The sequence below is a fragment of the Streptomyces sp. NPDC037083 genome, assembly GCF_055606485.1.
In genome coordinates this window covers 769,438-881,444 of record NZ_JBVJSQ010000001.1, presented here as the reverse complement: position 1 = coordinate 881,444, position 112,007 = coordinate 769,438, and the positions used below count along the sequence as shown (strand labels likewise).

The 112,007-nt window shown below is 70.2% G+C and carries 111 protein-coding genes, 4 tRNA genes, 2 pseudogenes and 1 riboswitch (1 of these 118 running past the window's edge); of the genes and pseudogenes, 76 read left to right on the top strand and 41 right to left on the bottom strand.

From position 1 onward, the window contains the following. From ACZ7DE_RS04055 to fahA, 8 genes are all read right to left on the bottom strand, one after another. Positions 1-2,795: the 5' portion of a fumarate reductase/succinate dehydrogenase flavoprotein subunit gene (locus ACZ7DE_RS04055; protein ID WP_470757620.1), read on the bottom strand. The gene continues 109 nt to the left of window position 1, outside the view; the window shows 2,795 of its 2,904 coding nt (coding positions 1-2,795); its start codon is at positions 2,793-2,795; its stop codon lies beyond the left edge, outside the window. A gap of 11 nt (positions 2,796-2,806) precedes the next feature. After that, the gene (locus tag ACZ7DE_RS04050; protein ID WP_470757618.1) at positions 2,807-3,643 is read right to left on the bottom strand and encodes an ABC transporter ATP-binding protein; all 837 of its coding nucleotides are present in this window, start codon (positions 3,641-3,643) and stop codon (positions 2,807-2,809) included. Next, positions 3,627-4,508, bottom strand: a complete 882-nt coding sequence (locus ACZ7DE_RS04045) for an ABC transporter permease (RefSeq protein ID WP_470757616.1) — start codon at positions 4,506-4,508, stop codon at positions 3,627-3,629. Before ACZ7DE_RS04045 ends, ACZ7DE_RS04050 begins: the two co-directional genes overlap by 17 nt. Beyond that, entirely contained in the window at positions 4,505-5,845 is a 1,341-nt protein-coding gene (locus ACZ7DE_RS04040; RefSeq protein WP_470757614.1) for an ABC transporter substrate-binding protein, read from the bottom strand. The genes ACZ7DE_RS04045 and ACZ7DE_RS04040 overlap by 4 nt, the downstream gene beginning before the upstream one ends. Positions 5,846-5,860: 15 nt before the next feature. Continuing rightward, the gene (locus ACZ7DE_RS04035; RefSeq protein ID WP_020130156.1) at positions 5,861-6,088 is read right to left on the bottom strand and encodes a 4Fe-4S dicluster domain-containing protein; all 228 of its coding nucleotides are present in this window, start codon (positions 6,086-6,088) and stop codon (positions 5,861-5,863) included. Between the two features lie 133 nt (positions 6,089-6,221). Beyond that, positions 6,222-7,010, bottom strand: coding sequence for a GntR family transcriptional regulator (locus tag ACZ7DE_RS04030; protein WP_470757612.1), 789 nt, complete (start codon positions 7,008-7,010; stop codon positions 6,222-6,224). Between the two features lie 122 nt (positions 7,011-7,132). Further along, positions 7,133-8,071 carry a M56 family metallopeptidase gene (locus ACZ7DE_RS04025; protein WP_470757611.1) on the bottom strand — a complete coding sequence of 313 codons (939 nt, stop codon included), beginning with the start codon at positions 8,069-8,071 and terminating at the stop codon, positions 7,133-7,135. A 219-nt stretch (positions 8,072-8,290) separates the two neighbouring features. After that, complete coding sequence (fahA, locus tag ACZ7DE_RS04020; RefSeq protein WP_470757990.1) at positions 8,291-9,502, bottom strand: fumarylacetoacetase; 1,212 nt, start codon at positions 9,500-9,502, stop codon at positions 8,291-8,293. A 301-nt stretch (positions 9,503-9,803) separates the two neighbouring features. Here fahA and ACZ7DE_RS04015 point away from each other — a divergent pair, with 301 nt between their 5' ends. Both ACZ7DE_RS04015 and ACZ7DE_RS04010 read left to right on the top strand, forming a co-directional pair. Continuing rightward, positions 9,804-11,039 carry a DegT/DnrJ/EryC1/StrS family aminotransferase gene (locus ACZ7DE_RS04015; RefSeq protein ID WP_470757609.1) on the top strand — a complete coding sequence of 412 codons (1,236 nt, stop codon included), beginning with the start codon at positions 9,804-9,806 and terminating at the stop codon, positions 11,037-11,039. After that, positions 11,032-13,416: a lipopolysaccharide biosynthesis protein gene (locus ACZ7DE_RS04010; RefSeq protein ID WP_470757607.1), complete on the top strand. Its 2,385-nt coding sequence runs from the start codon at positions 11,032-11,034 to the stop codon at positions 13,414-13,416. Before ACZ7DE_RS04015 ends, ACZ7DE_RS04010 begins: the two co-directional genes overlap by 8 nt. Here ACZ7DE_RS04010 and ACZ7DE_RS04005 read toward each other — a convergent pair. The 6 genes from ACZ7DE_RS04005 to ACZ7DE_RS03980 all read right to left on the bottom strand — a co-directional run bounded on the left by ACZ7DE_RS04005 (position 13,386) and on the right by ACZ7DE_RS03980 (position 21,208). Beyond that, entirely contained in the window at positions 13,386-14,744 is a 1,359-nt protein-coding gene (locus ACZ7DE_RS04005; protein WP_470757605.1) for a glycoside hydrolase family 26 protein, read from the bottom strand. The genes ACZ7DE_RS04010 and ACZ7DE_RS04005 overlap by 31 nt on opposite strands. Positions 14,745-14,827: 83 nt before the next feature. Next, the gene (locus tag ACZ7DE_RS04000) at positions 14,828-15,325 is read right to left on the bottom strand and encodes a hypothetical protein (protein ID WP_470757603.1); all 498 of its coding nucleotides are present in this window, start codon (positions 15,323-15,325) and stop codon (positions 14,828-14,830) included. 260 nt (positions 15,326-15,585) lie between these two features. Further along, on the bottom strand, positions 15,586-17,493 hold the full coding sequence (locus tag ACZ7DE_RS03995) for a hypothetical protein (protein ID WP_470757601.1): 1,908 nt from the start codon (positions 17,491-17,493) through the stop codon (positions 15,586-15,588). Between the two features lie 102 nt (positions 17,494-17,595). Further along, complete coding sequence (locus ACZ7DE_RS03990; protein WP_470757599.1) at positions 17,596-18,351, bottom strand: polysaccharide deacetylase family protein; 756 nt, start codon at positions 18,349-18,351, stop codon at positions 17,596-17,598. Between the two features lie 206 nt (positions 18,352-18,557). Continuing rightward, positions 18,558-19,982 carry a glycosyltransferase family 2 protein gene (locus ACZ7DE_RS03985; protein WP_470757597.1) on the bottom strand — a complete coding sequence of 475 codons (1,425 nt, stop codon included), beginning with the start codon at positions 19,980-19,982 and terminating at the stop codon, positions 18,558-18,560. A gap of 161 nt (positions 19,983-20,143) precedes the next feature. Then, positions 20,144-21,208, bottom strand: coding sequence for a GNAT family N-acetyltransferase (locus ACZ7DE_RS03980; protein ID WP_470757594.1), 1,065 nt, complete (start codon positions 21,206-21,208; stop codon positions 20,144-20,146). 290 nt (positions 21,209-21,498) lie between these two features. On the opposite strand from ACZ7DE_RS03980, the gene ACZ7DE_RS03975 reads away from it, so the two are divergent. Further along, positions 21,499-22,323, top strand: coding sequence for an HAD family hydrolase (locus ACZ7DE_RS03975; protein ID WP_470757592.1), 825 nt, complete (start codon positions 21,499-21,501; stop codon positions 22,321-22,323). 24 nt (positions 22,324-22,347) lie between these two features. On the opposite strand, the gene ACZ7DE_RS03970 is transcribed toward ACZ7DE_RS03975, so the two are convergent. Next, entirely contained in the window at positions 22,348-22,827 is a 480-nt protein-coding gene (locus ACZ7DE_RS03970; protein ID WP_470757590.1) for a transglycosylase SLT domain-containing protein, read from the bottom strand. Between the two features lie 3 nt (positions 22,828-22,830). Further along, positions 22,831-23,031, bottom strand: a riboswitch (cyclic di-AMP (ydaO/yuaA leader). 928 nt (positions 23,032-23,959) lie between these two features. Between ACZ7DE_RS03970 and ACZ7DE_RS03965 the strand changes: the two genes are divergently transcribed. The 4 genes from ACZ7DE_RS03965 (at position 23,960) to ACZ7DE_RS03950 (ending at position 28,726) form a co-directional block, all read left to right on the top strand. Next, positions 23,960-24,970, top strand: coding sequence for a polyprenyl synthetase family protein (locus ACZ7DE_RS03965; protein ID WP_470757588.1), 1,011 nt, complete (start codon positions 23,960-23,962; stop codon positions 24,968-24,970). A 421-nt stretch (positions 24,971-25,391) separates the two neighbouring features. Continuing rightward, positions 25,392-26,645 carry a LolA family protein gene (locus tag ACZ7DE_RS03960; RefSeq protein ID WP_470757586.1) on the top strand — a complete coding sequence of 418 codons (1,254 nt, stop codon included), beginning with the start codon at positions 25,392-25,394 and terminating at the stop codon, positions 26,643-26,645. An 85-nt stretch (positions 26,646-26,730) separates the two neighbouring features. Next, the gene (locus ACZ7DE_RS03955; protein WP_470757584.1) at positions 26,731-27,681 is read left to right on the top strand and encodes an ABC transporter ATP-binding protein; all 951 of its coding nucleotides are present in this window, start codon (positions 26,731-26,733) and stop codon (positions 27,679-27,681) included. Between the two features lie 166 nt (positions 27,682-27,847). Beyond that, complete coding sequence (locus ACZ7DE_RS03950) at positions 27,848-28,726, top strand: ABC transporter permease (RefSeq protein WP_470757582.1); 879 nt, start codon at positions 27,848-27,850, stop codon at positions 28,724-28,726. A 15-nt stretch (positions 28,727-28,741) separates the two neighbouring features. On the opposite strand, the gene ACZ7DE_RS03945 is transcribed toward ACZ7DE_RS03950, so the two are convergent. Genes ACZ7DE_RS03945 through ACZ7DE_RS03935 form a run of 3 tightly spaced genes read right to left on the bottom strand, consistent with a single transcriptional unit; the run spans position 28,742 to position 31,223 of the window. Further along, the gene (locus ACZ7DE_RS03945) at positions 28,742-29,377 is read right to left on the bottom strand and encodes a flavodoxin family protein (RefSeq protein ID WP_470757580.1); all 636 of its coding nucleotides are present in this window, start codon (positions 29,375-29,377) and stop codon (positions 28,742-28,744) included. 47 nt (positions 29,378-29,424) lie between these two features. After that, positions 29,425-30,657, bottom strand: a complete 1,233-nt coding sequence (locus tag ACZ7DE_RS03940) for an amidase (protein WP_470757578.1) — start codon at positions 30,655-30,657, stop codon at positions 29,425-29,427. 41 nt (positions 30,658-30,698) lie between these two features. After that, positions 30,699-31,223 (bottom strand): DUF6668 family protein, encoded by a 525-nt coding sequence (locus tag ACZ7DE_RS03935; protein WP_470757576.1) that lies wholly within the window; start codon positions 31,221-31,223, stop codon positions 30,699-30,701. Between the two features lie 216 nt (positions 31,224-31,439). Between ACZ7DE_RS03935 and ACZ7DE_RS03930 the strand changes: the two genes are divergently transcribed. Further along, positions 31,440-32,957 (top strand): tetratricopeptide repeat protein, encoded by a 1,518-nt coding sequence (locus ACZ7DE_RS03930; protein ID WP_470757574.1) that lies wholly within the window; start codon positions 31,440-31,442, stop codon positions 32,955-32,957. Between the two features lie 140 nt (positions 32,958-33,097). Here the strand turns inward: ACZ7DE_RS03930 and ACZ7DE_RS03925 are convergent, their stop codons facing one another. The 4 genes from ACZ7DE_RS03925 to ACZ7DE_RS03910 form a co-directional block, all read right to left on the bottom strand. Then, positions 33,098-34,051: a M28 family metallopeptidase gene (locus ACZ7DE_RS03925; protein ID WP_470757572.1), complete on the bottom strand. Its 954-nt coding sequence runs from the start codon at positions 34,049-34,051 to the stop codon at positions 33,098-33,100. Positions 34,052-34,293: 242 nt separating this feature from the next. Continuing rightward, positions 34,294-34,779 (bottom strand): VOC family protein, encoded by a 486-nt coding sequence (locus ACZ7DE_RS03920; RefSeq protein ID WP_470757570.1) that lies wholly within the window; start codon positions 34,777-34,779, stop codon positions 34,294-34,296. Between the two features lie 107 nt (positions 34,780-34,886). Next, the gene (rarD, locus tag ACZ7DE_RS03915; protein ID WP_470757568.1) at positions 34,887-35,948 is read right to left on the bottom strand and encodes an EamA family transporter RarD; all 1,062 of its coding nucleotides are present in this window, start codon (positions 35,946-35,948) and stop codon (positions 34,887-34,889) included. A 130-nt stretch (positions 35,949-36,078) separates the two neighbouring features. Next, positions 36,079-36,933, bottom strand: coding sequence for an SDR family oxidoreductase (locus ACZ7DE_RS03910; RefSeq protein WP_470757566.1), 855 nt, complete (start codon positions 36,931-36,933; stop codon positions 36,079-36,081). Between the two features lie 97 nt (positions 36,934-37,030). Here ACZ7DE_RS03910 and ACZ7DE_RS03905 point away from each other — a divergent pair, with 97 nt between their 5' ends. Beyond that, positions 37,031-37,417 (top strand): winged helix-turn-helix transcriptional regulator, encoded by a 387-nt coding sequence (locus ACZ7DE_RS03905; RefSeq protein WP_470757564.1) that lies wholly within the window; start codon positions 37,031-37,033, stop codon positions 37,415-37,417. A gap of 104 nt (positions 37,418-37,521) precedes the next feature. On the opposite strand, the gene ACZ7DE_RS03900 is transcribed toward ACZ7DE_RS03905, so the two are convergent. The 5 genes from ACZ7DE_RS03900 to ACZ7DE_RS03880 form a co-directional block, all read right to left on the bottom strand. After that, complete coding sequence (locus ACZ7DE_RS03900; protein WP_470757562.1) at positions 37,522-38,601, bottom strand: 2-oxoacid:ferredoxin oxidoreductase subunit beta; 1,080 nt, start codon at positions 38,599-38,601, stop codon at positions 37,522-37,524. After that, positions 38,594-40,537 (bottom strand): 2-oxoacid:acceptor oxidoreductase subunit alpha, encoded by a 1,944-nt coding sequence (locus ACZ7DE_RS03895; RefSeq protein WP_470757560.1) that lies wholly within the window; start codon positions 40,535-40,537, stop codon positions 38,594-38,596. The genes ACZ7DE_RS03900 and ACZ7DE_RS03895 overlap by 8 nt, the downstream gene beginning before the upstream one ends. 235 nt (positions 40,538-40,772) lie before the next feature. Then, complete coding sequence (locus tag ACZ7DE_RS03890) at positions 40,773-41,432, bottom strand: LuxR C-terminal-related transcriptional regulator (RefSeq protein WP_470757988.1); 660 nt, start codon at positions 41,430-41,432, stop codon at positions 40,773-40,775. Between the two features lie 222 nt (positions 41,433-41,654). Beyond that, a complete protein-coding gene (locus ACZ7DE_RS03885; protein WP_470757558.1) occupies positions 41,655-43,055 on the bottom strand; it encodes a sensor histidine kinase in 1,401 nt (466 codons plus the stop codon). Between the two features lie 121 nt (positions 43,056-43,176). Beyond that, positions 43,177-44,409, bottom strand: coding sequence for a sensor histidine kinase (locus ACZ7DE_RS03880; protein ID WP_470757556.1), 1,233 nt, complete (start codon positions 44,407-44,409; stop codon positions 43,177-43,179). Positions 44,410-44,609: 200 nt separating this feature from the next. Between ACZ7DE_RS03880 and ACZ7DE_RS03875 the strand changes: the two genes are divergently transcribed. The 13 genes from ACZ7DE_RS03875 (at position 44,610) to ACZ7DE_RS03815 (ending at position 57,173) form a co-directional block, all read left to right on the top strand. Next, complete coding sequence (locus tag ACZ7DE_RS03875) at positions 44,610-45,017, top strand: NADH-quinone oxidoreductase subunit A (RefSeq protein WP_470757554.1); 408 nt, start codon at positions 44,610-44,612, stop codon at positions 45,015-45,017. Next, a complete protein-coding gene (locus tag ACZ7DE_RS03870) occupies positions 45,008-45,697 on the top strand; it encodes an NADH-quinone oxidoreductase subunit B (RefSeq protein ID WP_470757552.1) in 690 nt (229 codons plus the stop codon). The genes ACZ7DE_RS03875 and ACZ7DE_RS03870 overlap by 10 nt, the downstream gene beginning before the upstream one ends. Next, the gene (locus ACZ7DE_RS03865) at positions 45,694-47,181 is read left to right on the top strand and encodes an NADH-quinone oxidoreductase subunit C (RefSeq protein WP_470757550.1); all 1,488 of its coding nucleotides are present in this window, start codon (positions 45,694-45,696) and stop codon (positions 47,179-47,181) included. Before ACZ7DE_RS03870 ends, ACZ7DE_RS03865 begins: the two co-directional genes overlap by 4 nt. Next, positions 47,178-48,146, top strand: coding sequence for a complex I subunit 1/NuoH family protein (locus ACZ7DE_RS03860; RefSeq protein ID WP_470757548.1), 969 nt, complete (start codon positions 47,178-47,180; stop codon positions 48,144-48,146). The genes ACZ7DE_RS03865 and ACZ7DE_RS03860 overlap by 4 nt, the downstream gene beginning before the upstream one ends. Before the next feature lie 2 nt (positions 48,147-48,148). Then, on the top strand, positions 48,149-48,766 hold the full coding sequence (locus tag ACZ7DE_RS03855; protein ID WP_470757546.1) for a NuoI/complex I 23 kDa subunit family protein: 618 nt from the start codon (positions 48,149-48,151) through the stop codon (positions 48,764-48,766). Beyond that, on the top strand, positions 48,763-49,449 hold the full coding sequence (locus ACZ7DE_RS03850; RefSeq protein WP_470757544.1) for an NADH-quinone oxidoreductase subunit J family protein: 687 nt from the start codon (positions 48,763-48,765) through the stop codon (positions 49,447-49,449). The genes ACZ7DE_RS03855 and ACZ7DE_RS03850 overlap by 4 nt, the downstream gene beginning before the upstream one ends. Beyond that, complete coding sequence (gene nuoK, locus ACZ7DE_RS03845) at positions 49,449-49,850, top strand: NADH-quinone oxidoreductase subunit NuoK (RefSeq protein ID WP_470757542.1); 402 nt, start codon at positions 49,449-49,451, stop codon at positions 49,848-49,850. Before ACZ7DE_RS03850 ends, nuoK begins: the two co-directional genes overlap by 1 nt. Next, the gene (locus tag ACZ7DE_RS03840; RefSeq protein WP_470757540.1) at positions 49,847-51,841 is read left to right on the top strand and encodes an NADH-quinone oxidoreductase subunit 5 family protein; all 1,995 of its coding nucleotides are present in this window, start codon (positions 49,847-49,849) and stop codon (positions 51,839-51,841) included. The genes nuoK and ACZ7DE_RS03840 overlap by 4 nt, the downstream gene beginning before the upstream one ends. Positions 51,842-51,847: 6 nt before the next feature. Then, a complete protein-coding gene (locus ACZ7DE_RS03835; protein ID WP_470757537.1) occupies positions 51,848-53,422 on the top strand; it encodes an NADH-quinone oxidoreductase subunit M in 1,575 nt (524 codons plus the stop codon). Continuing rightward, entirely contained in the window at positions 53,419-54,942 is a 1,524-nt protein-coding gene (locus ACZ7DE_RS03830; protein WP_470757535.1) for an NADH-quinone oxidoreductase subunit N, read from the top strand. The genes ACZ7DE_RS03835 and ACZ7DE_RS03830 overlap by 4 nt, the downstream gene beginning before the upstream one ends. A gap of 203 nt (positions 54,943-55,145) precedes the next feature. After that, positions 55,146-56,009 (top strand): zinc metalloprotease HtpX, encoded by an 864-nt coding sequence (gene htpX / locus ACZ7DE_RS03825; RefSeq protein ID WP_470757533.1) that lies wholly within the window; start codon positions 55,146-55,148, stop codon positions 56,007-56,009. Continuing rightward, complete coding sequence (locus ACZ7DE_RS03820) at positions 56,006-56,398, top strand: YccF domain-containing protein (protein WP_470757531.1); 393 nt, start codon at positions 56,006-56,008, stop codon at positions 56,396-56,398. The genes htpX and ACZ7DE_RS03820 overlap by 4 nt, the downstream gene beginning before the upstream one ends. 202 nt (positions 56,399-56,600) lie before the next feature. Continuing rightward, positions 56,601-57,173 (top strand): SMI1/KNR4 family protein, encoded by a 573-nt coding sequence (locus ACZ7DE_RS03815; protein ID WP_470757529.1) that lies wholly within the window; start codon positions 56,601-56,603, stop codon positions 57,171-57,173. Positions 57,174-57,283: 110 nt separating this feature from the next. On the opposite strand, the gene ACZ7DE_RS03810 is transcribed toward ACZ7DE_RS03815, so the two are convergent. After that, positions 57,284-58,537: an APC family permease gene (locus tag ACZ7DE_RS03810; RefSeq protein WP_470757527.1), complete on the bottom strand. Its 1,254-nt coding sequence runs from the start codon at positions 58,535-58,537 to the stop codon at positions 57,284-57,286. Between the two features lie 282 nt (positions 58,538-58,819). Between ACZ7DE_RS03810 and ACZ7DE_RS03805 the strand changes: the two genes are divergently transcribed. After that, positions 58,820-59,086, top strand: a complete 267-nt coding sequence (locus ACZ7DE_RS03805) for a GlsB/YeaQ/YmgE family stress response membrane protein (protein WP_470757517.1) — start codon at positions 58,820-58,822, stop codon at positions 59,084-59,086. An 80-nt stretch (positions 59,087-59,166) separates the two neighbouring features. On the opposite strand, the gene ACZ7DE_RS03800 is transcribed toward ACZ7DE_RS03805, so the two are convergent. Next, the gene (locus ACZ7DE_RS03800; protein ID WP_256910519.1) at positions 59,167-59,655 is read right to left on the bottom strand and encodes a YajQ family cyclic di-GMP-binding protein; all 489 of its coding nucleotides are present in this window, start codon (positions 59,653-59,655) and stop codon (positions 59,167-59,169) included. A 225-nt stretch (positions 59,656-59,880) separates the two neighbouring features. Between ACZ7DE_RS03800 and ACZ7DE_RS03795 the strand changes: the two genes are divergently transcribed. Continuing rightward, positions 59,881-59,962: transfer RNA gene (locus ACZ7DE_RS03795), tRNA-Tyr, on the top strand. Positions 59,963-60,053: 91 nt separating this feature from the next. On the opposite strand, the gene ACZ7DE_RS03790 is transcribed toward ACZ7DE_RS03795, so the two are convergent. Continuing rightward, positions 60,054-60,332 (bottom strand): hypothetical protein, encoded by a 279-nt coding sequence (locus tag ACZ7DE_RS03790; protein WP_470757515.1) that lies wholly within the window; start codon positions 60,330-60,332, stop codon positions 60,054-60,056. Between the two features lie 97 nt (positions 60,333-60,429). Here ACZ7DE_RS03790 and ACZ7DE_RS03785 point away from each other — a divergent pair, with 97 nt between their 5' ends. Then, positions 60,430-60,651, top strand: coding sequence for a hypothetical protein (locus ACZ7DE_RS03785; RefSeq protein WP_470757512.1), 222 nt, complete (start codon positions 60,430-60,432; stop codon positions 60,649-60,651). A gap of 111 nt (positions 60,652-60,762) precedes the next feature. Here the strand turns inward: ACZ7DE_RS03785 and ACZ7DE_RS03780 are convergent, their stop codons facing one another. Both ACZ7DE_RS03780 and ACZ7DE_RS03775 read right to left on the bottom strand, forming a co-directional pair. Then, a complete protein-coding gene (locus ACZ7DE_RS03780; protein ID WP_470757510.1) occupies positions 60,763-61,419 on the bottom strand; it encodes an SDR family oxidoreductase in 657 nt (218 codons plus the stop codon). Positions 61,420-61,857: 438 nt separating this feature from the next. Beyond that, complete coding sequence (locus ACZ7DE_RS03775; protein WP_470757508.1) at positions 61,858-63,129, bottom strand: amidohydrolase family protein; 1,272 nt, start codon at positions 63,127-63,129, stop codon at positions 61,858-61,860. 298 nt (positions 63,130-63,427) lie between these two features. Between ACZ7DE_RS03775 and ACZ7DE_RS03770 the strand changes: the two genes are divergently transcribed. The 8 genes from ACZ7DE_RS03770 to ACZ7DE_RS03735 all read left to right on the top strand — a co-directional run bounded on the left by ACZ7DE_RS03770 (position 63,428) and on the right by ACZ7DE_RS03735 (position 68,591). Then, positions 63,428-63,500, top strand: a tRNA-Thr gene (locus ACZ7DE_RS03770). 46 nt (positions 63,501-63,546) lie between these two features. After that, positions 63,547-63,619: transfer RNA gene (locus tag ACZ7DE_RS03765), tRNA-Met, on the top strand. Between the two features lie 90 nt (positions 63,620-63,709). Continuing rightward, entirely contained in the window at positions 63,710-63,874 is a 165-nt protein-coding gene (gene rpmG, locus ACZ7DE_RS03760) for a 50S ribosomal protein L33 (RefSeq protein ID WP_003948671.1), read from the top strand. A gap of 139 nt (positions 63,875-64,013) precedes the next feature. Then, complete coding sequence (locus ACZ7DE_RS03755; RefSeq protein ID WP_470757506.1) at positions 64,014-64,496, top strand: FAS1-like dehydratase domain-containing protein; 483 nt, start codon at positions 64,014-64,016, stop codon at positions 64,494-64,496. Positions 64,497-64,503: 7 nt separating this feature from the next. After that, positions 64,504-64,932 carry a MaoC family dehydratase gene (locus ACZ7DE_RS03750; protein WP_470757504.1) on the top strand — a complete coding sequence of 143 codons (429 nt, stop codon included), beginning with the start codon at positions 64,504-64,506 and terminating at the stop codon, positions 64,930-64,932. A gap of 309 nt (positions 64,933-65,241) precedes the next feature. Next, positions 65,242-65,811 carry a TetR/AcrR family transcriptional regulator gene (locus ACZ7DE_RS03745; RefSeq protein ID WP_470757502.1) on the top strand — a complete coding sequence of 190 codons (570 nt, stop codon included), beginning with the start codon at positions 65,242-65,244 and terminating at the stop codon, positions 65,809-65,811. 102 nt (positions 65,812-65,913) lie between these two features. Beyond that, complete coding sequence (locus tag ACZ7DE_RS03740; protein ID WP_470757500.1) at positions 65,914-67,362, top strand: DHA2 family efflux MFS transporter permease subunit; 1,449 nt, start codon at positions 65,914-65,916, stop codon at positions 67,360-67,362. A 173-nt stretch (positions 67,363-67,535) separates the two neighbouring features. Beyond that, a complete protein-coding gene (locus tag ACZ7DE_RS03735) occupies positions 67,536-68,591 on the top strand; it encodes a UDP-N-acetylmuramate dehydrogenase (RefSeq protein ID WP_470757498.1) in 1,056 nt (351 codons plus the stop codon). Between the two features lie 176 nt (positions 68,592-68,767). Here ACZ7DE_RS03735 and ACZ7DE_RS03730 read toward each other — a convergent pair whose 3' ends face one another. Further along, complete coding sequence (locus tag ACZ7DE_RS03730) at positions 68,768-69,400, bottom strand: NAD(P)-dependent oxidoreductase (RefSeq protein ID WP_470757496.1); 633 nt, start codon at positions 69,398-69,400, stop codon at positions 68,768-68,770. 101 nt (positions 69,401-69,501) lie between these two features. On the opposite strand from ACZ7DE_RS03730, the gene ACZ7DE_RS03725 reads away from it, so the two are divergent. Continuing rightward, complete coding sequence (locus ACZ7DE_RS03725; RefSeq protein ID WP_470757494.1) at positions 69,502-70,089, top strand: TetR/AcrR family transcriptional regulator; 588 nt, start codon at positions 69,502-69,504, stop codon at positions 70,087-70,089. Between the two features lie 4 nt (positions 70,090-70,093). Here ACZ7DE_RS03725 and ACZ7DE_RS03720 read toward each other — a convergent pair whose 3' ends face one another. Beyond that, positions 70,094-71,158 carry an adenosine deaminase gene (locus ACZ7DE_RS03720; RefSeq protein WP_470757492.1) on the bottom strand — a complete coding sequence of 355 codons (1,065 nt, stop codon included), beginning with the start codon at positions 71,156-71,158 and terminating at the stop codon, positions 70,094-70,096. Positions 71,159-71,285: 127 nt separating this feature from the next. Further along, on the bottom strand, positions 71,286-72,512 hold the full coding sequence (locus ACZ7DE_RS03715; protein WP_470757490.1) for a pyridoxal phosphate-dependent aminotransferase: 1,227 nt from the start codon (positions 72,510-72,512) through the stop codon (positions 71,286-71,288). 261 nt (positions 72,513-72,773) lie between these two features. Here ACZ7DE_RS03715 and ACZ7DE_RS03710 point away from each other — a divergent pair. From ACZ7DE_RS03710 to ACZ7DE_RS03660, 11 genes are all read left to right on the top strand, one after another. Continuing rightward, positions 72,774-72,846: transfer RNA gene (locus ACZ7DE_RS03710), tRNA-Trp, on the top strand. Positions 72,847-72,960: 114 nt separating this feature from the next. Then, the gene (gene secE / locus ACZ7DE_RS03705) at positions 72,961-73,248 is read left to right on the top strand and encodes a preprotein translocase subunit SecE (protein ID WP_319164272.1); all 288 of its coding nucleotides are present in this window, start codon (positions 72,961-72,963) and stop codon (positions 73,246-73,248) included. An 80-nt stretch (positions 73,249-73,328) separates the two neighbouring features. Then, positions 73,329-74,174, top strand: coding sequence for a transcription termination/antitermination protein NusG (gene nusG, locus ACZ7DE_RS03700; protein ID WP_470757487.1), 846 nt, complete (start codon positions 73,329-73,331; stop codon positions 74,172-74,174). 172 nt (positions 74,175-74,346) lie between these two features. Continuing rightward, entirely contained in the window at positions 74,347-74,781 is a 435-nt protein-coding gene (rplK, locus tag ACZ7DE_RS03695; RefSeq protein WP_020132675.1) for a 50S ribosomal protein L11, read from the top strand. A gap of 87 nt (positions 74,782-74,868) precedes the next feature. Next, positions 74,869-75,594, top strand: a complete 726-nt coding sequence (gene rplA / locus ACZ7DE_RS03690) for a 50S ribosomal protein L1 (protein ID WP_470757484.1) — start codon at positions 74,869-74,871, stop codon at positions 75,592-75,594. 146 nt (positions 75,595-75,740) lie between these two features. Further along, on the top strand, positions 75,741-76,652 hold the full coding sequence (locus tag ACZ7DE_RS03685; protein WP_470757482.1) for an SCO4651 family lipoprotein: 912 nt from the start codon (positions 75,741-75,743) through the stop codon (positions 76,650-76,652). Positions 76,653-76,765: 113 nt separating this feature from the next. Continuing rightward, positions 76,766-77,575, top strand: coding sequence for an SCO4651 family lipoprotein (locus ACZ7DE_RS03680; protein ID WP_470757480.1), 810 nt, complete (start codon positions 76,766-76,768; stop codon positions 77,573-77,575). 386 nt (positions 77,576-77,961) lie between these two features. Further along, a complete protein-coding gene (rplJ, locus tag ACZ7DE_RS03675; protein WP_470757478.1) occupies positions 77,962-78,492 on the top strand; it encodes a 50S ribosomal protein L10 in 531 nt (176 codons plus the stop codon). A gap of 126 nt (positions 78,493-78,618) precedes the next feature. Next, on the top strand, positions 78,619-78,999 hold the full coding sequence (rplL, locus tag ACZ7DE_RS03670; RefSeq protein WP_470757476.1) for a 50S ribosomal protein L7/L12: 381 nt from the start codon (positions 78,619-78,621) through the stop codon (positions 78,997-78,999). Between the two features lie 576 nt (positions 79,000-79,575). Then, positions 79,576-83,061, top strand: coding sequence for a DNA-directed RNA polymerase subunit beta (gene rpoB, locus ACZ7DE_RS03665; protein WP_470757474.1), 3,486 nt, complete (start codon positions 79,576-79,578; stop codon positions 83,059-83,061). Positions 83,062-83,171: 110 nt separating this feature from the next. Further along, the gene (locus ACZ7DE_RS03660; protein ID WP_470757473.1) at positions 83,172-87,071 is read left to right on the top strand and encodes a DNA-directed RNA polymerase subunit beta'; all 3,900 of its coding nucleotides are present in this window, start codon (positions 83,172-83,174) and stop codon (positions 87,069-87,071) included. 392 nt (positions 87,072-87,463) lie between these two features. Here the strand turns inward: ACZ7DE_RS03660 and ACZ7DE_RS03655 are convergent, their stop codons facing one another. Together ACZ7DE_RS03655 and ACZ7DE_RS03650 are read right to left on the bottom strand one after the other, a co-directional pair. Continuing rightward, entirely contained in the window at positions 87,464-87,883 is a 420-nt protein-coding gene (locus ACZ7DE_RS03655; RefSeq protein ID WP_470757470.1) for a helix-turn-helix domain-containing protein, read from the bottom strand. A gap of 234 nt (positions 87,884-88,117) precedes the next feature. Next, entirely contained in the window at positions 88,118-89,395 is a 1,278-nt protein-coding gene (locus tag ACZ7DE_RS03650; RefSeq protein WP_470757468.1) for a hypothetical protein, read from the bottom strand. Between the two features lie 197 nt (positions 89,396-89,592). Here ACZ7DE_RS03650 and ACZ7DE_RS03645 point away from each other — a divergent pair, with 197 nt between their 5' ends. The 5 genes from ACZ7DE_RS03645 to tuf all read left to right on the top strand — a co-directional run bounded on the left by ACZ7DE_RS03645 (position 89,593) and on the right by tuf (position 95,225). Further along, entirely contained in the window at positions 89,593-90,606 is a 1,014-nt protein-coding gene (locus ACZ7DE_RS03645; RefSeq protein ID WP_470757986.1) for a glycosyltransferase family 2 protein, read from the top strand. Positions 90,607-90,863: 257 nt separating this feature from the next. Further along, entirely contained in the window at positions 90,864-91,235 is a 372-nt protein-coding gene (gene rpsL / locus ACZ7DE_RS03640; RefSeq protein ID WP_003948652.1) for a 30S ribosomal protein S12, read from the top strand. Between the two features lie 3 nt (positions 91,236-91,238). Beyond that, positions 91,239-91,709: a 30S ribosomal protein S7 gene (rpsG, locus tag ACZ7DE_RS03635; RefSeq protein WP_030788318.1), complete on the top strand. Its 471-nt coding sequence runs from the start codon at positions 91,239-91,241 to the stop codon at positions 91,707-91,709. A 39-nt stretch (positions 91,710-91,748) separates the two neighbouring features. Continuing rightward, complete coding sequence (gene fusA, locus ACZ7DE_RS03630) at positions 91,749-93,875, top strand: elongation factor G (protein ID WP_319673706.1); 2,127 nt, start codon at positions 91,749-91,751, stop codon at positions 93,873-93,875. Positions 93,876-94,031: 156 nt separating this feature from the next. Then, on the top strand, positions 94,032-95,225 hold the full coding sequence (gene tuf, locus ACZ7DE_RS03625) for an elongation factor Tu (RefSeq protein ID WP_256916737.1): 1,194 nt from the start codon (positions 94,032-94,034) through the stop codon (positions 95,223-95,225). A gap of 133 nt (positions 95,226-95,358) precedes the next feature. Here the strand turns inward: tuf and ACZ7DE_RS03620 are convergent, their stop codons facing one another. Beyond that, a complete protein-coding gene (locus tag ACZ7DE_RS03620) occupies positions 95,359-95,826 on the bottom strand; it encodes a hypothetical protein (protein ID WP_470757465.1) in 468 nt (155 codons plus the stop codon). A gap of 169 nt (positions 95,827-95,995) precedes the next feature. Here ACZ7DE_RS03620 and ACZ7DE_RS03615 point away from each other — a divergent pair, with 169 nt between their 5' ends. After that, entirely contained in the window at positions 95,996-97,132 is a 1,137-nt protein-coding gene (locus tag ACZ7DE_RS03615; RefSeq protein WP_470757463.1) for an acyltransferase family protein, read from the top strand. Here ACZ7DE_RS03615 and ACZ7DE_RS03610 read toward each other — a convergent pair. Together ACZ7DE_RS03610 and ACZ7DE_RS03605 are read right to left on the bottom strand one after the other, a co-directional pair. Then, positions 97,133-97,731 (bottom strand): annotated as a pseudogene (locus ACZ7DE_RS03610) (Uma2 family endonuclease). A 52-nt stretch (positions 97,732-97,783) separates the two neighbouring features. Further along, positions 97,784-98,095: pseudogene (locus tag ACZ7DE_RS03605) on the bottom strand (helix-turn-helix domain-containing protein); the annotation flags it as partial. Here ACZ7DE_RS03605 and ACZ7DE_RS03600 point away from each other — a divergent pair. After that, entirely contained in the window at positions 98,072-98,230 is a 159-nt protein-coding gene (locus ACZ7DE_RS03600; RefSeq protein WP_470757461.1) for a DUF397 domain-containing protein, read from the top strand. The pseudogene ACZ7DE_RS03605 and the gene ACZ7DE_RS03600 overlap by 24 nt on opposite strands. Here the strand turns inward: ACZ7DE_RS03600 and ACZ7DE_RS03595 are convergent. Next, positions 98,204-98,512 (bottom strand): hypothetical protein, encoded by a 309-nt coding sequence (locus ACZ7DE_RS03595; RefSeq protein WP_470757459.1) that lies wholly within the window; start codon positions 98,510-98,512, stop codon positions 98,204-98,206. The two genes, ACZ7DE_RS03600 and ACZ7DE_RS03595, sit on opposite strands and share 27 nt — an antisense overlap. A gap of 535 nt (positions 98,513-99,047) precedes the next feature. Here ACZ7DE_RS03595 and rpsJ point away from each other — a divergent pair. From rpsJ to map, 24 genes are all read left to right on the top strand, one after another. After that, on the top strand, positions 99,048-99,356 hold the full coding sequence (rpsJ, locus tag ACZ7DE_RS03590) for a 30S ribosomal protein S10 (protein ID WP_003948644.1): 309 nt from the start codon (positions 99,048-99,050) through the stop codon (positions 99,354-99,356). A 17-nt stretch (positions 99,357-99,373) separates the two neighbouring features. Continuing rightward, entirely contained in the window at positions 99,374-100,018 is a 645-nt protein-coding gene (rplC, locus tag ACZ7DE_RS03585; protein ID WP_356249902.1) for a 50S ribosomal protein L3, read from the top strand. 8 nt (positions 100,019-100,026) lie between these two features. Next, positions 100,027-100,686 carry a 50S ribosomal protein L4 gene (gene rplD, locus ACZ7DE_RS03580; RefSeq protein WP_470757456.1) on the top strand — a complete coding sequence of 220 codons (660 nt, stop codon included), beginning with the start codon at positions 100,027-100,029 and terminating at the stop codon, positions 100,684-100,686. Next, on the top strand, positions 100,686-101,105 hold the full coding sequence (gene rplW, locus ACZ7DE_RS03575; protein WP_057584678.1) for a 50S ribosomal protein L23: 420 nt from the start codon (positions 100,686-100,688) through the stop codon (positions 101,103-101,105). Before rplD ends, rplW begins: the two co-directional genes overlap by 1 nt. Positions 101,106-101,145: 40 nt before the next feature. After that, positions 101,146-101,982, top strand: coding sequence for a 50S ribosomal protein L2 (gene rplB / locus ACZ7DE_RS03570; protein WP_007494772.1), 837 nt, complete (start codon positions 101,146-101,148; stop codon positions 101,980-101,982). 12 nt (positions 101,983-101,994) lie between these two features. Continuing rightward, a complete protein-coding gene (gene rpsS, locus ACZ7DE_RS03565) occupies positions 101,995-102,276 on the top strand; it encodes a 30S ribosomal protein S19 (RefSeq protein WP_069770399.1) in 282 nt (93 codons plus the stop codon). Between the two features lie 42 nt (positions 102,277-102,318). Beyond that, complete coding sequence (gene rplV, locus ACZ7DE_RS03560) at positions 102,319-102,666, top strand: 50S ribosomal protein L22 (RefSeq protein ID WP_019329637.1); 348 nt, start codon at positions 102,319-102,321, stop codon at positions 102,664-102,666. Beyond that, positions 102,666-103,496 (top strand): 30S ribosomal protein S3, encoded by an 831-nt coding sequence (gene rpsC / locus ACZ7DE_RS03555; RefSeq protein WP_470757452.1) that lies wholly within the window; start codon positions 102,666-102,668, stop codon positions 103,494-103,496. Before rplV ends, rpsC begins: the two co-directional genes overlap by 1 nt. 5 nt (positions 103,497-103,501) lie before the next feature. Then, positions 103,502-103,921, top strand: a complete 420-nt coding sequence (gene rplP, locus ACZ7DE_RS03550; protein WP_004927269.1) for a 50S ribosomal protein L16 — start codon at positions 103,502-103,504, stop codon at positions 103,919-103,921. After that, positions 103,921-104,145 (top strand): 50S ribosomal protein L29, encoded by a 225-nt coding sequence (gene rpmC / locus ACZ7DE_RS03545; protein WP_003998824.1) that lies wholly within the window; start codon positions 103,921-103,923, stop codon positions 104,143-104,145. The genes rplP and rpmC overlap by 1 nt, the downstream gene beginning before the upstream one ends. After that, positions 104,145-104,429, top strand: a complete 285-nt coding sequence (gene rpsQ, locus ACZ7DE_RS03540) for a 30S ribosomal protein S17 (RefSeq protein ID WP_152888004.1) — start codon at positions 104,145-104,147, stop codon at positions 104,427-104,429. The genes rpmC and rpsQ overlap by 1 nt, the downstream gene beginning before the upstream one ends. A 121-nt stretch (positions 104,430-104,550) precedes the next feature. Then, the gene (gene rplN / locus ACZ7DE_RS03535) at positions 104,551-104,919 is read left to right on the top strand and encodes a 50S ribosomal protein L14 (protein ID WP_003998823.1); all 369 of its coding nucleotides are present in this window, start codon (positions 104,551-104,553) and stop codon (positions 104,917-104,919) included. Positions 104,920-104,921: 2 nt separating this feature from the next. Next, positions 104,922-105,245, top strand: a complete 324-nt coding sequence (rplX, locus tag ACZ7DE_RS03530; RefSeq protein WP_030039760.1) for a 50S ribosomal protein L24 — start codon at positions 104,922-104,924, stop codon at positions 105,243-105,245. Further along, the gene (gene rplE, locus ACZ7DE_RS03525; protein WP_030788262.1) at positions 105,245-105,802 is read left to right on the top strand and encodes a 50S ribosomal protein L5; all 558 of its coding nucleotides are present in this window, start codon (positions 105,245-105,247) and stop codon (positions 105,800-105,802) included. The genes rplX and rplE overlap by 1 nt, the downstream gene beginning before the upstream one ends. Before the next feature lie 5 nt (positions 105,803-105,807). Next, positions 105,808-105,993, top strand: a complete 186-nt coding sequence (locus ACZ7DE_RS03520; RefSeq protein ID WP_030890724.1) for a type Z 30S ribosomal protein S14 — start codon at positions 105,808-105,810, stop codon at positions 105,991-105,993. Between the two features lie 209 nt (positions 105,994-106,202). Next, positions 106,203-106,601 (top strand): 30S ribosomal protein S8, encoded by a 399-nt coding sequence (gene rpsH / locus ACZ7DE_RS03515; RefSeq protein ID WP_013001411.1) that lies wholly within the window; start codon positions 106,203-106,205, stop codon positions 106,599-106,601. A gap of 24 nt (positions 106,602-106,625) precedes the next feature. Then, positions 106,626-107,165 (top strand): 50S ribosomal protein L6, encoded by a 540-nt coding sequence (gene rplF, locus ACZ7DE_RS03510; protein WP_099969705.1) that lies wholly within the window; start codon positions 106,626-106,628, stop codon positions 107,163-107,165. Between the two features lie 3 nt (positions 107,166-107,168). Further along, entirely contained in the window at positions 107,169-107,552 is a 384-nt protein-coding gene (gene rplR, locus ACZ7DE_RS03505; RefSeq protein ID WP_079660410.1) for a 50S ribosomal protein L18, read from the top strand. A 41-nt stretch (positions 107,553-107,593) separates the two neighbouring features. Further along, positions 107,594-108,202: a 30S ribosomal protein S5 gene (gene rpsE / locus ACZ7DE_RS03500; protein WP_013001409.1), complete on the top strand. Its 609-nt coding sequence runs from the start codon at positions 107,594-107,596 to the stop codon at positions 108,200-108,202. Further along, positions 108,202-108,384: a 50S ribosomal protein L30 gene (rpmD, locus tag ACZ7DE_RS03495; protein WP_060901490.1), complete on the top strand. Its 183-nt coding sequence runs from the start codon at positions 108,202-108,204 to the stop codon at positions 108,382-108,384. The genes rpsE and rpmD overlap by 1 nt, the downstream gene beginning before the upstream one ends. A 2-nt stretch (positions 108,385-108,386) precedes the next feature. After that, positions 108,387-108,842: a 50S ribosomal protein L15 gene (gene rplO, locus ACZ7DE_RS03490; protein ID WP_189190330.1), complete on the top strand. Its 456-nt coding sequence runs from the start codon at positions 108,387-108,389 to the stop codon at positions 108,840-108,842. Between the two features lie 258 nt (positions 108,843-109,100). After that, a complete protein-coding gene (secY, locus tag ACZ7DE_RS03485) occupies positions 109,101-110,414 on the top strand; it encodes a preprotein translocase subunit SecY (protein WP_470757444.1) in 1,314 nt (437 codons plus the stop codon). Further along, positions 110,414-111,076: an adenylate kinase gene (locus ACZ7DE_RS03480; protein WP_470757442.1), complete on the top strand. Its 663-nt coding sequence runs from the start codon at positions 110,414-110,416 to the stop codon at positions 111,074-111,076. The genes secY and ACZ7DE_RS03480 overlap by 1 nt, the downstream gene beginning before the upstream one ends. 187 nt (positions 111,077-111,263) lie before the next feature. Continuing rightward, the coding region (map, locus tag ACZ7DE_RS03475) for a type I methionyl aminopeptidase (protein WP_470757439.1) at positions 111,264-112,007 on the top strand (744 nt) is incomplete at its 3' end.

Sequence of the window (112,007 nt, the reverse complement as noted above, 5' to 3'; positions counted from 1 at the left end):
ACGGAGGCCTTGCGAACGTCCGCGTTCGGGTCGGCCAGAGCCTTGGCGAGGACGGGGACGGCCGTGTCGGGATGGGCCACGGACAGCGCGGTGGCCGCGCCCGCACGCACTTGCCAGGCCGGGTCGGCGAGCGCGGTCACGGCCCGGGCCGCGAGCGGTGGCGGGCAGCCGGTGGTGCCCAGCGCCCCGTAGGCGGCGGCACGCACCAGGGCGTCGGGATCGCCGACGAGGCCGACGAGGGCCGTGTGAACGGCGTGATCTTCGGGAGCGTCCCCCGCGGCGGAGCCGGAACTGGAGCCGGCGTCGGTACTGGAGCCGGGGCCGTTGGCGCCGACGCCGGTCAGCAGGGTGTCGTGCAGGCGGTCGGCGGCCACCGTGGCCAGGGATTTGGCGATCGTGACGCGTACCTCGCGGGACGGGTCGGCGGTGGCCGCACGAGCCAGTTCTTCGGCGGCGTCGACGGAGACCAGGGCGCGGACGGCCTCGATCCGGACGGCGATGTCGCCGTCGGCGAGTGAGCCGGCGAACAGGGCGGCGTCACCGAGGTGCAGGGCGCGCAGCACGTCCAGGGCCGCGGCGCGCACGACGGGGTCGGACTCGGCCAGTGCGGCGGCGAGCCCGTCCCGCAGGGCGGGTTCGGGCGGCAGGGTCTCGACGAGCTCCCGCAGCGAGGCCGCCGCGGCGGCGCGTACCTCCGCGGCGGGGTCGCGCAATGCCGCGGCGAGCGCGGGGCCGGTGCCGGGCGGCACCGTCTCGGTGAGGACGGCGACGGCCTCGCGCCGGACGGCGGGTGCCGGGTCCGTCAAATAGGGGCGCAAGGCAGCGAGTTCGGGTTCCTCATCTGCGAGGGCGACGAGTTCGAGGAGACGTGAGGAGGACCGACCGGCGAGGGACAGGTCGTCGAAGGACTGGTCGTCGGAGGCCTGCTCGGGGGCGGCCCCGGGAGGGGAGGCCGCCAGGGCGTCCGTCTCGGCCGCGGCTTCGTCGGCGCCGGCGGCGAGGGGTGCCACGTCGCGTGAACCGGCCGTGGCCACGTCCTCGGGGTGGACCTCGCCGATATGCCGTGACGGGCCGCCGACAGGGGTGAACTCGTCGACCGGAACCAGATAGGGAGCCACGGGACGGGCCGTGAACTCCATGGCGCCAGAGGGGGACTTGTGCAGATCGAGGTGGTGGAACCAGGAGGCGTCGTCGCGACGAGGGTGGTCGAGGCGGTCGTGGTAGAGGCCCCAGCGGGACTCCGTACGGGCCAGGGAGGCGCGCGCGGCCATCTCCGCGCAGTCACGGATGAAGGTGACCTCGGCGCAGCGCATCAGCTCGTGCGGGGTGCGGGCCCCCATTTCGGCGATGTCGTCGCGCATCCGCTCGAAGGACTCCAGGGCCAACGACAGCCGCGCGCCCGACTTCGGCGGGGCCACGTAGTCGTTCACGAAGCGGCGGAGCTTGTACTCGACCTGGGGCTGCGGCGGGCCCTGCGGGTTGCGCAACGGACGGTAGACGAGCTCGTGCGCCTCGCGCAGCTGGTCGGCGGGAAGCTCACCCCGGTACGCCGTGTACTGGGCCGCGTCCGCGCCCGCGAGGTCGCCGAAGACGAATGCGCCGATCATGTAGTTGTGCGGGACGCAGGCCAGGTCGCCGGCGGCGTACAGGCGGGGGACGGTCGTACGGGCGTGGTCGTCCACCCGCACGCCCGAGGCCGAGTGGCCGCCGCACAGGCCGATCTCCGAGATGTGCATCTCGATGTCGTGGGTGCGGTAGTCGTGGCCGCGGCCGGAGTGGAAGGTGCCCCGGGTCGGGCGCTCGGTGGAGTGCAGGATCGACTCCAGGGCGGAGATCGACTCCTCGGGCAGGTGGCTCAGCTTCAGGTAGACGGGCCCCCGGTCGCTGGCGACCTCCGCCGCGAACTCGGCCATCATCTGCCCCGACCAGTAGTCGGAGTCGACGAAGCGTTCGCCGTGCCGGTTGACCTGGTAGCCGCCGAAGGGGTTGGCGACATAGGCGCAGGCGGGACCGTTGTAGTCCTTGATCAGCGGGTTGATCTGGAAGCACTCGATGCCGGTCAGCTCGGCGCCGGCGTGGTAGGCCATGGCGTAGCCGTCACCCGCGTTGGTCGGGTTCTCGTACGTGCCGTACAGGTAGCCGGAGGCGGGCAGGCCGAGGCGGCCGCAGGCGCCGGTCGCGAGGACGACCGCGCCCGCGCGCACGGTGACGAACTGGCCCGTGCGGGTGTTGAAGCCGACCGCTCCGATGGCTCGCCCGTCATCGGGAGCCGTCAGCACGCGCACCGGCATCACCCGGTTCTCGATGCGGATCCTCTCCCGCATCTCGCGCCGCCGCAGCTGCCGGTACAGGACCTTCTTGACGTCCTTGCCCTCAGGCATCGGCAGCACGTAGGAGCCGGAGCGGTGGACCTGGCGGACCGCGTAGTCGCCGTGCTCGTCCTTCTCGAACTTCACGCCGTACGACTCCAGGCGCTGCACCATGGCGAAGCCGCGGGTCGCGGTCTGGCGGACGGTGGACTGGTCGACGATGCCGTCGTTGGCGCGGGTGATCTCGGCGACGTAGTCGTCGGGCTCGGCACGGCCGGGGATGACCGCGTTGTTGACGCCGTCCATGCCCATCGCGAGGGCCCCGGAGTGGCGGACGTGGGCCTTCTCAAGAAGCAGCACGTCGGCGCCGCGCTCGGCGGCGGTCAGGGCCGCCATGGTGCCGGCGGTGCCGCCACCGATGACGAGGACGTCGCAGGTCAGCTCCTCGGCGTCGCCGAGCGCGGGGATCTGCAGGGGGGTGTCCACCGGGGTGCCTTTCAGGTGCTCAGGGAGGTCAGGACGTCGCGCCGCAGGGCCACGCGCGCGGGATCGTCGTGGGCGGCGCGGTCGCGGGGGCGCGGCACGTCCCGGACGGCGACGAGGCGGCCCGCGCCGAGGAGCGCCACGCGGTCGCCGAGGAACAGGGCCTCGTCCACGTCGTGGGTGACGAAGACGACGGTCGCGCCCGTGCCCTGCAGCACCTCCACCAGCAGGTCCTGCATGCCGGCGCGGGTCTGGGCGTCGAGCGCGCCGAAGGGTTCGTCCATGAGGACGGCGCGCGGGCCCGCGGCGAGGGCGCGGGCCAGTTGCGCGCGCTGCCGCTGGCCTCCCGAGACGCGGTGCGGCAACTGCCGTGCCCGATCGGCGAGTCCGACCCGCCCGAGCCAGCCCGAGGCCTGCTTCCTGCGCTCCGCGCGCGGCGATCCCTGGATGGCGAGGGGGAGTTCGACGTTGGCCTGCAGGGTGCGCCAGGGGAGAAGGGCGTCCTCCTGGAAGACGAGCGCGCGGTCCGCCGCGGGGCCGATGATCGGCCGGCCGTCCTGCTCCACGGCGCCCGCCAGCGCGGGCAGCAGCCCGGCCAGGGTGCGCAGCAGGGTCGACTTGCCGCAGCCCGAGGGGCCGACGACGGTGAGTATCTCGCCCGGCGGGACGTCCAGGTCGACACCGGCCAGGGCGGCGGCGTCGGGGCGGCCGAGGGTGGCGGCCCGGAGGGTGAGCCGGGTGCCGCGCACGGCGGTGCCGTCCGCCTTGCCCGTGGCCGGGCCGGTGGCCGGAGGGCTCTGTGGACCGCCGGGCGTGGCGGCCGTGGCTCGGGTCTCAGACGAGGTGCTCATCGCGCGTCTCCTCGGGTTCGCTTCCGGTGTGGACGGCGGGGGAGACGGCCGGCGCCGGAGCGGTCGGCGCGAGGTTGCGCGCCCGGGGCCGGCCTCCGGGGACGTACGACGTACGGGGCAGCCAGCGGGTCAGGCGGCGGCCGAGGAGTTCCACGGCCGTGGAGGTGGCCCAGCCGAGCACGCCGATCGTGACCATGCCGACGAACACCCCCGGGTAGTCGACGACCGTGTAGTCCTGCCAGGTGCGGTAGCCGACGCCGTACTGGCCGGAGATCATCTCGGCGGAGATCACACAGATCCACGAGACGCCGATGCCGACCGAGAGGCCTCCGAAGATGCCGGGCAGCGCGCCCGGGAGGACGACCGAGCGCAGGATCCGCCACCGGCCGCCGCCCATGGTGCGCACCGCCTCCTCCCAGCCGGGGGTCAGCGCGCGGACCGCGTGCCGGGTGGAGACCAGGACGGGGAAGAAGGCGGCGGTGAAGGTGATGAAGACGATGCCCTGCTCGTTGGAGGGGAAGAGCAGGATCGCGACGGGGACCAGGGCGATCGCGGGGATGGGGCGGACGACTTCGAGGATCGGTCCGAGCAGGTCCTCGGCGAGCCGCGAGCGCGCCACGAGCACGCCCGTGGCCACGCCCACGACGGCGGCGAGGAGGAAGCCGGTGAGGATGCGGGTGAGGCTGTCGGTGAGGTCGGTCCAGTAGTCGTCGCCGGCCAGCCGGTCGCCGAAGGCCCGGGCCACGTCCGCGACCGTGGGGAACTGCGAGAAGCGCAGCCACAGGTCGACGTCCAGGCTGGTCAGCAGCTGCCACAGGCCGAGAGCGGCGGCCACCGAGGCGACCCGCAGCGCATACCTGGTCACGACGCCCGCTCCAGCGCGTCGGCGTAGGTGACGACCCGGGCGCCGCCGTGGGCGTCGACGTAGGTCTGGGCGGTCGCCGGGGTGACGAACGGCAGGAGGGTCGTGCCGTCGGCCACCCAGACCGCCCTGTCGGCGAACCACAGGGTGCCGGTGGTGGCGTCGGGCACGTACGCGGCGCGGACGCCGTCCTTGTGCTGTGCGACGTAGGCCAGCAGTTCGGCGGGCGTCTTGAAGGAGCGGGTCTGCGTGGCGCCCTTCGGCCACACCTCGCTCGCGGCCGGTGCGGGCGCGGCGGTGAGCTGCCGGGCGTACGACGGGCCGAGCGCCTTCTTCACGTACCGGTCGTCGACGAAGGCGTCCACGTCGACGTCCCCGGTCAGCTTGGCCGCCTTCAGGATCGACACGTCCTCCTTGAGGGCGGAGACGAGCCGGGGCTTGACCGCCGGGTCGAAGGTGGAGATGCCGTGGGCGCCGTTGTAGAGGTAGACGACCTCGGCGGGCAGTCCGGTGGCCTTCGCGACGCTCTCGGCCGCGTCCACGGGGTGCTCGTTCAGGTAGGCGGTGGCCTGCGCCTGGGCCTTCAGGAACGCCTCCAGGACGGCCGGCCGTTTCTTCGCGAAGTCCTCGCGGGCGGTGACGCCGTGGAAGGTGGGCAGGTTCAGCTGGGCGCCGTCGTACAGGGCCTTCGCCTTGCCCTGGTAGGCGAGCAGGCCGGGCCAGGCGACGAACTGCGAGAGCGCGTCCGCGCTGCCCGAGGAGAGGGCCGACGCCCCCACGGCCGGCTGCTGGTTGAGCTTCTCGATGCCCTTGTCGGCGTCGATTCCGGCGCGCTGCAGCGCCCGTACGAGGGTGCCGTCGGCGGCGGAGCCCACGCTGGTGGAGACCTTCTTGCCCTTGAGGTCGTCGAGCGACCCGAGCTTGGAGCCGGGTGCGGTGACGATGGTGTTGAGGCCGCCGCGAAGGTTGTAGCCGGTCACCGACACCAGGTGGGTCGGCCTGCCGAGCTGTTTGCCGCGGGCCGCGTTGATGAGGAGCGGGAAGTCGCCCATCGAGCCGATGTCGATCTTCCCCGCGGTCATCTGCGCGGTGATGGGGGCGCCGGTGGCGTAGTCCTGCCAGTCCACCTTGTAGGTCTTGCCGTCGCCGAGGGCGTTCAGCTCCTTCTCGAAGTAGCCGAGGGAACGCAGGAGGGTACCGGCGGTCACGGTGTTGATGGTCTTGGACTGGTAGCCGACGGTGACGGTGACCGTGGAGCCGCTACCGGCCTCGGCGCTGCCGCAGCCGGTGAGGGGGAGCAGAAGGAGGACGGCGGACGCGGCGACTGTGCTGGGTTTCATCGGGGTTCGGACCTTTCACCGGAGCAGGTAGGGCATGTTGACCGTGACGGCTCCGGTGGGACAGCGAGCCGCGCACGGACCGCAGTACCAGCACTCGTCGACGTGCATGTAGGCCTTGCCGTTGCTCTCGTCGATGGCGAGGGAGTCCAGCGGGCACATGTCCACACAGAGGGTGCAGCCGTCGATGCACTTCGACTCGTCGATGGTCACGGGCACGTCGGCCCGCTGGGGCGCCAGGGTCATGGCTGTCTCCAGAAAAGTCCCGAGAACTTCTGAGAAATCCCGCGCGGCGGCGAACCGATGAGGCCCCGCCGAACGATGAAGGGGTGAGAGCGAAGAAGAGAGCGGGAAGAGAGCGGACAAGAGCGGGGAGGGATCAGAGTGAGCGGTGCAGCAGCCCGCCCATCGAGATGCGGTCGCCGCGGAAGCGGATGAACTCCAGGTCCACGGGCCGGCCGTCGGCGAGGTGGGTGAGCCGTTCGAGCATCAGGACGGCAGCGCCGCGCGGCGCCTCCAGTACGGCCGCGGAGTGGGCGTCCGCGGTCACCGCCTCCAGGGTGATCTCGGCGTGGCCGAGGCGTTGCCCGGTGAGGGTCTCCAGGAGCCGGAAGACGTCGGTGTTCTCCAGGTCGGCGCCGAGCAGGTCGGCGCCGATGTCGAGCGGAACGTAGGTGAGGTCGAGGGAGAGGGGTAGACCGCCCAGGCGGCGCAGACGCTCGATGTAGAGGACGTCGGAGCCGGGCGGGACTCGGAGGCGGTCGGCCACCGGGGCGGGCGCGGCGACGGGGCCCATCGTGCGGACCTCGTTGGTCACGTGGCCGTGCTCGTGCAGGGTCTCCGCGAGGCCCATCAGGCGGTCCAGGCCGTGGGGGTACTTCTGCGCCACGACCACGGTGCCGACGCCGGGGAGGCGATCCACCAGGCCTTCCGCCCGCAGCAGGTCGAGTGCCTCCCGGACGGTGTTGCGGGAGGCACGGTAGTCGGCGGCGAGGGCCGACTCGTGGGGGAGCGTGCCGGCCGGGAAGCCGCCGGTGAGCAGTTGGCGGCGCAGGATGTCGGCGAGCTGACGCGCCTGGTCCGCGCGCAGCCGGCGGCGCGCGCGGTGGGCGGCGACGGTGGTCGCTCCCTGGCCGGCGTGCTCTCGGATGCGGTCGCTGGGTGGCATGGTTCGAACCATAGCGAGGAGGTAGGGAAAGCGGTGTTGCCAGAGTGTTGCGCCACCTGCGGGAACGTCAGATAACTCGCTGACCTGCAAAAACGAGTGGTTGTCGAGCAAGATCTGCCAGCTCAGGCCAACGCGGTCAGCCCCGGGGCGAACGTGATCAGCAGGGGCAGCAGGGGCACCAGCGCGGCCGCCGTCGTCGTCAGCGCCCGCTGTCTGCGCAGCAGCCGAGGGGGCGGCTGGAGCAGGCGGTCGACGCGCTCCCCGAGGAGACGGTGACTGGAGGCGCAGGACAGAACGCCCCGGTGTTGGTTCAGCTCGATCAGGGCCAGTGCCGTGGTCAGGTGACCGCAGCGACGCGACGCGGTGTCGTCGGCGGCGAGTTCGACCAGGCGGTGGGTCTGGTCGCAGAAGTGGGAGAAGAGCGGGATGCGGGGGAAGCCGGTGGCAAGGGCGGTGGACAGGTGCAGCAGCCAGTCGTGGTGGGCGCGGGCATGGCCGCGTTCGTGGGTGAGGACGGCGTCCAGCTGGTGGGAGGTGAGGCGGTGCAGGGCGCCCGTCGTCACGATCAACTGGGCGGGGGTGCCGGGCATCCACCAGGCGTCGGGGTACTCGTCCTCCAGTACGAGCAGCGGACCCCTGGCGGGCGGCAGGCCCGCGGGCAGGTCCGGGGCGCGCTCCCGCAGGTGCGCCCTGGCCATGTTGCGGCGCCGGCGCGCCTCGAACAGCTCGCGGGCCAGCATCGCGGTGGTCCAGGCGGCCCCGCAGGCCAGCAGCAGGGTCAGCGCCGCCGCCCACAGCGGGGCGGCGGACAGGTCGTACGCCTCGGTGACCGCGGGCGGTGCGGGGGCGAAGACCCGCGCGCGGACGGTGTGGAAGACGGCTGCGGCGCCCAGCACCAGGGCCGTCAGGCAGCACAGCAGGACCGTGGCGACCAGGCACTGCCACACCCACAGCCCGACCACGGGGTCCCGCTCGGGCCACGCGGAGCGGGTGAGCGCGCGCGGGGCCGGCACGGCGGCCGTCAGGGCGAGGACGCTCAGCAGGAGCAGGCAGAGAATCATGCCGTCGGCTCCGGATCCTGGTCGGGAGGAGGGCGTGCGCCACGTGCGCGCGGGGGTCGTACCGCATGCCCGCGTGCGTGCGGCCCGCCACGGGCGGCGGGCCCGGCCCGAGGACCGCGCCCCCCGCCAGTATGACGGCGGTTGCTCCGCGAGTCAGCCCACGAAGACACTTTCAGCCCCGGAACACCTCACCCGGCACCGGTGCCGCCGTCCGTCGGCTCATCCGGCGGTCACCCGCCCGCTCACCTCGCCCAGTCCCACCCGCACACCGCCGGGGCCCGGGGCCCACGCCGAGAGGGTCACCACGTCGCCGTCCTCCAGGAACGTCCTCTTGCCGTCGGGGAGTTCCAGCGGGTCGCGGCCGTTCCAGGTCAGTTCCAGGAGGGAGCCGCGCTGGTGCGGCTCCGGCCCGCTCACAGTGCCCGAGCCGTACAGGTCGCCGGTGCGCAGGGAGGCGCCGTTCACCGTGAGGTGGGCGAGTTGCTGGGCGGCCGTCCAGTACATGCTGGCGAAGGGCGGCTCGGAGACCACATGGCCGTTGAGCGCGACGGAGATCCGCAGGTCGTAGCCGGAGGGTTCGGCGGCCGCGTCGTCCAGGTAGGGCAGGAGGGGATGGGTGCGCGCCGGGGGAGCCACGCGCGCGTCCTCCAGCGCCTCCAGCGGGGTGATCCACGCCGAGACCGAGGTGGCGAACGACTTGGCGAGGAACGGGCCGAGGGGCACGTACTCCCAGGCCTGGATGTCACGGGCCGACCAGTCGTTGAGCAGGCACAGACCGAAGACGTGCTCGCGGAAGTCGCCCAGCGCGACCGGGCTGCCCTGGAGCGAGGGCACGCCGACCACGAAACCGACCTCGGCCTCGATGTCGAGCCGCACCGAAGGACCGAAGACGGGGGACGGGTCGGCAGGCGCCTTGCGCTGGCCCGAGGGGCGGACGACGTCCGTGCCGGAGACCACGACCGTGCCCGCGCGTCCGTGGTAGCCGATCGGCAGATGCTTCCAGTTGGGCAGCAGGGTGTCGGCGGCGTCCGGGCGGAAGATCGCACCGGCGTTCCGGGCGTGGTGTTCGGAGGAGTAGAAGTCGACGTAGTCGGCGACCTCGAAGGGGAGGTGCAGGGTCACCGCGGAGAGGGGACGAAAGAGGGGCTCCACGGTCGCGCGGTGGGACGGGTCCGTCACCCACTGCGTCACCTCGCGGCGCACCTGCGACCAGGTGGAGCGGCCGGCCGCCAGCAGCGGGTTGAGGGTCGGTGCCGCGAGCAGGTCGGCGTGGGGCGAGCCGAGCGCGCGGGCCGCCGCGCCCGCGTCGAGCACATGGTCGCCGAGCCGGACGCCGACGGTCCGCTGCGCGGAGCCCGGCAGTGAGAAGACGCCGTACGGCAGGTTGTGCGGACCGAAGGGATCGCCCTCGGCAAGGTCGAAGGGGGGCATCGGGTACTGCCTCTCTTTCGTGCGCTCTTTGGTGCTCGCCATGTCGTGCTCGCCGCACGCCGAACGGATGTCGCACGCGTGCGCCGAGCCGCGCCACACGTTACGGCCGACCTCGCGGAAGTGACACGGGGGCGGGACCGTCGAGGTGATCGGGGCCGCAGCGCTCCGTGTCCGGCCGCTCACCCGAAGTCGCCCACGGGTGGGGCCGCAATCTTGACGGAGCGGTGCGAAAGGGGACACTCTGAGCGGGTGCTGGAAGGCCTCGGGGAGGGGGCCTTCGCCAGGCACATCTGGGGGGCTCATGGCCATAGGGGAGGCCGGCCTCGGGTCGGCGCGGCGTGGCTCACGGCCGAAGCGGCTGGAAGCGACGATGCGCGACAGACTCGGCCGGGAATGCGTGTATGTGCCGTCGTGCAGATTCGGGCTGTTCGTGGCCTTGCGCCACTGGTGCCCGCCCGGCGGACGCGTACTGATGTCGCCGGTCAACGACGACGTCATCTTCTTCGTCGTGCTCGCAGCAGGGCTCAGACCCGTGCAGGCGCCGTTGAACCCGTTGGACGCGTCGATCGACGTCGATGCCGTGCCCGACGAGACGTGGGGCTCGCTGGCCGGCGTCCTCACGACGAATCTGTACGGCAACCCGGACGACACACCGCGCCTGCGGCAGAAGTGCGACCAGCTGGGCATCCCTCTGTTCGAGGACGGGGCGCACGCGATCGGCAGCGAGGTGGGCGGCCGACCGGTCGGCGCCTGGGGCGACGCCTCCGTCTTCAGCCTCTCCAAGCATGTCGGCGCCAAATCCGGGGGATTCCTGGCCTGCGCCGACCCGGGGCTTCGCGAAGCCCTGGAGAAGACCTGCGAGGACCTGTTGCTGCCGGGCCGGTTCGCGGCCGAACTCGCCTTCGCCGTCCGGCCGTACGCGGAGGCGACCGTACGGGGGCTGCGGCTGCGGCGGGCCGCCTGGGCGACGATGCGGCTGCTCGGGCTGATGGAGCGGGAGGAGATCCGCATGCCGCTGCGGCCGGCCGAGCTGGCCAGGGCCGTCGACACGGCGCCGGACCTCGCCGCGCACGACTCGTGGGTGCGCGTCGACATGCACGACTACCGGCTGCGTTCCGGACCGCTCAGACTCGGGCGCGTCGTCCGCCGGCTGGACCGGCTGGACCGGGTGCTGGCAGCGTGCCGGGCGGGCACGGAGCTGCTGTTGTCCACACCGTGGGCGCGCCCCGGCGTTCCACGCGCCGAGAGCGTCCAACCTCTTTTCCGCGTACCCCTGTTCGTCGCCCACCGGGATGCGGCGAGGGCGGCTCTCGCCAGGCGGGGACTGATCGTCGGGTACCTCTATGACCCGCCGCTGGACGACTACGCGGGTGCCGCCTTCACCGACCTCTCGCCCGACCCGGCCGGGGCCCGCTGGTTCGCCCGGCACGCGCTGCCCGTCGACCCGCTGCGGGCCCGGCAGGCCGTCGAGGTGCTCCAGGAGTCCGGCGCACTGCCGGCCGACGCTCCGGGAGGGCTGGAGCCGACCCGTGGCTGAGACCCAGGCCGAGATCCAGGTGTCCGAGCTCTCGGCCCCAGCCGCCGGGAAGGAAGCGGGCGGTCCGGAGCCCGCCGACAGCACCCACGGCTCCGAATCCCTCTTCAGGAACGCCTACTTCCTCATGCTCAGCACGGGCGTCTCCGCCGTGCTGGGCCTGGGCTTCTGGCTGGTGGCGGCGCGCTACTACTCGGAGGAGGCCGTCGGCCAGGGCTCGGCCGCGATCGCGGCGATGCGGCTGCTCGCCAGCATCACCGCGACGACGATGATCGGAGCCGTCGTCCGCTTCGTGCCGCGCGCCGGACGGGCGACGGGCTCGCTGGTGTGGCGCGCCTACGCGGCCAGTTCGGTGGTCGTGGCGGTCGCCGCCTTCGTCTTCCTGCTCACGCTCGATCTGTGGGGGGCGACGTACGCGCCGCTCGGCACGGTCGCCGCAGGCGCGGCGTTCGTCGTCGCATGCGTGGCATGGGCGCTGCTCACCCTCCAGGACGGGGTGCTCACCGGTCTGCGCAGATCGGGCTGGGTGCCCATAGGAAACGCGGTGTTCTCGGTCGGCAAGCTGATCCTGCTGGTCGTGTTCGCGACGGCGCTGCCGGTGCTCGGCATCTTCGTGTCCTGGGCCGTCGCGATCGCGTTCTCGACGCTGCCGCTGGGCTGGTTGATCTTCCGCCGGCTGATCCCGCGTCAGGCCGCCGCCGACCGCGACCTCGAGCCTCCCGGGCTGCGCGAGATGGGCCGCTTCCTGGCCGGGGACTCGCTGGGCGCGCTGTTCAGCCTGGCGATGATCAACCTGCTGCCGGTGATGGTCGCCGTGCGCTTCAGCGCGGCGGAGAACGGCTACTTCTACGTGGCGTACACCGTCGGCGGCACGATGGAGTTCATGGCCATCAACATGGCCTCCTCGCTCACCGCGCACGCCTCGCACGACCCGCGGCAGCTCGCCGACGGCGTGCGCGGGGCGCTGCGCCGTATGACGCTGCTGCTGGTGCCGGTGGTGCTGGTGCTGGTGTTGTTCGCCCCGCAGGTCCTGCTCCCGTTCAACGAGGACTACGCCGAGCACGGCACCACCGTTCTGCGGCTGCTGGCGGCGGGAGCGCTGCCCCGGGTCGTGGTCGAGCTGTACATCGGGGTGCTGCGTGTGCAGGGCCGCACCGGGATGCTCGCGGCGCTCCAGGGCGCCATGTGCACGCTGGTGCTGGGCAGCGCGGCCGTGCTGTTCGAGCCGACGGGGATCGCGGGCGCGGGATGGGCGGTGCTGCTCAGCATGACCCTGATCGCCGCTGTCTCCGCCGTCGGTCTGCGCTCCGCGCTGCGTCGCAACGACCGCGTCCCCGTGGACCCGTCCGCCGCCGGCCCGGCCTACGGCACCCGCTGGGCACGGCTGAACGCCACCGCCGGGTACGGCACGAACTGGGCGCGTCGGGCGGCGTACGCGCGTGAAGGCGTCGACGAGGACACGGTCACCCTGTTCATCGGGCGTCCCGGGTACGAACGCGAGGCGCTGCAGGCGGACACCCTGGCACTGATCGTCCGGCCGCACGAGACGGTGAACCGGTCCGCGTCCTCCCGGTCCGCGTCCTCCCGGTCCGCGTCCTCCCGGTCCGTGTCCACCCGGTCTGTGACTTCCCGGTCCGCGTCATCCGGGTTCCGACCTGGGGCGGAGCCGGCCGAGGACGGCGTGGGGAGGGCCGGAGAGCGGTGGATCACGGGTGTCCTGGCGGGCCTGCTCGGCGCGGCCACCTTGGTCTTCTGGACGGCGCTGCGGGATCTGCCCTGGTTCGACGGTCCGTCCGCGGAGGTGCTGACTGGGCGACAGCTGTTGGCTGCGCTGCCGCTGACGGCGCTCGTCGCGGGGGGCCTGCTGCTGGCGGTGTTCGTCGGATCGGTGACGCTGCGCGCATCACGCGGCGCGTGGCTTCCGGGGGCGGCGCTGGGTTCCGCGCTGCTCGCCCTGTACGCCGTGCCCGTTGCCTTCGGATGGGAACCGACACCGGTCGGTGGGGCGTTGTACGCGAAGGCGGCCCGTCTCCTCGCGGACGGGGTGCGGCTCGACAGCGCCGAGCCGCTGCTGCGCTGGGCCCCGCCGGCCGTCCAACTGCTGTCTCTCATACCGCTGTGGCTGCTGCTGGCGCGCGTGGGCGGGCGCTTGACGTGGCCGGGGCGCTGGGGCGTCCTCTACCTCCTCGCGCTGGCCGGCTGGGTGTGGCGGCAGGAGCTCGCCCCGGTGGCGCTGCCCCTGTTCCTCGTCGTCGTCGCCGTCCTGGGCCTGTGGCTCCACCGGAGATCGGCTCGGTCCCGCCCGAGAACCCGGCCTCCGCTCGAGAACGCGGTTGTGTCCGAGAAGCGTCAACGGGACGGCACGGGCTGGTGGAAGTAGCCGTTCTTTCCGGCTTCCCGGTAGCCATCGAGGCCGGGGCCCTCGTTGACGGTCAGGTCGCACGCGGCGTCCTCGGAGGTCGGCCGGTTCCAGTGGACCAGCGCCCTCACCTCGGGGAGCTTCTTCACGGCGGCGGGAATCCGGGTGTACCAGTCGCGCTGGCGTTGTGGGGCGTCGGCGTCGGGCGCGGTGGCGAACTCCGCGAGCATCACCGGCTTGTCGTCGGAGATGTTCTCCCGCAGCCATTCGTAGCTTGGCCGTTGGCTGCGCAGGAAGTCCTTCCAGTCGGTCGTGCCGTGGCACTGGTAGTAGTTGTACTGGTCCATGGCGATCCAGTCGACGTACTCGTCGCCGGGGTAGAGCGCCTTCATGTCGGCGGCGCTGCCGAGATAGCCGGAGACGGTCCACACCCACACCACGTTGCCGGCGCCCAGCGCACGGAAGCGGTCGCGCACATGACGGTACGCGGCGACGAACTCCTCGGGGGTGCCTGCGCCTTCCTTGATGCGGGCGTCGGTCTCCTGGTCGAAGGACAGGAAGACGCGTTTGCCGTACGCCTTGATACGCCGGATCTGCGGGTCGAGGATCTTCGCGTCCAGCTTGCCGGAGGCGATGTTCTTCCAGCCGAGCTGGGTCTCCGTCCAGTTCTCGTGGTGCGGCTCGGTCCAGACGGTGGACTCCCAGGCCAGCATGAGCAGCCGGTCCCTGCCGAGTTCCTGTTCGTCCCGGGTGAGCAGTTGGCCGTCGAGCCGGGTGCCCGACATGTCGTGGTAGTTGTAGACGAGGTCGAGCTTGCGGCCGATCCTCTTCTCGAAGCCGAGCACCGCGTCCTTGAGCGAGCCGTTCTCCGCGTACGGCACGGCGGCGCCCCACCAGGCACCACAGCGTGGAACGAGAGTGTCGGTGGGGGCGCAGGGGCCGGTCGGCAGTGTGCCGGAGGCCGCGTTGTCGGGCAGGCCGTCCGCGGCGGAGCCCGGCTCCTCGGAGCGGCCGACCCAGACGCCGAGCCCGGCGAGCAGCGCGGCCACCGCCACCAGCACGACGGCGGTGTACGTGCGCCGCGAACCCCGCACGGGGTCTCCCAGGGCAACTGCCATGGAGCCTCGCAGGGTGCCTTCGGTGCCTTTGGCGGTTTCGGCTGCTTCGCCCACCGCACCCTTGGCGGTCTCTTGCGCGGCGCCCTCGGCGCCTCCCTCCGCGCCGTCCGCGGTGTGTTCCCCCGCGCCGTTCGCGGCACCCTTTATGCCGTCCCCGGGGGCGCGTTCCGTGCCGCCTTGCATGAGGTCCCCCCGGTCGGTGTGCGTGCCGCTGTCCGTGCGGTGTCCCAAGTCGCTCCTCGCTTCGGCTCGCGTGCCCGTCACGTCGTGCGACTCGGACGGCCGGCGTGGCCCGCGCAGCCGGTGTCGCCCCGTCATGTCCCACTACCGCCGAAGGGCCTGCGTTTCACTCTGGTGCGCTCGACCGCGCCCCGCCGCGCGGCGGGCAGCGGCAGTCCCGGCAGGGCCGCGGTCACCGTGGTGAACCCGGCGAGGGAGACGAGGAAGGCGGTCGACGAGAAGCTCTCCACCAGGAACAGCGAGGTGGCGGCGAGCACACCGAGCGAGAGGCTGATCGGCGCGGCGAGCGCGACGGCCTCCAGCCGGGCGCCGGAGGCCAGCCCGCCCGGCTGCGGGTACAGCGCCGCACAGCCCGGGCCGAACAGGACGAACAGCAGCACAGGTGCCCAACGCAGCGGAGAGGGGCCTGGAACGACGGTGGCGGCGAGCGCGAGCCAGCCCCAGGCCGCGACGAGGAGTCTGAGGCCGGTCGAGGCGCCCCCGAGGCCCCTGCCCTCTCCGGCGCCGTGGACGTTCGAGTCGTCCAACCCCGAGTTGTCCGCCCCTGAGTTGTACGAGACCGAGTTGTCCATGACCTCATGGCCCCTGACCTCGTGGCCCCGGACGTCTCGGCCGTCGGCCTCTCCACCGCCTGTTCCCGTGCCCCCCGGGCCCACTGCGCCCCCCGCGAAGCCCCCCGTACCCCCCGAGCCCCCTGTACTCCCCGTACGCCCCGTGGCTCCGCCACTGTGCCGGTCGCCGCGGGTTACGTGGCTGCTGACCTGGCTGGGCCCGGGGTCGCGACCGGTGTGGTCGTCGCCGATGCCCGCGGAGTCTGTGCTCGTCACTTCGATCACCTTGTGGTCGTTCGTCGTGGCCGTCCCGCAGTGGTGGCCGGGCGGTACTCCAGAACCACCCCGTACGGATGGCTCTCCACGGTTCGGAAGAGCGGCGAGGCGGACAGCTTCGAACGCAGGGTCGCGAAACCGCCGGGCGGCAGCAGGCCCTCTCCGGCGGCGTAGATGTCCTGCGTGCGGGTGAGGACGACGTACGCCTTCGTGCCGGGCGGGATCCCGGCGGCGAGGTAGGCGGCCGGGTCCTTCAGCATCTTCTCGTTCTCGGGCAACGCCTGTTCGGCGAAGAACCAGTGATCGAGACGGTCGTAGCGATGGAGCGCCTGCGGGAAGGAACCGCTGGTGGCGAGGATGAGCGAGCCGTCGGGGGCGTCGTCGAGGGTCTTGGTGACGAGCGCGGTCTCCTCGGGCGGTGTGTAGAACATCCTCTCCTTGCCGTAGTAGGACGGCAGGAAGCCGGCCAGCAGCGCCAGCAGGACCCCCGGCAGGGCGACGGCGGCGGCCCTGCGCCGCAGCACCCGCGCCCTGGTGCGACGGGTCCCCGCGACGGCGGGCACGAGCGCGGCGGCCGCGAAGAAGGCCGCACCGGGCAGGGCGAACAGATAGACGCGGAAGAGCATCTCGCCGCCGTAGTCGTTGACGGCGAACAACGGCACCGGGGCCGCGGAGACCAGCAGCAGCGGCAGTGCGCTGCGGGTCAGCCTGCGCCGCAGCACGACGGCTGTCCCGGCCAGGACGGCGATCGCCAGCACCATCACCACGTTCGCGGTGCCGGCGAGTTCGGGACCGGGACCGGTGAGCCGGCCGGCGTAGCCCGCGCGCGAGTTCTCCGTCAGATCGCCGAGCGACTTCCTGACGGTGGAGAGCGTCTCCACGAACAGCGGTCGCCCCATGGTCAGGTCCCAGGTGAGCATCAGCAGCGCGGCGACGATCAGCAGCCCGTAGTTGCGGTAGCGGCGGGTGAAGCTGAGGGCGAGCAGACAGATGGTGAGCATCACCGGGGTGAGCTGGTGCGTGGCGTTGATCGCGGCGATCAGCGGGGCCAGGATCACCACGCACACCGCGCGCTGCCCGTTCCCCGTGGGCGGCGGGACGGGGGCGGCCACGGGGTCGAGGTAGGTGCGGTCCCGCAACCGTCCCGCGGAGCCCGGCCGCACGAAGTGCCGCAGCACCACGGCGAGGACCGTCAGATGCAGCAGGTAGGCGAGCGCCTGGGGGGCGAAGTAGTCCTGGCCCACCCAGTTGGCGAGTTCGAAGATCCAGACGGCGGTCCAGATCAGTCGCCAGTCCTCGCAGAAGGTGCGGTAGATCAGCACCAGCACCGGGATCATGAGCAGGCCGAAGACGATCGGCGCCCAGTTGGCGTACGCGGCTGCGCTCTCCACGTCGAAGGCGCGCACCAGGCCCGCGTTGAGCGTGAAGAAGCCCGGCCACTGGTCGTACGCGGACATGTTGCCCGACAGGCCGGCTCCCGGCCGCAGCTCACCGTTGGCGAGCAGTGTGCTGACGACGGCGTCGTGCTTGGAGGACCACGGGTAGCGAACGGCGTCGTACAGCACGGCGGGCGGCGCCTTGAGCGCGAACAGCAGTGCGGCGCAGTGCGCGGCCGGCCACCAGGGCGCGGTGCCCGCGCGCCGCAGACTGAGGACGAAGCCCGCGGTGAGGACCAGCAACGACAGGTAGTAGGCGGCCGGGAGACGGTCCAGCAGGCCGTAGTCGTCCATCTCCCGGAAGCCGATGCGGGGCAGCGAGTACACCCACAGCCCGGCGGCGAGCAGCAGGGTCAGCAGACCGGCGTCCGGTGAAGCGCGCCGAAGCCGCCAGGATCCGCGGTCACCGCCGCCTGTACGGCCGACGAGCCCCGCGCCGGCGTCGACATCGGCGTCCAGGTCAGGAGCGGACGGCACGCTGCTCCGAGTGGCCGGTACGGGCACATGTGGCTGCACGCTCTGGCTCCCTCCCCCGGGCCAAGTATAGGAAATACGTCTGCTTTTCACACCAAAACAACCTCAGCCGGCGAACACGGGACCGTACACGGTGGCGCGGGCGCGGCGGTACCACCGCCAGCCGACCGTCTTCAACCCGTCGCGATACGGGGCGACACGGGCCCCGGAGCCCGCCAGCCAGCCCTCGACGTCGGCGACCGTGTGGCCGCGGCGCACGATGAGGCGGGCGATGCGGTAGGACTCGTCGCGGTCCGAACTGAGGGCGTGCCGTACTGCGGTGGCCGTCTCGTAGCCCGCGGCGGCCGCCATGCGCCGCACCCGGCCGCTGTTGTAGCCGTGCGGGTAGGCGAGATGCCGGACGCGGTGGCCGAGGGCGTCCTCCAGGACCGAGCGCGAGGCTCGCAGCTCGTGTGCCAGCGCCCGGGGCGCGAGGGCGTCCAACTGGGCGTGGGTGACCGTGTGACTGCCGATCTCCATGCCGCACTGCTCCAGCCGCGCCGCCTGCTCCAGCGTCATCATCGGCGCGGGCGGCAGCAGACTGCGTTCGCCCGGCACGATGGCGCCGGTGGTGAGGTAGGCAGTGGCGGGCAGTCCGCGTCCGGCGAGCGCCTCGGCGGTCGCACCGGGCAGGTCGGCGAAGCCGTCGTCGAAGGTGAGCAGAACCGGCCGGGACGGCAGCGGCGCCCGTCCCGCGAGGTGGTCGGCGAGCGCGCTGATCGTGACGGGCGTACGGCCGCTGTCGACGACGGCGCGCAGATGCTCGCCGAACTGCCGGGGGCTGACGGTGAACTCGGCGATCCAGTCGGGCGGATCCTCCATCACGGCGTGATAGAGGAACACGGGAATGCAGTCGACGCCGCCGGAACCGCCGACGCGGTCGACGCCGCCGGAACCATCGACGCGGCCAACGCCGCCGCACCAGCCCCCCGCGCGGCCAACGCCCCCGGCGCCACCCGCACCGTCGACGCCGCCGGAACCGCCGACGCCGCCTCTGTTGTCACCGGCGCCGCTGCGCGTGCCCGCCGTCATCGTGCGGCCCTCCGCAGCGCGCGACGGGCTCGCAGGTAGCCCACGGGTCCGTAGAGCATGCCGCGTCGCTGGAGCCGGGACAGCCGCCCGGGCCAGGCGTGGGTCCGGTCGTCGTGCCCACCGGGCGCCCCTGTCGACCCGCCTGCCTCCGCCCCCGCCTCCCGGCTCGCCGTCAGGGTGCGCGCGTAGGCGAGTCCCCGGGGCAGCCGGGCGAGGAACGAGGGCAGCAGGCCGGGGCGGTTGACGAGGATCGCCGTGAGGTAGGCGGTGAGGCCGGCGCCGTAGCCGTACGCCTGGGTCTCCAGGTCCCGCCAGGTCTCACGGTGGTGGTGCCAGACCAGGGCCTTCGGGGTGTAGTGCAGCCGGTACCCCTCCGCCAGGACGCGGACGAACCCGTAGAGGTCGTCGCCGCCCCGGGCGGGCGTGCCCGCACCCGTCGCCGGGTCGAAGCCGCCGACCGCCCGTAGCACGTCCGTACGGAACGCCATGCTGGCGCCGGAGCCGAAGCGGCCCGCGGTGAAGGGGAACAGCGGCTCGTCGGCGGGCGGGTCGTACGGGTCGTACGTCCGTGCCGTGAAGCCCTTGGCGAAGCCGCCGTGGCTCTCGAGGAGGACCTGGGCCCGGGTGCCCAGCCGGGCCGGAAGGATGAGGCCGGTCGCGCAGCCGAGACCCGGGTCGGCCGCGAAGGGCGCGGTGAGTTCCGTGAGCCAGCGCGGGTCCGCCACGACGTCGTCGTCGGTGAAGGCGACCACCTCGCCGCACGCCGCATGGACGCCCTTGTTGTGCGCGACGGCGAGACCGGGCGTCGGCTCGGACATGTAGCGCACCCGCTCGGCGTACTTGCGCTCGACCAGGTTCCGGGTCGCGTCCGTGACGGGCGCGTTGTCGACGACGAGGATCTCGAAGTCGGGATGGTCCTGGGCGAGGAGCGAGTCGAGGGCGTGGGCGAGCTTGTCGGCGCGTTCGCGGGTGGCGACGACGACTGTGGTGAACGGCACGACTGTGGTGAACGGCACGACAGTGGTGGGCGGAGCAACGGTGCTGGGCGGGGCGACGCCGGCGGGGGCGGAGACACTCGTGGGCGGGGCGGTCGTGGGCGGGGCGACGTCGACGAGTGGTACGGGCGCCGGCCCGGGCAGGTCGGCCGGGCCCGCGGCGCTCGCGGAGAAGGCTTCGTTCCGAGCGGCCAGCTCCCGCAGGACCGTCCTCGGATCGGCGCCTTCCGGTACCTGCCCGAGGAACGTACCGACAGGTCGGCCACCCCTCCTGACCAGCACGAACACCTCGCCGTGGGTGACGGGCGGGCTGCCCGGACCAGGTCTGAGCGCGCCACCGTCGTCCAGTTCCAGCTCGGCGATCTGCACCGGCCGGATGCCGAGGAACCTCTCGATCTCCTGCTGCGCACCTCTTGCGCGGGACATGAACCCCCCTCGTCTCATGACCGTGCCTGCCGTGCTGACCGTGCCTGCCATGCCTGCCGTGCTGACCGTGCCTGCCGTGCTGACGAACCGGCCGGGCTGACAGAGCCGACTGCGCCGACGAAGTCGGCCTGTGCCGACGTGTTGACCGGCGGCCACCTGCGTCAGCGCCGGCGCAGTCGGCCCGCGCCCTTCAAGGTCCGTGCGGCCGCCGCGGCGAGCCTCGGCCGGTTGCGCACGAAATGGTGCGCCCGGCGGGACGGTTCACGGCTGAGCCAGTAGAGGGCGGCGCCCACCCCCGGACGCGTCCACGCTCCCTCGTACACGGGTAGCTCCCCGGTCTTCAGCGAGTCCTTGTACTCGGCCGCACCGCGTCCCAGATCGAGCAGGCCGATGCCCTCGGCGGCGGCCGACTCGGCCATCCGCAGATGCAGCACCAGACCGGGCGAGAACTTCGCGAACTCCGGGTCGTACGCCGGGAACCAGCAGGCGAGGACGGCCGAGGAGCGCAGGCCGAAGTGCGCGGCGACGGGCCGGTCGCCGGCGTAGAGGACGGACAGGGTGCCGGAGCACTCCGGCGCGCGCCTCTCGGCGAGCGCGGCCACGAGCCGGGTGATCCACTCCTGGGCGAAACGGTCCCGCCGGCCGGTCCTGCGGTACTGCGCGGACTTCCACGCCATGAGCGTGCGCAGCGCGGCCGGGTCCCGCTCGTCGAAGACGAACCGCAGCTCACCAACCTGCCTGCCGAGCCTGCGTTCCTTGGCGAGCGTCGTCTTCAGGAACTTCGGCGACTGCGCGCGCAGTACGGACTCGTAGGTCTCGTAACCCTTCTCCACGTCGATGACGTAGGAGGCGTACTCCGCGGCCGCGTGCGGCACGAAGAGCCCTTGTTCCGCCTCCAGGTTGTCGAAGGCGAAGCTCGACAGGGAGCACGCCCGCATCAGTTCGGCGGCGTTCAGCCCGTAACCCGGCGCCAGCACCGCGCCCTGCGCGTCCGAGACGCCGTACGCGAGAGCCTGGCCCTGGCCGAACCGACCGCGCTCGTGGGGCAGGAAGCCGACCGGTTCCCGTCCCTCGTACACCACCGCCACACGCGTGCGTGGCCGTACGAGGGCCACCGCGTCGGTGAACTCCGGTTCCATGAACGGGTTTCGCGGAAGCGTCGAGGCGGCACGCAACGCGCGCCACCGCTCCCTCTCCCCCTCGCCGAGGTCCTGCGGCCTCAGCACGCGAATGCGCCCACTGCTCAACCTGACCCCCCGATCAAGTCCCCCCTGGACACTTGGACGGTACCGCTCCATCGGGGCGTCGCGGTAGGTAGCGTCGCATGCTGTTGCCAACCGGTGCAGAGGCCCTTAATCGTCCGCTACCCGGCGATGCGCCAGAAAGCCAATTCTTTGAGCAAGCCGTCAACCACCGCACGTCAGTCCCAGAAGGGGAGTTGACAGAACCGGACAGGACCGGGCCGCTGTTCGGTCCGCGTCGAACCGGAGGGGCGCGGGATCCGTATTCTCTGATCATGGCCGCACCCACCGCATATACCGCGCGCACCGCGTACTCGCTCATCGCCACCGACCTGGACGGAACGCTGCTCCGCGGCGACGACACCTTCTCCGACCGGTCGCTCGACGCGCTCGCGCGGGTGGCGGCCGCCGGCGCACGCCACCTGGTGGTGACCGGACGTCCCGCGCCCCGGGTGCGGCCGCTGCTCGACCGTCTGCACAGCAGGGGGCTCGCGGTGTGCGGACAGGGCGCGCAGTTGTACGACGCCGGCGCGGATCGTCTGCTGTGGTCGGTCACCCTGGACCGGGAGCTGGCCGAGACAGCGCTCGGCAAGATCGAGGCGGAGGTCGGACAGCTGTACGCGGCCGTCGACCAGGACGGCGTCGACGGGCTGACGCTCATCGAGCCGGGCTACCGGATGCCGCACCCGACGCTGCCCGCCCTGCGCGTCGGCCGGCGCGACGACCTGTGGTGCGAGCCCATCAGCAAGGTGCTGCTGCGCCATCCCTTCCTGTCCGACGACGAGTTGGCGGCGACCGCCCGCTCGGTGGTCGGCTCGCTCGCCACCGTCACGATGTCGGGGCCGGGAACGGTCGAACTGCAGCCCTGCGGGATCACCAAGGCGACGGGTCTGGCCCTGGCCGCCGAACACCTGGGGCTGCGGCCCGAGGACACCGTCGCCTTCGGCGACATGCCCAACGACATCCCGATGTTCGACTGGGCGGCGCGCGGGGTCGCCATGGCGAACGCGCATCCGGAGCTCAAGGCGGTGGCCGACGAGGTCACGACGTCGAACGAGGACGACGGCGTGGCCGTCGTCCTCGAGCGACTGTTCCCGTGAGCCCGCGGGCCGCTGCCTGATCGGTCAGTACGCGCCGAACACGTTGTCGATCGAGCCGTAGCGCGCGGCCGCGTAGTTGCAGGCGGCGGTGATGTTCGCGACCGGGTCGTACGAGTCCCAGGACGTGCCGTCGACGTGGTAGGCGCGGAAGGTCGGGTCGATGACCTGCAGCAGCCCCTTGGACGGGATGCCCGCGGCCGCGTTGGAGTCCCACAGGTTGATGGCGTAGGGGTTGCCCGAGGACTCGCGGATGACGTTGCGGTAGATGCCGTCGTACGTGCCCGGGATGCCGTGCTGCGCCATGACGTGGAGGGACGCGCGGATCCAACCGTCGAGGTTGTCGGAGTAGCCGAGGCTGGTGGCGGTGGCGACGGTCGGGGTCGCCGCGGAGGCGCTGGTCGCGCCGATCAGCGGGAGTGCCAGCACGGCGATCCCGGTGCCGGCGACGGCGAGCTTGCGGGCGAGACGGGACGTGCGGGTGCGGCGGGGAGCAGCAGCGGACATGACGGATTTCCTCTCCGGCGCCTGCGAGGTGAGCTGTCGGGTTCGGGCGGGAGCTGCCCGGTCGCGTCCTGACGGTCGTGACTTCACCCCAAGCCGTGACGGACTGTCCGAGACATCCTGAAAATCCAGGACGTCAGGAACGTCCGCCGCGGCGACTTACCTGGTTCCCCCGCTCCTGCCGTGCGTTCTCGGTGGGTGTCATGGGCGGCGGCAGGATTAGGCGTCCGCCCGACAGGCCGGGAACGTATGCGAGAGCACATGTCCGGAACAAGTAGCGAATTCACAGATGCACCCTATTGACCTTGGTCTGTGGCCTATGGGGTGCTTGATCCTTTGTGGGTGCAAAGCGTCAACTCGCTTGAGGGGTGCGGAGGATCGGCGAAGGGCGGACCGGGGTCGGCCCGTGCGGTGAAGTGAGCCAAGTCACCGGCGTCCACAAGAGTGATGAAACGGGCATTAGGTCCAACTCATAGTCAATGGGCGGTCGATGGGTCGTTGGTCGGCGCCCGCCGTCGGGGGCCTGTTTTTCTCCGGCGCTTACGTGACAGGCGTCACGCCCGGCGGCGGGAGCGGCGGGGCGCGGGGGGCGGGGGAGTGTGGGGAGAGGTCGCAAGGAGGCGGCGCGGGGAGGCGGCGGCGCAGGGTGGCCTGCTCAGATGCGCCCCCACTTGGGGTCACCCCCTCGGGGTCGCCCTCCTCGGGGCGGCCGGCCCGCATGCGGGCGCGTTCCCCATGCGTCCCGTCGGCGCCGGCAGGGGGCGCGCCCTGGATTTCGACGGAGGTGTCGCGGGTTTCGACGGGGGTCCCGTCCGGCGTGTCGCCGCCAGGCGGGTGCCGGTTCCGCGGGCTGCCGGGTTCGGGTCGGCCTCGGCGGGTGGCGGGGGGCATGAAACGCTACCCTCGGGTAATCCGATGGATGTCTGCCCATATGGCCTGATCAGAAACTTAGAGGGCGTAATCCGGTACTGCCCGGCATGGCGGAGGCACCTCCCGGGCGAGTGCATTCGAGCTCGGGGGACGTGGGGGCTATCGGTGATCGAAACGTGACCGGATACGCTGACTTGAGTGAGGGCAGCGACCTATCGACAAACCGCGTAATCGCCAGTAGACACCAGCAGACAGGAGACCCCTCGTGACCGTCGTCGGGCCGTTCGGGCTGAGCGTGCGGGACCAGGCTCTCGAAGCCGATGTCCAGGCCGGATTGACGGCTGTCGAGGAAGGCTTGCTCGAGGCCACCAAGAGTGCGGTTCCCTTCATCACGGAGGCCGCCCAGCACCTCGTGCGGGCGGGCGGGAAGCGGTTCCGGCCGCTGCTCGTGGTGCTCGCCTCGCAGTTCGGTGACCCCTACGCGCCGGGTGTCGTGCCGTCGGCCGTCGTGGTGGAGCTGACCCACCTGGCCACGCTGTACCACGACGACGTGATGGACGAGGCCGCCGTGCGGCGCGGGGTGCCCAGCGCGAACGCCCGCTGGGGGAACTCCGTCGCCGTCCTCACGGGAGACTTCCTCTTCGCGCGCGCCTCGCACATCCTGGCCGACCTCGGACCGGAGGCGGTGCGGGTGCAGGCGGAGGCGTTCGAGCGGCTGGTCACCGGGCAGATCCTGGAGACGGCGGGGCCCACGGACGGGCGCGACCCGGTCGAGCACTACCTCGACGTCCTCGGCGGCAAGACCGGCTCGCTGGTCGCGGTGGCGTGCCGGTTCGGCGCGATGATGTCGGGCGCCGACGAGACCGTCGTCGACGTCCTGACGCAGTACGGCGAGCGGCTGGGCGTCGCGTTCCAGCTGGCGGACGACGTCCTGGACATCGCTTCCGACTCGCACGAGTCCGGCAAGACGCCCGGAACGGATCTGCGCGAGGGCGTTCCCACGCTGCCCGTGCTGCGGCTGCGGGAGAGGGCGGCGCGGCTGTCGCTGCCCGAGGACATCGCCCTGTGCGAGCTGCTGGACTCCGACCTGAGCGACGACGCCCGGCTCGCCGAGGCCCTGGAGGCGCTCCGGGCCCACCCGGCGCTGGAGCAGGCCCGCCGGGACACGGTGCGGTACGCGGAGGACGCTCGCGCTGCCCTGGCGCCGCTGCGGGAGTGCGACGCGAAGGCGGCGCTGCTGGAACTCTGCGACGCGGTGGTCCACCGAGCCGGCTGACCCGGCCCGCGCCCCACCCCTCACTTCCTCGCCCCCACCACCCCTCGCCCTCGTCCCCGTCACGTCCGGTACCGCGCGTCGAGCCCCGGCCGCGGCCCCTGCGCCGGCCCGCCGGGCAGGCGGGCCGGCGGACCGGCGCAGGGGGTCGCCGGACGGAAGCCTTCCTCGCGCCTGCCGCCTCCGCTCCGCCGATCGAGCGGACCGGCCACCCCTACGGGTAGGGGGCGGTCTCGGCGGGTCGTGTCATACCGCAGGCGTACGCGGAGTTGAGTCCCCGGGTTGACGCTTCCGAGTGGCCGATTTGGTCAGATGGTGACTACGGAAAACACCACTCCTCACCGATTCGGGTGAGAATGGCGGCTTGGGGCGGGGAAACGCAGCGTGATGACCAGCCGCCGCCGACGACGGAGGTAAGGCACACATGGCACCGAAGGCATCCGACGACACCATCACCGGCGGGGAGGCGGCCGGCGGGGAGGTCGACGACCTGCGTCCCGGGCGGCGCAAGGCCGTGCGGTACGTCGTCCCGGTCACCGTGATCGGTGTCGCGGCGGCGACGATCGGGCTCGTCCCGGCGCTCGCCGACTCCGGCGATCCCGACCTGCCGAAGATCACCGCGCAGCAGCTCCTCGACAAGATCGCCGCCTCGGACGTGCAGCAGCTGTCCGGAACGGTGAAGATCACCACCGATCTCGGGCTGCCCGACCTCGGCGGGCTGGAGAGCGGGCTCCTCTCCGGAGTCGCCCAGGGCGATGACGGTTCGTCCGCCGACCCCTCCGCCAAGCTCACCGAACTGGCCTCCGGCACGCACACCCTGCGCGTCGCCGCCGACGGCCCGGACAAGCAGAAGCTCTCGCTGCTGGAGAACGCCGCCGAGTACAGCGTCATCCACAACGGCAAGAACGTGTGGGGGTACGACAGCGGATCCAACGAGGTCTACCACTCCACCGTCGACGAGAGCTCCGACAAGGCGCGGACCCCCGTTCCCGCCACGCCCAAGGACCTCACCGAGGACGCCCTCAAGGCGGTCGACGACACGACCTCCGTGACCGTCGACGGCACCGTCCAGGTCGCCGGCCGCGACGCCTACAAGCTGCTGGTCAAGCCGAAGCAGTCCGGTTCCACGGTCGGTGCGGTCAGCGTGGCCGTGGACGCGAAGACGGGCCTGCCGCTGAAGTTCACGCTCACCCCGGCGAGCGGCGGCGCCGCCGTCGTGGACGCGGGCTTCACCCAGGTCACCTTCGCCAAGCCCGCCGCGTCCACCTTCGACTTCACCGCCCCCAAGGGCGCGAAGGTCACCGAGGGCGACGAGATCGACGAGAGCGGCAAGGGCGACGAGGGGAGCAGGCCGGCTCCCGGGCAGCGCGAGCCCGACGACTTCGCCGGGGGCCTCGGCGGCCCGGACGGTCCCGAGGGCCTCAACGTCATCGGCGAGGGCTGGACCTCCGTCGCCACCTTCGACACCGGCGGCGAGGGCGTGCCCTCGGGCGCCGAGGCCGGCGGCGACCTCGGTGGCTTCCTGGGCTCCTTCGGCGACAAGGTGAACGGCAAGTTCGGCTCCGGAACCGTCTTCTCCACCCGCCTGATCAACGCCCTGATCACGGACGACGGCAAGGTCTACGTCGGCGCGGTCACCAAGGACGCCCTGGTGAAGGCCGCCGACGCGGCGAAGTGAGCGCAGCGGAGCGGGAGTGAGCCGCAGCCGAGGACGTGCGCCCTGTGGGCCGAGGGGCGTGGAGGGGGAGCCGGTGAGGGAGTCCATGGACGATGACGACGACGCCGTCATCCGCACGCGCGCCCTCACCAAGCGCTACCGGGGCGGACAGCTCGCCGTCGACGGTCTCGACCTGACCGTCCCGGCGGGCAGCGTCTTCGGCTTCCTCGGTCCCAACGGCTCCGGCAAGACCACCACCATCCGCATGCTGATGGGGCTCATCGAGCCCACGGCCGGCTCGGCCCGCGTCCTGGGGCAACCCATGCCGCGGGCCGCCCGCTCCGTACTGCCGCACGTCGGGGCCCTCATCGAGGGCCCCGCCCTCTACGGCTTCCTCTCCGGCCGTGACAACCTCCTCCGCTACGACGCCGCCGACCCGACCGCCGACCCGCGCACCCGGCGGGAGCGCGTCGGGGCGACCCTGGAACGGGTGGGGCTGACGGCCGCCGCCGGCAAGAAGGCGAAGGCGTACTCGCTCGGCATGAAGCAGCGGCTGGGTCTGGCCGCCGCCCTCCTCCGGCCGCGCCGTCTGCTCGTCCTCGACGAGCCGACCAACGGACTGGATCCGCAGGGCATGCGTGAGATCCGTTCCCTCGTCCGGGAGTTGGCCGCGGAGGGCACGACCGTCTTCCTCTCCTCTCACCTGCTCGACGAGATCGAGCAGGTGTGCACGCATGCGGCCGTGATGGCGCAGGGGCGGCTGATCGTCCAGGGTCCGGTGGGCGAACTGGCGGCGGGAACGCGCGGCAGGCTGGTCGTGACGACCCCGGACGCCGCCGACGCGGCCCGGGTGCTGAAGGAACAGGGAGCGGGCGACGTCGTCGTGGCCGAGGACCGCGTCAGCGCGGAGGCGCCGCCTCCGGGTCGCGATCCGGCCGATCTGAACAGCGCGTTGGTGACGGCGGGCGTCCGCGTCCGTGGCTTCACCGTCGAACGGGCCTCTCTGGAGGACGCGTTCGTGGCTCTCACGGGGGAGGGGTTCGATGTCGCGGGCTGAAGCGGGGACGACGGACGACCGGAACCCGACCCCGCACGCCGGCCCCTCGCCGACGCCGAGGGGCAAGCAGGCCGACGGGACGGACAGGACGGACAGTACCGAGGCGTTGTATGGGACCGAGGCGGCCGATGGGACCGATGGAGTCAAGGGGACCAGGGGCGCCACGGTGGCCACGAAGGCCAACGGGAGTTGGGCCTGGACGTGGACCTTCGGGCTTCTTCGCAGCGAACTGCTGACCACCTTCCGACGCTGGCGCACCCTCGCGCTGCTGGCCGTGCTGGCGGCCGTGCCGGTCCTGGTCGGGATCGCCGTGAAGATCGAGACGAGCGACGGCTCATCGGCCGGCGGCGGTGGAGGCGGGGGCGGCGGCGCGGGTCCCGCGTTCATCTCGCAGGTCACCAACAACGGCCTGTTCCTGGTCTTCACGGCGCTCGCGGTGACACTGCCGTTCTTCCTGCCGATGGCGATCGGTGTCATCGCGGGCGACGCGATCGCGGGCGAGGCGAACGCCGGCACCCTCCGCTACCTCCTGGTCGCCCCGGCCGGCCGCACCCGCCTGCTGCTCGCCAAGTACGCGACCGTCATGACCTTCTGTCTGGCGGCCACGCTCGTGGTCGCGCTCTCGGCCCTGACGGTCGGGGCGTTGCTCTTCCCGCTGGGCGACCTGACGACGATCTCCGGCACCCGGATCGACTTCGCGGACGGCCTGCTCCGGGCGCTGCTGATCGCCCTGGTCGTCGCCGCGTCGCTGATCGGCGTGGCGGCGCTCGGGCTGTTCGTCTCCACGCTCACGAGCAGCGGCATCGCGGCGATGGCCACGACCGTGGGCCTGCTGATCACGGTCCAGATCCTCGACCAGATCCCCCAGCTCCACGCGCTGCAGCCGTACTTCTTCTCGCACTACTGGCTGTCCTTCGCCGACCTCATGCGCGAGCCGGTCTACTGGGACGACCTGCAGAAGAACCTCGGCCTGCAGGTCCTCTACGCGGCAGTCTTCGGATCGGCCGCCTGGGCGCGCTTCACGACGAAGGACGTCACGGCGTAGCCGGCCCGGCCGACCTCAGTCCGTCTCGCTCTCGTTCCCGTTCTCCCTCTCGGTCCCGGTCTCGGTCTCCGTCTCGTGCAGGAAACGGGCCAACGGGGCCTCCCGTGCGAAGAAGGTCTTCGCGTTCGCCAGCGCCTCCGTGTCCTTCAGGACGTCCCCGGGCTTGCTGCCGTTGCCGAGCAGCACTCCGCCGAAGCGCATCCCCATGTAGGCGGCCGAGTTGTGCAGCGTGCCGACGAGCGGATCGGCGACCACGGGCTGGTCGGCCGCGAGCGCGGTGACGCCCCAGAGGGTGCGCCCGGCGAGCGTCGCCTTGAAGTCGAGGCTCGGGATGCGCAGCCAGCCCGACCAGTGGTCCAGGTAGCGCTTGGTCTGGGCGGACACCGAGTACCAGTACAGCGGGGACGCGATCACGATGTCCGTCGCGGCCAGCGTGGCGTCGAGCAGCAACGCCGGGTCGCCCTCGGTCGGGCGGACGTGGTCGCTGTCGTGCCGCAGGTCCGCGAAGTCGGGCAGTGGGTGCCGGGCCAGGCTGATCCACTTCTGCTCCACGTCGGAGGGCAGCTGCTCGGCGGCCGCGCGGGCGAGTGCCTCGGTGTTGCCGTCCGGTCGGCTGCTGCCCAGTACGAACAGGAAACTGCGACGCGTCATGATGCGCTCCCCCAGGTGGTTGACGTACGAAGTAGTATGCGTCTGCATTATATGTGTGCGCAAGTACCTGCCGGGTCGGTGGGCCGGTCGTTCTCCGCGGCTCGGGCCGTTGCCAGCAGCGAGGCTTCCCCGCCCCGCGCGGCCACCATCTGCAACCCCACCGGACAGCCGTCCGCGCCGAACCCCGCCGGGATGCTGATCGCCGGGTGCCCGCTCAGATTGAACGCCCAGGTGAGCGCCGTCGAGTAGCGGTCGCCCGGGCCTTCGTGGCCGTGCGCCGCGTTCGGGGTGGTGGGCGTCAGCAGCAGATCGACGCCGGAGAAGAAGCCGTCCAGGAGGCGGTCGTTCACCGCCCGCAGGCGTTCGGCCGCGGTGACGTCCGCGCCCGGGGTGCGCAGAGCCAGCCAGGCCGGGGCGGGATCCTCCAGCCGCAAGGGCGTCCCGGAGGGGGGAAGCAGCCGTACGACACCGGCGTCGGCGAGGCGCCGGGCGGCGTCACGGGCGAGGGCGAGCGGCTCGGGGTCGGGGTCGGCGAAGCCGAGGTCGGGGGAGAAGACGGCGGTGGGCGGGCCGGCAGCCGGAACCCGAACCGGTGCACGCAACGGTGCACGCATCGGTGCACGGACAGATTCGTCGATCGGCGCACGATCCCGCTCGGGGGCCATGACCTGCCAGTACGCCTCGGCGTCCACCGCGTGCCGCACCAGCACGCCGACCGCCGCCAGCCCCGTGCGGTCGGGCGACGCGGTCCGCCCCGCGGGGCCGGCGGACCGCGGCCGTACGCTCGTGGTCTTCAGACCCGTGACGCCGCACCAGGCGGCCGGGATGCGCACCGACCCCGCGCCGTCGCTGCCGGTCGCCATGGGGACCAGTCCGGCGGCCACCGCTGCCGCCGAGCCGGCCGAGGAACCGCCCGGTGTGCGGTCGGCGCGCCAGGGATTGACGGTACGGCCATGCGCGCCGAGACCCCAGGTCTGCCAGGGAGTGCCGGGTCCCGGTACCGAGGTCACGCCCACGGGCACGCACCCCGCGGAGACCAACGGGCCCGCGGCACGCAGCCCGTGACGCCCCTTCACGCCGATCGGCACACCGGCCAGCGGCAGCTGCCTGCCCGCGGCGACCCGTAAGTCGACCTCACGCGCCCACGCCCGCGCCCGCTCCTCCCACACCTCGGCGAAGGCGCACAGGAAACCGTCGGCCCGGGCGATCCGCACCAGCGCCTCGGAGACGACGTCCACGGCCCGCAGCCGCCCCGCCCGCACGGCCGCGGCGATCTCCACAGCAGGGGGCCACTGCGAGCCCCCTGTCCCCGGGCCGCCCGTCAGTGCGCCCTCCCGCCCACCGCTCCGGTGAGCCGGACCAGGGGCGCGGTCTCCCGTGGCGGGCTGCCGCCCAGGTCGCCGAGACGCCAGTCGGTCACCCACGGCACCCGGTACACGTCGACGACGGACTCGATGAACCTGACCCGCTGCGCGAGCGGCCGCGGCAGCCGGCCCGGCGCGTCCGCCACGAGGACGACGGCGTCCAGGTCGAGTCCTTGCGGAGCCTCTCCGCGCCGGAAGACCTCCAGGGTCCGCAGCACGGACTCCAGTCCGGCCGCATGAGTACGGGCGACCAGCAGCACGGACGGCGGATCACCGGCGCCGGGCCAGTTGCGGCCGCTGTCGTGGCCGCCGTAGACCGTGGCGAGCGTGGAGCTGCCGGCCCCGCCGTGCGTGGCCACCCACGAGAAGCGGCGAGGCGTGACGGCGGACGCGTACGGCGTCGGCGCCGACGCCGGTTCCGGTGCGGCCACCGGCCCGCGGATCCAGATCTCCGGCCCCCGCAGCCCGTCCGTCGTCCCCATCCCCGTGTCCCTCCCAGTCGTCGCCGTTCCTCCGGGACGTCCCTGATCCTGGTGATTCCCGGGGTGGCCCCGGGAGTATGGCGTCGGTTCCTGGAACGATGCTGTGACGTCGCGGTGACGTGAGGACCGGGAGCGCTCGGAGAGACTCAACAGTACGTGTACGCGTACACGGACCTGGACGACCGGATCGTGACGGCGCATCCGAGTGAGGAACCGATGTCTCGACTCAGCCGCGAGAAGAAGCGGGAACAGAAGCACCCCGGCCGCCCGGCCGTCGTGGTGGCGCCGCTGGACGTCCACGTCCGTGGGGGCGGGACGGCGACCATAGGCGGCGTACCGGTCGTGGCGGCCGAGGGCGAGGAGATCCAGCGCGCCGTGCTGAGCCACCTCCACCGCATCGCCCTCGCCACCGGACACGCGGTCCTCGCCTCGGTCCACGACGAACGCATCGGGTACGTCGTCCCCCTGCGCGTGGAGCCCGACGGTTCCAGCCACTTCACGGCAGAACCCCTGCGGACGACGGCGGTGCCGGCGAAGGCGTCGGAGCAGCACGGAACTCACCTTGCCGCACCCCCCGCCACCGTCCACGCCTCACCCTCCTCCGCTGCGTCCGCGCCCGCCCCCGCGCCCGCGCCCGCTCCCGCGCCCTCGGACGGGGAACGGCCCGCCCTACCCCGCGACGACAAGCCCACGCACTTCCTGCGCCCGGTGGCCGAGCCGGTACGGGACGCGGCCCCGACGTTCCCCCTGCGCGCGGTGCCCGAGCCGGAGACGGAGCGGAAGCCCGCACCGGCACCGGCGTCGTCACCGGAAGCGTCACGGGTGCCGACGTCGGAGCCGACGCGGGCAGAGCCGCAGACGCAGTCGTCGACGGAGCCGCACCCGCAGACATCGGCAGAGTCACAGCCGTCGGCGCAGGAGCCCGCCGTCCAGGACGACGTCCCGCCCCTCGGCACCGTCACCGCGCCCACAGGAGTGTTCGGCCCGCCCCCGGCGATGGACGAGCAGCCGAGCCCAGACGCCATTCACGACGCCGTCCCCGACACCGCCCCCGCCGCACCCCCGATTCCGACTCCGACCCCGCTCCCGATTCCTCCCGCCGCCGTGGCCCCCGCACCCCCTGCTCCCACTCCCCTCCTCCCCGACGAGTTCGTCTCCGCCTCGGCCTCCGATCCCGATCCCGACTCCAAGCCCACCCCCGCCCGCGGTTTCGACGCGGTCGCGGAGGCGGTGCTCGGGGACGACCCCCGGACCCTTCACGGCGTCGGCGGCGTCCCCGCGCTCCTCGGGGAGCCGATGGCACAGATCAACGAGGCCGTGCGGGCGGGCCGTATAGACGCCGCGGCCGGGCTCGCGGAGCGCACCGTGCTTGAGGCGTCCGGGACGTTGGGACCGGAGCACCCAGAAGTGCTCCGGCTGCGCGAACTCATGGCATACATCGCCTACTTGGGAGGCGACCCGCTGCGCGCCTTCCACGTCTCCCTGGACCTGGCCCGCATCCACCGCCGGGCCCGGGACGCGGAAGCCGCGTACGGCAACGTCCAGAGCGCGACGGCGGCCTGGCGTGCCGTGCGCGACCCCTTGCAGGGGCTGAACCTGGGGACCGAACTCCTCGGCCTGTGGACGGAGCTCACCACCGAGGAGGGTCCGGCCGCCGACGACGTCGAACAACTGGAGTCGGCCCGCGCGCGGATGCTCCGCCTGGCCGAACGCGCCCGCAAGGCAGGCGCGTAGCGAGCTCACGACCAGGCGGATGACGGCCGCAGGAGGGGGACGGGAGACGGGAGACGGGTACGGGGACGCGGGAGACAGGGGCACCCGTCGCCCGCCGCCCGTCTCCCGCCGCTCCGTCGGCGGTCGGCCCGTCGGCTCGATCAGGAGGACAGCGTCCAGACCGCGTGCGCGACGGCGTCCGCGTTGCGGTTCAGGGCGGTGTCGTTGATGTTGGCGGTGGTGTCGCAGGAGGAGTGGTAGCAGCGGTCGAAGGCCTGTCCGGCCGTGCCGCCCCACTTGGCCGCCTGCGCCGCCGTCTTGACGTAGTCGGCGCCGCTGAACAAGCCGCCCACCGGGACGCCCGCGTTCTTGAAGGGGGCGTGGTCGGAGCGGCCGTCGCCCTCGGTCTCGATCTCCGTCGAGACGCCCAGGCCGGTGAAGTAGTCCTTGAAGGTCTTCTCGATGGTCGGGTCGTCGTCGTAGACGAAGTAGCCGGGGTTCGGCGAGCCGATCATGTCGAAGTTCAGGTAGCCGCTGATGCGCGAACGGTTCGCGGACGAGAGGTTGTTGACGTAGTACCGCGAACCGACCAGACCCAGCTCCTCCGCTCCCCACCACGCGAACCGCAGATGCTTGGTGGGCTGGTACCCGGCCCGGGACACGGCGAGGGCCGTCTCGAGCACGGCCGCCGAGCCCGAGCCGTTGTCGTTGATCCCGGCTCCCGAGGTCACCGAGTCCAGGTGGGAGCCGGCCATGACGACCTGGTTGACGTCGCCGCCGGGCCAGTCGGCGACCAGGTTGTAGCCGGTGCGGCCGGACGAGGTGAACTGCTGGATGGCGGTGGTGTATCCGGCGGCGTCCAGCTTGGCCTTCACGTAGTCGAGCGAGGCCTTGTAGCCGGCCCGGCCGTGGGCGCGGTTGCCGCCGTTGGCGGTGGCGATGGACTGCAGCTGGGTCAGGTGCGCCTTGACGTTGGCCAAGGGGATGTCGGGGGCGGCGGCGAGCGCGGCGGACCGGGGCGCGGGGGCCGCTCCCGCTATCGATCCACCAGTCAGGAGCATGACAACCGAGACGGCGCCGGCGACCGCCGTGCGCCGGGAAGCGGGGAGCTTCATGTGGGGGGCTCCGAATGCCTCGGGAATCACCGGATCACGGCGATCCCACGGTGAATGGGGTTCCAGGATGGTGAACTCGCCACTGACTCCGCGTCAAGAGCGGCAACCGGCCGTCGGATTCAGATACCGGACAGAGCCGGCCATACGGGCGCCGCTTCCCCAGGGGCCCGGGATGGGCCCTCCCCGAAGCGCTTCCCCCTCTCCCCGCACGCCGTCGCCGACCCCGTCTCCCCGGACGGGTCCTAGTGCACGCAGAACTCGTTCCCCTCGGGATCCGCCATCACCGTCCAGGCTCCGGACGGCTCCTTCACCTCCCGCAGCACAGTCGCGCCCAGCCCGTTCAGCCGCTCGACCTCGTCGGTCCGTCGTTCCGCGCCGGGGTGCAGGTCGAGATGCAGCCGGTTCTTCACCGTCTTCGCCTCGGGCACCCGCTGGAACAGCAGCCGCCGTCCCAGACCGGTCCCGCTGTCGGGGTCGTACGGGTCGGCGGGGTGGCGTACGGCGATCAGGTCCCGGAAGGCCGGGCGGCCGTGGAACTCCAGCGTCGCCGCGCCCGGCAGCGCCCCGAGCCCCAGCAGCCGCTCGATCAGCGCGCTGTTGTCCTCGACCTCGTAGTGCAGCGCGGCCGCCCAGAAGTCGGCCTGCGCATGCGGGTCGGCGGCGTCGACGACGAGCTTCCAGTGCACGGGCGCGGGCGCCGCGTCTGATCCTGCGGATGTCTCGGTCATGCAGCCACTTCTAGCAGCCCGGGACCGCGTCGGCCTCTCATGCGCCGCAATCGGCGCGGTCCGTCGCGAACTCCGGCGGCCGCCGGGGGTCCCTGGGTGACCGCGGCCTACGGCTTGGCGAGGGGAGGGACCTCGGCCTCAGGCGCGGGGACCCCGGGTGCGACCGACGTGACGGAAGCCGCCGTCTCCGCGATCCCGTTACGACCGGTGCCGTCAACGCCGTCGATCTCGTCGATCCCATCGATCCCGCCGAGCATCGCGGCGGCCGGCGTCCGGACCGTGCGCCGCGAGGTGCGCAGCGCGTCCCCGGTGAGCAGCACCAGTGCCAGCCACACCAGCGCGAACCCGGCCCAGCGCTCGGGCGGCATGTCCTCGCCGAAGTAGAGGACGCCGAGCAGGAACTGGAAGACCGGCGCCATGTACTGCAGCAGGCCCAGCGTGGACAGCGGCACGCGGATCGCCGCCGCGCCGAAGCAGACGAGGGGGAGTGCGGTGACGATGCCCGTGGAGGCCAGCAGCGCCGCGTGTCCGGCGCCCTCGGTCGTGAAGGTGGCGTCGCCGTGCGAGGACAGCCACAGCAGGTAGCCGAGGGCGGGCAGGAACTGGACGGCGGTCTCGGCGGCCAGCGACTCGACCCCGCCGAGGTTGACCTTCTTCTTCACCAGCCCGTAGGTGGCGAAGGAGAAGGCCAGGCAGAGGGAGATCCACGGCGGCCGGCCGAAGCCGACGGTCAGCACCAGCACCGCCGCGAGACCGATCCCGACCGCCGCCCACTGCACGGGCCGAAGCCGCTCCTTCAGGATCAGTACGCCCATGGCGATGGTGACCAGCGGGTTGATGAAGTATCCGAGGGAGGCCTCGACGACGTGGCCGCTGTTCACGGCCCAGATGTAGACGCCCCAGTTCACGGTGATGACGGCCGCGGCGATCACCACGAGGGCCAGCCGGCGCGGCTGCCGCAGCAGCTCGCCGGCCCATGCCCAGCGCCGGACGACGAGCAGCGCGACGGCGACGAAGGCGAGGGACCAGACCATGCGGTGGGCGAGGATCTCGGTGGCCCCGGCCGGCTTGAGCAGCGGCCAGAAGAGGGGCACCAGGCCCCACATCCCGTAAGCCGCGAAGCCGTTCAGCAGGCCTATCCGACCCTCACTCCTCGACGTCCCGGCCATGGGCCCTCCCTCTCGCTTCCGGCATGCGTGGACGAAGGTAACGCCGAGCACCCCCGTCTGTCATGCCCGTATCGCCATACGGTCATGACAGGCGGGGGTGGTGGCTGTTCGACGGCCTCCCGGGGGAGCGTCAGCCCTTGAGCGCGGCCGCTATCGAGTCGGCCATCGGCGCGGTGGGGCGCCCGGCCAGCCGGGACAGGTCGCCGCTGGAGACGACCAGCTCGCCCTTCTCGATGGACGCGTCCACGCCGGCCAGGATCGCGGCGAGCGGCCCGGGGAGCCCGGCGCCGGTCAGGATGCCGGTGAGCGCCTCGGTGGACACGGAGTTGTAGACGATCTCCTTGCCGGTCTGCCTGCTCAGCTCCGCGGCGTACTCCGCGAAGCTCCACGCCTCGTCGCCGCCCAGCTCGTACGTCTTGTTCTCGTGCCCCTCGCCGGTCAGCACGGCGACGGCGGCGGCCGCGTAGTCGGCGCGGGGGGCGGAGGAGACCCTGCCCTCACCGGCCGCCGCGACGACGGCGTGGTGCTCCAGCACCGGGGCCAGGTTCTCGGTGTAGTTCTCGTGGTACCAGCCGTTGCGCAGCAGCGTGTACGGCAGACCGGAGTCGACCAGCGCCTTCTCGGTGGCGCGGTGGTCGTCCGCCAGCGCCGCGCTCAGCGTGCCCGGCGCGCTGGTGTACGCGAGGAGCGCGACCCCGGCCGCCTTCGCCGCGTCGATCACGACCCGGTGCTGTGCCGGGCGGCCCTTGTCGAACTCGTTGCCCGAGATCAGCAGGACCTTGTCGCCCGGGGCGAACAGGCTGCCGAAGGTCTCGGGGGCGTTGTAGTCGGCGACGGCGAGCCGCACGCCGCGGGCCGCGAAGTCGGCGGCCTTGGCCTCGTCCCGTACGACGGCGGTGATCTGGTCCGCCGGGACCTTCTCCAGCAGCTGCTCGACGACGTGGCGGCCGAGGTGTCCGGTGGCTCCGGTGACGACGATGCTCATGGCTCAGGAACTCCTAGGGGGGGTCAGCGGGTCTGGCACTAACCGTAGGGCGAGCGCTAACTCTGCGAAAGTACCCACTTTGAAGTAAGGTACTGGCATGTCAGTAAGCATCCCGAGGGTCGACGAGACCATGTGCCCCCATCGACTGGTCCTCGAGCACGTCACCAGCCGCTGGGGCGTTCTCGTGCTGATCCACCTCCTCGACCGCCCGTACCGCTTCAGCGAACTGCGCCGGGCGATCGGGCGGGTCAGCGAGAAGATGCTGACCCAGACCCTGCAGACCCTGGAGCGGGACGGCCTCGTCCACCGCGACGCCAAGCCGGTGATCCCGCCCCGCGTCGACTACTCCCTCACCGAACTGGGCCGCGAGGCGGCCGAACAGGTGCGTGCGCTGGCGGGATGGACGCAGGACCGCATGACCGACGTCGAGAAGGCCCGCCGCGCATACGACGAGGCCCGGGAACCAGGTTCCCGGGCCCGCTAGCCGTTCCCCGGCCGTCCGTCACCAGGCCTCAGTCGTCATCCGACGACGGACACCCCGGCCTTCCACCCGTCAGCTGACGACGGACAGCCCGGCCGGTCCGCTCCTCAGCCGACGACGGTCCAGGTGTCCCCGCCGGCCAGCAGCGCGGACAGGTCGCCCTTGCCGTGCTGTTCGATCGCGGTGTCCAGCTGGTCCGCCAGCAGCGTGTCGTAGACCGGCCGTTCGACCGAGCGCAGCACACCGATCGGGGTGTGGTGCAGGGTGTCGGGGTCGGCGAGGCGGGAGAGGGCGAACGCCGTGGTCGGGGACGCGGCATGCGCGTCGTGGACCAGAACGTCCGCCTCGTTCTCCGAGGTCACGGGGACGACCGTCAGCTCACCGGTCTGCCGGTCGCGCACGACCCCCCGCGCGTTGTCCGCACCGAAGCGGATCGGCCGCCCGTGCTCCAGGCGGATCACCGCCTCCTCGGCCGACTGCCGGTTCTTGAGCACCTCGAACGCGCCGTCGTTGAAGATGTTGCAGTTCTGGTAGATCTCGACCAGGGCCGTGCCGGGGTGGGCGGCGGCCTGCCGCAGGACCTCCGTGAGGTGCTTGCGGTCGGAGTCGATGGTCCGCGCCACGAACGACGCCTCGGCGCCGAGGGCCAGCGACACGGGATTGAACGGGGCGTCCAGCGATCCCATCGGCGTCGACTTGGTGATCTTGCCGACCTCGGAGGTGGGCGAGTACTGGCCCTTGGTGAGTCCGTAGATGCGGTTGTTGAACAGCAGGATCTTCAGATTGACGTTGCGGCGCAGAGCGTGGATGAGGTGGTTCCCGCCGATCGACAGCGCGTCGCCGTCCCCCGTCACGACCCACACGCTCAGGTCGCGCCGACTGGCGGCCAGCCCCGTCGCGATGGCCGGGGCGCGTCCGTGGATGGAGTGCATGCCGTACGTGTTCATGTAGTACGGGAAGCGCGAGGAGCAGCCGATGCCGGAGACGAAGACGATGTTCTCCCTGGCCAGCCCCAGTTCCGGCATGAACCCCTGGACGGCCGCCAGGATCGCGTAGTCACCGCAGCCTGGGCACCAGCGCACTTCCTGGTCGGACTTGAAGTCCTTCATGGACTGTCTGCCCTCGGCCTTGGGGACGAGCGAGAGCGCCTCGATCGTGCCCGTGCCTTCCACTGAGGTCTCAGCCATCGATGGCCTCCTTGAGCGCCGAGGCGAGCTGCTCCGCCTTGAACGGCATACCGTTGACCTGGTTGTAGGAGTGCGCGTCGACCAGGTACTTCGCCCGGATCAGGGTGGCGAGCTGGCCGAGGTTCATCTCCGGCACGACGACCTTGTCGTACCGCTTCAGCACCGCGCCGAGGTTGCGCGGGAAGGGGTTCAGATGCCGCAGGTGGGCCTGCGCGATCGCCTCCCCGGCCGTCCGCAGCCGCCGTACGGCCGCGATGATCGGCCCGTAGGTGGAACCCCAGCCCAGCACCAGGGTGCTCGCACCGTGCGGGTCGTCCACCTCCAGGTCCGGGACCTCGATGCCGTCGATCTTGGCCTGGCGCGTGCGGACCATGAAGTCGTGGTTGGCCGGGGAGTACGAGATGTTCCCCGTCCCGTCCTCCTTCTCGATCCCGCCGATGCGGTGCTCCAGACCGGGCGTGCCCGGGACCGCCCATGGCCTGGCCAGGGTCTGCGGATCGCGCTTGTAGGGCCAGAACACCTCGCTGCCGTCGTCCAGCGTGTGGTTGGGCCCCTGCGCGAACTGCACCCTTAGGTCCGGCAGCTCCTCCAGCTCCGGGATGCGCCAGGGCTCTGAGCCGTTGGCCAGATAGCCGTCGGACAGCAGCATCACCGGCGTGCGGTACGTCAGCGCGATCCGGGCCGCCTCCAGGGCGGCGTCGAAACAGTCGGCCGGCGTGCACGGCGCGACGATCGGCACCGGCGCCTCACCGTTGCGGCCGAACATCGCCTGCAGCAGGTCCGCCTGCTCGGTCTTGGTGGGCAGCCCCGTGGACGGCCCGCCGCGCTGGATGTCGATCACCAGCAGCGGGAGTTCCAGGGAGACCGCCAGCCCGATGGTCTCCGACTTCAGCGCCACGCCCGGACCCGAGGTGGTCGTCACGGCCAGCGAGCCGCCGAACGCGGCCCCCAGCGCCGCCCCGATGCCGGCGATCTCGTCCTCCGCCTGGAAGGTGCGCACGCCGAAGTTCTTGTGCCTGCTCAACTCGTGCAGGATGTCCGAGGCCGGCGTGATCGGGTACGAGCCGAGGAACAGCGGCAGATCGGCCTGCCGGGAGGCGGCGACCAGCCCGTACGCCAGAGCGAGGTTCCCGGAGATGTTCCGGTACGTGCCGACCGGGAACGCCTTCGCCGCCGGGGCCACCTCGTAGCTGACCGCGAAGTCCTCGGTCGTCTCACCGAAGTTCCACCCGGCGCGGAACGCGGCGATGTTCGCGGCCGCGATGTCGGGCTTCTTGGCGAACTTCGACCTCAGGAACTTCTCGGTGCCCTCGGTCGGCCGGTGGTACATCCATGACAGAAGGCCGAGCGCGAACATGTTCTTGCTGCGCTCGGCCTCCTTCCGGGTGAGGTCGAATTCCTTGAGGGCCTCGACGGTCAGCGTGGTCAGGGGGACCGGGTGGAGCTGGTAACCGTCGAGGGAACCGTCCTCCAGCGGCGAGGCCGCGTACCCCACCTTCTGCATCGCCCTTTTGGTGAACTCGTCCGTGTTGACGATGATCTCCGCGCCGCGCGGCACGTCGGCGATGTTCGCCTTCAGCGCCGCCGGGTTCATGGCGACCAGCACATTGGGCGCGTCGCCCGGCGTGAGGATGTCGTGGTCGGCGAAGTGCAGCTGGAACGAGGACACGCCGGGCAGGGTGCCGGCGGGCGCGCGGATCTCGGCGGGGAAGTTCGGCAGGGTGGACAGGTCGTTGCCGAACGACGCCGTCTCCGAGGTGAAACGGTCACCGGTGAGCTGCATACCGTCACCCGAGTCCCCCGCGAACCTGATGATCACCCGGTCGAGACGACGGACATCCTTCGTCCCGCCCGGTTTGCGCTGCTCTCCCACGACGGTGCCGTCCGCTCCGTCGGTTCCGTCGGCCTGTTCCGCTGGGCTGACCTGACTGGTCACTGAACTGGACCTCCCTCGAGGCGGCTGTCCCGGAGGGTCTTCCCGAAGGCCCTCCGGGATCAACCCTACGTCCGTAAGGGTCGCCTTCCCTCGGCCTTCGGGAGGACGGTTCGCCGTCCCGGAACGGCCCGGCGCCCCCGCTGGTCATGATTTCCCGCTCCTCGGCGCCACTCCGTCAGACGCTCCGGACGCAGGTCGAGGTTCTCCGGCCGGCGAAGGGCACGCTGCCACTCCGCTACGAATTGAGGTAGGTGAGAACCGCGAGTACCCGGCGGTGATCCCCGTCACTCGGGGACAGGCCGAGCTTCAGGAAGATGTTGCTGACGTGCTTCTCCACCGCCCCGTCGCTGACGACCAGCTGCCGGGCGATCGCCGAGTTCGTCCGCCCCTCGGCCATCAGCCCGAGGACCTCCCGCTCCCGCGGGGTGAGCCCCGTCAGCACGTGCTGCTTGCGGCTCCGGCCGAGCAGCTGCGCGACGACCTCCGGGTCGAGGGCGGTGCCGCCCTGGGCGACCCGCACCACGGCGTCCACGAACTCCCGCACCTCGGCCACCCGGTCCTTGAGCAGATACCCGACCCCGCGGCTGGAACCGGCCAGGAGTTCGGTGGCGTACCGCTCCTCCACGTACTGCGACAACACCAGCACCCCGAGCCCGGGATGCGCCTTGCGCAGCTGCACGGCGGCCCGCACGCCTTCGTCCGTGTGGGTGGGCGGCATCCGCACGTCGGCGACGACCACGTCGGGCAGCGCGCCCTCGGCGTCGAGCTCCGTGATGGTCTTGACCAGTGCTTCGGCGTCCCCGACCCCCGCGACCACGTCATGCCCCCGGTCGGTCAGCAACCGGGTCAGCCCCTCCCGCAACAGCACCGAATCCTCGGCGATGACCACCCGCACCCTGTCCTCCACGATCCTCGGCCCCCCAGCCGTCCACCCCGTTGGTCGAACCAGTCAAGCATTCCAGCATCTGGCTCTTCTGCACCCGGAAACGGGCAGGCCAAGGGTTCAGGACGGTCAGGACGGCGGGATCAGGACAGGACCCGCCCCCTTTCGGCCGCACGGACCGGGGAGGGCGGGTGGTTCCGGGACGCTGAAGGGGAGGAGGCGTGACCGTCCGGCTCAGACCAGGCCGCCCCGCCAGGGCAGCTCCGCGGTGATCCGGGTGGGACCGCCCGCCGGGGAGTCCACGACCAGGATTCCGTCGACGGCGTCCAGCCGTCCCGCGAGCCCGGCCAGCCCCGACCCGCCGGAGGCGTCCGCGCCGCCCACCCCGTCGTCCACCACCTGCAGCAGCAGCCGGTCCTCCACCCGCCACACATCCACCGAGGCCGACCGGGCCCCGCTGTGCTTGCTGACGTTCTGCAGCAGTTCCGAGACGGTGAAGTACGCGATCCCCTCGATCGCCGGCGCCGGCCGCTCCACCAGATCCACGTCCACCCGCACCGGCACCGTGCAGCGCGAGGCCACCGAGGACAGGGCCGCGTCCAGGCCGCGGTCGGTCAGGACGGCCGGGTGGATCCCGCGCGCCAGGTCCCGCAGCTCCTGCAACGCCGTCTTGACCTCACCGTGCGCCTCGCCCACCATCCGTGCCGCCTCCTGCGGATCCTCCCGCAGCTTCTCCTTGGCCAGCCCCAGGTCCATCGCGAGACCGACCAGCCGGGCCTGCGCCCCGTCGTGCAGGTCGCGCTCGATCCGCCGCAGGTCGGCCGCCGCCGCGTCCACCACGACCCCGCGGTCGGACTCCAGCTCCACCACCCGCGCCCCCAGCGACGACGGCCCGAGCAGACCGTGCACCATCAGCCGGTCCACCGTCGTCAGCGCCCGCACGATCCACGGCGTGGCCAGCGTGATCAACAGCCCCACCAGCGCGGTCACGGTGATCTCGAAGGGGTTGTCCAGGTAGATGTTGCGGTGATCGTCGCCGTACAGCTGGAGCCCGTCCTGGCCGCCGGACATCGGGAAGACCCAGAACCACAGCGGGTACGTCAGCATGGTCCAGCCGAGCGACCACACCGTCACGGTGACGGCGAAGGAGAACACCGCCCACGGGAACTGCAGCACCGCGTACAGCATGTTCCGCCACGACGTGCCGCTCTTCAGCACGGCGGCCATCCAGCCCATCGCGCCGTTCCCGCGCACCCGCAGCGGCTCGGGGTCGCCCACCTCCAGGCCGAGCAGCCCGCGCGCCCTGGCCCGCTCCAGCGCCCCCAGTGCCCGGCCCGCGGCCAGCCCAGCCGCCAGCACCGGGATGCCGATGAACGTCACCAGCAGGCCCGCCCCCAGCGACAGCGTCGTCACGGCGAACACGAACAGCAGGATGCCGATCGGCAGACCGAGCAGCACGTAGAGGAGCTCACGCCAGTGGCGCGCCGTCAGCGGCTCGCGCAGCCCCGTCGGGAGCAGATGCCGGCGCCCCCCGTCCCGGCGCGCGTACCCGCCTGCGGCCTGCTCGTCCTGCCCGTACCGCCCGTACTGGTCGTACTGCCCGTACTGGTCGTACTGCCCGTACTGCGTGGCCATCGGCGTCGTCCGTTCTACTCGTCCTGCTCATCGCGCAGCTGTCGATCCGTGCCTCCCACCCTCCTCGGCGGCGGGCGCGCGGACCATGGAGTCCGTCGGCATCTTGGAGGGGGGGTTTTCCCTACCTCCCCCGGCCGCCGGGTCCCCGGTCCCGCCAGGGCAGCTCCGCCGTCACCGTCGTCGGACCCCCCACCGGCGACTCCACGACGAAGAGCCCGTCCACGGCGTCCAGCCGCTCCGCCAGCCCCTGCATCCCCGAACCTCCGTCGAGCGACGCGCCGCCCCGGCCGTCGTCCCACACCTGGATGAGCAGCCGGTCGTCCGTCCGCCACACGTCGACCGAGGCGGAACGGGCGCCGCTGTGCTTGCTGATGTTCTGCAGCAGCTCCGAGACGGTGAAGTAGGCGATGCCCTCGATGGCCTGCGCCGGTCGGGACGGCAGATCGGCGGTCACCTTCACCGGCACCGTGCAGCGCGAGGCCACCGAGGACAGGGCCGCGTCCAGGCCGCGGTCGGTCAGGACGGCCGGGTGGATCCCGCGCGCCAGGTCCCGCAGCTCCTGCAGCGCCAGCTTCACCTCGCCGTGCGCCTCCTCCACCATCGCGGCCACGACGTCGTCGGCCTGCCCCTCCAGGAGCTTCTCCTTCGCCAGGCCCAGCCCCATCGCCAGGTTGACCAGCCGGGCCTGCGCCCCGTCGTGCAGGTCGCGCTCGATGCGCCGCAGGTCGGCCGCCGCCGTGTCGACCACCACCCCGCGGTCCGACTCCAGCTCCGCGATCCGACGCTCCAGCTCGTCGGAGGGAGACAGCAGCCCCCGCACCATCGCCCGGTCCGCGTTCGTCAGACCGCGCGCCAGATACGGCAGCACCGGCCACAGCACGAAAAGGGAGGGGACGACCACGCTGAACGTCAGGATCCCCCAGGGCAGCCGTATGAGGTCGTACAGCACCGTGCGCCAGCCCACCGGGTCCTTCAGCGCCAGCCACATCCGCTGCGTGAGGCCGCCCGCCCTGCGCAGCGGCAGTGGACTCGGCTCGTCGATCCGCACCCCCAGCAGCCACCGGGCCCGCGCCCGCTCGAACCGGCCCATCAGCCGCGCCCCGGTCAGCCCCAGCATCAACAAGGGGAAACCGACCACGGTGACGGTCATCGCGGCCCCCGTGACGATCACCGTCATCACATAGGTGAACCCGATCAACGACATCGGCAGATTCGTCAGAAGGTGCGCGATCTCCTTCCACGTCTGCGGGTCGTAGGCGAAACGGGCTGGAGGCAGACGATCGTCGTCGTACCCCGCGCCCCCCGGCCCGGACGTTCCCGGGCGGGCGGCGGAGTGGCTGGTGGAAGCGGTCATATCGGCTAGCCTGCCGCGCCGTACGCCGCCGCGCCATGAGGTCTGCTGCCATCCTCGGCCGGGGGAAAACCCCCGCCCCGCGTCCCGAGCCGTGACGGGCTGCTTACTGTCTCTTTATCAGGGCCTAGACTCCCGTGCGTACAGGTCGTCGATCCGGTCAGTCGTCGAAGAGGCTGAGGTCAGGGAGCGAGGGGACGGACGTGCGGGAACCGACCGTCGATGTCGCGGCGGACTTCGCGGCGGACTACTTCCAGTCCTATTCCGTCGTCGGACTGCTCGCCGTCGTCGGCGTGCTCTTCGTCGCCGTCGCCTTCGGCGCGGCCCGCCTGCTGAGCCCGGTGGTCCCCACCCCGGAAAAGCTCCTGACCTACGAGTGCGGCGTCGACCCGGTCGGCGAGGGCTGGGCGCACACCCAGGTCCGCTACTACGTCTACGCCTTCCTGTACGTGATCTTCGCGGTCGACTCGATCTTCCTCTTCCCCTGGGCGACGGTCTTCGCAGCCCCCGGCTACGGTGCGACCACGCTCGTCGAGATGTTCATCTTCCTCGGCTTCCTGGCCGTGGGCCTGCTGTACGCATACAAGAAGGGCGTCCTGACATGGACGTGACGCCGGAAGCGAACCCGCCGGAACAGGAGCCCTCGGCGCCCGTTCTCCTGCCCGAGCCGAAGCGCCTCGGCGCCCTGGCCCGCCTCGCCCCCGAGCCGATGAAGGTGGTCCTCAACTGGGGCCGCCGCTACTCGCTCTGGGTCTTCAACTTCGGCCTCGCCTGCTGCGCGATCGAGTTCATCGCCGCCTCGATGGCCCGCCACGACTTCATCCGCCTCGGCGTCATCCCCTTCGCGCCGGGCCCGCGCCAGGCGGACCTGATGGTCGTCTCCGGCACCGTCACGGACAAGATGGCCCCGGCCGTGAAGCGTCTCTACGAGCAGATGCCCGAGCCGAAGTACGTCATCTCCTTCGGCGCGTGCAGCAACTGCGGCGGCCCCTACTGGGACTCCTACTCCGTGACGAAGGGCGTCGACCAGATCATCCCGGTCGACGTCTACGTGCCGGGCTGCCCGCCGCGCCCGGAGGCGCTGCTCCAGGGCATCCTCAAGCTCCAGGAGAAGATCGCGCGCGAGTCGCTGGACGAACGCTACGGCCCGTCCGCGTCCCGCCCGGCCGTGACCCGCCCCTCGAGGGCGGCCCTGCAGAGCGGCCTGGTGCGGCCCCCGTCCGCGGAGCCCTCGCCGGGAACGTCCTCATCGGAGACGTCCTCGCCGGACACATCGGGGGAGGGCCGATGAGTACGGTCGGCTGGCTTCCCGCCCCCGCCGAGGAGCTCTTCGGCCCGCAGGCCACGGCCGAGGAGTCGTACGACGTCCTGACGGTCGACGTCCCTCCGGCGTCCTGGACCGACGCCCTGCGCGTCGCCCGCGACCGCCTGTCCTGCAGCTACTTCGACTGGCTGAGCGCGGTCGACGAGCCCGGCACCGGCTTCCGCGTCTCGGCGCACGTCGTGGCCCTGTCCCCGGTCCGCCGCCTCCTCGTGCGAACGACGGTCCCGCACGAGACGCCGACCCTCGCCACCGCCGTCGACGTCTACGCCGGCGCGGCCTGGCATGAGCGCGAGACCCACGAAATGTTCGGCGTCGTCTTCGAGGGCCACCCCGCCCTGGACCACCTCCTCCTTCCGGAGACCTTCGAAGGCCACCCCCTGCGCAAGGACTTCGTGCTGGCCGCCCGCGTCGCCAAGGCCTGGCCCGGCGCGAAGGAACCCGGCGAGTCCGAGCACGGCGGACCCAAGCGCCGCCAGATGCTGCCTCCAGGCGTCCCGGACCCCAACGAGTGGGGCCCCCTGAAGGGCCAACTCCCGCCGGCCCCGGCCCGCCCGACCCGCGCCCCGGCAGGCCGCGCGGCGGGAGAGCGCCCGCCCCGCGCCGCAGCCGACCGCCCGGTCCGCCGCGCCCGCACAGCAGCAGAGGGCTCAGCCAGCCAGGCCCCTGCGACACCGACGGCCCCGGCGACGCCGCCCCCGTCGACCTCGCAGGAGACACCCCCGTCCTCGGCCGCACCCCGCCGCGCCCGAAGCGCAAGCGCGGGCTCCGCATCCCAGCGCACGGAGCACCGAGAGCCCCCCACTCCGGGGACGACCACCGGCACCGGAGCCACCGGTGCCACCGGTGCCACCGGTGCCACCGGTGCCACCGGTGCCGGAGTGTCCGGAGCTACGGAGGCTCCCGGAGCGGGCGGGGCCATCGAGGCGGCCGGAGCGGTCGGTGCCCCCGGAGCCCCCGAAGCGGGTGGCGCGGGTGGCGCGGCCGGGAGCGTCGGGAAGACCGGAGCCGAGGGCGCTGGGGAAGTGGAGCCGGCGGCTTCCGAGTCGACCCCGCGGCCTCCCGCAGGGCCGCGCCGCGCGCGGAGCGCCTCTCAGGGCTCGGCCTCTCAGCGGACCCAGCCCACGACCACGCCCTCCGGTGCCCCGACCCGCCCCGCCTCGGCCCCCCGAAGCTCCGACGCCCCGTGGCACCACGCCCGCCCTGCCTTCGACGAACCAGAGCCCGAGCCGAAGCCCGACCAGGAGTCCGAGCGGACGGCTGGGCCGAAGCCCGACCAGGAGTCCGAGCGGACGGCTGGGCCGAAGCCCGAGCCGGTGTCGGAGCCCGAGCAGGAGCCGGTGTCGGAGCCCGAGCGCGCCAAGAAACCGTCTGCCGCTGACGGCGTCTCGGGCCGTGGCACCGGTGACACCGAACCCCCCGCCCCCGAAGACCCCGCAGGAGGTCCGCAGTGAACGACGCTCTCGACGTCGCCCTGCGACTCCTGGTCGTGTTCGTCGTCTTCCTCACCTTCCCTCTGATCGTCGGTCAGACGGAGCACAAGGTGATGGCCCATATGCAGGGCCGTCTGGGCCCGATGTACGCGGGCGGCTTCCACGGCTGGGCCCAGCTCGTCGCGGACGGGGTGAAGTTCGCGCAGAAGGAGGACATCGTCCCCGCGGGCGCGGACCGCCGTATCTTCCAGCTCGCGCCGGCCGTCGCCCTCCTCCCGTATCTCCTCGTCCTGCTGGCCATCCCCATCGGCCCCGGCGAGGGCGCTGTCGGCCAGGTCCTCGACGCGGGCATCTTCTTCGTGCTCGCCGTGATGGGCGTCGGCGTTCTCGGCTCGCTCATGGCCGGCTGGGCCAGCGCCAACAAGTTCTCCCTCCTGGGCGGACTGCGTACCGCCGCCCAACTCCTCGCCTACGAACTGCCGATGCTGCTCACCGCCGCCTCGGTGGCGATGGCGGCCGGCACCGTCTCCCTGCCCGGCATCGTCGACGCCTTCGAGTGGTGGTGGCTGCCCTGGCAGATCGTCGGCGCGATCGTCTTCTTCGTCGCCGGCCTCGCCGAACTCCAGCGACCGCCCTTCGACATGCCCGTCGCCGACTCGGAGATCATCTTCGGCGCGTACACCGAGTACACCGGCCTGCGCTTCGCTCTCTTCCTCCTCGCCGAGTACGCCGGAATCGTCGTCCTGTGCGGCCTGACCACCGTCCTCTTCCTGGGCGGCTGGCACGGCCCCTGGGGCGCCGACGGCCTCGGCTGGGTCTGGACCCTGCTGAAGGCGGCCGTCCTCGCCTTCGTCGTGATCTGGCTCCGGGTCACCTACCCCCGCCTGCGCGAGGACCAGCTCCAGAAGCTCTCCTGGACTCTTCTCGTCCCCCTTTCCCTCGCCCAGATCGCCCTCACCGGCGTCGTCAAGGTGGTGATCCAGTAACCATGGCCCCCATTCCCGGCAGTGGCCTCGCCAAGGGCCTGGCCGTCACCCTGCGCACGATGACGCGGAAGACCGTCACCGAGCAGTACCCGGACGCCCAGCCCGAACTGGCACCCCGCACCCGTGGCGTGATCGGCCTGTTCGAGGAGAACTGCACGGTCTGCATGCTCTGCGCCCGTGAGTGCCCCGACTGGTGCATCTACATCGATTCCCACAAGGAGACGGTCCCGCCCGCGGCTCCGGGTGGCCGCGAGCGCAGCCGCAACGTCCTCGACCGTTTCGCCATCGACTTCTCGCTCTGCATGTACTGCGGTATCTGCATCGAGGTGTGTCCTTTCGACGCCCTGTTCTGGTCCCCCGAGTTCGAGTACGCGGAGACCGACATCCACGAACTCACCCACGAACGCGACAAGCTCCGCGAATGGATGTGGACCGTCCCGGCCCCACCCGCCCTCGACCCCGCCGCCGAGGAGCCGAAGGAGATCGCCGCCGCCCGCAAGACGGCCGACAAGCTGGCCGCGGCCGCGGCGGCCGCCCGGGCCGAGTCCGCCGAAACCGAGTCCGCCGAGTCCAAGGCCGCCGAACCCGAGTCCGCCGAACCTGAGGGAGGAGACGCGTGACGCTCGCCGAAGCACCGCACGGCTTCCTCTCCCCGACCGGCGTCGAGATCGCGTTCCTCTTCGTCGGCCTGATGACCTTCGGCGCGGCCCTCGTCACCGTGACCACCAGGCAACTGGTGCACGCTGCCCTGTGGCTCGTGGTCGCCCTCGGCGGCCTCGCCGTGGAATACCTCCTTCTCACCGCCGAGTTCATCGCATGGGTGCAGGTCCTCATCTACGTCGGTTCCGTCGTCGTGCTCCTCCTGTTCGGTCTGATGCTCACCAAAGCCCCCATCGGCCGCTCCCCGGACGCGGACTCCGGCAACCGCTGGGTCGCGCTCACGGTCGCCGTCACCGCGGCCGCCGCCCTGATCTGGGTGGTCGTCGACGCCTTCCGAGCCACCTGGATCGATCTGGACGGCCCGGCCGCCGGCTCGACCGCGGTCACCGGCGCGAGCCTCTTCCAGAACTGGGTCCTCCCGTTCGAGGCCCTCTCCGTGCTTCTCCTCGCGGCCTTGGTCGGCGCGATCGTCCTCTCCCGCAAGGCGAAGGCGGAGTCGAGCTCTCCCCATGTGAACTCCCGAGCCGCCACCAAGAGTTCCCGGTCCGTCACGGAGAGTTCCGGAAATCCCGGGAGTTCCGGGAGTTCCTCGTCCGCCCCGGGCGGCCCTGAGAACCCGGCCGAGCAGGAAGGCGCTCGCTGATGCACCTCGCCTACCCCGCCGTCCTCTCCGCCCTCCTCTTCTGCACCGGCCTGTACGGCGTCCTCGCCCGCCGTAACGCGATCCTGATCCTGATGTCGGTCGAGCTGATGCTCAACGCCGTCAACCTCAACCTGGTCGCCTTCGACGTCTGGCTCACCAAGACCGCCGAGGACACCCTGCACTCCGGTCAGGCCCTGACCCTGTTCACCATCGCCATCGCCGCCGCCGAGATCGGCATCGGCCTGGCGATCGTCCTCGCCGTCCACCGCAATCGCGGCACCGCCGACATCGACCGGCTCCGCGACACCGCGGAGGGCCACGAAAGCCCCGCGGTCGACGACCCCGACAGCGATGCCCCCGCGACCGGAGCGGCCGCCGAGAAGGCTGAGGCCAGCGCGTGACCACGACCACCCTCGCCGTTCTCGTCCCCCTCCTTCCGTTCCTGGGTGCGGCCGCCGGACTGCTCCTGGGCCGCACGGCCCCCGGGTTCGTCCGCCCCCTCGCCGTCCTGCCGACCGTCGCCGCCCTCGCGCTGGCCGCGATCGTCGCCGTGCGCCAAGGCGGAGACGCCCCCGTCGACGCGGCCACCGAACTGACCCCGACCGGTTCGGTGCCGATCGAACTCGCGCTGCACATCGACGGCTTCGCCGCCCTGGTCGCCGTCATGGTCGGGCTCGTCGCCGCCTGTGTGCAGATCTACTCGACCGGCTACCTCCGCGAGGACCCCCGCTACCCCTCGTACGCGGCCCTCGTCTCCCTCTTCACCTCCGCGATGTTCCTGGTCGTCTACTCCGGCGACCTGATCGTGCTGCTGGTGGGCTGGGAGGTCATGGGCATCTGCTCCTACTTCCTGGTCGGCCACTACTGGGAGACCCCGGAGGCCCGCGCCGCCTCCATCAAGGCCTTCCTGGTCACCAAGCTCGGTGACGTCCCCTTCCTCATCGGTCTGTTCGCCCTCGCCACCGACGCCGGGTCCTTCGAGATCACGAAGGTCCTCGACACCGTGGCCCACGGCGGACTCGACCACCCGACCCTCGTCGCCCTGCTCCTTCTCGCGGGCGTGGCCGGCAAGTCCGCGCAGTTCCCGCTGCACACCTGGCTCCCCGACGCGATGGCAGGCCCCACGCCCGTCTCCGCGCTGATCCACGCCGCGACGATGGTCGCCGCCGGCGTCTACTTCATCGCCCGTCTCCTTCCGGTCTTCGAGGCATCCTCGGCCGCGATGGCGGTCCTCGCCGTGATGGCCGCCGTCACGATGGTGGGCTCGGGCCTGGCCGCGCTCGCCCAGGACGACATCAAGCGCGTCCTCGCGTACTCGACGATGGGCCAGTTGGGCTACATGACCGGCGCCCTCGCCGTCGGCGATCGCGGCGCCGCCGTCTTCCACCTCCTCTCGCACGGCGCCTTCAAGGCGCTGCTGTTCCTCGCCGCGGGTGTGATCATCCACGCCGCCGGCACCAACTCGCTGGCCGCCATGTCCCGCATGAGCCACCTGCGCGACCGCATCCCCGACGCCTTCTGGACGATGACCGTGGCGCTCCTCGCGCTGGCCGCGATCCCGCCGTTCAGCGGGTTCTTCTCCAAGGAGTCCGTCCTCGGCGCGGCCGAGCACGTCACAGCCGGCCACACCGAGCACGCTCCTGGCGCCGCGGGCTGGATCGTGCTCGTCGCCGGTGTGCTCACCGCCGTTCTCACGGCCGCCTACGCGACCCGTCTGTGGCTGCTGGCCTTCCGCGGCCGAGGAACCGAAGCCCCCGACCACGGCCGCCAGCCGCTGACCATGACCGTGGTGCTGTGGGTCCTGGCCGTCCCCTCCCTCGCCCTGGGCGCTCTCGCCTACCGCACGCTTCCCGACTGGTTCGACGGCGACGATCTCGCGCCGACTCTCCTCACCTCCGTCGTCGGCACCGGAGCGGCATTGGCCGGCGGACTCGTCACCTACGCCGCCTGGCGCCATCTCGCCGGGATCGCCGCCCGTGTCCCGCTGGGCGCGGTCGCCGCCCACCCCGAGGGCGACGCGGCACAGGTCGAGGCCGAGGCCATCGCGACGCACGCGCCCGCCTACGGAGACGTGGCCTCGGCCCCCGATCCGGCGGACCCCGGCCGGCTCCTCCTCGGCCCGCTGCACCGCCACGCGGCCGACGGGTTCCACCTCGACGCCGTCTACCAGGTGCTGTTCGTCCGCCCCGTCCAGGCCGGTGCGAGCCTCGTGCGGTTCCTCGACCGGGAGGTCGTCGACACCTACGTACAAGGCGCGGGCGCCCTGCCCCGCTGGCTGGGGGCCGCCGTGCGGCGCGCCCAGACCGGCAACCTCCAGACCTATGTGAGCGCGCTGCTCGCCGGCACCGTCGTCCTCGCGGTCGCCGCCCTTCTCGTCGCCTCGGGAGCGTGAGCAGGCGTGATCGATATCAACGAGTCCGTGATGCAGGTCCTTCTGGCGTTCATCGTGGTCGGCCCGCTCCTCGGGGCCGTCGCCGCTCTCCTGCCCGCCCCGCCCGGGCTGAAGGGGAAGTCACCAGAGCAGGCCGTGCTGCGGCACGGCGTCACGGTCACCGGCGTGATCCTCATCGCCGCGATCGTCCTCGCGCTCGGCTTCGACCACGACCATCCGTCGAAGATGCAGGCCAGCACGGACATCAGCTGGATCCCCGCACTCGACGTGCGCATCCACCTCGGCATCGACGGCATCTCCCTCCCCCTGCTGGTCCTGACCGCGCTCCTGACCTTCCTCTGCGCGCTCTACTCCTACTTCAAGATGCCTGCGGGCCCGTCCCCGAAGGCGTTCGTCGCGCTCGTGCTCGTCCTCGAGTCCGGCACCCTCGCCACCTTCGCCGTCCTCGACCTGCTGCTGTTCTTCCTCGCCTTCGAGACGGTCCTCATCCCGATGTACTTCCTCATCGCCCGCTGGGGCGGTGAGGGCCGGACCCGGGCGGCCTGGAAGTTCATCCTCTTCACGCTGCTCGGATCCGTGGTCATGCTGCTCGGCCTGCTCCTGATCGGAATCAAGGCGGGCACATTCGACATGGTGGCACTCGCCACTGACAACGGCCGCTCGCTGACCACATCCGTGCAGGTCATCGCCGTTCTGTCGATCGGGATCGGGCTCGCGGTCAAGACCCCGATGTGGCCTCTGCACAGCTGGCTGCCCGACGCCCACACCGCCGCCCCGACGGTCGGCTCGGTCCTGCTGGCCGGCGTACTGCTCAAGATGGGTACGTACGGGTTCGTCCGCATTCTTCTTCCCGTCGCGCCCGACGGCTTCCGGATCTTCGCGCCCTACCTCGCCGCCTTCGCCGTCGTCGGGATCATCTACGGATCCCTGGCCTGCCTGGCGCTCGCCAAGCAGGGCGCGAAGGGCGACCTCAAGCGCCTGATCGCCTACTCCTCCGTCGGCCACATGGGCTTCGTCCTCCTCGGCATCGCCACCATGACCCCGACCGGCGTGAACGGCGCACTGTTCGCCAACATCGCCCACGGTCTCATCACCGGCCTGCTCTTCTTCCTGGTCGGCGCCCTGAAGGACCGGACCGGCACGACCGACCTGGACACCCTCGCCGAACAGACCGGCGCCGCCCTCTACGGCAGGACCCCCCGCCTCGGCGGCCTCCTCGCCTTCGCCGCCGTCGCCTCGCTCGGCCTGCCGGGCCTCGCCGGATTCTGGGGCGAGATGCTGGCGCTGTTCGGCGCCTTCGACCCGGCGGACGACCTCAGCCGCCCCGCCTTCCTCACCTTCACGGCGGTCGCCGCGTTCGGCACCCTGCTGACGGCCGCGTATCTGCTCGTCGTGGTCCGCCGCGTCTGCATGGGCGCCGTCCCGTCGGACGCCCCGCGCCTCGCCGACGTCCAGATGTACGAGCTCGCGGCCTGGAGCCCGCTCGTCGCCCTCACCGTCGTCGCCGGCCTGTGGCCGAAGGCCCTCCTCGGTCTGACCGATCCGGCCGTGCAGCAGCTCCTCGCAGGAGGCACCCGATGAGCTCCCTGGCCCAGCCCCTGGCCGAGTCGGCGGTCCAGTCCGTCGACTGGGCGGCCGTCGCACCGCCCACCCTCGCGGCGGTCGCAGCCCTCGTCGTGCTCGTCGCGGACCTCTTCGTGGGCGACGCGCGCAAGCCCCTCCTCGGCTGGCTCTCGGTCGCGGGCCTCGCGGCCTCCACGGCCCTCCTCCTGCCCCTGCTCGACGGCGACCGCTCCACCTTCTGCCTCACCGGCGATCCGGGTGTGTGCAGCTACACCGCCGACCACTTCACCCTCGTCATCCAGTTCCTGGTGCTCGGAGGCGCGCTACTGGCAGCCCTTCTGTCGGTCACCGCCCTCAAGGACGCGCGCGGGCGGCTCCCCGAGGGGGAGTTCTGGTTCCTGCTGCTGTCCTCCGCAGCCGGAGCCGCCCTGCTGCCCGCCTCCCGCGACCTCGCCACTCTCGTCGTCGCCCTGGAGGTCGCCTCACTGCCGGCGTTCGCCCTCGTCGGCATCCGGCACGGCGACCGCACATCATCCGAAGCGGCCCTGAAGTTCTTCCTGTCGTCCGTCACCGCGACCACGGTCAGCCTCCTGGGCATCAGCTTCGTGTACGCGACGACCGGCACCCTCTACCTCACCCAGGTCGCCGACGGGATCCAGCACGTCGACGGCCGACTGGACACCCTGGCCCAGACCGGCGTGGTCCTCACCCTCATCGGCTTCGCCTTCAAGACCGCCGCCGTCCCGTTCCACTTCTGGGTCCCCGACACCTACGTGGGCGCCCCGCTGCCCATCGCCGCCTACCTGTCGGTCGTCGGCAAGGCGGTCGGGTTCTCCGGCCTCATCCTCGTCACCGTCGTCGCCTTCCCCTCGTACGCCGACGTCTGGGGCCCCGCCCTGGCCGCGCTGGCCGCCCTCACCATGACCGTCGGCAACGCCGGGGCCCTCCGCCAGCAGGCCACGCGCGCGTACAGCGCCGTACGTCTCCTCGCCTGGTCCTCCGTCGGCCAGGCCGGCTACCTCCTCGTACCGATCGCCGCCGCCGCGTACTCCGACGATGCCGAGCACGCCATCGGCTCCACCGTCGCGTACGCCCTCATGTACGCCGCCGTGAACCTCGGCGCCTTCGCGGTGGCCGCCCTCGTGGGACGCACCAGCACCACGAACCGGATCACGGACTACCGAGGCCTGTACGCGCGAAACCCCCTGGCAGCCCTCCTACTGGCGTTCTTCCTGCTCTGCCTTGCCGGACTGCCCCCGGGCGTCATCGGCCTCTTCGCGAAGGTCACCGTCTTCTCGGCGGCTGTCGACGCGGGCCTCGGCTGGCTCGCGGTCGTCATGGCCGTCAACGTCGTGATCGCCCTGTACTACTACCTCCAGTGGACGGCCCTGCTCTTCAAGGCACCCGAAGGCCAGACCGAAAGGCACCACGTGCCCGCCCCCCTGACGGCCGCGATCGCCCTCACCGCGGCCGTCGGCATCGCCCTCTCCGGAGCACCCCAGCTGGTTCTGCGCTTCGCCGACACCGGCCTCTTCTGAGCCCGCACGCGCGCGTACGCCACCGTCCTCACCCGGACGGCTCACACCCCTGCCCGCAGGCACAAGGGAACTAGTGCCTCCCGCCTGGCGTTGACCAGTACGGGAGGGTGCACTGGATGTGACACCACGGCACCAGTGGCACCGGAGAACAGCAAGATCCGCAAGTAAAGGGTTCCCCTGCTGCACGACTTGGAGGGCGTACCGTGCACCGCCGGCACAACGGGCTCAGGACCGCAGTACTCCTCGGGGGGCTGTCGGCACTCATCATCGTCATCGGCAGCTTCTTCGGCCGTATGGGGCTCGTCGTCGCGGTCCTGATCGCGCTCGGCACCAACGCGTACGCCTACTGGAACAGTGACAAGCTGGCGCTACGCGCGATGCGCGCCCGCCCGGTGAGCGAGTTCGAGGCCCCCTCCCTGTACCGGATGGTCCGCGAGCTCTCCACCCAGGCCCGCCAGCCCATGCCCCGCCTGTACATCTCCCCGACAGAGGCGCCCAACGCCTTCGCGACCGGCCGCAATCCCCGCAACGCCGCCGTGTGCTGCACGGACGGCATTCTGCGCCTCCTCGACGAGCGCGAGCTGCGCGGAGTCATCGGCCACGAGCTCAGTCACGTCTACAACCGGGACATCCTCATCTCCTCGGTCGCCGGCGCGCTCGCTTCGGTGATCATGTTCCTGGTCAACTTTGCCTGGCTGATCCCGATCGGCCGCTCCGACGACGACGACGGCCCCGGCATACTCGGCATGCTCCTGATCATGATTCTGGGCCCGCTCGCCGCCAGCCTCATCCAGCTCGCCATCAGCCGCTCGCGGGAGTACGAGGCGGACGCCACCGGCGCCCAGCTCACCGGCGACCCGCTGGCCCTCGCGAGCGCCCTGCGCAAGCTGGAGACAGGCACCAAGCAGCTTCCCCTGCCGCCGGAGCCCCGCATCGAGACCGCGAGCCACATGATGATCGCCAACCCCTTCCGTCCTGGTCAGGGACTCTCCAAGATGTTCTCGACACATCCGCCCATGGCGGAACGCATCGCCCGGCTCGAGAAAATGGCAGGTCGCCCCCAGTGAAGACCATCCTGAACGTCATCTGGCTGATCCTGAGCGGCTTCTGGCTGTTCCTCGGCTACGTGCTCGCGGGCGCGCTGCTCTGCATCACCGTCATCGGCATCCCGTTCGGCATCGCTGCTTTCCGTATCGGGATCTTCGCTCTCTGGCCCTTCGGCTACACGACGGTCGAACGCCGGGACGCGGGAGCACCGTCCTGTCTGGGCAACGTGCTCTGGCTGGTCCTGGCCGGCTGGTGGCTGGCGATCGGCCACATCGTCACGGGCCTCCTCCTGTGCGTCACCATCATCGGCATCCCGTTCGGCATCGCGAACTTCAAGCTGATCCCGGTCTCGCTGTTCCCGCTGGGCCGCGAAATCGTGCGCACGGACCAGCCGTTCGCCTCGCGCTGACAGCGCAGACGACGGTGGGGTGACGGCTGTGTGGTGACGGCCGTGGTGACAGCGAGGGGACGGCCGTGGTGCCGGCGACGGCGTGGGCTGAGCCGCTCGTCGTCCAACGCCGGTCCCGGTCGCCCGCGGGCCGGTTTGTCCACAACCGTCGCGTTGTCCACAGGCCGGCCCGGTTGTCAGTGGCGGCTTGCATCATGAACGCATGACCGAGAACGCGCAGTTGCTGGAGAGGGTGGCGGCCAAGGCGGCCACCACCCGCCCCTGGGGCCGGCCCTCGCTCCCCGCACCCGTGGACGAGGCCACCCTGGCCCAGGCCGAGGCCGCCCTCGGCTTCCGCCTGCCCTCCCTGCTCGCCGACCTCTACCTGCGGATAGGAGACGGCGGATTCGGCCCGGAGTACGGCCTGTTGCCCCTGTTCGACAGCACGCCGGCCGGCGAGCCCGCCGCCGTGACCCAGTACCTCGCCAACCGCGATAGGGGACGCGAAACCCCCGACTGGCCCTGGCCGGAAGGCGTCCTGCCGATATCCCACTGGGGGTGCGCCATGTACGCGTGCGTGGACTGCCACTCCCCGCAGGCGGGCGTCCTACTCTTCGAACCGAACCCCGGCGACCCCGACCGCGCCTGGTTCGTCGACACCCCCAGCCTCATCGACTGGCTGCAGGCCTGGCTCGACGGCACCGGCTGGTACGACGTCATGGACGAGGACCTGAGCCTGACTCCGTGGACCGAGTTCCGCATACGCACGGCGGACACTCGGGCTGCGACGCCGTAAGCGCGCGCCCGCACGGCCGCCGATCACGTCGCGGCGGCCGAACCTGCCCGCCGGACTCTCATCGCCGCCGTCACGCATACGGCTACGCCATGCCGGACGCCTACGGCTGGCTACGCCATGCCGGACGACCGTCGCCGTACCCCGTAGGCGGCCGCGCCCACTGCCAGTACCCCTGCCCCTGCCGCCACCGAAGTCATGGGCAGTGCGAAGGCCAGGATCACGCAGCCGGCGAGTCCCAGAGCGGGCAGCGCTCGCTTCACGGGAGTCGAATCAAGCGTCCAGGCCGATGCGTTGGCCACCGCGTAATACGCCAGTACACCGAAGGAGGAGAACCCGATGGCGCCCCGGACGTCCACCGTGGCGGCCAGGACCGCGACGACCGCGCCCACCGCGATCTCGGCCCGGTGCGGCACCTGGAAGCGCGGATGAACGGCTGACAGGGCGCCGGGCAGATGCCGGTCCCTCGCCATGGCCAAGGTGGTGCGCGAGACGCCCAGGATGAGGGCCAGCAGCGAGCCCAGCGCGGCCACGGCGGCACCGATGCGCACCACCGGCACCAGCCCGGGCACTCCCGCCGCCCGGACGGCGTCGGCCAGCGGCGCACTCGCCCGCCCCAGTTCACCCGCCCCGAGCACGGAAAGGACAGCGACCGCAACGCACGCGTACACGGCCAGTGTGATGCCCAGCGCCAGGGGGATCGCGCGGGGGATGGTGCGCGCCGGATCCCGCACCTCCTCGCCGAGGGTGGCGATGCGCGCGTACCCGGCGAACGCGAAGAACAGCAGACCGGCCGCCTGCAACACCCCGACGACGCCCTCTGAAGCCCCGACCTCCAGCCGCCCGGCGTCGGACGCCCCCGACCCCAGACAGACGACCACCACGGAAGCGAGGACCGCCAGGACCACCGCCACGATCGCCCGCGTCAGCCAGGCCGACTTCTGGATGCCGCCGTAGTTCACCGCGGTCAGGGCCACCACGGCCGCCACCGCTACGGCGTGCGCCTGCTCGGGCCAGAGGTACGTCCCGACCGTCAGCGCCATCGCCGCACAGGAGGCCGTCTTACCGACCACGAACGACCAGCCCGCGAGATACCCCCAGAACGGGCCGAGCCGCTCGCGTCCGTAGACGTACGTGCCGCCCGAGGCCGGATACAGCGCGGCGAGGCGCGCCGACGACATGGCGTTGCAGTAGGCCACCAGCGCGGCGAGCGCGAGCCCGATCAGCAGGCCGGAGCCCGCGGCGTGCGCGGCGGGAGCGAGGGCGGCGAAGACGCCGGCGCCGATCATCGAGCCGAGACCGATGACCACGGCGTCGCCGACGCCCAGCGTCCGTCGTAGCTCTGCGGCCGATCCGGGCTGTGTCATGGGCCGCACCCTACTGATCGACGGAACCGCCGGACGCCGTCGGGGCGTCGTCCTCCCCAACACGGCACGAACCCCGTGCGACTCCCCGGGCGCGCACGACAACGACAAACGACGAACGGCAAACGCCGAACCCCGAACTACAAACGCCGAACAGCGAACGTTGGGCAGAGGTGGGGGGCGTGGGGCGCGGGGACGTCGGGGACGAGCGCAGCCCGTCCGGAGCGAGCGAGATCACACGGCCCGGACAGCGCGGGCACAGCACGGAAGGGCAGGTTTCAGGACATGAGCATCATCAGCTGGATCATCCTGGGGCTGTTGGCCGGAGTCATCGCCAAGGTCCTGCTGCCGGGTCGAGACCCGGGCGGCTTCATCGGTACGACCCTCATCGGCATCGCGGGCGCGTTCATCGGCGGCTGGATATCGGCCCGCTGGCTGGACCATCCCATCAGCAAGGACTTCTACGACGGCGCGACCTGGGCCGCGGCGATCGGCGGCTCACTCGTGCTCCTGATCGTCTACCGCCTGTTGTTCGGCAACTCGCGCGACTGACCGCAGCGCGTCCCGGCCGGAAGCGTGGCCGGAAGCGGGGCCAGAAGGGTGGGCGCCCGGCAGGCGCCCACCCCTGCCGACTACCGGTAGTTCACGAACTGCAGGGCGAAGTCGAAGTCCTGGCCCTTGAGCAGCGTGATGACGGCCTGCAGGTCGTCGCGGCTCTTGGAGCTGACGCGCAGTTCCTCGCCCTGCACCTGCGCCTTCACGCCCTTGGGGCCCTCGTCGCGGATGAGCTTCGCGACCTTCTTCGCGTTGTCCTGGGAGATGCCCTCCTTGATCTCCGCGAAGAGCTTGTACTCCTTGCCGGAGAGCTGGGGCTCGCCCGCGTCCAGCGCCTTCAGCGAGATCCCGCGCTTGATCAGCTTGGACTGGAAGACGTCGAGGACAGCGTTCACCCGGTCCTCGGAGTTCGCCTCCATCAGGATCTTTTCCCCGGACCACGAGATCGAGGCGCCCACGCCCTTGAAGTCGTAGCGCTGCGAGATCTCCTTGGCGGCCTGGTTGAGGGCGTTGTCGACCTCCTGCCGCTCGACCTTCGAGACGATGTCGAAACTGGAGTCGGCCATGTCCTGTGGCTCCTTGTATCAGGGTGCGTGTCGGGTGCGAATCGGCGTACGCGAGGGTGCCCGCCGAGCCCGGTGTGATCCCGGGCCGCATCCGGACAAGCCTAGCCACCCCGCCACCTCCGGGCGGCGAGGAATCAGGTGGCGAAGCACCCCTGCGCATCAGGTATCGTTTACGTCGTTGCCAGAGAGCACCGCCGAAAAGCGGTTCGAATGGGCAGCAACCCCGGCGGTGTGCCCGAGCGGCCAAAGGGAGCAGACTGTAAATCTGCCGGCTCAGCCTTCCCAGGTTCGAATCCTGGCGCCGCCACGCTGAGAGAGGGAACCCCTCCGAACTGCGGAAACGCAGAGCGGAGGGGTTTCTTCGTGTCTGGGGAGAGGAAGTCCGGGGTGGTGCGGCCTCACCCTCCCTCGGTGGGCGTCTTGGCCGCCCTCTTCACCTCCGCCTCGACGTCGTTGCGCGCTTTGTTCTCGTCCTTGGCGAACTCGGTCACCGCGGCCTGGGCGTCGCGGGCGAGGTCGCGCCAGGCGCGCCAGGCGGTCTCGTAGGTGTCGGTCTGGATCTCCGACCAGGGAGTGGCCGTGGGCGAGCCATAGGCGTCCCGCAGGTCTTCGACCCTCGCGTGTGCCTCGTCGGCCGCGCGTTGCTTCTGCACGAGTTCCTCGAAGGTATGTGCCACGTGTACGGATGCTAAGGAGGCGAGCGCACTTCCGCGCGGCGAGCGGGGCGCGTCCCGCCAGGGGTACCCGCGTGGCCCACTGGGGCAGACTGACCCCATGTCCAGCGCGTCCAGCCGCCGTAGAACCTGCCCGGAGTGCCGTCGCGAGATCGCCGTCGTCGCCGGACGATTCGCCCGGCACGACCCGCCGGGGGCACGCGAGAGCGGGGACCTGGTCTCCTGCCCCGGCTCCCGCAGAGCGGCGCAACTGGGTGCCATACAGCCGTCGTTGGACGGCTACGTCGTGCCGGAGTTCCCGGGACAGCTGCCCCTCTTCTGACGTGCACCGTTCTTGTGACGTGCACCGTTCTCATGGCGGGCCCAGCTCGCCTCCGACTCCGGCGTCCGCCCGCGTGGCGTCCGCCCGTGTGGCGTGCCCCCGGGGCCTGCGTCAGTTTCCGGCCACCGCCTTGACCGCCACCGAGATCGGTGCCGAGCCGCTGATCAGCTCCAGGACGAGGCCTGACGTCGCCGGGGTGTCCAGCAGTTCCGCCAGTACGGCGGCCACGTCGTCGCGGGGGACCTGTCCCCGGCCCGTGCGGGCCTCCAGGCGGACCAGGCCGGTGCCGGCGTCGTCCGTGAGCGCCCCGGGGCGCAGGATCGTCCAGTCGAGCGACTCATGGCTCTGTACGTACGCGTCCGCCTCGCCCTTGGCGCGCAGGTAGACGTCGAAGATCTCGTCGCCGCGGTGGTCGGGGTCGGCGCCCATGGACGACACGACCACGAAGCGGCGCACGCCCGCCCGCACGGCCGCGTCGGCGAACAGCACCGCCGCGCCCTTGTCCACGGTGTTCTTGCGGGCCACGCCGCTGCCCGGGCCCGCGCCGGCCGCGAACACCGCCGCGTCCGCGCCGCGCAGCCGCTCCGTGACCTCCTCGACGGACGCCGACTCCAGGTCCAGGACGACCGGTTCGGCGCCTGCCGCCCGTAGGTCGTCGCTCTGCTCGGCCTTGCGGATGATCCCCGCGACCTCGTCTCCACGCGCGGCGAGCAGACGCTCCAGCCGCAGCGCGATCTGACCATGACCACCAGCGATGACAATGCGCATGCTTTCGACCGTACGCCCGGACAGCCCCGTCCGCCGCACGGCTTCGGCCACGATCCGACCGCGCCGCGCGACCACGGTGCCCGCACAACGTTCCCATCCGGCACGTCCGTCCGATGCCTGTTCGATGTCTGTTCGATATCTGTCAACCCCGTCCGCCGCCGTTCGACGCCTGCCCGCGCCCGCCGCGTCCCATCACGCCCGACGCCCGACGCCCGACGCCCGTTCACCCCGTCCGCCCCGTGCACCACACCCGACGCCCGCCCTGCGCTCGTCCGGGCCCATTCATTCCGCCACCAGGGCCGCCGCCGTCACGGTCGTCGTCCTCAACTCCTCGGTCGCCGCGGGCCGCAGCGACACCCGCGGGCGTCCGGCCGCGCGGGCCCACGGACTTCGGCCACCCACGCTGCTCCCGCCGCCGCTGAGGAGTCGCGGGGGGCGCTACGACAGGTCCCCTCGTCCCTGTCGTGGAAGGCCCAATTCCGTGCCGGCGGCCGAGTCGCAGTACTCGCGGACCGCGCTCGTGCGGGCCACCACACGGCCTTGGTGGATGACGACCCTGCTGTACGCCAGCGACAGGGCGCCGGCCAGCCGTTCGCCGCGGACGGCCAGGAGGTCGGCCGGGAATCCCGCCTCCACGCGTACCTCGGGCAGGCCCAAGGCGGCGCGTGCGGACGTGCTCACGGCGTCGTAGGCGTCCTCGGGGCGCAGACCGTGGCAGGAGGTCAGGAGGTAGGCCGCCTCCAGGGGATCGCCGCGGCCGACCGGGTTGCAGACGTCCCGCAACGCCCCGCTGCCGGCGGCCACCCGCACCCCGGCGGCGCGCAACAGCCGTACGGGCGCCGCGCTCCGGTGTTCGACGCCGCCGCAGCCGCCCTGGGGGAGGCAGACCACGGTCACGCCGGCGGCGGCGAGTTGGTCGGCGGTGCGGCCGGCCGCCTCGGCGGGGAGGCGGTCGAGGCCGCCGCAGGGGCTGAGCGTGACGCCGGGGCGCAGACCGCCGGCCATCGCGGCGAGGCGGGCGAGGCGGGCCGGGTCGGCGGCGTCGGTGTGCAGGTCGACGGGGCAGCCGTGTTCGGCGGCGACTCCGAGCACGGCCTCCACGTAGCCCATGGGATCGGGGTCCAGGTCCGGGCAGCCGCCCACCGCCGAGGCGCCCATCTTCACCGCGTCGTGCAGCATCGCGAGACCGTCCGCGCCGGCCGCGCCGGTCAGCACCCGGGGCATCGCCACCGTCGTCAGCTCCGCGAGTCCGCGCAGCGAACGCCGGGCCCGCAGTACGGCGGCCAGCGCGCCGAGCCCCTGGACGTCGCCCACGTGCACGTGGGCGCGCAGCGCCGTCGCGCCATGGGCCAGTTGCACCAGCACGGCCTCCGTGGCGCGCCGCTGGACGTCCAGGGGGGCGTACGAGACGGGGCCGTCGGCGTCGGCCGTGAGCGCGGTGTCGGCGTGCGCGTGCGGCTCGGCCGGCGCCGGGAGCAGGAGATGGCCGCCGAGGTCCACGCGGGCGCCGGCGCCGGCAGGGCCGGCCGTCAGACTGCCCGCCGTGCCCACGGCCTCGATCCGCCCGTGGCCCAGCCGTACGTCCACGGTCCGGCCGTCCGTCAGCCGCGCCCCGCACAGCAGCAGGGCGGACGGGTCCGGGGAGCCTCCGGAGGCGCCGGACGAGGACGACCACGAGGGGGGCGGCTGCTGCGGCTGGCTGTCGGGCATCGCGCTCCAGGGGCTCGGGACTGCGGGGGTGACGCAGCACACGCTGAGGACGCAGGCGTCGCACCGGGACACAGGCGTCGCACGGGGACGCAAGATCACGCAGAGTGAGTCGAGCCTAGGGCGGCGGTTCGGCGCGGGCGGGGAGGAGCGCAATAGTCGTACCGGTGTGGTCCGCCGTGCGGGAGGGGCTCCGGAGACCGCCGGGACCCTGGGGAAACGGCCCTCCGCGCGGGCCTCCGGGGCGTCGCGAAACGGATTTGGGTGAACGGCTGCGGACCGTGTAATGTCTTCATCGCTCGCCCCAATAGCTCAGTCGGCAGAGCGTCTCCATGGTAAGGAGAAGGTCTACGGTTCGATTCCGTATTGGGGCTCTGGTGGGTGAGGTTCCTGTCGCGAGGCGGGAACCGATCGCATCAAAGCGGTGTAGCTCAGTCGGTAGAGCAAGCGGCTCATAATCGCTGTGTCACCGGTTCAAGTCCGGTCACCGCTACTGACAGTAGCCGATTGCGGGGTCGGTCCTTCGATCGGCTACTCTTGCTTGCGTTGAATCAGTCCTATCCGTTCGTCAAGGAGCACTCACGTGGCTGCCACCGACGTCCGCCCGAAGATCACGCTGGCCTGCGTGGAGTGCAAGGAGCGGAACTACATCACCAAGAAGAACCGGCGTAACAACCCGGACCGACTGGAGATGAAGAAGCACTGCCCGCGTTGCAATGCGCACACCGCGCACCGCGAAACGCGATAAAACAGGCTCGTATGCGAGGCCGTCCCCGAGTGATCGGGGGCGGCCTCGTGTCGTTGAGCGACCCGTACCGGTCAGTAGAGCGACGCCGAGCGCAGAGCGATGCAGAGCGACGCCGAGCAAACAGGAGGTGCCGAGGCCCATGGCGCTCGACCAGTCCTTCGTCGGGCGGACCTACCCGCCCACCGATCCCTATGAGGTCGGCCGGGAGAAGATCCGCGAGTTCGCAGAGGCCGTGGGGGACGCCAACCCGGTGTACACCGACCCGGACGCGGCCAAGGCCCTCGGGCACCCCGACGTGATCGCGCCGCCGACGTTCGTGTTCTCGATCACCTTCAAGGCGGCGGGGCAGGTCGTCCAGGACCCCCAGCTGGGCCTCGACTACAGCCGCGTCGTGCACGGAGACCAGAAGTTCGCCTACAAGCGCCCGGTGCGCGCCGGTGACCGGCTCTCGGTCACCTCGACCATCGAGGCCGTCAAGTCCATGGCGGGCAACGACATCCTGGACATCCGCGGAGATGTCCACGACGAGGCGGGCGAGCACGTCGTGACCGCCTGGACCAAGCTCGTCGCCCGCGCGGCGGAGCCCGCGCCGGCCGCGGCGGAAGCCGACGGGGAGGCGTGAGGAACCGATGACGGCGAAGATCTCTTACGACGACGTCGAGGTCGGCACGGAGCTGCCGGCCCAGTCCTTCCCTGTGAACCGCGCCATGCTCGTGCAGTACGCGGGCGCCTCCGGGGACTTCAACCCCATCCACTGGAACGAGAAGTTCGCCAAGGAGGTGGGCCTGCCGGACGTCATCGCGCACGGCATGTTCACCATGGCCGAGGCGATCCGCGTGGTCACCGACTGGACCGGCGACCCGGGCGCGCTCGTGGACTACGGCGTCCGGTTCACCAAGCCCGTCGTCGTCCCGAACGACGACCAGGGCGCGGTGATCGAGGTCACCGGCAAGGTGGGCGCCAAGCTCGACGACAACACCGTGCGGGTCGACCTGACGGTGACCAGCGGCGGTCTGAAGGTCCTCGGCATGTCCCGCGCGGTCGTGCGACTGGCCTGATCGGCCGAGGGGTGACGGCCGCGGGCCAAGGGGTGAAGGTCGGAGGGACTTCGGCCCGCGCCCCCAGAGGCTCAGCGGCCCAGAGGCTCAGAGGTGCAGCGGCTCAGCGGCCCAGCGGCCCAGCGGCCCAGAGGCTCAGCGGCCCAGAGGCTCAGCGGCCCAGAGGTGCGGCGGCTCAGCGGTGCGAGCGGTGAACCGGTAACCGGTAAGGGGCGTTCTCCAGGAGGAGGCGCCCCTTACCGCGTCAGGGGCTGTTGTCGTGTGAGGAGGCTCTTGACTTAGTTAGTGATTGAGTACTAACTTTCTCGCATGGTCAGGATGAGCGCAGACGAGAGGCGTGAGAGCGTCATCCGTGCGGCGACGAGCGAGTTCGCCCGGGGTGGCTACCACGGGACGTCCACCGAGTCGATCGCCAGGCGGGTGGGAGTCTCGCAGCCGTATCTCTTCCGGCTCTTCCCGGGCAAGAAGGCGATCTTCCTCGCGGCCTCCGAGCGCTGTATGGAGGAGACCGTCCGGACGTTCAAGGAGGCCGCCGAGGGGCTGGAGGGCGAAGAGGCCCTGCATGCCATGGCCAACGCGTACGTCAATGTCATCGCGCTGCAGCCCGAGCGGCTGATGATGCAGATGCAGATCTACGTCGCGGTGGCCGCCGCCGAGGCGGAGGGCGACCACGGGTTCGGCGAGGCCGTGCGGGCCGGGTGGATGCGGCTGTGGGACACCGTCCACCTGCCCCTGGGCGCCGACGTGGGCGAGACGACGACCTTCATGGCGTACGGCATGCTCATCAATTGCCTGGTGGCCATGGGGTTTCCGCCCGAGGACCGGGTCTGGGAAGGGCTGTACCCGTCGGCTCGGTTCAGCGGGCGACTCGAGAAGTAGCAGCAAGGGTGCGGCGGTTGCCGTCGCGTGATGCGCCGTTTTCTGGGCGTAAAAGTTAGTCATCACTTACTAACCAGAGTTCGATCACCCGCTGGGGGAGCGATGTCACAGCAGACCGCACGTCGCGGGGGAGCCGTATGGGCCCTCGTCATCACCAGCGTCGCCGGATTCATGGCGGCCCTCGACAACCTCGTCGTCACCACCGCGCTGCCGTCCATCCGGGAGGACCTCGGCGGCGGGCTCGGCGACCTCGAATGGACCGTGAGCGCCTACACGCTCACCTTCGCCGTGCTGCTGATGTTCGGAGCGGCGCTCGGCGACCGCTTCGGCCGCCGCCGGATGTTCCTCGCCGGACTCACCGTCTTCACCGTCGCCTCCGCCGCCGCGGCCATGGCGCCCGGGATCGGCTCCCTCATCGCCGCCCGCGCGGTCCAGGGCGTCGGCGCGGCCGTCATGATGCCGCTGACGCTCACCCTGCTCACGGCCGCCGTGCCGGTCGCCAAGCGCGGGATGGCGTACGGGATCTGGGGCGCCGTCAACGGCCTCGCGGTCGCCTCCGGGCCGCTCATCGGCGGCAGCCTCACCGAACACGTGTCCTGGCACTGGATCTTCTGGCTGAACGTTCCGCTGGGTCTCGTCCTGCTGCCGCTCGCGCGGCTGCGCCTCTCGGAGTCGTTCGGCAATGGCGCCCCGCTCGACGTCCCCGGCACCCTGCTCGCCAGCGGCGGTCTCTTCGGGCTCGTCTACGGCCTGGTGCGCGGCCCGGCCGACGGCTGGACCAGCTCGCTCGTGCTCAGCGGCCTGTTCGCGGGCGGTGTACTGCTCGTCGGGTTCGTCCTGCATGGACTGCGGGCCAAGAACCCGATGCTGCCGATGCGCCTCTTCCGCTCCCGTGCCTTCGCCGGGATCAACGCCGCGAGCCTGCTGATGTTCCTGGGGATGTTCGGCTCGATCTTCCTGCTCAGCCAGTACATGCAGGGTGTCCTCGGCTACTCGCCGACGGAGGCGGGCCTCAGGATGCTGCCCTGGACCGGCATGCCGATGCTGGTCGCGCCGATCGCCGGGATCCTCTCCGACCGCGTGGGCGGGCGGCCGGTCGTCGCCACCGGACTCTTCTTCCAGGCCGCCGGGCTCGGCTGGATGGCCGCCGTGGCCACCGTCGACGCCTCCTACACCGTCCAGCTGCCCGGTCTGATCGTCAGCGGCATCGGCATGGCGCTGTTCTTCGCCCCGGCGTCCAACCTGGTGATGTCCAGCGTCCGCCCGCAGGAGCAGGGCATCGCCTCCGGCGCCAACAACGCGCTGCGGGAGGTCGGCGGCGCTCTCGGCATCGCGATCATGGCGTCGATCTTCTCCGCGCAGGGCGGGTACGAGTCCGGCCAGGCCTTCGTCGACGGACTGCGGCCCGCGCTGGTCACGGGCTCGGCCGTGGTGGCCCTGGCCGGGATCGCGGCCCTGGTGATACCGGCCCGCCGGCCTGCGGCGCAGGCTGCGACCGACGGCAAGGCGGACGCCGGGGCGGCCCCCGTCCTGGAGACCGCGGGACGCTGAGCCCGCCTGCCGCCCCCGTCGTCCGGCCCGCCGAGGTCCCCGGCACGCACGCGTACGGCCCCGCCATCCCGGCGGGGCCGTACGCGCGCGTGAGGCAGGCAGGCGGCCGCGCGTGAGGCAGGCGGCGGCGACGGGCGGACGGGGCTGTCGGCGGCGTCTCGTAGGCTGGGCGCGTGCAGGAACTCCATGACGCCCCGCTCGCCCCGCTGACCACCTTCCGGCTGGGCGGTCCCGCCATCAGGCTGGTGACCGCGACGACCGACGCCGAGGTGGTCGCCGCCGTGCGCGAGGCCGACGCCGCCGGCACGCCGCTGCTGGTCGTCGGCGGCGGCTCGAACCTCGTCATCGGCGACAAGGGCTTCCAGGGCACCGCCCTGCGCATCGCCACACGCGGCTTCGAACTCAGCGGGACACGGCTCGAACTGGCCGCCGGAGAGGTGTGGACCGACGCCGTCGCCCGCACCGTGGAGGCCGGGCTCGCCGGCATCGAGTGCCTGGCCGGCATTCCCGGCTCGGCGGGAGCCACCCCGATCCAGAACGTCGGGGCGTACGGCCAGGAGGTCTCCGCGACGATCACCGAGGTCATCGCCTACGACCGCCGGGCGGGCGAGACGGTCGCGCTGAGCAACGAGGAGTGCGCCTTCTCCTACCGCCACAGTCGCTTCAAGGCCGACCCCGAGCGGTACGTCGTCCTGCGCGTCCGGTTCGAGCTGGAGGACGCGGACGGGCTGTCGGCCCCCCTGAAGTACGCCGAGACGGCACGCGCGCTGGGCGTCGGGCCCGGAGACCGGGTGCCGCTCGCCGACGCCCGCGAGACCGTGCTGAAGCTGCGCGCCGGGAAGGGCATGGTGCTGGACGCCGAGGACCACGACACCTGGTCGGCCGGTTCCTTCTTCACCAACCCGATCCTCACCGACGCCGACTTCGCGGTGTTCCACGCGCGCGTGAAGGAGCGGCTGGGCGAGGGCGCCGAGCCGCCCGCCTATCCGGCAGGGCAGGGACACACCAAGACCTCCGCGGCCTGGCTGATCGACAAGGCCGGCTTCACCAAGGGGTACGGCAGCGGGCCCGCCCGCATCTCCACCAAGCACACCCTCGCCCTCACCAACCGCGGCGCGGCCACCACGGAGGACCTGCTGACGCTGGCCCGCGAAGTGGTCGCCGGAGTGCGCGAGGCCTTCGGGATCACACTGGTCAACGAGCCGGTGATGGTGGGCGTCGAGCTCTAGCCGCCACCGGCGGCCGCCCGGCAGGGAGTCGTCGTCGCCCGGGGTGCACGGCAGGGCTGTCACCGTCGCCAGCCGCCGAGCCGCCCGGCAGGGCCGGCACCGTCGCCCGGTCGCCTCGCCGGCGCCCGGTTGCCAGTACCCGGCACCCGGTGTCCGAGCGCCCAGTGCCCGGGCGCCTAGTAGGCCACCCCCACCCCCTGCTTCACGGTTGCCGTGTCCGTCGTCATCGTCAGCATCGCGTGTGCCACGTCGGCCCGGCCGATGAACCGGCCCCTGGGCGGGAAGCCGCCGACCGCCGTGCGGTACGAGCCGGTCACCGGCTTGTTCTGCAGGCGCGGGGGGCGGACGACCGTCCAGTCCGTGGCGCTGCGCGCCAGCTCCGCCTCCATCTCCCGCAGGTCGGCGTAGACGTCCTTCAGGGCCGCCGAGACGATCCGGCGCATGGTGCGGTCCAGGGCGCCGTCCCGCTCAGGCGCCGGGCCGACCGGGCCGGCGCTCACCACGAGCAGCCGGCGCACCCCCTCCGCCTCCAGGGCCGTCAGCACCGTACGGGTGAGCCGGGCGGCGACCCCGGCGTCCTTGCGGCTGCGGGCGCCCAGCCCGGACAGGACCGCGTCGCGGCCGGTCACGGCGGCGCGCAGCGGCTCGGGGTCGGTCAGGCCGGCGCGGACCACCTGCAGACGGCCGCCGGTCACCCCGAGGCCCGCGGGATCGCGTACGACGGCCGTGACCTCGTGACCGGCGTCCAGGGCCTGGCGGACGATCTCCCGGCCGATGCCGCCGGTGGCGCCGAAAACGGTGAACTTCATGGCGTGCTCCCCACTCCCGGTCAGGTGGGTGAGCATTCACTCACCCCTGTCTTCCTCTAGAGTGGGTAAGCATTCACTCACCCGTCAAGAGGAGAACCCGCATGGAGCGTCCGGCCCGCGTCCGCATCCTCGACGCCGCACACGAGCTGATGCTCACCGTCGGACTGGCCCGCACCACCACCAAGGAGATCGCGAAGGCCGCCGGCTGTTCCGAGGCGGCCCTCTACAAGTACTTCGCGAGCAAGGAGGAGCTGTTCATCCGCGTGCTCGCGGAACGGCTCCCACGGCTCACCCCGCTGCTCAGCAGCCTCACCGCCGAGCCGGGACGCGGCACGCTGGAGGGCAACCTCACCGAGATCGCCCGCCAGGCCGCCCTGTTCTACGAGCAGAGCTTTCCGATCGCGGCCTCCCTGTACGCCGAGACGCAGCTCAAGCGGCGGCACGACGAGGCCATGCGGGACCTGGGCGTCGGCCCGCACGTGCCGATCGAGCAGCTCACCGCGTATCTGCGGGCCGAGCAGGCGGCGGGCCGGATGCGGGCGGACGCGGACCCGTTCGCCGCGGCCTCGCTGCTGATGGGCGCCTGCGCGCAGCGGGCGTTCGCCTACGACGCGGCGGGGGAGCGGCCGGAGGCGGACGGCTTCGCCGCACGCCTCGCACGCACCCTCCTGGCCGGCATCGCCGGCTGAGGACTCAGGACGCCAGCCAGTCGTCCACGCCCGCCAGCAGCTTGTCGCGCACGTCCTCCGGCGCCGCCGAACCCCGTACCGACTGCCGGGCCAGCTCCGCCAACTCCTCGTCCGTGAAGCCGTGGTGGCGGCGCGCGATGTCGTACTGGGCCGCCAGGCGCGAGCCGAACAGCAGCGGGTCGTCGGCGCCCAGAGCCATCGGGACGCCCGCGTCGAACAGGGTGCGCAGCGGGACGTCCTCGGGCTTCTCGTAGACCCCCAGGGCCACGTTCGACGCCGGGCACACCTCGCAGGTCACGCCTCGCTCGGCGAGCTTCTTCATCAGCCGTGGGTCCTCGGCCGCCCGCACCCCGTGCCCCAGCCGGTTCGCGTGCAGGTCGTCGAGGCAGTCGCGGACGGACGACGGGCCGCTCAGCTCGCCGCCGTGCGGGGCGGACAGCAGACCGCCGTCCCTCGCGATCGCGAACGCCCGGTCGAAGTCCCGGGCCATGCCCCGGCGTTCGTCGTTCGACAGCCCGAAGCCGATCACCCCCCGGTCCGCGTAGCGCACGGCCAGCCGGGCCAGCGTCCGGGCGTCGAGCGGGTGCTTCATCCGGTTCGCCGCGACCAGCACCCGCATCCCGAGCCCGGTCTCGCGCGAGGTCGTCTCCACCGCGTCGAGGATGATTTCCAGCGCCGGGATCAGCCCGCCCAGGCGGGGCGCGTACGACGTCGGGTCGACCTGGATCTCCAGCCAGCCCGAGCCGTCCTTCACGTCCTCCTCCGCGGCCTCCCGCACCAGCCGTTGTATGTCCTCGGGCTCGCGCAGGCAGGAGCGCGCCGCGTCGTACAGGCGCTGGAAGCGGAACCAGCCGCGCTCGTCGGTGGCCCGCAGCTTCGGCGGTTCCCCGCTCGTCAGCGCCTCGGTCAGCGCGTCGGGCAGGCGCACCCCGTACTTGTCGGCCAGTTCCAGCACGGTGGCGGGCCGCATCGAACCGGTGAAGTGCAGGTGCAGGTGGGCCTTCGGCAGCTGAGAGACGTCACGTACACGTGGGGGGTTCGGGGGGCGCCCCCCTGAAGAGTGCAGCATTCAGCGATCCTGCCGTACGCGGGTGTCGTCCGGGTAGCCGATTCCCCGAACGTGGTCTTGCTCGCACACAGCAACGGGCCCGCGCCCGGGAACGTTCCCCGGCGCGGGCCCGTGAGCGGGGCGGACCTCAGTCCCGCGCCTCCGCCAGCAGCTTCTGGATGCGGCTCACGCCCTCGACGAGGTCCTCGTCGCCCAGCGCGTACGACAGCCGCAGGTAGCCCGGGGTGCCGAAGGCCTCGCCCGGCACCACCGCCACCTCGGCCTCCTCCAGGATGAGGGCGGCCAGCTCGACCGTGTCCTGCGGACGCCTGCCGCGGATCTCCTTGCCCAGCAGCGCCTTCACGGAGGGGTACGCGTAGAACGCGCCCTCGGGCTCCGGGCAGAGCACGCCGTCGATCTCGTTGAGCATCCGCACGATGGTCCGACGGCGCCGGTCGAAGGCCTCGCGCATCTTCTCCACGGCCGACAGGTCGCCCGAGACGGCGGCCAGGGCGGCGACCTGCGCCACGTTGGAGACGTTCGAGGTGGCGTGCGACTGCAGGTTCGTCGCGGCCTTGACGACGTCCTTGGGGCCGATGATCCAGCCCACCCGCCAGCCGGTCATCGCGTACGTCTTGGCGACGCCGTTGACGACGACGCACTTGTCGCGCAGCTCGGGGACGACCGTCGGCAGGGAGGTGAAGGTCGCGTCACCGTAGACGAGGTGCTCGTAGATCTCGTCGGTCATCACCCACAGGCCGTGCTCGACGGCCCAGCGGCCGATCGCCTCGGCGTCCTCGGCGCTGTAGACCGCGCCGGTCGGGTTCGAGGGGGAGACGAAGAGCACGACCTTCGTCTTCTCCGTGCGCGCCGCCTCCAGCTGCTCGACCGAGACCCGGTAGCCCGTGGTCTCGTCGGCCACGACGTCCACCGGGACGCCGCCGGCCAGCCGGATCGACTCCGGGTACGTCGTCCAGTACGGGGCCGGGACGATGACCTCGTCGCCCGGGTCGAGGATCGCGGCGAAGGCCTCGTAGATCGCCTGCTTGCCGCCGTTGGTGACGAGGATCTGCGAGGCGTCGACCTCGTAGCCGGAGTCGCGCAGCGTCTTCGCGGCGATCGCGGCCTTCAGCTCGGGCAGACCGCCGGCGGGCGTGTACCGGTGGTACTTCGGGTTCTTGCAGGCCTCGACGGCCGCCTCGACGATGTAGTCCGGGGTCGGGAAGTCGGGCTCACCGGCGCCGAAGCCGATCACCGGCCGCCCGGCGGCCTTCAGGGCCTTGGCCTTGGCGTCCACGGCGAGGGTGGCGGACTCGGAGATCGCGCCGACTCGGGCGGAGACCCGGCGCTCGGTGGGAGGGGTTGCAGGGCTCATGGACCCCATGGTTTCAGACCGGAAACCACCCCGGCACACGGGTTTCACCTACTGAACATCCACGGGCAAAGGCCTGAACATGCGTCCGGATTCCCCACCCCCGCTGGGCGGTCTTCCGCCGAGGACGTCCCCACGGGCCCTTTACGTTCGACGAGGCGCTCAAGACCACGTACACTCACACGTCGTTGGCCTTCAACAGCCGCTGCGTCACCGGTGCACACCGAGCACTCGGTCGGATGCGGTACGTTGGGGAACACACAAAGGGTCGTAGCTCAATTGGTAGAGCACTGGTCTCCAAAACCAGCGGTTGGGGGTTCAAGTCCCTCCGGCCCTGCTACACACTCCGTCACCAGGATGTGTGCGCAGCGCATGTACGTACAGCAATGCACTCGCCGTGCGGCTCAGACCGGGCGCGGCACGGCCACGACCCGGGAACAGGTGAGGACGAATGGCGGACGCCGTGGGCTCCATCGACACGCCTGATGCCCAGGACGAGGCGCCTGAGGCGAAGAAGAAGGCCCGCAAGGGCGGTAAGCGTGCCAAGAAGGGCCCGCTGAAGCGCCTCGCGCTCTTCTATCGCCAGATCGTCGCGGAGCTCCGCAAGGTCGTATGGCCCACGCGGAGTCAGCTGACGACGTACACGACCGTGGTGATCGTCTTCGTCGTCATCATGATCGGCCTGGTGACCGTGATTGACTATGGACTCAGCCACGCAGCCAAGTACGTCTTCGGCTGAGCCTAGAGCGAAGGGCGCCGAGGTATCCGGCGCCCCTTTCGCATGTTCCACCCCTATGTATCCAGGAAGAAGCAGCCACCGTGTCTGACCAGAACCTGAACGAGGACGTCGAGTCCGTGGACGACGAGCTCGACATCGTCGAGGGCGCGGACGAGGACCTGGACGAGTTCGAGGCTGCCGAGGCCGAAGCGGGCGAGCCCGCCGAGGAAGCCGCCCTCCACGTCGAGGACGAGGACGCCGAGGACGAGGAAGCCGACGAGGCTCCCCTCGACGAGGCCGAGGCCGAGGAAGAAGAGCCGGCCGAACCCGTCGACCCCGTCGTCGCCCTGCGCGAGGAGCTGCGCACCCTCCCCGGCGAGTGGTACGTCATCCACACGTACGCCGGCTACGAGAACCGCGTGAAGACCAACCTGGAGCAGCGCGCCGTCTCCTTGAACGTCGAGGACTACATCTTCCAGGCAGAGGTGCCGCAGGAAGAGGTCGTCCAGATCAAGAACGGCGACCGCAAGACGATCCGTCAGAACAAGCTCCCCGGCTACGTGCTGGTGCGCATGGACCTGACGAACGAGTCCTGGGGCGTCGTCCGCAACACCCCCGGCGTCACCGGCTTCGTCGGCAACGCCTACGACCCGTACCCGCTGACCCTGGACGAGATCGTCAAGATGCTCGCCCCGGAGGCCGAGGAGAAGGCCGCCCGCGAGGCCGCCGAGGCCGAGGGCAAGCCGGCTCCGTCCCGCAAGGTCGAGGTCCAGGTGCTGGACTTCGAGGTGGGCGACTCGGTCACCGTCACCGACGGCCCCTTCGCCACGCTCCAGGCCACGATCAACGAGATCAACGCCGACTCGAAGAAGGTCAAGGGCCTCGTCGAGATCTTCGGTCGCGAGACCCCGGTCGAGCTGAGCTTCGACCAGATCCAGAAGAACTGAGCCTCCTCTGGAGCACAAGCCTCCGATCAGGTCAGACGGGCTCTCGTAGCCAGTCTGACCTGCTCGGTTTTTGGCCGCGCATGGATACCCGTTATCGTTGTGCGGTATGCCTCCATCCGGATCATCCGGACCGGACGGCTGAAAAAACTCTCACTAGGACCCGGAGAGAGCAATGCCTCCCAAGAAGAAGAAGGTCACGGGGCTCATCAAGCTCCAGATCAACGCCGGTGCGGCGAACCCGGCCCCGCCGGTCGGCCCGGCGCTCGGCCAGCACGGCGTGAACATCATGGAGTTCTGCAAGGCCTACAACGCCGCGACCGAGTCGCAGCGTGGCTGGGTGATCCCGGTGGAGATCACGGTCTACGAGGACCGTTCCTTCACCTTCATCACCAAGACCCCGCCGGCCGCGAAGATGATCCTCAAGGCCGCTGGTGTCGAGAAGGGCTCGGGCGAGCCGCACAAGACCAAGGTCGCCAAGATCACCGAGGCGCAGGTCCGTGAGATCGCCACGACCAAGCTTCCCGACCTGAACGCCAACGACCTGGACGCCGCGTCGAAGATCATCGCCGGCACCGCCCGCTCCATGGGCATCACGGTCGAGGGCTGACGCTCAGCCCCGTAGCACCTTCGTAGCACCGTGGCAGGGCCTGCTCGGCCCGTACCACGACTCCTCAAAGACACATCAGGAGCAGTAGTGAGCAAGCGCAGCAAGTCCCTCCGCGCTGCGGACGCCAAGATCGACCGGGAGAAGCTCTACGCCCCGCTCGAGGCCGTCCGTCTCGCCAAGGAGACCTCCACGAGCAAGTTCGACGGCACCGTCGAGGTCGCCTTCCGCCTGGGTGTCGACCCGCGCAAGGCCGACCAGATGGTCCGTGGCACCGTGAACCTGCCGCACGGCACCGGCAAGACCGCCCGGGTCCTGGTCTTCGCGACCGGTGACCGTGCTGCGGCCGCAGAGGCCGCGGGCGCCGACATCGTCGGCTCCGACGAACTGATCGACGAGGTCGCGAAGGGTCGTCTGGACTTCGACGCCGTCGTCGCCACCCCGGACCTCATGGGCAAGGTCGGCCGCCTCGGCCGCGTGCTCGGTCCGCGTGGTCTGATGCCGAACCCGAAGACCGGCACCGTCACCCCCGACGTGGCCAAGGCCGTCACGGACATCAAGGGCGGCAAGATCGAGTTCCGCGTCGACAAGCACTCGAACCTGCACTTCATCATCGGCAAGGCGTCCTTCGACGACGTGAAGCTGGTGGAGAACTACGGCGCGGCGCTGGAGGAGATCCTCCGTCTGAAGCCGTCCGCCGCCAAGGGTCGGTACATCAAGAAGGCCGCGATCAGCACCACGATCGGCCCCGGCGTTCCGGTCGACCCGAACCGCACCCGCAACCTCCTCGTCGAGGAGGACCCGGCCGCGGTCTGAGCCTGACAGCTCACCCTCAGTCGGTGACGAGCCCCGCAACCTTTCGAGGTGCGGGGCTCGTCCCTTTTGTCGTACGCGGCTTTCCTCGCACGGCTGTCGGTGCCGTGCGTTAGCGTGCAGACACGGGTGACTTGGGGGTGGGGCGAATGAAGCGGGCGACCGTGCGCCGTGCGGGACTGTCGATCGTTGCCGTGACGCTGTTCGCGGGGGTGACGGCCTGCAGCTCCGGCGGTTCCAGCGGCTCGGGTGGCTCCGGGCGGTCCGGCCGGGGTGAGGAGGGCAGCCCACCGCTGAGCCCGGTCGCGGCCCTGCGCACCGCCGAGAAGTCCACCGACGGCGCCGACTCGGCGAAGGTCGAGTCCACCACGACCATCGGCTCGCTGATGTCGATGAACGCCGACGGCGCCCTCGGCTGGGGCGACGGCCTGACCGGCACCCTCACCATCACCTACACCGGCGGCACCGTGGCCGACACGATGCGCCGGCTGGGCACCACGTCGATGGAGGCCCGCTACCTGCCCGACGCCTACTACGCCAGGATGGGCGACGCGTTCGCGCGGCAGGCGGGCGGCAGGCACTGGATCAGGTACGCGTACGACGACCTGGAGAGCCTCGCCGGGAGCTCCGGGGCGTACCTCAAGGACCAGATGGCCAACACCACCCCCAACCAGTCGGTGAAGCTGCTGCTGGCGTCGGGGGACGTGCGGGAGGTCGGCGAGGAGAAGGTGCGGGGCCGAAGCACCACGCACTACTCGGGGACGGTCGACGTGGCCGACCTGGCGGAGAAGAACTCCAGCCTCAGCCGCAGCCAGCTCGACGACCTGAAGAAGACGCTGGAGCAGGCCGGCGTGACCACCGAGACGGTCGACATCTGGGTCGACGACCGCGACCTGCTGGTCAAGAAGGTGGAGAGGGGCGAGACGACGCAGGGCGCCTACAGCCAGACCGCCTACTACAGCGACTACGGGACCGCGGTCGACGCGAAGATCCCGCCGGCCGGCGACACCGCGGACTTCACGGAGCTGGTGAAGCAGCAGAGAGCGCGCTCCGGCTCGTAATCCACGGGACCTCCACCGCCCCTCTGGGATACCTTCACGGTCTTGCTGTGCATCGCCCACGTGCTTCGTGTGCGTGGGCTGTACGTGTTCTGGGGGAATGAATGAGGTCTTTCGTGGGTGTGCTCGGGCTGTCCGCGCTGCTCGTCACCGGGTGTGCGGCGGTGGGCGGCACGGAGAGCGGGGGCGACTCGGCCGCCGCGGCCGCCGTCACCCGGGCCGCTCGGAAGGCGGAGGAGCCCGTCTCCCTGCGCTACCGCATGACCGGTCGGACACCGGAGGAGGGGCGGATCAAGGGGGAGGCCGCGATCGGCGTCAAGCCGCCGGCGATGAGCCTGAAGTCCACCGTGCTCAGTGGGTCGGACCAGGGCACGGGGGAGTTCCGGCTGGTCGGCGGAGTGCTGTACGTCGGCTCGGACGAAGCCACCGAGGACGGCAAGCACTGGATCAGGTTCGGGGCGCCGGGCAGCTCCGACACCCCGAGCGGCATCAAGGTGGACACGGGCACGATGGTGGACCGGGTCCGCGACAACCCCTCCCACGAGACCGGGTTCCTCGCCGCGGCCGACGATCTGAAGAAGGCGGGCGTCGAGACCGTCGAGGGCGTCGCCACCACGCACTACACGGGCACGGCCACCGTTGACGACATCCGCGCCTTCTACAAGGGTGACAAGGCGAGCGTCCGACAGCGGACCGAGAAGAGCCTCGCCCAGTACGAGAAGCTGGGAGTCGACGAGCTCACCATGGATCTGTGGGTCGACGCCGAGGACCGGACGCGGCAGCTGCGGATGCAGGGCTTCGGGCGCCGCGGCGAGCTCGACCTGACCATCACGTTCCTCGACTTCGGCAAGCCCGTGACCGTGAAGGCGCCGCCCGCCTCGGACACCATGGACATGGCCGAGGAGCTGAAGAAGGCCGGTCGCTGAGGCCGGTCCCGCCCTCGCCAAGGCACCGTCGTGCCCTCGTCCCGGCACCGTCCCGGCACCGTCCCGGCACCGTCCGGCCCTCGCCCGGGCCCCCGTGCCGCCGTCCTCGTACGGGCGGATTTGCTTGACGATGGCCCGTTCACGTACTCTCCTCCAGAAGCCAAAGACCGCTGGTCGTTGCCGTGCTCTCGCAGGAGGGGGCGGTGGCCGAAGGATCCGCTGCAATGCGGACGACCCGCGCAGGTGTCAGTGGATGTGCTCCCGAGCTGAAGTCCCCCCGGGGAATTCGATCGGTCGAGCTACGCCCCGTGCGCCTGCGCCGGGGCGTTTCGTCTGTCACAGCCCCTTCTGAGCGGTCCTCATCACCCGGAAGGAGGCCGACGCTCATGGCAAGGCCCGACAAGGCTGCCGCGGTAGCCGAGCTGACGGACGCGTTCCGCAGCTCGAACGCCGCCGTGCTGACCGAGTACCGGGGTCTCACCGTGGCGCAGCTCAAGACGCTGCGTCGTTCGCTCGGTGAGAACGCCCAGTACGCCGTGGTGAAGAACACGCTGACCAAGATTGCGGCCAACGAGGCCGGGATCACGACGCTCGACGACCTGTTCAACGGTCCGACGGCGGTCGCCTTCATCACCGGTGACCCGGTGGAGTCGGCGAAGGGTCTTCGTGACTTCGCCAAGGACAACCCGAACCTCGTCATCAAGGGCGGTGTCCTTGACGGCAAGGCGCTGTCCGCCGACGAGATCAAGAAGCTTGCGGACCTCGAGTCCCGCGAGGTTCTGCTCAGCAAGCTGGCGGGTGCCTTCAAGGGCAAGCAGTCTCAGGCTGCTCAGCTCTTCCAGGCGCTTCCCTCGAAGCTCGTCCGCACCGTGGACGCTCTTCGTGCCAAGCAGGCCGAGCAGGGCGGTGCCGAGTAACTCGGCCCCCGAAATGACCGCCGCCTGAGGCAGTCCGCCTGAAGCAGTGGTCGTTAGCGGGCCGAACGTACGCCCGCCAGACATGTACATACCGGCACCAGCCGAATTAGTGGAAGGAAAGCCGTCATGGCTCTCACCCAGGACGAACTGCTCGCCGAGTTCGAGGGCATGACCCTCATCCAGCTCTCCGAGTTCGTGAAGGCGTTCGAGGAGAAGTTCGACGTCACCGCCGCCGCCGCCGTCGCCGTCGCGGGCCCCGCTGCCCCGGGCGCCCCGGTCGAGGCCGCTGAGGAGCAGGACGAGTTCGACGTCATCCTCACGGGCGCCGGCGACAAGAAGATCCAGGTCATCAAGGTCGTGCGTGAGCTGACCTCCCTGGGTCTGAAGGAGGCCAAGGACCTCGTGGACGGCGCTCCGAAGCCCGTTCTCGAGAAGGTCGCCAAGGAGGCCGCGGAGAAGGCCGCCGAGTCCCTCAAGGGCGCCGGCGCCTCCGTCGAGGTCAAGTAACACCCTGCGGTCGGCGACGACCGCGAGCGAAGGCTGAAACTGCCCCTCCGGGGGCTGTAACGCCCACGCACCGAAGAGCGATCATCCATCTGGGTGGTCGCTCTTCGTCGTTCCTGGGGGTGCGGCCACGGTTGCCTTGCACCTCTCTGAGCGGGGGGTATGGTGATCTTCGTCGTGTCTCCGAGGGCGCCGGTTCGCGCAGGGGGGCCTTGACGAACCGCACGCAGCGCGCAATTCTCAGGACGCGTCGTCACAAGGATCCGAATCCGAGGCATGGATCGGCGACGAAGAGGGCAGTATCACCGTGCGTTGAGGACGAGCAGACCGAGGGCGTTGAGAACCACGAGGGTCGCGAAGAACCCGCACTGGACATCAGTGTGCCAAGTGGCTACACTGACCCTTTGCGCTGCCTGTTAGCTGTCCCCTGCCCGTCACCAGGGGCATGCCCTCCCTTGAGCCCGGACGACCAGACCTTCCTGACCTGGCCCTTTGGCCAGATTCGGAAAGCTGTGTCCGTGCACAAATGGAGGGGCCGGTACGCGCGTAGTGAGTCCGAGCCCTCGGAAGGACCCCCTCTTGGCCGCCTCGCGCAACGCCTCGACCGCGAATACGAACAACGCTGCCAGCACCGCCCCGCTGCGCATCTCCTTTGCAAAGATCAAGGAGCCCCTCGAGGTTCCCAACCTGCTCGCGTTGCAGACCGAGAGCTTTGACTGGCTGCTCGGGAACACCGCCTGGCAGAGTCGGGTCGAGGCGGCTCTGGAGTCCGGTCAGGACGTCCCCACGAAGTCCGGTCTGGAGGAGATCTTCGAGGAGATCTCTCCGATCGAGGACTTTTCCGGGTCGATGTCGCTGACTTTCCGCGACCACCGTTTCGAGCCGCCGAAGAACAGCATCGACGAGTGCAAGGACCGTGACTTCACGTACGCGGCCCCGCTCTTCGTGACGGCCGAGTTCACCAACAACGAGACCGGCGAGATCAAGTCCCAGACGGTCTTCATGGGCGACTTCCCGCTCATGACGAACAAGGGCACCTTCGTCATCAACGGCACCGAGCGTGTCGTCGTGTCGCAGCTGGTCCGTTCGCCGGGCGTCTACTTCGACTCCTCGATCGACAAGACGTCCGACAAGGACATCTTCTCCGCCAAGATCATCCCCTCCCGGGGCGCCTGGCTGGAGATGGAGATCGACAAGCGCGACATGGTCGGTGTCCGCATCGACCGCAAGCGCAAGCAGTCCGTCACCGTCCTCCTGAAGGCTCTCGGCTGGACCACCGAGCAGATCCTCGAGGAGTTCGGCGAGTACGAGTCCATGCGCGCCACCCTGGAGAAGGACCACACCCAGGGCCAGGACGACGCGCTCCTCGACATCTACCGCAAGCTGCGTCCGGGCGAGCCGCCCACGCGTGAGGCCGCGCAGACGCTTCTTGAGAACCTCTACTTCAACCCCAAGCGCTACGACCTCGCGAAGGTCGGCCGCTACAAGGTCAACAAGAAGCTGGGTGCGGACGCTCCGCTCGACGCGGGCGTCCTGACCGTCGAGGACGTCATCTCGACGATCAAGTACCTGGTGAAGCTGCACGCCGGCGAGACCGAGACGGCCGCGGACAACGGCCAGACGATCGTCGTCGAGACCGACGACATCGACCACTTCGGCAACCGTCGTCTGCGCAGCGTCGGCGAGCTCATCCAGAACCAGGTCCGCACGGGTCTCGCGCGTATGGAGCGTGTCGTCCGCGAGCGGATGACGACTCAGGACGTCGAGGCGATCACGCCGCAGACCCTGATCAACATCCGGCCGGTCGTCGCCTCCATCAAGGAGTTCTTCGGCACCAGCCAGCTGTCGCAGTTCATGGACCAGAACAACCCGCTGTCGGGTCTCACCCACAAGCGCCGTCTGTCGGCGCTCGGTCCGGGTGGTCTCTCCCGTGAGCGGGCCGGCTTCGAGGTCCGTGACGTGCACCCGTCCCACTACGGACGCATGTGCCCGATCGAGACGCCCGAAGGCCCGAACATCGGTCTGATCGGTTCGCTCGCCTCCTACGGCCGCGTCAACGCGTTCGGCTTCGTGGAGACGCCGTACCGCAAGGTCGTCGACGGTGTCGTCACCGACGAGGTCGACTACCTGACGGCCGACGAAGAGGACCGGTTCGTCATCGCGCAGGCCAACGCCACGCTCGACGACAACCTGCGCTTCACCGAGAACCGCGTTCTGGTCCGCCGCCGTGGCGGCGAGGTCGACTACGTCCCCGGTGACGACGTGGACTACATGGACGTCTCGCCGCGCCAGATGGTGTCGGTCGCGACCGCCATGATCCCGTTCCTCGAGCACGACGACGCCAACCGTGCCCTCATGGGCGCGAACATGATGCGTCAGGCCGTGCCGCTCATCAAGAGCGAGTCCCCGCTCGTCGGCACCGGCATGGAGTACCGCTCCGCCGTCGACGCCGGCGACGTGGTCAAGGCCGAGAAGGCGGGTGTGGTCCAGGAGGTCTCCGCGGACTACATCACCACGACCAACGACGACGGCACGTACATCACGTACCGCCTGGCCAAGTTCGCCCGCTCCAACCAGGGCACCTCGGTCAACCAGAAGGTCATCGTCAACGAGGGCGACCGGATCATCGAGGGCCAGGTCCTGGCCGACGGTCCGGCCACCGAGAACGGCGAGATGGCGCTGGGCAAGAACCTGCTCGTGGCGTTCATGCCGTGGGAGGGTCACAACTACGAGGACGCGATCATCCTGTCGCAGCGCCTCGTGCAGGACGACGTCCTCTCCTCGATCCACATCGAGGAGCACGAGGTCGACGCCCGTGACACCAAGCTCGGCCCCGAGGAGATCACCCGGGACATCCCGAACGTCTCCGAGGAGGTCCTCGCCGACCTCGACGAGCGCGGCATCATCCGCATCGGCGCCGAGGTCGTCGCCGGCGACATCCTGGTCGGCAAGGTCACGCCCAAGGGCGAGACCGAGCTGACCCCGGAGGAGCGCCTGCTGCGCGCCATCTTCGGCGAGAAGGCCCGTGAGGTCCGTGACACCTCGCTGAAGGTGCCGCACGGCGAGATCGGCAAGGTCATCGGCGTCCGCGTCTTCGACCGTGAAGAGGGCGACGAGCTGCCGCCGGGCGTGAACCAGCTGGTTCGTGTCTACGTGGCGCAGAAGCGCAAGATCACGGACGGTGACAAGCTCGCCGGCCGCCACGGCAACAAGGGTGTCATCTCCAAGATCCTGCCCATCGAGGACATGCCGTTCCTCGAGGACGGGACCCCGGTCGACATCATCCTCAACCCGCTGGGTGTGCCGTCCCGAATGAACCCGGGACAGGTGCTGGAGATCCACCTCGGCTGGCTCGCCAGCCGCGGCTGGGACGTCTCCGGGCTCGCGGACGACTGGGCGCAGCGCCTGCAGGTGATCGGCGCCGACTCGGTCGCCCCCGGCACCAACGTCGCGACCCCGGTCTTCGACGGTGCGCGTGAGGACGAGCTGGCGGGTCTGCTGCAGCACACCATCCCGAACCGCGACGGCGAGCGCATGGTGCAGCCGACCGGTAAGGCGCGGCTGTTCGACGGCCGCTCCGGTGAGCCGTTCCCGGACCCGATCTCCATCGGCTACATGTACATCCTGAAGCTGCACCACCTGGTCGACGACAAGCTGCACGCGCGTTCGACCGGTCCGTACTCGATGATCACCCAGCAGCCGCTGGGTGGTAAGGCGCAGTTCGGTGGTCAGCGCTTCGGTGAGATGGAGGTGTGGGCGCTGGAGGCTTACGGCGCCGCGTACGCCCTCCAGGAGCTCCTGACCATCAAGTCCGACGACGTGACCGGCCGCGTGAAGGTCTACGAGGCCATCGTCAAGGGCGAGAACATCCCCGAGCCCGGCATCCCCGAGTCCTTCAAGGTGCTCATCAAGGAGATGCAGTCTCTCTGCCTGAACGTGGAGGTGCTGTCCAGCGACGGTATGTCCATCGAGATGCGTGACACCGACGAGGACGTCTTCCGCGCGGCGGAGGAGCTCGGCATCGACCTGTCCCGGCGCGAGCCGAGCAGCGTCGAAGAGGTCTGACGGGAGTTCGGTCCGGAGGTTCAGCGATGAAGATCCCTGAACCTCCGGCCGGCCCCGGGACCCCCGTTTCAGACCCCAAGACTTACAACCCTGAGAGGGATTGACGCATAGTGCTCGACGTCAACTTCTTCGACGAGCTCCGGATCGGTCTGGCTACCGCTGACGACATCCGTCAGTGGAGCCACGGCGAGGTCAAGAAGCCCGAGACCATCAACTACCGCACGCTCAAGCCCGAAAAGGACGGACTCTTCTGCGAGAAGATCTTCGGCCCGACCCGGGACTGGGAGTGCTACTGCGGCAAGTACAAGCGCGTCCGCTTCAAGGGCATCATCTGCGAGCGCTGCGGCGTCGAGGTCACTCGCGCCAAGGTGCGTCGTGAGCGGATGGGCCACATCGAGCTCGCCGCGCCCGTCACCCACATCTGGTACTTCAAGGGTGTCCCGAGCCGTCTGGGCTACCTGCTCGACCTGGCTCCCAAGGACCTCGAGAAGGTCATCTACTTCGCGGCGTACATGATCACGTACGTCGACGACGAGCGCCGCACGCGTGACCTGCCCTCGCTGGAGGCGCACGTCTCCGTCGAGCGTCAGCAGATCGAGAACCGTCGCGACGCCGACCTCGAGGCCCGCGCCAAGAAGCTCGAGACCGACCTGGCCGAGCTCGAGGCCGAGGGCGCCAAGGCCGACGTGCGCCGCAAGGTGCGCGAAGGCGCCGAGCGCGAGATGAAGCAGCTGCGCGACCGTGCGCAGCGCGAGATCGACCGTCTCGACGAGGTGTGGACCCGCTTCAAGAACCTCAAGGTCCAGGACCTCGAGGGCGACGAGCTCCTCTACCGCGAGCTGCGTGACCGCTTCGGCACGTACTTCGACGGCTCGATGGGCGCCGCGGCGCTGCAGAAGCGCCTGGAGTCCTTCGACCTCGACGAGGAGGCCGAGCGCCTCCGCGAGATCATCCGCACCGGCAAGGGCCAGAAGAAGACCCGTGCGCTCAAGCGCCTGAAGGTCGTCTCCGCGTTCCTGCAGACCAGCAACAGCCCCAAGGGCATGGTGCTCGACTGCGTGCCGGTCATCCCGCCGGACCTCCGCCCGATGGTGCAGCTGGACGGTGGCCGCTTCGCGACCTCCGACCTGAACGACCTGTACCGCCGTGTGATCAACCGGAACAACCGTCTGAAGCGGCTTCTCGACCTCGGCGCGCCCGAGATCATCGTGAACAACGAGAAGCGCATGCTCCAGGAGGCCGTGGACGCGCTGTTCGACAACGGCCGTCGTGGCCGTCCGGTCACCGGTCCCGGTAACCGCCCGCTGAAGTCCCTCAGCGACATGCTGAAGGGCAAGCAGGGTCGATTCCGTCAGAACCTGCTCGGCAAGCGTGTGGACTACTCCGCGCGTTCCGTGATCGTCGTCGGTCCGCAGCTGAAGCTGCACCAGTGCGGTCTGCCGAAGGCGATGGCGCTGGAGCTGTTCAAGCCGTTCGTGATGAAGCGGCTCGTGGACCTCAACCACGCGCAGAACATCAAGAGCGCCAAGCGCATGGTGGAGCGCGGCCGCACCGTCGTGTACGACGTCCTCGAAGAGGTCATCGCCGAGCACCCGGTGCTGCTGAACCGTGCGCCCACCCTGCACCGCCTGGGCATCCAGGCCTTCGAGCCGCAGCTGGTCGAGGGCAAGGCCATCCAGATCCACCCGCTCGTCTGCACCGCGTTCAACGCGGACTTCGACGGTGACCAGATGGCCGTCCACCTGCCGCTCTCCGCGGAGGCGCAGGCCGAGGCCCGCATCCTGATGCTGTCCTCGAACAACATCCTCAAGCCCGCCGACGGCCGTCCGGTGACGATGCCGACCCAGGACATGGTCCTCGGTCTGTTCTTCCTCACCACCGACGGCGAGCTGCGCGACACCAAGGGCGAGGGCCGGTCCTTCGGCTCCACGGCCGAGGCGATCATGGCGTTCGACGCCGGTGAGCTCGCGCTGCAGTCGCCGATCGACATCCGCTTCCCGGTGGGCACCATCCCGCCGCGTGGCTGGACGCCGCCGGCGCAGGAGGAGGGCGAGCCCGAGTGGCAGCAGGGTGACACCTTCCGCCTGCGGACGACCCTGGGCCGCGCGCTCTTCAACGAGCTGCTGCCCGAGGACTACCCGTTCGTCGACTACTCGGTGGGCAAGAAGCAGCTCTCCGAGATCGTCAACGACCTGGCCGAGCGCTACCCCAAGGTCATCGTGGCGGCGACGCTCGACAACCTGAAGGCGGCCGGCTTCTACTGGGCGACCCGTTCCGGTGTCACCGTGGCCATCTCCGACGTCGTCGTTCCCGAGGCGAAGAAGGAGATCGTCCGCGGGTACGAGGCGCAGGACGAGAAGGTCCAGAAGCAGTACGAGCGCGGTCTGATCACCAAGGAAGAGCGCACGCAGGAGCTCATCGCGATCTGGACCAAGGCGACCAACGAGGTCGCCGAGGCGATGAACGCGAACTTCCCCAAGACGAACCCCATCTTCATGATGGTTGACTCGGGTGCCCGAGGAAACATGATGCAGATGCGGCAGATCGCCGGTATGCGTGGTCTGGTGTCGAACGCGAAGAACGAGACCATCCCGCGTCCGATCAAGGCGTCCTTCCGTGAGGGCCTGTCCGTGCTGGAGTACTTCATCTCCACGCACGGTGCCCGTAAGGGTCTGGCGGACACCGCCCTGCGTACCGCCGACTCGGGTTACCTGACCCGTCGTCTGGTGGACGTCTCGCAGGACGTCATCATCCGCGAGGAGGACTGCGGCACCGAGCGCGGTCTGAAGCTGCGGATCGCCTCGAAGGACGAGACCGGCGTTCTGCGCAAGGCCGGGGACGTCGAGACCAGCGTCTACGCCCGCATGCTCGCCGAGGACGTCGTCATCGACGGCAAGGTGATCGCGCCGGCCAACGTGGACCTGGGCGACGTGCTCATCGACCAGCTGGTGCGCCACGGTGTCGAGGAGGTCAAGACCCGCTCGATCCTGACCTGTGAGTCGCAGGTCGGCACCTGTGCCATGTGCTACGGCCGCTCGCTGGCCACCGGCAAGCTGGTCGACATCGGTGAGGCGGTCGGCATCATCGCCGCCCAGTCCATCGGTGAGCCCGGCACCCAGCTGACGATGCGTACCTTCCACACCGGTGGTGTGGCCGGTGACGACATCACCCAGGGTCTGCCGCGTGTCGTCGAGCTCTTCGAGGCCCGTACCCCGAAGGGTGTCGCCCCGATCTCCGAGGCCTCTGGCCGCGTGCGGATCGAGGAGACCGAGAAGACCAAGAAGATCGTCATCACGCCGGACGACGGCAGCGACGAGACGGCGTTCCCGATCTCGAAGCGCGCCCGACTCCTGGTCAGCGAGGGCGAGCACGTCGAGGTGGGCCAGAAGCTCACCGTGGGTGCCACCAACCCGCACGACGTGCTGCGCATCCTGGGTCAGCGTGCCGTCCAGGTCCACCTGGTCGGCGAGGTCCAGAAGGTGTACAACTCGCAGGGTGTGTCGATCCACGACAAGCACATCGAGATCATCATCCGGCAGATGCTGCGCCGAGTGACGATCATCGAGTCCGGCGACGCCGAGCTGCTGCCCGGCGAGCTCGTCGAGCGCTCGAAGTTCGAGGTCGAGAACCGTCGTGTGGTGCAGGAGGGCGGTCACCCGGCCTCCGGTCGTCCGCAGCTCATGGGTATCACCAAGGCCTCGCTGGCCACGGAGTCCTGGCTGTCGGCGGCGTCCTTCCAGGAGACGACCAGGGTCCTGACGGACGCGGCGATCAACGCCAAGTCCGACTCCCTGATCGGCCTCAAGGAGAACGTCATCATCGGTAAGCTCATCCCGGCCGGTACGGGTCTGTCCCGCTACCGCAACATCCGGGTCGAGCCGACCGAGGAGGCCAAGGCCGCGATGTACTCGGCCGTCGGCTACGACGACATCGACTACTCGCCGTTCGGCACGGGCTCCGGCCAGGCCGTTCCGCTGGAGGACTACGACTACGGTCCGTACAACCAGTAAGGCGTACGTCTGAGGTACTGAAGGGCGGTCACCCCGTTGCGCAACGGGGTGACCGCCCTTCGGCGTGCCGGGACGGACAGTCCCTGACAACAGTTCCCTGAGGGACCGTCCCCGACGGGCGGGCCCCTGAGCGACAGTCCCTGGCGGGCGGCTTGACGGGCGGCCTGGCGGCCTGTCGGGGTGGCCGGGGCGGGGGCCCGGGTCCCCGTGGGCGGTCCGGGCCGCCGGGAGCTTTCAGGGGCGTCCAGGCGCCCCTGAAAGCTCCCGGCGGACGGTCCGCTCGCCGCGCGCCGTCGGGAGGCGGTGGAGAGGACCGTGGAGAACGCCGGGGTGGATGCAGGCTACGGCGAGCGTGCGCGCACGCAATCAGGGCGCGGCAGCGGGCGAGGCGGCTACGCCTGGGGCCGGGGTCCGTCCGGCAGGAACTGTCCCGCGACCCGGACGAACATCTCCCGTCGTTCCGGGGGCACGCCGAGCAGGTCGGCGACCTCCTCCAGCGTGGGACGGCGACCGGACCCCGCGCCGGGCGCCTGAGCGCCGTACGGGGAGTCCAGCTCCTCGGCGGTCAGTCGGCCGGAGCGGACGAGCATCTCGCGGACCGGCACCCCGAGCGCGCGGGCGAGCCGGCGCGTGGTCTCCAGGTCGGGCATGCTCCGCCGCTGCAGGAGGCGGGTGACCGCGGCGCGGTGCACCCCGGCCTCCTCGGCGATCCTCGTCCTGCCGCCGCCGCGGGGGCCGTCGATGTCGTAGCCGCGTGTGCGCAGGAGGTCCTCGACCCATGCGGCGAACGCGTCCAAGCCGGGGTCGGCCATGTCTGCTCTCCTTCGGGGCGGCAGGAGCTACAGCTTGCGCGCGCGCACGAACGCGGGCAAGGGGCGCGGGCGGATCCGCACGGGGGAGGCGCGTCGGTGCGGGCGGGCGGGGCAGGCGTGCGGTGAAGGCGTGCGGGGCAGGCGTGCGGTGAAGGCGTGCGGTGAAGGTGAACGCGTGTCGCGAGCCCCTGCGGTCGTGAGCCCCTGCGGTGCCGTCCGGAGACGGGCGTGCGGTTACGGAATCCCCAGTTCGAAGATCACGAAGTGCGCGTACCACCCCGAGGCGACGGCCGCCGTCGTGAAGAACACCGTCAGGCTCGGCCACTTCAGCCGGCTCATCGCCGCCGCCGGGGCCAGGAGGAGAGGGAAGACCGGCAGCAGGTACCGCCCCGTGTTGCCGAACATCTGCTGTGTGCCCAGCACGGTGATCACGCTCGCCAGCGTGTACGCGACCAGCACCAGCGGCGGCTTCCTGCGCAGCATCAGCGCGATCAGGAAGGGCAGCGCCAGCACCAGCTGCACGGCGAGGAGGTCCGGCACGGAGAACGCGAACAGGTAGTTCTGACGACCGATCGCCGTGTTGCCCAGCACGTCGAGGGTGTAGGAGCCGAAGTCGAAGTAGTGCGCCCACCCCTCGCGCTGGAGCGTGAAGTACGCGGTCAGGTCGTTGGAGGCGAGTCCGACCCAGGTGACGTAGGTCAGCAGGCCGAGCGGCGCGGCGACCATGGCGTACACGGGCCCGGAGACGCCGTGCTCGCGCCTGCTGTCCCGCCGGGCGAGGGTCACGATCGCGGCGAGCCCGACCGCGCCGATGAGGGCCGCGGAGGTCGGCCGGTTGAGCCCGGCCAGGAAGGCGAGCAGTCCCGCGGCCACCCAGCGGCGCTTCATCACGCAGTAGCAGCACCAGGCCGCGATGGCGACGAACACCGACTCCGAGTAGACCGCCCACTCCACGCCGGCGCCGGGCGCCACCGCCCACAGTCCGGCCGCGATGGTGCCCGCCCGGGCCCCGGCGAGCGTCGAGATCACGGCGTAGATCCCGGCGGCCGCGACGAAGGAGGCCATGACCGAGACCAGCATCGCCGAGCCGTACAGGCCCAGCCCGGTGATCTCGGAGACGCCCCGGATCAGGCCCGGGAAGAGCGGGAAGAAGGCGACCGAGTTCTGCTGGACGGTGAACAGCCCGCCCGGGCTGAGCGGTACCAGCGGGCGCGGCTCGTACCCCTTCTCGGCGACCTGGAGGTACCACCAGCCGTCCCAGGTGGCGAGCACGTCCCACCAGTGCGCGCCGCCGCCGAAGCGGGGGTTCTTCTTCTGGTACTCGTCGGCCGCTTCCAGCAGCCAGGCGAACACGGTCAGTCCCACGAGCTTCGTCACGCCGTAGAGGAGCAGCGGGGCGAGGTACGGTCGTACACCGTCGGGCAGGGTGAGGCGGCGCAGCCGCGTCGACCGCTCCTTCGGCCCGTCGGGCACGGCGGAGTCCGTAGCCGTGTCGCTGGAAGCCGTGCTCATGGCTGGGGTCCCCCCTCGGCCGACCGCCGGACGTCCTGGGGCGGCGCCGCTGTCCGGGTGATCGTGACGTTCGGTCATAGGAATGCGGTCATAAGATCGCAACAGAGTCGCACATGTGCGCCACAGCAGGGGGAGGACGGGTGGCCGAAGCGCCGACGACCACGGCTGCGGCGACCGTCTTGTCGGTCGTCATACCCATGTACAACGAGGAAGAGGTCCTGCCCGCGCTGGTCAGCCGGTTGCGTCCGGTGCTCGCGGGCCTCGGCGTCCCCCACGAGGTCGTCGCCGTGGACGACGGCAGCACCGACCGCACGGCCGAGCTGCTGGACGCGTTCCGGCTCGGCTGGCCGGAGCTGCGCGTCATCGGCCTGCGCCGCAACTCCGGTCACCAGGCCGCCCTCACCGCGGGCCTCGACCGGGCCGTGGGCGCGTACGTGGTCAGCATCGACGCCGACCTGCAGGACCCGCCCGAGAAGATCGCCGACATGCTCGCGCTGGCCCGCGCCGAGAACCTGGACATCGTGTACGGCATCCGCGCCGACCGGGCCAGCGACACCGGGTTCAAGCGCTGGACGGCGGGCCTGTACTACCGCCTGGTCCGCCGCTTGGCGGGCCCGTCCGTCCCGGCCCAGGCCGGTGACTTCCGGCTGCTGAGCCGGGCGGCCGTGGACGCTTTGAAGGCGCTGCCGGACCAGCAGCGCGTCTACCGTCTCCTCGTGCCGTGGCTCGGCTTCCCCAGCGGAGAGGTGACCTACGAGCGCGCACCGCGGCCGGCGGGCCAGAGCAAGTACCCCCTGGGCCGGATGATCCGCCTGGCGCTCGACAGCGTCACGGGCTTCTCGGCGGCGCCCCTGCGCATCGCCACCTGGCTCGGCGGCTTCGCGTTCCTGGTCTGCCTCGGCCTGATGGTCTACACGCTGAGCGCCCACGCCTTCCAGCACACCGTCCCCGGCTGGACGTCCCTGTTCATCGGCGTGCTGTTCATCGGCGCCGTGCAGCTGGTCTGCGTGGGCCTGCTCGGCGAGTACGTGGGCCGTATCTACACGGCCGTGCAGAACCGTCCGACGTACTTCGTCGGCCGTGACACGGCGGCCCCGGCTCCCGCGGCCGCCGATCCCGCCCCCGTTCCGCCGCCGGCGTCCGCGGCGCCCCCGGCGGGCGCCGCGGACGTTCCGGCTCCGGTGGCGCAAAGGCTGAGGCAGCGCTCCTGAAGCCCCCGGCGTGTCGGTGGTGGAGCTTCTGTTTTGACCGGAGTCAGTGCGCTAGGTACGCTCAGACCTTGTGCCTGGGGTGTGCCCTGGCCCTTGTGCGTGTCTTCAACCGCACTCGGGTCTCAAGCAGTGGCCACCGCGATCTGCGCCTCTTTCTGCCTCGCGGCGGAAGTCCGCGGGTTCGACACACCCGACCGCGTGGGTCGGCGAAGTTCCAGGTTAGCTGTACAAATCGGCACACAGAAACCGGAGAAGTAGTGCCTACGATCCAGCAGCTGGTCCGTAAGGGCCGGCAGGACAAGGTCGAAAAGAACAAGACGCCCGCACTCGAGGGTTCCCCTCAGCGTCGCGGCGTCTGCACGCGTGTGTTCACGACCACCCCGAAGAAGCCGAACTCGGCCCTGCGTAAGGTCGCGCGTGTGCGTCTGACCAGCGGGATCGAGGTCACCGCTTACATTCCGGGTGAGGGACACAACCTGCAGGAGCACTCCATCGTGCTCGTGCGTGGTGGCCGTGTGAAGGACCTGCCGGGTGTTCGCTACAAGATCATCCGCGGCTCCCTCGACACCCAGGGTGTCAAGAACCGCAAGCAGGCCCGCAGCCGCTACGGCGCCAAGAAGGAGAAGTAAGAAATGCCTCGTAAGGGCCCTGCCCCGAAGCGCCCGGTCATCATCGACCCGGTCTACGGTTCTCCTCTTGTCACGTCGCTCATCAACAAGGTGCTGCTGAACGGCAAGCGCTCCACCGCCGAGCGCATCGTCTACGGCGCCATGGAGGGCCTGCGCGAGAAGACCGGCAACGACCCGGTCATCACGCTGAAGCGCGCTCTCGAGAACATCAAGCCGACCATCGAGGTCAAGTCCCGCCGTGTCGGTGGCGCGACCTACCAGGTTCCGGTCGAGGTCAAGCCGGGTCGCGCGAGCACCCTGGCGCTGCGCTGGCTCGTGGGCTACTCCCGCGCCCGTCGCGAGAAGACCATGACCGAGCGCCTGCTCAACGAGCTTCTCGACGCGTCCAACGGCCTCGGCGCCGCTGTGAAGAAGCGCGAGGACACCCACAAGATGGCCGAGTCCAACAAGGCCTTCGCGCACTACCGCTGGTAGTCGCTACCCACATCGAGACCGAGAGAAGACTGAAGCCTTATGGCTACCACTTCACTTGACCTGGCCAAGGTCCGCAACATCGGGATCATGGCCCACATCGACGCGGGCAAGACGACCACCACCGAGCGGATCCTGTTCTACACCGGCGTTTCGTACAAGATCGGTGAGGTCCACGACGGCGCTGCCACCATGGACTGGATGGAGCAGGAGCAGGAGCGTGGCATCACGATCACGTCTGCTGCCACCACCTGTCACTGGCCGCTCGCCGACGTCGACCACACCATCAACATCATCGACACGCCGGGCCACGTCGACTTCACCGTCGAGGTGGAGCGTTCCCTTCGTGTGCTCGACGGTGCCGTGACGGTGTTCGACGGCGTCGCCGGCGTCGAGCCCCAGTCCGAGACGGTGTGGCGTCAGGCGGACCGCTACGGCGTCCCGCGCATCTGCTTCGTCAACAAGCTCGACCGGACCGGTGCCGAGTTCCACCGCTGCGTCGACATGATCAGCGACCGCCTGGGTGCGCAGCCGATCGTCATGCAGCTCCCGATCGGTGCCGAGGCCGACTTCAAGGGCGTCGTCGACCTGGTCACGATGAAGGCGTTCGTGTGGTCCGCCGAGGCCACCAAGGGCGAGATGTACGACATCGTCGACATCCCGGCCACGCACACCGAGGCTGCCGAGGAGTACCGCGGCAAGCTCATCGAGGCCGTCGCCGAGAACGACGAAGAGATCATGGAGCTGTACCTGGAGGGCGAGGAGCCTTCCGAGGAGCAGCTGTACGCCGCGATCCGTCGTATCACCATCGCGTCCGGCAAGTCCAAGGACACCACCGTCACCCCGGTGTTCTGCGGTACCGCGTTCAAGAACAAGGGCGTTCAGCCCCTGCTCGACGCGGTCGTGCGCTACCTCCCCTCCCCGCTCGACGTCGAGGCCATCGAGGGCCACGCCGTGAACGACCCGGAGGAGGTCGTCAAGCGCAAGCCGTCCGACGACGAGCCGCTGTCGGCGCTGGCGTTCAAGATCATGAGCGACCCGCACCTCGGCAAGCTCACCTTCGTCCGCGTGTACTCCGGTCGCCTGGAGTCCGGCACTGCCGTGCTGAACTCCGTCAAGGGCAAGAAGGAGCGCATCGGCAAGATCTACCGCATGCACGCGAACAAGCGTGAGGAGATCGCCGCGGTCGGCGCCGGCGACATCGTCGCCGTCATGGGTCTGAAGCAGACCACGACCGGTGAGACGCTGTGCGACGACAAGGCCCCCGTGATCCTGGAGTCCATGGACTTCCCGGCTCCGGTCATCCAGGTCGCCATCGAGCCCAAGTCGAAGGGCGACCAGGAGAAGCTGGGCATCGCGATCCAGCGCCTGGCCGAGGAGGACCCGTCGTTCCAGGTCCACTCGGACGAGGAGACCGGCCAGACCATCATCGGCGGCATGGGCGAACTGCACCTCGAGGTGCTGGTCGACCGTATGCGCCGTGAGTTCAAGGTCGAGGCCAACGTCGGCAAGCCGCAGGTCGCCTACCGCGAGACCATCCGCAAGGCGGTCGACCGGGTCGACTACACGCACAAGAAGCAGACTGGTGGTACCGGCCAGTTCGCCAAGGTGCAGATCGCGATCGAGCCGATCGAGGGCGGCGACGCCTCGTACGAGTTCGTGAACAAGGTCACCGGTGGCCGTATCCCGAAGGAGTACATCCCTTCGGTCGACGCCGGTGCGCAGGAGGCCATGCAGTTCGGCATCCTCGCGGGCTACGAGATGACGGGCGTCCGCGTCACGCTTCTCGACGGTGGCTACCACGAGGTCGACTCCTCCGAGCTCGCGTTCAAGATCGCCGGCTCGCAGGCCTTCAAGGAGGCCGCGCGCAAGGCCAGCCCCGTGCTGCTCGAGCCGATGATGGCCGTCGAGGTCACCACGCCCGAGGACTACATGGGCGAGGTCATCGGCGACATCAACTCCCGCCGTGGTCAGATCCAGGCCATGGAGGAGCGGGCCGGCGCCCGTGTCGTCAAGGGCCTGGTGCCCCTGTCGGAGATGTTCGGCTACGTCGGCGACCTCCGCAGCAAGACGTCGGGTCGCGCGAGCTACTCGATGCAGTTCGACTCCTACGCCGAGGTTCCCCGGAACGTCGCCGAGGAGATCATCGCGAAGGCCAAGGGCGAGTAACGCACCGCGTTCACACGCCTTAGGCTTGACTCCGGAGCCTCGAGGGGCAAACAACCGCAATCGTGGATGTTTGCCCCGAGGCCCGGGCTTTGACAGCAAAGATCACCTGGCGCCGATGAAGTAAGGCGTACCAGAACCACTCCCAGGAGGACCCCAGTGGCGAAGGCGAAGTTCGAGCGGACTAAGCCGCACGTCAACATCGGCACCATCGGTCACATCGACCACGGTAAGACGACCCTCACGGCCGCCATTACCAAGGTGCTGCACGACAAGTACCCGGACCTGAACGAGGCCTCGGCCTTCGACCAGATCGACAAGGCTCCTGAGGAGCGTCAGCGCGGTATCACCATCTCCATCGCGCACGTCGAGTACCAGACGGAGACGCGTCACTACGCGCACGTCGACTGCCCGGGTCACGCGGACTACATCAAGAACATGATCACCGGTGCGGCCCAGATGGACGGCGCCATCCTCGTGGTCGCCGCCACCGACGGCCCGATGCCGCAGACCAAGGAGCACGTGCTCCTGGCCCGCCAGGTCGGCGTTCCGTACATCGTCGTCGCCCTGAACAAGGCCGACATGGTGGACGACGAGGAGATCCTGGAGCTCGTCGAGCTCGAGGTCCGTGAGCTCCTCTCCGAGTACGAGTTCCCGGGCGACGACCTGCCGGTCGTCAAGGTCTCGGCGCTCAAGGCGCTCGAGGGCGACCCGGAGTGGGCGAACACGGTCCTGGAGCTCATGCAGGCCGTCGACGAGTCCATCCCGGAGCCGGAGCGCGACGTCGACAAGCCGTTCCTCATGCCGATCGAGGACGTCTTCACGATCACCGGTCGCGGTACGGTCGTCACCGGCCGTATCGAGCGTGGTGTCCTGAAGGTCAACGAGACCGTCGACATCATCGGCATCAAGACCGAGAAGACCACCACCACGGTCACCGGTATCGAGATGTTCCGCAAGCTGCTCGACGAGGGCCAGGCCGGTGAGAACGTCGGTCTGCTGCTCCGCGGCATCAAGCGCGAGGACGTCGAGCGCGGCCAGGTCATCATCAAGCCGGGCTCGGTCACCCCGCACACCGAGTTCGAGGCCCAGGCCTACATCCTGTCGAAGGACGAGGGTGGTCGTCACACCCCCTTCTTCAACAACTACCGTCCGCAGTTCTACTTCCGTACGACGGACGTGACCGGCGTCGTGACCCTCCCCGAGGGCACCGAGATGGTCATGCCGGGTGACAACACCGAGATGAAGGTGGAGCTCATCCAGCCCGTCGCCATGGAAGAGGGCCTGAAGTTCGCCATCCGTGAGGGTGGCCGGACGGTCGGCGCCGGCCAGGTCACCAAGATCAACAAGTAAGTCTTGTTGCTCGACCTGGTAGCTCCAGCCTGAGCTGAGCACCTGAGAGGACCCGTACGACTCCGGTCGTACGGGTCCTCTTGCCATGTCCCGGCCCTCGCGCCATGTACGGGCCCTCGCGCCGGGGACGGACTCAGATCCGCGCGAGGACCTGCCGGACGGGATGCCCGAGCGCCTTGCCGAGATCGGCCAACTCGCCGTCGTCGAACGGCTCCCGGTCCGGATTCCAGACGGCGATCTCGAAGCGCGCGAAGCCGCACGGCCGGTCGTACGCCAGCGCGTCCAGCGAGGTCGCCGCCCCACAGCAGGGGACCTCCACGTCGAGGGTGGCGAAGCCGTCGTCGCAGTGGGCCTCGAGGAGATCGCCGTACCAGTCGTCGGCGATGTCCGCACCGCACCGCGGGCAGCCGATCCGCTCCAGGTTCTCGCCGCAGTCGACGGCCATGACGGCGTCGTACCAGTCGACGTCGACCTCGGTGTCGAAACCGCCGTCGTCCTCGGGAACGAGACGGGTCAGCATCGCGGCGGCGCGGTCGGCCGCGGCCTCGTCGGGCTGCCAGTGCGGGTCGGTCGGAATCACCGAGAGGACGTTGTCGCTCATGGGCTCACTCGAATCGTCGAAGTCGTCTGCGGGCGTGCTCGTCAGGTGAAGTGTCGGGGAACCCTCCGGGGCCGGCCGACGAGGGGCCGGTCAACCTTGCGCGTCGGGTGGGCGGATTGATCCTGTCTGCTCCCTGTGGGGTGGTTGTGGCCGTCGTAGTGTCACCAGGGTGACTGGCCTGGCCCTCCCACCGCTCATCGCGCAGCCGGAGCACCGCCCCGTGGCCCCCGACGCCCGCGGCCGGGGGCGGGAGCGCCCCCGCCTGCACGCCGTCGACGGCATCCGTCTGCTGGCGGCGCTCATGGTGGCGGCGCACCACTACGCCGGCACGGCCCGCGTGAACCGGCCGGGCAACCCGATCTGGGGCCGGCCGGTCTCGGAGATCATGCCGACGGCGTTCCATGCGGCAGCCTACGGCTGGATCGGCGTCGAGATCTTCTTCGTGATCAGCGGCTTCGTCATCTGCATGTCGTGCTGGGGGCGCACGCCCAGGCAGTTCTTCGTGTCGCGGGTGATCCGCCTCTACCCGGCCTACTGGTTCGCGGTCCTGTTCACGACGGGCGTGCTGGTGGCGTTGCCCGGCGTGTGGGAGCGGCTCCGCCTCCGGGACGTGCTGCTCAACCTGACGATGCTGCAGTCGGGTTCGGGGGTGCGCAACGTCGACGGCGTGTACTGGACGCTCTGGTCGGAGCTGCGTTTCTACCTCCTCTTCCTGGCGGTGGTGTGGACGGGGCTGACCTACCGCAAGGTGGTGCTGTTCTGCTGCGTCTGGGGCGCGGCGGCGATGCTGGCGCCGGTGGCGGACCTCCCACTGCTGGAACTGTTCGCGAACCCCGAGGGCGCCTGGTACTTCATCGCCGGCCTGGCCCTGTACCTGATGCACCGCTTCGGTCAGGACCTGCTGCTGTGGGGCGTTCTCGGCATGGCCTGGCTGATGGCCCAGAAGGAACTGGGCGACCGGATCGACGAGGTCGAGCACGTGTCCGGCTGGCGGGGCGCGGTGCTGATCTTCACCGTGTTCCTGCTGGTGATGGTGGCGGTGGCGCTCGGCTGGACGGACCGCGTCCGGTGGCGATGGCTGGCGACGGCAGGAAGCCTGACGTATCCCCTCTACCTGACGCACTACGCGGCGGGCACGGCGGTGATCAGCCGCCTGCGGGACGAGATGGACGCGCGGCTGCTGGTCGGGTCGGTGCTGGCCGCCTTCCTGCTGCTCAGCTGGGCGGTGCACCGGTTCGTGGAGCGGCCGGCGGCGGGAGCGGTGAAGCGGGGCCTGGAGACGGCGTTCACGCGGGCGCGAGCCTGATCACGCGCCGCCGTACAGGGGGAGCCCTTCCGTGGAGATCGTCCAGTCGGCGATGGTGACGTCCTCGCCGTAGACGAAGTCCTTGCGGGTCGCGTAGCGAGGGCCGTCGGGGGTGGAGTGGATGTCTGTGTGGACCGCGCCCGTACCGGTGCGTGGGTCGAAGATCGCGTAGACGGGGATGCCCATCAGCGGGTAGTCGCGTGCCTTGCTCACCCAGTCGTTGTCCGGGTTGGAGCGCGAGACGACCTCGATGGCGGCGACGAGCGACCGGGCATCGAAGGAGCCCTCTCCTTCCATGTCCGCCTCGGCGATCACACCGGTGAGCCCGACGTGGAGGACGAACCCGAGGGCATCATGCGCCGTCCCGATGTGATGGTTTGGGCCACGATCTCGTCCGGCATCGCCTTTTCCAGTCGCTTCCGGACGCGCAGCACGGTGAGCTCGTGCGGCCTCGTGGGCGACATCATGTCGAGGACGATCCCTTCCTTGGTGATCTCGAACCTGCCGGGGAGGTTGTCGTCCGCCGACTCCACGAAGTCCCGCATGGCCCGGTAGAGGAGGGAGACGCCCTGCTGAGTGTTGTCCGAGGCGATGGTCATGGCGCTCGCTCCTCGTCGTCTGTGCCCAGGGGCAAGGATCGTCACGCTCATGCTAGGCGGCCTCCGGGTGATCGGTTCGGCAGTCGCGGCAGAGTCCTCGCGTCGGTGAGCGGAAGGGACGGTCGCAGCCGTCGCAGGTGGGGAGCGGGCCTCGCACCGGCGGTGGAGCCTCCGGCGGCGCCCGGAAGGGCGGTGGGGGCGGCAACTGGGCGGCGAGGCGGTGGGCCAGGAGGGCGGCCGGTCTGCGCAGCGGGTCTGCCGGGAGGTCGGCGGTGAGGGCCTGCACCACGGCCGCGGGGCCGACGTCCCGCTCCAGCCAGGCGGCGACTCCGGGAGCCAGGTGCTCCGCGTCCGCGGCGGACAGGTGGCCGCCGCCCCCGCCGTCATCCACGTCCGGGACAGCAAGAACGCGGAAGGCGGCCCCACCTTCCAGGTCGCCTCGGCCGCCTGGACGGAGTTCGTGGCCTACGCGTCAGCCGGACATCATCACGCCCAGTAGCAGCAGGAGCACCACCGGCAGGAGCGTGATCGCCAGGGCCGCCCCGGCCGCCAGGATGCGGAGTGTCCTGAAGGAGCGGCGGTGGGGCGGCGCCCAGGCCGCGGCGAACAGCGCGAGCGCCCAGTAGAGCGCCGCTCCGTACTGGCCCATGCCGCCCTGTGCCCGGACCATGCTGTACTCCAGTGCGAGGACCGGCAGGCCGACCGCGGAGGCGACCAGGGGGATCCTCCACCAGGTCGGGTGGTCGGCCGGGCGTCGAGGCGCGGTGTCGTGCGTCGTCATGAGGGCCACTTCACCAGCGCCGGCCGGCCCGGACATCGGGGCGCGTACTCATGTGCGAGGCCCGTTCCACCTGAGTAGCGAGCCCCCGCCGAAGCCTCCGGGAGCGGCGCGCCGTGGGCCGCGTTTGACCTGCGTCACGTCCGGGGTATTCTCTCCGGCCCGATTGGCCAGGCCCCTGCCCCATATGGCAGACTGTCGGAGTTGCTCGGTCGAGTGTTGATGCTGCGCGCCTCCCGCCGGGAGGACCGGAAGCGAGTCCCACAGTACTCGTCGCCCTAACTGCCTGATGGCAGCGCTGGGGCGGACGTACGGGAATCTTTCGGGAAGTGTCAGTGCGGCGCCGACCAGGCACCCGGTGGACCTTTCGTCCCCGGCTTGCGGTTCCGGAAGGGCCGTGCTTTCCCAGCAGGGATGTTCGAACAAGGGGCATCTGTGTCAGTGAGAGCGCGACACACCCGACCGCGTGGGTCGGAGGATCGAGTGAACGGGACACCCGGTTCCAGAGCGTTAGAAGAGACAGGACTACTGAGTAGCCATGGCGGGACAGAAGATCCGCATCCGGCTCAAGGCCTACGACCACGAGGTCATCGACAGCTCGGCGAAGAAGATCGTCGAGACGGTGACCCGCACTGGTGCGTCGGTCGCGGGCCCGGTGCCGCTGCCCACTGAGAAGAACGTGTACTGCGTCATCAAGTCGCCGCACAAGTACAAGGACTCGCGCGAGCACTTCGAGATGCGCACGCACAAGCGCCTGATCGACATTCTCGACCCGACCCCCAAGACCGTTGACTCTCTGATGCGACTCGACCTCCCGGCCGGTGTCGACATCGAGATCAAGCTCTGAGGGCTGGTGATCTGAGAATGGCTAAGCAGATCAAGGGCATCCTGGGCGAGAAGCTCGGCATGACGCAGGTGTGGGACGAGAACAACCGTGTTGTTCCGGTCACCGTCGTCAAGGCCGGCCCCAACGTCGTGACCCAGGTCCGTACGAACGACAGTGACGGCTACGAGTCGGTCCAGATCGCCTTCGGCGAGATCGACCCGCGCAAGGTGAACAAGCCCCTCAAGGGTCACTTCGCCAAGGCCGACGTCACCCCCCGTCGCCACCTCGTCGAGATCCGCACCGCGGACGCCTCCGAGTACACGCTGGGCCAGGAGATCACCGCTGAGGTGTTCGAGGCCGGCGTGAAGGTCGACGTGACCGGCAAGAGCAAGGGCAAGGGCTTCGCCGGTGTCATGAAGCGTCACAACTTCAAGGGCCTCGGCGCCGGTCACGGCACCCAGCGCAAGCACCGCTCGCCCGGTTCCATCGGTGGCTGCGCCACCCCGGGCCGCGTGTTCAAGGGCCTCCGCATGGCGGGTCGCATGGGCAACGAGCGTGTCACCACCCAGAACCTGACCGTCCACGCCGTTGACGCGGAGAAGGGTCTGCTGCTCATCAAGGGCGCTGTCCCCGGTCCGAACGGCGGCCTCGTCCTGGTCCGCACTGCGGCCAAGGGGGCCTGAGGTAACCGATGAGCACTGTTGACATCCTTTCGCCTGCAGGCGAGAAGACCGGAAGCGTCGAGCTCCCCGCGGAGATCTTCGGCGTGGAGAAGATCAGCATCCCGCTGATCCACCAGGTCGTCGTCGCGCAGAACGCGGCTGCCCGTCAGGGCACGCACAAGACCAAGACCCGCGGCGAGGTTCGCGGTGGCGGTAAGAAGCCTTACCGTCAGAAGGGCACCGGCCGCGCGCGCCAGGGCTCGACCCGCGCGCCGCAGTTCGCCGGTGGTGGCGTCGTGCACGGTCCCGTGCCGCGTGACTACTCGCAGCGGACCCCGAAGAAGATGAAGGCTGCCGCTCTGCGTCACGCCCTCACCGACCGGGCCCGCCACAACCGCATTCACGTCGTCACCGGCGTGATCGAGGGCGAGACCCCCTCCACCAAGGCCGCTCGCACGCTGTTCGGCAAGATCTCGGAGCGCAAGAACCTGCTCCTGGTCGTCGACCGTGCCGACGAGGCCGCGTGGCTGTCCGCCCGCAACCTGCCCCAGGTGCACATCCTGGAGCCGGGCCAGCTGAACACGTACGACGTGATCGTCTCGGACGACGTGGTCTTCACCCAGGCCGCTCTTGAGTCCTTCGTGTCCGGCCCGAACAAGGCCAACGACACCGAAGGGAGTGACGCCTGATGGCTACGCGTCACCCGAGCATCGCCTCCAAGGCGGCCAAGGCCGCCAAGGCCGCGCGCGTCGCCAAGGCGAAGCGCCACGAGGCCGAGGGCAAGAACACCGTCGTCACCGCGCCCAGCAAGGCGTACACGGACCCCCGTGACGTGCTGCTGAAGCCGGTCGTGTCGGAGAAGAGCTACGCGCTCCTCGACGAGAACAAGTACACGTTCATCGTCGACCCGAACGCCAACAAGACCCAGATCAAGCAGGCCGTCCAGGCGGTCTTCTCGGTCAAGGTCACCGGGGTCAACACGATCAACCGCATCGGCAAGCGCAAGCGCACGAAGACCGGTTTCGGTCAGCGTGCCGGCACCAAGCGCGCGATCGTGACCCTTGCTGAGGGCGACCGTATCGACATCTTCGGCGGTCCGACCGCCTGAGGGCGGTCCGGATCGTCCGATATCGGACGAGGACTGAAAAATGGGAATCCGCAAGTACAAGCCGACTACGCCGGGCCGTCGTGGCTCCAGCGTCGCCGACTTCGTCGAGGTCACGCGGTCCACGCCGGAGAAGTCGCTGGTCCGCCCGCTGCACAGCAAGGGCGGCCGTAACAACGCCGGTCGTGTGACCGTTCGCCACCAGGGTGGCGGACACAAGCGCGCCTACCGAGTGATCGACTTCCGTCGTCACGACAAGGACGGCGTGCCGGCGAAGGTCGCGCACATCGAGTACGACCCCAACCGCACCGCGCGCATCGCGCTGCTGCACTACGCCGACGGCGAGAAGCGCTACATCCTCGCCCCGCGCAACCTGCAGCAGGGCGACCGCGTGGAGAACGGTCCCGGGGCCGACATCAAGCCGGGCAACAACCTGGCGCTCCGCAACATCCCGGTCGGTACCACGATCCACGCGATCGAGCTCCGTCCCGGTGGCGGCGCCAAGTTCGCCCGCTCCGCCGGTGCCTCCGTGCAGCTGCTCGCGAAGGAGGGCTCGATGGCCCACCTCCGCATGCCGTCCGGTGAGATCCGCCTGGTCGACCAGCGCTGCCGCGCCACGGTCGGCGAGGTCGGCAACGCCGAGCAGAGCAACATCAACTGGGGCAAGGCCGGCCGCAAGCGCTGGCTGGGCGTCCGCCCGACCGTTCGCGGTGTGGCGATGAACCCGGTTGACCACCCGCACGGTGGTGGTGAGGGCAAGACCTCCGGTGGTCGCCACCCGGTCAGCCCCTGGGGTCAGAAGGAGGGTCGTACTCGTTCGCCGAAGAAGGCTTCGAACAAGTACATCGTCCGCCGCCGCAAGACGAACAAGAAGCGCTAGGAGCGGGTTTAGATGCCGCGCAGTCTCAAGAAGGGGCCCTTCGTCGACGACCACCTCGTGAAGAAGGTGGACGCCCAGAACGAAGCCGGTTCCAAGAACGTCATCAAGACCTGGTCCCGTCGCTCGATGATCATTCCCAGCATGCTGGGCCACACGATCGCGGTGCACAACGGCAAGACCCACATTCCGGTGTTTGTCACCGAGTCGATGGTCGGCCACAAGCTCGGCGAGTTCTCGCCGACGCGCACCTTCCGGGGTCACGTCAAGGACGACCGGAAGTCGAAGCGCCGCTAGTAGCGGGGTGGAATGACCATGACAGACACTGGAAGGACAACCATGGAAGCCAGGGCCCAGGCGCGGTACATCCGCGTCACGCCCATGAAGGCCCGCCGGGTGGTGGACCTTATCCGTGGCATGGACGCCACGGAGGCTCAGGCGGTCCTGCGTTTCGCCCCGCAGGCCGCGAGCGTGCCGGTCGGCAAGGTGCTGGACAGCGCCATTGCCAACGCCGCGCACAACTACGACCACACTGACGCCGACAGCCTCTACATCTCCGAGGCGTACGTCGACGAGGGCCCGACCCTGAAGCGGTTCCGTCCGCGCGCCCAGGGCCGCGCCTACCGGATCCGCAAGCGGACCAGCCACATCACCGTGGTCGTCAGCAGCAAGGAAGGGACCCGGTAATGGGCCAGAAGGTTAACCCGCATGGGTTCCGGCTCGGCATCACCACGGACTTCAAGTCCCGCTGGTACGCCGACAAGTCGTACAAGGAATACGTCAAGGAAGACGTCGCCATCCGTCGGATGATGACGTCCGGCATGGAGCGCGCCGGCATCTCGAAGGTTGAGATCGAGCGCACCCGTGACCGTGTCCGCGTCGACATCCACACCGCGCGTCCGGGCATCGTCATCGGCCGCCGCGGCGCCGAGGCCGACCGTATCCGCGGCGACCTGGAGAAGCTGACCAAGAAGCAGGTCCAGCTGAACATCCTCGAGGTCAAGAACCCCGAGGTCGACGCTCAGCTGGTGGCCCAGGCCGTCGCCGAGCAGCTGTCCTCCCGCGTCTCCTTCCGTCGCGCCATGCGTAAGAGCATGCAGTCGGCGATGAAGGCGGGCGCCAAGGGCATCAAGATCCAGTGCGGTGGCCGCCTCGGCGGCGCCGAGATGTCCCGCTCGGAGTTCTACCGCGAGGGCCGTGTGCCCCTGCACACGCTCCGCGCGAACGTGGACTACGGCTTCTTCGAGGCCAAGACGACCTTCGGCCGCATCGGCGTGAAGGTCTGGATCTACAAGGGCGATGTCAAGAACATCGCCGAGGTCCGCGCCGAGAACGCTGCTGCCCGCGCCGGCAACCGCCCGGCCCGTGGCGGCGCTGACCGCCCGGCCGGCCGTGGTGGCCGCGGCGGCGAGCGTGGCGGTCGCGGTCGTAAGCCGCAGCAGGCTCCCGCTGCCGAGGCCCCCAAGGCCGAGGCTCCGGCTGCCGCTCCGGCTGAGAGCACCGGAACGGAGGCCTGACCGACATGCTGATCCCCCGTAGGGTCAAGCACCGCAAGCAGCACCACCCGAAGCGCCGTGGTCAGGCCAAGGGCGGTACGACGGTCGCGTTCGGCGAGTACGGCATTCAGGCCCTCACGCCGGCGTACGTGACCAACCGCCAGATCGAGGCGGCCCGTATCGCGATGACCCGCCACATCAAGCGTGGCGGCAAGGTCTGGATCAACATCTACCCGGACCGCCCGCTCACGAAGAAGCCTGCCGAGACCCGCATGGGTTCCGGTAAGGGTTCTCCGGAGTGGTGGATCGCGAACGTGCACCCGGGCCGGGTCATGTTCGAGCTGTCCTACCCCAACGAGAAGATCGCCCGTGAGGCCCTGACTCGCGCCGCTCACAAGCTGCCGATGAAGTGCCGGATCGTCAAGCGCGAGGCAGGTGAAGCGTGATGTCGGCCGGTACCAAGGCGTCCGAGCTGCGCGAACTGGGTGACGAGGAGCTTCTGGCGAAGCTCCGCGAAGCCAAGGAAGAGCTGTTCAACCTCCGCTTCCAGGCGGCGACGGGTCAGCTCGAGAACCACGGTCGGCTCAAGGCCGTCCGTAAGGACATCGCGCGGATCTACACCCTGATGCGTGAGCGCGAGCTGGGCATCGAGACGGTGGAGAGCGCCTGATGAGCGAGAGCAACGTGACTGAGAACACCGAGGCCCGTGGCTTCCGTAAGACCCGTGAGGGTCTGGTCGTCAGCGACAAGATGGACAAGACCGTCGTCGTCGCCGTCGAAGACCGTGTGAAGCACGCGCTGTACGGCAAGGTCATCCGCCGTACGAACAAGCTCAAGGCTCACGACGAGCAGAACGCCGCGGGCGTCGGCGACCGTGTCCTCCTTGCGGAGACCCGGCCGCTGTCCGCGACGAAGCGCTGGCGCGTCGTCGAGATCCTCGAGAAGGCCAAGTAATTTCCTGCGGCCCTAAAAAAATGTAGGGGCCCCGCAGGACAGTTCCGCCAGGCTCGGCAGGGGCTCCACCTCGTAACGAGGCGGCCCCTGCCGGGAACCGGCAGACAAACAGGAGATAGACGTGATCCAGCAGGAGTCGCGACTGCGTGTCGCCGACAACACTGGTGCGAAGGAAATCCTTTGCATCCGTGTGCTCGGTGGCTCCGGTCGCCGCTACGCGGGCATCGGTGACGTCATCGTCGCCACCGTCAAGGACGCGATCCCCGGTGGCAACGTGAAGAAGGGTGACGTCGTCAAGGCGGTCATCGTTCGCACCGTCAAGGAGCGCCGCCGTCCGGACGGCTCGTACATCCGCTTCGACGAGAACGCCGCCGTCATTCTGAAGAACGACGGCGACCCTCGCGGCACCCGCATCTTCGGCCCGGTCGGGCGTGAGCTGCGCGAGAAGAAGTTCATGAAGATCATCTCGCTGGCTCCGGAGGTGCTGTAAGCATGAAGATCAAGAAGGGCGACCTGGTCCAGGTCATCACGGGCAAGGACAAGGGCAAGCAGGGCAAGGTCATCGCGGCCTTCCCCCGCGAGGACCGCGTCCTGGTCGAGGGTGTCAACCGGGTCAAGAAGCACACGAAGGCCGGTCCGACCGCCAAGGGCTCGCAGGCCGGCGGCATCGTGACCACCGAGGCCCCGATCCACGTGTCCAACGTTCAGCTGGTCGTGGAGAAGGACGGCAACAAGGTCGTCACGCGCGTCGGTTACCGCTTCGACGACGAGGGCAACAAGATCCGCGTTGCCAAGCGGACGGGTGAGGACATCTGATGGCTACCACCACCACTCCGCGTCTGAAGACGAAGTACCGCGAGGAGATCGCGGGCAAGCTGCGTGAGGAGTTCTCCTACGAGAACGTCATGCAGATCCCCGGCCTCGTCAAGATCGTGGTCAACATGGGTGTGGGCGACGCCGCCCGCGACTCCAAGCTGATCGAGGGCGCCATCCGCGACCTCACCACGATCACCGGTCAGAAGCCGGCCGTCACCAAGGCCCGTAAGTCCATCGCGCAGTTCAAGCTGCGTGAGGGCCAGCCGATCGGTGCCCACGTCACGCTTCGTGGCGACCGCATGTGGGAGTTCCTGGACCGCACCCTGTCGCTCGCGCTCCCGCGCATCCGCGACTTCCGTGGTCTGTCCCCCAAGCAGTTCGACGGCCGTGGCAACTACACCTTCGGTCTCACGGAGCAGGTCATGTTCCACGAGATCGACCAGGACAAGATCGACCGTGTCCGGGGTATGGACATCACCGTGGTCACCACGGCGACCAACGACGCTGAGGGCCGCGCGCTCCTTCGTCACCTCGGCTTCCCCTTCAAGGAGGCGTGAGCGAGATGGCGAAGAAGGCTCTGATCGCAAAGGCTGCTCGCAAGCCCAAGTTCGCTGTGCGCGCTTACAACCGCTGCCAGCGCTGCGGTCGTCCGCACTCCGTGTACCGCAAGTTCGGCCTGTGCCGTGTGTGCCTTCGTGAGATGGCTCACCGCGGCGAGCTGCCGGGCGTGACCAAGAGCTCCTGGTAAACCCCTTATTAGGGGTTCCGGAGGCTCTCGGTAAGCAATGGGCGTGTCAGGCGCCCTCCTCTCCATGGCTTAGGCTGGGAGGGTTGGGCGCCTGACGCCCGTACGACTTACTACGCCGTAGGTCCACCGCGCCGCACCCGTCCCGTCTCGGATCGGGGAGAGGGATGGCGCACCAGGAAACCCCGGCGAGAGAGGCCACAGGCCAATTCATGACCATGACTGATCCGATCGCAGACATGCTTACGCGTCTGCGGAACGCGAACTCGGCGTACCACGACTCCGTGACGATGCCGGCATCGAAGATCAAGTCTCACATCGCGGAGATCCTCCAGCAGGAGGGCTTCATCACGGGCTGGAAGGTCGAGGACGCCGAGGTCGGCAAGAACCTCGTTCTCGAGCTCAAGTTCGGCCCGAACCGTGAGCGCTCCATCGCGGGCATCAAGCGGATCTCCAAGCCCGGTCTCCGGGTTTACGCGAAGTCCACCTCCCTGCCCAAGGTGCTCGGTGGCCTCGGCGTGGCGATCATCTCCACGTCGCACGGTCTCCTCACCGACAAGCAGGCCGGCAAGAAGGGCGTAGGCGGAGAAGTTCTCGCCTACGTCTGGTAGCGGAAGGGAACGGAGGAAACAGCTATGTCGCGCATTGGCAAGCTCCCCATCACGGTTCCCGCCGGCGTGGACGTCACCATCGACGGCCAGACGGTCTCGGTCAAGGGCCCCAAGGGCTCGCTGACCCACACCGTCGTTGCGCCGATCGAGATCGCCAAGGGTGAGGACGGCGTTCTGAACGTCACCCGCCCCAACGACGAGCGTCAGAGCAAGGCCCTGCACGGCCTGTCCCGCACGCTGGTGGCGAACATGATCACCGGCGTGACCCAGGGTTACGTGAAGAAGCTCGAGATCAGTGGTGTCGGTTACCGCGTGACCGCGAAGGGCTCGAACCTCGAGTTCGCGCTCGGTTACAGCCACCCGATCACCGTCGAGGCGCCCGAGGGCATCACCTTCAAGGTGGAGACCCCGACCCGCTTCCAGGTCGAGGGCATCGACAAGCAGAAGGTCGGCGAGGTTGCGGCCAACATCCGCAAGCTGCGCAAGCCCGACCCGTACAAGGCCAAGGGTGTCAAGTACGAGGGCGAAGTCATCCGCCGCAAGGTCGGAAAGGCGGGTAAGTAAGCCATGGCATACGGGCAGAAGATCCTGAAGGGCGACGCCTACAAGCGCGCCGCGATCAAGCGCCGTCACATCCGGATCCGCAAGCGGATCTCCGGTACGGCGGAGCGTCCCCGTCTGGTCGTTACCCGCTCCAACCGCCACATCGTGGCGCAGGTGATCGACGACCTCAAGGGCCACACCGTGGCCTCGGCGTCCACGCTGGACACCTCGATCCGCGGTGCCGAGGGCGACAAGAGCGCCCAGGCGAAGCAGGTCGGCGCCCTGGTCGCCGAGCGGGCCAAGGCCGCCGGTGTCGAGGCAGTCGTGTTCGACCGTGGTGGTAACCAGTACGCCGGGCGCATTGCCGCCCTGGCGGACGCCGCCCGCGAGGCCGGGCTCAAGTTCTGAGCCGGTTCCGTAGCTAGCGGAAACAGAGAGAGGTAATTCCAATGGCTGGACCCCAGCGCCGCGGTGGCGGTGCCGGTGGCGGCGAGCGGCGGGACCGGAAGGGCCGTGACGGCGGCGCTGCTGCCGCCGAGAAGACCGCGTACGTTGAGCGCGTCGTCGCGATCAACCGTGTCGCCAAGGTTGTGAAGGGTGGTCGTCGCTTCAGCTTCACCGCGCTGGTCGTGGTGGGCGATGGTGACGGCACCGTCGGTGTCGGTTACGGCAAGGCCAAGGAGGTGCCGGCCGCGATCGCCAAGGGTGTTGAAGAGGCCAAGAAGCACTTCTTCAAGGTCCCCCGCATCCAGGGCACCATCCCGCACCCGATCACGGGCGAGAAGGCCGCGGGCGTCGTCCTGCTCAAGCCTGCTTCCCCCGGTACCGGCGTTATCGCCGGTGGCCCGGTGCGTGCCGTGCTCGAGTGCGCCGGCGTTCACGACATCCTGTCGAAGTCGCTCGGCTCGTCGAACGCGATCAACATCGTGCACGCGACCGTGGAGGCCCTGAAGGGCCTGCAGCGTCCCGAGGAGATCGCGGCTCGCCGTGGTCTGCCCCTCGAGGACGTCGCTCCCGCGGCTCTGCTTCGTGCGCGTGCCGGGGCTGGTGCTGCGTAATGGCTCAGCTCAGGATCACGCAGACGAAGTCGTACATCGGCAGCAAGCAGAACCACCGTGACACCCTGCGTTCGCTCGGGCTCAAGCGCCTGAACGACGTGGTCGTCAAGGAGGACCGCCCCGAGTTCCGCGGCATGGTGCACACCGTCCGCCACCTCGTGACGGTCGAGGAGGTCGACTGATCATGGCGGAGAACAACCCGCTCAAGATCCACAACCTCCGTCCCGCCCCGGGCGCCAAGACCGCGAAGACCCGTGTGGGTCGTGGTGAGGCGTCGAAGGGTAAGACGGCCGGTCGTGGTACCAAGGGCACGAAGGCCCGTTACCAGGTTCCGGAGCGCTTCGAGGGTGGGCAGATGCCCCTCCACATGCGCCTTCCGAAGCTCAAGGGCTTCCGGAACCCGTTCAAGACCGAGTTCCAGGTCGTGAACCTCGACAAGCTGGGCGCGCTGTACCCGGAGGGTGGCGAGGTCACCGTCGAGGGGCTCGTCGCCAAGGGTGCCGTTCGCAAGAACAGCCTCGTCAAGGTCCTCGGCCAGGGCGAGATCTCCGTGGCGCTGCAGGTGACGGTCGACGCCGTCTCCGGCTCCGCCAAGGAGAAGATCACCGCCGCCGGCGGTACCGTCACCGAGCTCGTCTGAACATCTCAGGCGTCTCGATGACTTGAGCGATCCCGACCGGGGATGCCCCACAAATGGGGTATCCCCGGTTGGTCGTTCCTAGGGCAGGTGTGTCGCGGGTATGGTGACCAGCACTGCCCACTTTTCACAAGGTTCTCCCAAGGGGGCACCTTGAGCGGCAGTCGACCGTTACTCATGTCGTTGTCGTTGTCGTTGTTTTTATTGGCCCCTCAAGACCGTCACCCTTGACGCAGATGCGCGGGGGTCGCAGGAGGCACCGTGCTCACCGCGTTCGCCCGGGCGTTCAAGACGCCCGACCTGCGCAAGAAGCTGCTCTTCACGCTCGGGATCATCGTGGTCTACCGGGTCGGAACGCACATCCCGATCCCCGGCGTCGACTACACGTCCGTTCAGCGCTGTGTGGACGAAGCGTCCGGCAACCAGGGAATCTTCGGTCTGGTGAACATGTTCAGCGGCGGTGCGCTGCTGCAGATCACCATCTTCGCGCTGGGGATCATGCCGTACATCACGGCGAGCATCATCCTCCAGCTGCTGACCGTGGTCATCCCGCGCCTGGAAGCCCTGAAGAAGGAGGGTCAGGCCGGCACCGCGAAGATCACCCAGTACACGCGTTACCTGACGGTGGCCCTCGCCATCCTGCAGGGCACCGGCCTGGTGGCCACCGCCCGCAGCGGCGCCCTGTTCTCCGGCTGCACGGTCGCCTCGAGCATCGTCCCGGACCGTGCGATCTTCACCACGATCGTGATGGTCATCTGCATGACGGCCGGCACGGCCATGGTCATGTGGCTCGGCGAGCTCATCACCGACCGCGGCATCGGCAACGGCATGTCGATCCTGATGTTCATCTCGATCGCCGCGACGTTCCCCTCCGCGCTGTGGGCCATCAAGAAGCAGGGCACGCTGGCGGGCGGCTGGATCGAGTTCGGCACCGTCGTCCTGGTCGGCCTGGTCATGGTCGGCCTGGTGGTCTTCGTCGAGCAGGCCCAGCGCCGGATCCCCGTCCAGTACGCGAAGCGCATGATCGGCCGCCGGTCCTACGGCGGCACCTCGACGTACATCCCGCTGAAGGTGAACCAGGCCGGTGTGATTCCGGTCATCTTCGCCTCGTCGCTGCTCTACATCCCGGCGCTCGTCGCCCAGTTCTCCAGCGGCACCTCCGCGTGGAAGACCTGGATCGAGACAAACCTGACCAAGGGCGACCACCCGATCTACATCAGCATCTACTTCCTGCTGATCGTTTTCTTCGCTTTCTTCTACGTCGCGATCTCCTTCAACCCCGAGGAAGTCGCCGACAACATGAAGAAGTATGGTGGCTTCATCCCGGGCATCCGGGCTGGCCGGCCGACCGCTGAGTACCTGTCGTACGTGCTCAACCGGATCACCTGGCCGGGTTCGCTGTATCTGGGTCTGATCGCTCTCGTACCGACGATGGCGTTGGTTGGTTTCAATGCAAACCAGAACTTCCCGTTCGGCGGGACCAGCATCCTGATCATCGTGGGTGTGGGTCTCGAGACGGTGAAGCAGATCGAGAGCCAGCTCCAGCAGCGCAATTACGAAGGGTTCCTCCGCTGATGCGAATCGTGCTCGTCGGGCCGCCGGGTGCCGGTAAGGGGACGCAGGCCGCGTTCCTGGCCAAGAACCTGTCGATCCCGCACATCTCCACGGGCGACCTGTTCCGGGCCAACATCAGCCAGCAGACGGAGCTCGGTAAGCTCGCCAAGTCCTACATGGACGCGGGCAATCTGGTGCCGGACGAGGTCACCATCGCGATGGCCAAGGACCGCATGGAGCAGCCGGACGCCGAGCGCGGCTTCCTGCTGGACGGCTTCCCGCGCAACGTGTCCCAGGCCGAGGCGCTCGACGAGGTGCTGCAGTCCGAGGGCATGAAGCTGGACGCGGTGCTGGACCTGGAAGTCCCCGAGGAAGAGGTCGTCAAGCGGATCGCCGGTCGGCGCATCTGCCGCAAGGACTCCAGCCACGTCTTCCACGTCACCTACAGCCCGCCGAAGGCGGAGGGCGTCTGCGACGTCTGCGGCGGTCAGCTGTACCAGCGGGACGACGACTCCGAGGAGACCGTCCGGACCCGGCTGGAGGTCTACCACACGCAGACCGAGCCGATCATCGACTACTACAAGGCCCAGGGCCTGGTGGCCACGATCTCGGCGCTGGGCAAGGTGGACGAGGTCACGGCTCGCGCCATGGAGGCTCTCCGGCGCGACGGGGACGACAAGTAGAGCGCTCGAAGCGCACCATCGCCGTGTGACGCGGCGAGCAGTTCGTGCAGACGCCCGGCCGGGTTTCCCGGCCGGGCGTTCTGCGTGGTGGCGGCGCACGCGTCGCCTCAGCCGCTTCGGCGTACGCCAGTGCGTACGCGTATCCTGGAGCGTCGCGATACCAGTGGCCCAGGAGGCGCAACCCATCATGGTGCAGATCAAGACCCCCGAGCAGATCGCGAAGATGCGTGAGGCGGGGCTGGTCGTCGCCGCCATCCACGCGGCCACGTGCGAAGCGGCGGTGCCGGGGGCGACGACGAAGGACCTCGACGAGGTCGCCCGCAAGGTCCTCGCGGAGAACGGCGCGAAGTCGAACTTCCTGGGCTACGGCGGCTTCCCGGCCACCATCTGCACGTCCGTGAACGACGTCGTGGTCCACGGCATCCCCTCCGACGACGTCGTGCTCAAGGACGGCGACGTCATCTCCATCGACTGCGGCGCGATCGTGGACGGCTGGCACGGCGACGCGGCCTACACGGCGTTCGTCGGCTCCGGTCACGCCCCTGAGCTGGTCGAGCTCTCCCGGGTGACGGAGGAGTCGATGTGGGCGGGCATCGCGGCCATGAAGGCGGGCAACCGGCTGGTGGACGTGTCACGGGCCATCGAGACGTACATCCGCCGCCAGCCGAAGCCCGGCGGCGGGCGCTACGGCATCATCGAGGACTACGGCGGCCACGGCATCGGCACCGAGATGCACATGGACCCGCATCTGCTGAACTACGTCGACCGCCGGCGGGGCAAGGGGCCGAAGCTGGTGCCCGGCTTCTGCCTCGCCATCGAGCCGATGGTGTCGCTCGGCACTCCCCGGACCGAGGTCCTGGAGGACGACTGGACGGTCATCACGACCGACGGGACGTGGTCCTCGCACTGGGAGCACTCGGTGGCGTTGGCG

Bases quoted from the DNA above. Each gene is read 5' to 3' on its own strand.
- ACZ7DE_RS04050 (WP_470757618.1), bottom strand. From the start codon at position 3,643: ATGAGCACCTCGTCTGAGACCCGAGCCACGGCCGCCACGCCCGGCGGT.
- ACZ7DE_RS04040 (WP_470757614.1), bottom strand. From the start codon at position 5,845: ATGAAACCCAGCACAGTCGCCGCGTCCGCCGTCCTCCTTCTGCTCCCC.
- ACZ7DE_RS04035 (WP_020130156.1), bottom strand. From the start codon at position 6,088: ATGACCCTGGCGCCCCAGCGGGCCGACGTGCCCGTGACCATCGACGAG.
- ACZ7DE_RS04030 (WP_470757612.1), bottom strand. From the start codon at position 7,010: ATGCCACCCAGCGACCGCATCCGAGAGCACGCCGGCCAGGGAGCGACC.
- ACZ7DE_RS04025 (WP_470757611.1), bottom strand. From the start codon at position 8,071: ATGATTCTCTGCCTGCTCCTGCTGAGCGTCCTCGCCCTGACGGCCGCC.
- fahA (WP_470757990.1), bottom strand. From the start codon at position 9,502: ATGCCCCCCTTCGACCTTGCCGAGGGCGATCCCTTCGGTCCGCACAAC.
- ACZ7DE_RS04015 (WP_470757609.1), top strand. From the start codon at position 9,804: ATGGCCATAGGGGAGGCCGGCCTCGGGTCGGCGCGGCGTGGCTCACGG.
- ACZ7DE_RS04000 (WP_470757603.1), bottom strand. From the start codon at position 15,325: ATGGACAACTCGGTCTCGTACAACTCAGGGGCGGACAACTCGGGGTTG.
- ACZ7DE_RS03990 (WP_470757599.1), bottom strand. From the start codon at position 18,351: ATGGAGGATCCGCCCGACTGGATCGCCGAGTTCACCGTCAGCCCCCGG.
- ACZ7DE_RS03985 (WP_470757597.1), bottom strand. From the start codon at position 19,982: ATGTCCCGCGCAAGAGGTGCGCAGCAGGAGATCGAGAGGTTCCTCGGC.
- ACZ7DE_RS03975 (WP_470757592.1), top strand. From the start codon at position 21,499: ATGGCCGCACCCACCGCATATACCGCGCGCACCGCGTACTCGCTCATC.
- ACZ7DE_RS03970 (WP_470757590.1), bottom strand. From the start codon at position 22,827: ATGTCCGCTGCTGCTCCCCGCCGCACCCGCACGTCCCGTCTCGCCCGC.
- ACZ7DE_RS03960 (WP_470757586.1), top strand. From the start codon at position 25,392: ATGGCACCGAAGGCATCCGACGACACCATCACCGGCGGGGAGGCGGCC.
- ACZ7DE_RS03955 (WP_470757584.1), top strand. From the start codon at position 26,731: ATGGACGATGACGACGACGCCGTCATCCGCACGCGCGCCCTCACCAAG.
- ACZ7DE_RS03945 (WP_470757580.1), bottom strand. From the start codon at position 29,377: ATGACGCGTCGCAGTTTCCTGTTCGTACTGGGCAGCAGCCGACCGGAC.
- ACZ7DE_RS03935 (WP_470757576.1), bottom strand. From the start codon at position 31,223: ATGGGGACGACGGACGGGCTGCGGGGGCCGGAGATCTGGATCCGCGGG.
- ACZ7DE_RS03930 (WP_470757574.1), top strand. From the start codon at position 31,440: ATGTCTCGACTCAGCCGCGAGAAGAAGCGGGAACAGAAGCACCCCGGC.
- ACZ7DE_RS03925 (WP_470757572.1), bottom strand. From the start codon at position 34,051: ATGAAGCTCCCCGCTTCCCGGCGCACGGCGGTCGCCGGCGCCGTCTCG.
- ACZ7DE_RS03920 (WP_470757570.1), bottom strand. From the start codon at position 34,779: ATGACCGAGACATCCGCAGGATCAGACGCGGCGCCCGCGCCCGTGCAC.
- rarD (WP_470757568.1), bottom strand. From the start codon at position 35,948: ATGGCCGGGACGTCGAGGAGTGAGGGTCGGATAGGCCTGCTGAACGGC.
- ACZ7DE_RS03910 (WP_470757566.1), bottom strand. From the start codon at position 36,933: ATGAGCATCGTCGTCACCGGAGCCACCGGACACCTCGGCCGCCACGTC.
- ACZ7DE_RS03905 (WP_470757564.1), top strand. From the start codon at position 37,031: ATGTCAGTAAGCATCCCGAGGGTCGACGAGACCATGTGCCCCCATCGA.
- ACZ7DE_RS03900 (WP_470757562.1), bottom strand. From the start codon at position 38,601: ATGGCTGAGACCTCAGTGGAAGGCACGGGCACGATCGAGGCGCTCTCG.
- ACZ7DE_RS03885 (WP_470757558.1), bottom strand. From the start codon at position 43,055: ATGGCCACGCAGTACGGGCAGTACGACCAGTACGGGCAGTACGACCAG.
- ACZ7DE_RS03880 (WP_470757556.1), bottom strand. From the start codon at position 44,409: ATGACCGCTTCCACCAGCCACTCCGCCGCCCGCCCGGGAACGTCCGGG.
- ACZ7DE_RS03870 (WP_470757552.1), top strand. From the start codon at position 45,008: ATGGACGTGACGCCGGAAGCGAACCCGCCGGAACAGGAGCCCTCGGCG.
- ACZ7DE_RS03865 (WP_470757550.1), top strand. From the start codon at position 45,694: ATGAGTACGGTCGGCTGGCTTCCCGCCCCCGCCGAGGAGCTCTTCGGC.
- ACZ7DE_RS03855 (WP_470757546.1), top strand. From the start codon at position 48,149: ATGGCCCCCATTCCCGGCAGTGGCCTCGCCAAGGGCCTGGCCGTCACC.
- nuoK (WP_470757542.1), top strand. From the start codon at position 49,449: ATGCACCTCGCCTACCCCGCCGTCCTCTCCGCCCTCCTCTTCTGCACC.
- ACZ7DE_RS03830 (WP_470757535.1), top strand. From the start codon at position 53,419: ATGAGCTCCCTGGCCCAGCCCCTGGCCGAGTCGGCGGTCCAGTCCGTC.
- ACZ7DE_RS03815 (WP_470757529.1), top strand. From the start codon at position 56,601: ATGACCGAGAACGCGCAGTTGCTGGAGAGGGTGGCGGCCAAGGCGGCC.
- ACZ7DE_RS03810 (WP_470757527.1), bottom strand. From the start codon at position 58,537: ATGACACAGCCCGGATCGGCCGCAGAGCTACGACGGACGCTGGGCGTC.
- ACZ7DE_RS03805 (WP_470757517.1), top strand. From the start codon at position 58,820: ATGAGCATCATCAGCTGGATCATCCTGGGGCTGTTGGCCGGAGTCATC.
- ACZ7DE_RS03800 (WP_256910519.1), bottom strand. From the start codon at position 59,655: ATGGCCGACTCCAGTTTCGACATCGTCTCGAAGGTCGAGCGGCAGGAG.
- ACZ7DE_RS03785 (WP_470757512.1), top strand. From the start codon at position 60,430: ATGTCCAGCGCGTCCAGCCGCCGTAGAACCTGCCCGGAGTGCCGTCGC.
- ACZ7DE_RS03780 (WP_470757510.1), bottom strand. From the start codon at position 61,419: ATGCGCATTGTCATCGCTGGTGGTCATGGTCAGATCGCGCTGCGGCTG.
- ACZ7DE_RS03775 (WP_470757508.1), bottom strand. From the start codon at position 63,129: ATGCCCGACAGCCAGCCGCAGCAGCCGCCCCCCTCGTGGTCGTCCTCG.
- ACZ7DE_RS03755 (WP_470757506.1), top strand. From the start codon at position 64,014: ATGGCGCTCGACCAGTCCTTCGTCGGGCGGACCTACCCGCCCACCGAT.
- ACZ7DE_RS03750 (WP_470757504.1), top strand. From the start codon at position 64,504: ATGACGGCGAAGATCTCTTACGACGACGTCGAGGTCGGCACGGAGCTG.
- ACZ7DE_RS03745 (WP_470757502.1), top strand. From the start codon at position 65,242: ATGGTCAGGATGAGCGCAGACGAGAGGCGTGAGAGCGTCATCCGTGCG.
- ACZ7DE_RS03740 (WP_470757500.1), top strand. From the start codon at position 65,914: ATGTCACAGCAGACCGCACGTCGCGGGGGAGCCGTATGGGCCCTCGTC.
- ACZ7DE_RS03730 (WP_470757496.1), bottom strand. From the start codon at position 69,400: ATGAAGTTCACCGTTTTCGGCGCCACCGGCGGCATCGGCCGGGAGATC.
- ACZ7DE_RS03725 (WP_470757494.1), top strand. From the start codon at position 69,502: ATGGAGCGTCCGGCCCGCGTCCGCATCCTCGACGCCGCACACGAGCTG.
- ACZ7DE_RS03720 (WP_470757492.1), bottom strand. From the start codon at position 71,158: ATGCTGCACTCTTCAGGGGGGCGCCCCCCGAACCCCCCACGTGTACGT.
- ACZ7DE_RS03715 (WP_470757490.1), bottom strand. From the start codon at position 72,512: ATGAGCCCTGCAACCCCTCCCACCGAGCGCCGGGTCTCCGCCCGAGTC.
- secE (WP_319164272.1), top strand. From the start codon at position 72,961: ATGGCGGACGCCGTGGGCTCCATCGACACGCCTGATGCCCAGGACGAG.
- rplK (WP_020132675.1), top strand. From the start codon at position 74,347: ATGCCTCCCAAGAAGAAGAAGGTCACGGGGCTCATCAAGCTCCAGATC.
- ACZ7DE_RS03685 (WP_470757482.1), top strand. From the start codon at position 75,741: ATGAAGCGGGCGACCGTGCGCCGTGCGGGACTGTCGATCGTTGCCGTG.
- rplJ (WP_470757478.1), top strand. From the start codon at position 77,962: ATGGCAAGGCCCGACAAGGCTGCCGCGGTAGCCGAGCTGACGGACGCG.
- rplL (WP_470757476.1), top strand. From the start codon at position 78,619: ATGGCTCTCACCCAGGACGAACTGCTCGCCGAGTTCGAGGGCATGACC.
- ACZ7DE_RS03655 (WP_470757470.1), bottom strand. From the start codon at position 87,883: ATGGCCGACCCCGGCTTGGACGCGTTCGCCGCATGGGTCGAGGACCTC.
- ACZ7DE_RS03650 (WP_470757468.1), bottom strand. From the start codon at position 89,395: ATGAGCACGGCTTCCAGCGACACGGCTACGGACTCCGCCGTGCCCGAC.
- ACZ7DE_RS03645 (WP_470757986.1), top strand. From the start codon at position 89,593: ATGTACAACGAGGAAGAGGTCCTGCCCGCGCTGGTCAGCCGGTTGCGT.
- rpsG (WP_030788318.1), top strand. From the start codon at position 91,239: ATGCCTCGTAAGGGCCCTGCCCCGAAGCGCCCGGTCATCATCGACCCG.
- fusA (WP_319673706.1), top strand. From the start codon at position 91,749: ATGGCTACCACTTCACTTGACCTGGCCAAGGTCCGCAACATCGGGATC.
- ACZ7DE_RS03620 (WP_470757465.1), bottom strand. From the start codon at position 95,826: ATGAGCGACAACGTCCTCTCGGTGATTCCGACCGACCCGCACTGGCAG.
- ACZ7DE_RS03595 (WP_470757459.1), bottom strand. From the start codon at position 98,512: ATGACGACGCACGACACCGCGCCTCGACGCCCGGCCGACCACCCGACC.
- rpsJ (WP_003948644.1), top strand. From the start codon at position 99,048: ATGGCGGGACAGAAGATCCGCATCCGGCTCAAGGCCTACGACCACGAG.
- rplC (WP_356249902.1), top strand. From the start codon at position 99,374: ATGGCTAAGCAGATCAAGGGCATCCTGGGCGAGAAGCTCGGCATGACG.
- rplD (WP_470757456.1), top strand. From the start codon at position 100,027: ATGAGCACTGTTGACATCCTTTCGCCTGCAGGCGAGAAGACCGGAAGC.
- rplW (WP_057584678.1), top strand. From the start codon at position 100,686: ATGGCTACGCGTCACCCGAGCATCGCCTCCAAGGCGGCCAAGGCCGCC.
- rplB (WP_007494772.1), top strand. From the start codon at position 101,146: ATGGGAATCCGCAAGTACAAGCCGACTACGCCGGGCCGTCGTGGCTCC.
- rpsS (WP_069770399.1), top strand. From the start codon at position 101,995: ATGCCGCGCAGTCTCAAGAAGGGGCCCTTCGTCGACGACCACCTCGTG.
- rplV (WP_019329637.1), top strand. From the start codon at position 102,319: ATGGAAGCCAGGGCCCAGGCGCGGTACATCCGCGTCACGCCCATGAAG.
- rpsC (WP_470757452.1), top strand. From the start codon at position 102,666: ATGGGCCAGAAGGTTAACCCGCATGGGTTCCGGCTCGGCATCACCACG.
- rplP (WP_004927269.1), top strand. From the start codon at position 103,502: ATGCTGATCCCCCGTAGGGTCAAGCACCGCAAGCAGCACCACCCGAAG.
- rpmC (WP_003998824.1), top strand. From the start codon at position 103,921: ATGTCGGCCGGTACCAAGGCGTCCGAGCTGCGCGAACTGGGTGACGAG.
- rpsQ (WP_152888004.1), top strand. From the start codon at position 104,145: ATGAGCGAGAGCAACGTGACTGAGAACACCGAGGCCCGTGGCTTCCGT.
- rplX (WP_030039760.1), top strand. From the start codon at position 104,922: ATGAAGATCAAGAAGGGCGACCTGGTCCAGGTCATCACGGGCAAGGAC.
- rplE (WP_030788262.1), top strand. From the start codon at position 105,245: ATGGCTACCACCACCACTCCGCGTCTGAAGACGAAGTACCGCGAGGAG.
- ACZ7DE_RS03520 (WP_030890724.1), top strand. From the start codon at position 105,808: ATGGCGAAGAAGGCTCTGATCGCAAAGGCTGCTCGCAAGCCCAAGTTC.
- rpsH (WP_013001411.1), top strand. From the start codon at position 106,203: ATGACCATGACTGATCCGATCGCAGACATGCTTACGCGTCTGCGGAAC.
- rplF (WP_099969705.1), top strand. From the start codon at position 106,626: ATGTCGCGCATTGGCAAGCTCCCCATCACGGTTCCCGCCGGCGTGGAC.
- rplR (WP_079660410.1), top strand. From the start codon at position 107,169: ATGGCATACGGGCAGAAGATCCTGAAGGGCGACGCCTACAAGCGCGCC.
- rpsE (WP_013001409.1), top strand. From the start codon at position 107,594: ATGGCTGGACCCCAGCGCCGCGGTGGCGGTGCCGGTGGCGGCGAGCGG.
- rpmD (WP_060901490.1), top strand. From the start codon at position 108,202: ATGGCTCAGCTCAGGATCACGCAGACGAAGTCGTACATCGGCAGCAAG.
- rplO (WP_189190330.1), top strand. From the start codon at position 108,387: ATGGCGGAGAACAACCCGCTCAAGATCCACAACCTCCGTCCCGCCCCG.
- ACZ7DE_RS03480 (WP_470757442.1), top strand. From the start codon at position 110,414: ATGCGAATCGTGCTCGTCGGGCCGCCGGGTGCCGGTAAGGGGACGCAG.